The organism is Enterobacter sp. GD03975 (assembly GCF_029838645.1).
In the GTDB taxonomy this organism is placed as follows: Bacteria; Pseudomonadota; Gammaproteobacteria; order Enterobacterales; family Enterobacteriaceae; genus Enterobacter; species Enterobacter quasihormaechei.
Map to the genome: position 1 here is coordinate 56,610 of NZ_JAOBZC010000002.1, position 115,343 is coordinate 171,952.

101 protein-coding genes, 12 tRNA genes and 2 pseudogenes (2 of these 115 cut by a window edge) are annotated in these 115,343 nt (G+C 56.0%); 61 read left to right on the forward strand and 54 right to left on the reverse strand.

Features of this window, described 5'->3' with window-relative positions; all coding sequences use genetic code 11:
- A protein-coding gene (locus tag N5C09_RS03910) for a kinase inhibitor (protein ID WP_131636209.1) crosses the window boundary here: on the forward strand, positions 1–313 show its 3' portion. The gene continues 164 nt to the left of window position 1, outside the view; 313 of the gene's 477 nt are visible here — the last part of the coding sequence; its start codon lies beyond the left edge, outside the window; it ends in the stop codon at positions 311–313.
- An 84-nt stretch (positions 314–397) separates the two neighbouring features.
- Here N5C09_RS03910 and hutH read toward each other — a convergent pair whose 3' ends face one another.
- From hutH to hutI, 5 genes are all read right to left on the reverse strand, one after another.
- Positions 398–1,918 carry a histidine ammonia-lyase gene (hutH, locus tag N5C09_RS03915; RefSeq protein WP_279748497.1) on the reverse strand — a complete coding sequence of 507 codons (1,521 nt, stop codon included), beginning with the start codon at positions 1,916–1,918 and terminating at the stop codon, positions 398–400.
- On the reverse strand, positions 1,915–3,603 hold the full coding sequence (gene hutU / locus N5C09_RS03920) for a urocanate hydratase (protein ID WP_279748498.1): 1,689 nt from the start codon (positions 3,601–3,603) through the stop codon (positions 1,915–1,917). The genes hutH and hutU overlap by 4 nt, the downstream gene beginning before the upstream one ends.
- Positions 3,604–3,730: 127 nt before the next feature.
- Positions 3,731–4,465, reverse strand: a complete 735-nt coding sequence (locus N5C09_RS03925) for a histidine utilization repressor (RefSeq protein WP_279748499.1) — start codon at positions 4,463–4,465, stop codon at positions 3,731–3,733.
- A 19-nt stretch (positions 4,466–4,484) separates the two neighbouring features.
- On the reverse strand, positions 4,485–5,423 hold the full coding sequence (gene hutG, locus N5C09_RS03930; RefSeq protein ID WP_279748500.1) for a formimidoylglutamase: 939 nt from the start codon (positions 5,421–5,423) through the stop codon (positions 4,485–4,487).
- Positions 5,420–6,643 (reverse strand): imidazolonepropionase, encoded by a 1,224-nt coding sequence (gene hutI / locus N5C09_RS03935; RefSeq protein WP_279748501.1) that lies wholly within the window; start codon positions 6,641–6,643, stop codon positions 5,420–5,422. The genes hutG and hutI overlap by 4 nt, the downstream gene beginning before the upstream one ends.
- 223 nt (positions 6,644–6,866) lie before the next feature.
- Between hutI and N5C09_RS03940 the strand changes: the two genes are divergently transcribed.
- On the forward strand, positions 6,867–8,150 hold the full coding sequence (locus N5C09_RS03940; RefSeq protein ID WP_279748502.1) for a putative acyl-CoA thioester hydrolase: 1,284 nt from the start codon (positions 6,867–6,869) through the stop codon (positions 8,148–8,150).
- A 90-nt stretch (positions 8,151–8,240) separates the two neighbouring features.
- Here N5C09_RS03940 and pgl read toward each other — a convergent pair whose 3' ends face one another.
- Complete coding sequence (gene pgl, locus N5C09_RS03945) at positions 8,241–9,236, reverse strand: 6-phosphogluconolactonase (protein WP_063449318.1); 996 nt, start codon at positions 9,234–9,236, stop codon at positions 8,241–8,243.
- Between the two features lie 120 nt (positions 9,237–9,356).
- On the opposite strand from pgl, the gene N5C09_RS03950 reads away from it, so the two are divergent.
- Positions 9,357–10,175, forward strand: coding sequence for a pyridoxal phosphatase (locus N5C09_RS03950; protein WP_063449319.1), 819 nt, complete (start codon positions 9,357–9,359; stop codon positions 10,173–10,175).
- Here the strand turns inward: N5C09_RS03950 and modC are convergent, their stop codons facing one another.
- The 4 genes from modC to N5C09_RS03970 all read right to left on the reverse strand — a co-directional run bounded on the left by modC (position 10,176) and on the right by N5C09_RS03970 (position 13,030).
- Positions 10,176–11,234, reverse strand: a complete 1,059-nt coding sequence (modC, locus tag N5C09_RS03955; protein ID WP_112792583.1) for a molybdenum ABC transporter ATP-binding protein ModC — start codon at positions 11,232–11,234, stop codon at positions 10,176–10,178.
- Positions 11,234–11,926 (reverse strand): molybdate ABC transporter permease subunit, encoded by a 693-nt coding sequence (gene modB / locus N5C09_RS03960; protein WP_063866136.1) that lies wholly within the window; start codon positions 11,924–11,926, stop codon positions 11,234–11,236. The genes modC and modB overlap by 1 nt, the downstream gene beginning before the upstream one ends.
- A complete protein-coding gene (gene modA, locus N5C09_RS03965) occupies positions 11,923–12,699 on the reverse strand; it encodes a molybdate ABC transporter substrate-binding protein (protein ID WP_063866134.1) in 777 nt (258 codons plus the stop codon). The genes modB and modA overlap by 4 nt, the downstream gene beginning before the upstream one ends.
- A gap of 178 nt (positions 12,700–12,877) precedes the next feature.
- Positions 12,878–13,030, reverse strand: coding sequence for an AcrZ family multidrug efflux pump-associated protein (locus tag N5C09_RS03970; protein WP_003858549.1), 153 nt, complete (start codon positions 13,028–13,030; stop codon positions 12,878–12,880).
- A gap of 127 nt (positions 13,031–13,157) precedes the next feature.
- Here N5C09_RS03970 and modE point away from each other — a divergent pair, with 127 nt between their 5' ends.
- From modE to gpmA, 7 genes are all read left to right on the forward strand, one after another.
- Positions 13,158–13,946, forward strand: coding sequence for a molybdenum-dependent transcriptional regulator (gene modE / locus N5C09_RS03975; RefSeq protein WP_279748503.1), 789 nt, complete (start codon positions 13,158–13,160; stop codon positions 13,944–13,946).
- Positions 13,947–14,013: 67 nt separating this feature from the next.
- Positions 14,014–15,486, forward strand: coding sequence for a molybdate ABC transporter ATP-binding protein ModF (gene modF / locus N5C09_RS03980; protein WP_279748504.1), 1,473 nt, complete (start codon positions 14,014–14,016; stop codon positions 15,484–15,486).
- A 201-nt stretch (positions 15,487–15,687) separates the two neighbouring features.
- Positions 15,688–16,704: a UDP-glucose 4-epimerase GalE gene (gene galE / locus N5C09_RS03985; protein ID WP_063449325.1), complete on the forward strand. Its 1,017-nt coding sequence runs from the start codon at positions 15,688–15,690 to the stop codon at positions 16,702–16,704.
- Positions 16,705–16,713: 9 nt separating this feature from the next.
- Positions 16,714–17,760, forward strand: coding sequence for a galactose-1-phosphate uridylyltransferase (gene galT, locus N5C09_RS03990; RefSeq protein WP_107534947.1), 1,047 nt, complete (start codon positions 16,714–16,716; stop codon positions 17,758–17,760).
- A 2-nt stretch (positions 17,761–17,762) separates the two neighbouring features.
- On the forward strand, positions 17,763–18,911 hold the full coding sequence (gene galK / locus N5C09_RS03995) for a galactokinase (protein ID WP_279748505.1): 1,149 nt from the start codon (positions 17,763–17,765) through the stop codon (positions 18,909–18,911).
- A complete protein-coding gene (gene galM, locus N5C09_RS04000) occupies positions 18,905–19,948 on the forward strand; it encodes a galactose-1-epimerase (RefSeq protein WP_279748507.1) in 1,044 nt (347 codons plus the stop codon). Before galK ends, galM begins: the two co-directional genes overlap by 7 nt.
- Before the next feature lie 273 nt (positions 19,949–20,221).
- Positions 20,222–20,974: a 2,3-diphosphoglycerate-dependent phosphoglycerate mutase gene (gpmA, locus tag N5C09_RS04005; protein ID WP_006809557.1), complete on the forward strand. Its 753-nt coding sequence runs from the start codon at positions 20,222–20,224 to the stop codon at positions 20,972–20,974.
- A 61-nt stretch (positions 20,975–21,035) separates the two neighbouring features.
- On the opposite strand, the gene aroG is transcribed toward gpmA, so the two are convergent.
- Positions 21,036–22,088 (reverse strand): 3-deoxy-7-phosphoheptulonate synthase AroG, encoded by a 1,053-nt coding sequence (aroG, locus tag N5C09_RS04010; RefSeq protein WP_107534944.1) that lies wholly within the window; start codon positions 22,086–22,088, stop codon positions 21,036–21,038.
- A 304-nt stretch (positions 22,089–22,392) separates the two neighbouring features.
- Here aroG and N5C09_RS04015 point away from each other — a divergent pair, with 304 nt between their 5' ends.
- Both N5C09_RS04015 and zitB read left to right on the forward strand, forming a co-directional pair.
- Positions 22,393–22,752 carry a protein YbgS gene (locus N5C09_RS04015; protein ID WP_063866126.1) on the forward strand — a complete coding sequence of 120 codons (360 nt, stop codon included), beginning with the start codon at positions 22,393–22,395 and terminating at the stop codon, positions 22,750–22,752.
- A 99-nt stretch (positions 22,753–22,851) separates the two neighbouring features.
- A complete protein-coding gene (zitB, locus tag N5C09_RS04020) occupies positions 22,852–23,790 on the forward strand; it encodes a CDF family zinc transporter ZitB (protein ID WP_102751474.1) in 939 nt (312 codons plus the stop codon).
- Here the strand turns inward: zitB and pnuC are convergent.
- The 20 genes from pnuC to mngA form a co-directional block, all read right to left on the reverse strand.
- The gene (pnuC, locus tag N5C09_RS04025; protein WP_063449332.1) at positions 23,787–24,506 is read right to left on the reverse strand and encodes a nicotinamide riboside transporter PnuC; all 720 of its coding nucleotides are present in this window, start codon (positions 24,504–24,506) and stop codon (positions 23,787–23,789) included. The genes zitB and pnuC overlap by 4 nt on opposite strands.
- 22 nt (positions 24,507–24,528) lie before the next feature.
- Positions 24,529–25,572, reverse strand: coding sequence for a quinolinate synthase NadA (nadA, locus tag N5C09_RS04030; protein ID WP_279748508.1), 1,044 nt, complete (start codon positions 25,570–25,572; stop codon positions 24,529–24,531).
- A 331-nt stretch (positions 25,573–25,903) separates the two neighbouring features.
- Positions 25,904–25,979, reverse strand: a tRNA-Lys gene (locus N5C09_RS04035).
- A gap of 31 nt (positions 25,980–26,010) precedes the next feature.
- Positions 26,011–26,086 (reverse strand) — tRNA-Lys (locus N5C09_RS04040).
- 41 nt (positions 26,087–26,127) lie between these two features.
- A tRNA-Lys gene (locus N5C09_RS04045) sits at positions 26,128–26,203 on the reverse strand.
- A 3-nt stretch (positions 26,204–26,206) separates the two neighbouring features.
- Positions 26,207–26,282, reverse strand: a tRNA-Val gene (locus N5C09_RS04050).
- Positions 26,283–26,309: 27 nt separating this feature from the next.
- A tRNA-Lys gene (locus tag N5C09_RS04055) sits at positions 26,310–26,385 on the reverse strand.
- Positions 26,386–26,546: 161 nt separating this feature from the next.
- Entirely contained in the window at positions 26,547–27,335 is a 789-nt protein-coding gene (gene cpoB, locus N5C09_RS04060) for a cell division protein CpoB (protein WP_279748509.1), read from the reverse strand.
- A 9-nt stretch (positions 27,336–27,344) separates the two neighbouring features.
- A complete protein-coding gene (pal, locus tag N5C09_RS04065) occupies positions 27,345–27,866 on the reverse strand; it encodes a peptidoglycan-associated lipoprotein Pal (RefSeq protein ID WP_003858578.1) in 522 nt (173 codons plus the stop codon).
- A 34-nt stretch (positions 27,867–27,900) separates the two neighbouring features.
- Positions 27,901–29,193, reverse strand: coding sequence for a Tol-Pal system beta propeller repeat protein TolB (gene tolB / locus N5C09_RS04070; protein ID WP_063866121.1), 1,293 nt, complete (start codon positions 29,191–29,193; stop codon positions 27,901–27,903).
- A 129-nt stretch (positions 29,194–29,322) separates the two neighbouring features.
- Complete coding sequence (tolA, locus tag N5C09_RS04075; RefSeq protein ID WP_107534941.1) at positions 29,323–30,576, reverse strand: cell envelope integrity protein TolA; 1,254 nt, start codon at positions 30,574–30,576, stop codon at positions 29,323–29,325.
- A gap of 28 nt (positions 30,577–30,604) precedes the next feature.
- On the reverse strand, positions 30,605–31,033 hold the full coding sequence (gene tolR, locus N5C09_RS04080; protein WP_003858589.1) for a colicin uptake protein TolR: 429 nt from the start codon (positions 31,031–31,033) through the stop codon (positions 30,605–30,607).
- Positions 31,034–31,036: 3 nt separating this feature from the next.
- A complete protein-coding gene (gene tolQ / locus N5C09_RS04085; protein WP_072201887.1) occupies positions 31,037–31,729 on the reverse strand; it encodes a Tol-Pal system protein TolQ in 693 nt (230 codons plus the stop codon).
- Positions 31,726–32,130 carry a tol-pal system-associated acyl-CoA thioesterase gene (gene ybgC, locus N5C09_RS04090; protein WP_003858593.1) on the reverse strand — a complete coding sequence of 135 codons (405 nt, stop codon included), beginning with the start codon at positions 32,128–32,130 and terminating at the stop codon, positions 31,726–31,728. Before ybgC ends, tolQ begins: the two co-directional genes overlap by 4 nt.
- Before the next feature lie 148 nt (positions 32,131–32,278).
- Positions 32,279–32,569 (reverse strand): cyd operon protein YbgE, encoded by a 291-nt coding sequence (gene ybgE / locus N5C09_RS04095; protein ID WP_003858596.1) that lies wholly within the window; start codon positions 32,567–32,569, stop codon positions 32,279–32,281.
- Entirely contained in the window at positions 32,569–32,682 is a 114-nt protein-coding gene (cydX, locus tag N5C09_RS04100; protein WP_006177208.1) for a cytochrome bd-I oxidase subunit CydX, read from the reverse strand. The genes ybgE and cydX overlap by 1 nt, the downstream gene beginning before the upstream one ends.
- Before the next feature lie 14 nt (positions 32,683–32,696).
- A complete protein-coding gene (gene cydB, locus N5C09_RS04105; protein WP_279748510.1) occupies positions 32,697–33,836 on the reverse strand; it encodes a cytochrome d ubiquinol oxidase subunit II in 1,140 nt (379 codons plus the stop codon).
- A 15-nt stretch (positions 33,837–33,851) separates the two neighbouring features.
- The gene (gene cydA, locus N5C09_RS04110) at positions 33,852–35,420 is read right to left on the reverse strand and encodes a cytochrome ubiquinol oxidase subunit I (RefSeq protein WP_063449338.1); all 1,569 of its coding nucleotides are present in this window, start codon (positions 35,418–35,420) and stop codon (positions 33,852–33,854) included.
- Positions 35,421–36,101: 681 nt separating this feature from the next.
- Complete coding sequence (mngB, locus tag N5C09_RS04115) at positions 36,102–38,738, reverse strand: mannosylglycerate hydrolase (RefSeq protein ID WP_279748511.1); 2,637 nt, start codon at positions 38,736–38,738, stop codon at positions 36,102–36,104.
- A 23-nt stretch (positions 38,739–38,761) separates the two neighbouring features.
- Positions 38,762–40,678 (reverse strand): PTS 2-O-a-mannosyl-D-glycerate transporter subunit IIABC, encoded by a 1,917-nt coding sequence (gene mngA, locus N5C09_RS04120; protein ID WP_279748664.1) that lies wholly within the window; start codon positions 40,676–40,678, stop codon positions 38,762–38,764.
- 175 nt (positions 40,679–40,853) lie between these two features.
- On the opposite strand from mngA, the gene N5C09_RS04125 reads away from it, so the two are divergent.
- From N5C09_RS04125 to N5C09_RS04140, 4 genes are all read left to right on the forward strand, one after another.
- Positions 40,854–41,570, forward strand: a complete 717-nt coding sequence (locus N5C09_RS04125) for a GntR family transcriptional regulator (RefSeq protein ID WP_131636192.1) — start codon at positions 40,854–40,856, stop codon at positions 41,568–41,570.
- A gap of 336 nt (positions 41,571–41,906) precedes the next feature.
- A complete protein-coding gene (locus N5C09_RS04130; protein WP_279748512.1) occupies positions 41,907–43,859 on the forward strand; it encodes an alkyl sulfatase dimerization domain-containing protein in 1,953 nt (650 codons plus the stop codon).
- Between the two features lie 64 nt (positions 43,860–43,923).
- Positions 43,924–44,847 carry a transporter gene (locus N5C09_RS04135; RefSeq protein WP_204641787.1) on the forward strand — a complete coding sequence of 308 codons (924 nt, stop codon included), beginning with the start codon at positions 43,924–43,926 and terminating at the stop codon, positions 44,845–44,847.
- Positions 44,848–44,857: 10 nt separating this feature from the next.
- Positions 44,858–45,628, forward strand: coding sequence for a hypothetical protein (locus tag N5C09_RS04140; protein WP_279748513.1), 771 nt, complete (start codon positions 44,858–44,860; stop codon positions 45,626–45,628).
- Positions 45,629–45,713: 85 nt separating this feature from the next.
- Here the strand turns inward: N5C09_RS04140 and sucD are convergent, their stop codons facing one another.
- From sucD to sdhC, 8 genes are all read right to left on the reverse strand, one after another.
- Positions 45,714–46,583, reverse strand: coding sequence for a succinate--CoA ligase subunit alpha (gene sucD / locus N5C09_RS04145; RefSeq protein WP_006809578.1), 870 nt, complete (start codon positions 46,581–46,583; stop codon positions 45,714–45,716).
- Positions 46,583–47,749 carry an ADP-forming succinate--CoA ligase subunit beta gene (sucC, locus tag N5C09_RS04150; protein ID WP_017384968.1) on the reverse strand — a complete coding sequence of 389 codons (1,167 nt, stop codon included), beginning with the start codon at positions 47,747–47,749 and terminating at the stop codon, positions 46,583–46,585. The genes sucD and sucC overlap by 1 nt, the downstream gene beginning before the upstream one ends.
- A gap of 117 nt (positions 47,750–47,866) precedes the next feature.
- Positions 47,867–49,093, reverse strand: a complete 1,227-nt coding sequence (odhB, locus tag N5C09_RS04155) for a 2-oxoglutarate dehydrogenase complex dihydrolipoyllysine-residue succinyltransferase (protein ID WP_063866113.1) — start codon at positions 49,091–49,093, stop codon at positions 47,867–47,869.
- A 14-nt stretch (positions 49,094–49,107) separates the two neighbouring features.
- On the reverse strand, positions 49,108–51,915 hold the full coding sequence (sucA, locus tag N5C09_RS04160) for a 2-oxoglutarate dehydrogenase E1 component (protein ID WP_063449342.1): 2,808 nt from the start codon (positions 51,913–51,915) through the stop codon (positions 49,108–49,110).
- Positions 51,916–52,149: 234 nt separating this feature from the next.
- Positions 52,150–52,866: a succinate dehydrogenase iron-sulfur subunit SdhB gene (gene sdhB / locus N5C09_RS04165; protein ID WP_063866112.1), complete on the reverse strand. Its 717-nt coding sequence runs from the start codon at positions 52,864–52,866 to the stop codon at positions 52,150–52,152.
- 15 nt (positions 52,867–52,881) lie between these two features.
- On the reverse strand, positions 52,882–54,648 hold the full coding sequence (gene sdhA, locus N5C09_RS04170; protein ID WP_003858619.1) for a succinate dehydrogenase flavoprotein subunit: 1,767 nt from the start codon (positions 54,646–54,648) through the stop codon (positions 52,882–52,884).
- A complete protein-coding gene (gene sdhD / locus N5C09_RS04175; RefSeq protein WP_003858621.1) occupies positions 54,648–54,995 on the reverse strand; it encodes a succinate dehydrogenase membrane anchor subunit in 348 nt (115 codons plus the stop codon). The genes sdhA and sdhD overlap by 1 nt, the downstream gene beginning before the upstream one ends.
- Positions 54,989–55,393, reverse strand: coding sequence for a succinate dehydrogenase cytochrome b556 subunit (sdhC, locus tag N5C09_RS04180; protein WP_026080740.1), 405 nt, complete (start codon positions 55,391–55,393; stop codon positions 54,989–54,991). Before sdhC ends, sdhD begins: the two co-directional genes overlap by 7 nt.
- A 639-nt stretch (positions 55,394–56,032) precedes the next feature.
- Here sdhC and N5C09_RS04185 point away from each other — a divergent pair.
- Complete coding sequence (locus N5C09_RS04185) at positions 56,033–57,316, forward strand: citrate synthase (RefSeq protein ID WP_006809584.1); 1,284 nt, start codon at positions 56,033–56,035, stop codon at positions 57,314–57,316.
- An 85-nt stretch (positions 57,317–57,401) separates the two neighbouring features.
- Here N5C09_RS04185 and nei read toward each other — a convergent pair whose 3' ends face one another.
- The 7 genes from nei to N5C09_RS04220 all read right to left on the reverse strand — a co-directional run bounded on the left by nei (position 57,402) and on the right by N5C09_RS04220 (position 63,507).
- Complete coding sequence (nei, locus tag N5C09_RS04190; RefSeq protein WP_279748514.1) at positions 57,402–58,193, reverse strand: endonuclease VIII; 792 nt, start codon at positions 58,191–58,193, stop codon at positions 57,402–57,404.
- Positions 58,194–58,211: 18 nt separating this feature from the next.
- Entirely contained in the window at positions 58,212–58,952 is a 741-nt protein-coding gene (pxpA, locus tag N5C09_RS04195; RefSeq protein ID WP_279748515.1) for a 5-oxoprolinase subunit PxpA, read from the reverse strand.
- Positions 58,939–59,871 carry a 5-oxoprolinase subunit PxpC gene (gene pxpC / locus N5C09_RS04200; RefSeq protein WP_107534934.1) on the reverse strand — a complete coding sequence of 311 codons (933 nt, stop codon included), beginning with the start codon at positions 59,869–59,871 and terminating at the stop codon, positions 58,939–58,941. The genes pxpA and pxpC overlap by 14 nt, the downstream gene beginning before the upstream one ends.
- Complete coding sequence (gene pxpB / locus N5C09_RS04205) at positions 59,865–60,521, reverse strand: 5-oxoprolinase subunit PxpB (RefSeq protein ID WP_102750583.1); 657 nt, start codon at positions 60,519–60,521, stop codon at positions 59,865–59,867. The genes pxpC and pxpB overlap by 7 nt, the downstream gene beginning before the upstream one ends.
- A 14-nt stretch (positions 60,522–60,535) precedes the next feature.
- Positions 60,536–61,279 carry a type 2 GTP cyclohydrolase I gene (locus N5C09_RS04210; protein ID WP_064910841.1) on the reverse strand — a complete coding sequence of 248 codons (744 nt, stop codon included), beginning with the start codon at positions 61,277–61,279 and terminating at the stop codon, positions 60,536–60,538.
- A gap of 10 nt (positions 61,280–61,289) precedes the next feature.
- Positions 61,290–62,702, reverse strand: a complete 1,413-nt coding sequence (gene phrB, locus N5C09_RS04215; protein ID WP_279748516.1) for a deoxyribodipyrimidine photo-lyase — start codon at positions 62,700–62,702, stop codon at positions 61,290–61,292.
- A 598-nt stretch (positions 62,703–63,300) separates the two neighbouring features.
- A complete protein-coding gene (locus N5C09_RS04220; RefSeq protein ID WP_014069366.1) occupies positions 63,301–63,507 on the reverse strand; it encodes a YbfA family protein in 207 nt (68 codons plus the stop codon).
- 307 nt (positions 63,508–63,814) lie between these two features.
- On the opposite strand from N5C09_RS04220, the gene kdpF reads away from it, so the two are divergent.
- The 9 genes from kdpF (at position 63,815) to potE (ending at position 75,746) form a co-directional block, all read left to right on the forward strand.
- A complete protein-coding gene (gene kdpF / locus N5C09_RS04225) occupies positions 63,815–63,904 on the forward strand; it encodes a K(+)-transporting ATPase subunit F (RefSeq protein ID WP_080473261.1) in 90 nt (29 codons plus the stop codon).
- Entirely contained in the window at positions 63,904–65,583 is a 1,680-nt protein-coding gene (gene kdpA / locus N5C09_RS04230) for a potassium-transporting ATPase subunit KdpA (RefSeq protein ID WP_064910821.1), read from the forward strand. The genes kdpF and kdpA overlap by 1 nt, the downstream gene beginning before the upstream one ends.
- Positions 65,584–65,601: 18 nt before the next feature.
- Positions 65,602–67,650: a potassium-transporting ATPase subunit KdpB gene (gene kdpB / locus N5C09_RS04235; protein WP_279748517.1), complete on the forward strand. Its 2,049-nt coding sequence runs from the start codon at positions 65,602–65,604 to the stop codon at positions 67,648–67,650.
- 11 nt (positions 67,651–67,661) lie between these two features.
- Entirely contained in the window at positions 67,662–68,237 is a 576-nt protein-coding gene (gene kdpC / locus N5C09_RS04240) for a potassium-transporting ATPase subunit KdpC (RefSeq protein WP_279748518.1), read from the forward strand.
- On the forward strand, positions 68,238–70,925 hold the full coding sequence (kdpD, locus tag N5C09_RS04245; protein ID WP_279748519.1) for a two-component system sensor histidine kinase KdpD: 2,688 nt from the start codon (positions 68,238–68,240) through the stop codon (positions 70,923–70,925).
- Positions 70,922–71,599 carry a two-component system response regulator KdpE gene (kdpE, locus tag N5C09_RS04250; protein WP_063866098.1) on the forward strand — a complete coding sequence of 226 codons (678 nt, stop codon included), beginning with the start codon at positions 70,922–70,924 and terminating at the stop codon, positions 71,597–71,599. The genes kdpD and kdpE overlap by 4 nt, the downstream gene beginning before the upstream one ends.
- Positions 71,600–71,877: 278 nt before the next feature.
- Positions 71,878–71,982: a leader peptide SpeFL gene (speFL, locus tag N5C09_RS04255; RefSeq protein WP_003858645.1), complete on the forward strand. Its 105-nt coding sequence runs from the start codon at positions 71,878–71,880 to the stop codon at positions 71,980–71,982.
- A 255-nt stretch (positions 71,983–72,237) separates the two neighbouring features.
- Positions 72,238–74,436, forward strand: coding sequence for an ornithine decarboxylase SpeF (gene speF, locus N5C09_RS04260; RefSeq protein WP_193036239.1), 2,199 nt, complete (start codon positions 72,238–72,240; stop codon positions 74,434–74,436).
- Positions 74,433–75,746, forward strand: a complete 1,314-nt coding sequence (gene potE / locus N5C09_RS04265) for a putrescine-ornithine antiporter (RefSeq protein ID WP_006809601.1) — start codon at positions 74,433–74,435, stop codon at positions 75,744–75,746. Before speF ends, potE begins: the two co-directional genes overlap by 4 nt.
- Before the next feature lie 90 nt (positions 75,747–75,836).
- Here the strand turns inward: potE and pgm are convergent, their stop codons facing one another.
- Both pgm and seqA read right to left on the reverse strand, forming a co-directional pair.
- Positions 75,837–77,477: a phosphoglucomutase (alpha-D-glucose-1,6-bisphosphate-dependent) gene (gene pgm, locus N5C09_RS04270; RefSeq protein ID WP_112792606.1), complete on the reverse strand. Its 1,641-nt coding sequence runs from the start codon at positions 77,475–77,477 to the stop codon at positions 75,837–75,839.
- Between the two features lie 24 nt (positions 77,478–77,501).
- Entirely contained in the window at positions 77,502–78,047 is a 546-nt protein-coding gene (gene seqA / locus N5C09_RS04275) for a replication initiation negative regulator SeqA (protein ID WP_063449359.1), read from the reverse strand.
- Positions 78,048–78,230: 183 nt separating this feature from the next.
- Between seqA and ybfF the strand changes: the two genes are divergently transcribed.
- The 4 genes from ybfF to fur all read left to right on the forward strand — a co-directional run bounded on the left by ybfF (position 78,231) and on the right by fur (position 80,844).
- Positions 78,231–79,004: an esterase gene (ybfF, locus tag N5C09_RS04280; protein WP_279748520.1), complete on the forward strand. Its 774-nt coding sequence runs from the start codon at positions 78,231–78,233 to the stop codon at positions 79,002–79,004.
- A gap of 128 nt (positions 79,005–79,132) precedes the next feature.
- Positions 79,133–79,420: a LexA regulated protein gene (gene ybfE, locus N5C09_RS04285; RefSeq protein WP_063866095.1), complete on the forward strand. Its 288-nt coding sequence runs from the start codon at positions 79,133–79,135 to the stop codon at positions 79,418–79,420.
- Between the two features lie 155 nt (positions 79,421–79,575).
- A complete protein-coding gene (gene fldA / locus N5C09_RS04290) occupies positions 79,576–80,106 on the forward strand; it encodes a flavodoxin FldA (protein WP_003858653.1) in 531 nt (176 codons plus the stop codon).
- Positions 80,107–80,397: 291 nt separating this feature from the next.
- The gene (gene fur / locus N5C09_RS04295) at positions 80,398–80,844 is read left to right on the forward strand and encodes a ferric iron uptake transcriptional regulator (protein ID WP_003858655.1); all 447 of its coding nucleotides are present in this window, start codon (positions 80,398–80,400) and stop codon (positions 80,842–80,844) included.
- A 91-nt stretch (positions 80,845–80,935) separates the two neighbouring features.
- Here the strand turns inward: fur and chiQ are convergent, their stop codons facing one another.
- Positions 80,936–81,262 (reverse strand): ChiQ/YbfN family lipoprotein, encoded by a 327-nt coding sequence (gene chiQ, locus N5C09_RS04300; protein ID WP_279748665.1) that lies wholly within the window; start codon positions 81,260–81,262, stop codon positions 80,936–80,938.
- 47 nt (positions 81,263–81,309) lie between these two features.
- Complete coding sequence (chiP, locus tag N5C09_RS04305; protein WP_107534927.1) at positions 81,310–82,707, reverse strand: chitoporin; 1,398 nt, start codon at positions 82,705–82,707, stop codon at positions 81,310–81,312.
- 93 nt (positions 82,708–82,800) lie between these two features.
- Here chiP and N5C09_RS04310 point away from each other — a divergent pair.
- A pseudogene (locus N5C09_RS04310) lies at positions 82,801–82,893 on the forward strand (methionine synthase); the annotation flags it as partial.
- A gap of 260 nt (positions 82,894–83,153) precedes the next feature.
- Here the strand turns inward: N5C09_RS04310 and glnS are convergent.
- Together glnS and nagE are read right to left on the reverse strand one after the other, a co-directional pair.
- Positions 83,154–84,821: a glutamine--tRNA ligase gene (glnS, locus tag N5C09_RS04315; protein ID WP_063866092.1), complete on the reverse strand. Its 1,668-nt coding sequence runs from the start codon at positions 84,819–84,821 to the stop codon at positions 83,154–83,156.
- Between the two features lie 170 nt (positions 84,822–84,991).
- Positions 84,992–86,941 carry a PTS N-acetyl glucosamine transporter subunit IIABC gene (nagE, locus tag N5C09_RS04320; RefSeq protein ID WP_107534926.1) on the reverse strand — a complete coding sequence of 650 codons (1,950 nt, stop codon included), beginning with the start codon at positions 86,939–86,941 and terminating at the stop codon, positions 84,992–84,994.
- Positions 86,942–87,266: 325 nt separating this feature from the next.
- Here nagE and nagB point away from each other — a divergent pair, with 325 nt between their 5' ends.
- From nagB to N5C09_RS04380, 12 genes are all read left to right on the forward strand, one after another.
- Entirely contained in the window at positions 87,267–88,067 is an 801-nt protein-coding gene (nagB, locus tag N5C09_RS04325) for a glucosamine-6-phosphate deaminase (protein ID WP_003858663.1), read from the forward strand.
- Between the two features lie 55 nt (positions 88,068–88,122).
- Positions 88,123–89,271 (forward strand): N-acetylglucosamine-6-phosphate deacetylase, encoded by a 1,149-nt coding sequence (gene nagA / locus N5C09_RS04330; RefSeq protein ID WP_063449365.1) that lies wholly within the window; start codon positions 88,123–88,125, stop codon positions 89,269–89,271.
- A gap of 8 nt (positions 89,272–89,279) precedes the next feature.
- Positions 89,280–90,500 (forward strand): N-acetylglucosamine repressor, encoded by a 1,221-nt coding sequence (locus N5C09_RS04335; protein ID WP_102750595.1) that lies wholly within the window; start codon positions 89,280–89,282, stop codon positions 90,498–90,500.
- A gap of 45 nt (positions 90,501–90,545) precedes the next feature.
- Positions 90,546–91,298 (forward strand): ribonucleotide monophosphatase NagD, encoded by a 753-nt coding sequence (gene nagD, locus N5C09_RS04340; RefSeq protein WP_063449367.1) that lies wholly within the window; start codon positions 90,546–90,548, stop codon positions 91,296–91,298.
- Positions 91,299–91,548: 250 nt separating this feature from the next.
- Positions 91,549–93,213 carry an asparagine synthase B gene (gene asnB / locus N5C09_RS04345; RefSeq protein ID WP_279748521.1) on the forward strand — a complete coding sequence of 555 codons (1,665 nt, stop codon included), beginning with the start codon at positions 91,549–91,551 and terminating at the stop codon, positions 93,211–93,213.
- Between the two features lie 225 nt (positions 93,214–93,438).
- Positions 93,439–93,515: transfer RNA gene (locus tag N5C09_RS04350), tRNA-Met, on the forward strand.
- Between the two features lie 8 nt (positions 93,516–93,523).
- Positions 93,524–93,608, forward strand: a tRNA-Leu gene (locus tag N5C09_RS04355).
- 23 nt (positions 93,609–93,631) lie between these two features.
- Positions 93,632–93,706, forward strand: a tRNA-Gln gene (locus tag N5C09_RS04360).
- A gap of 32 nt (positions 93,707–93,738) precedes the next feature.
- A tRNA-Gln gene (locus N5C09_RS04365) sits at positions 93,739–93,813 on the forward strand.
- Between the two features lie 17 nt (positions 93,814–93,830).
- A tRNA-Met gene (locus N5C09_RS04370) sits at positions 93,831–93,907 on the forward strand.
- A 41-nt stretch (positions 93,908–93,948) separates the two neighbouring features.
- Positions 93,949–94,023, forward strand: a tRNA-Gln gene (locus tag N5C09_RS04375).
- 34 nt (positions 94,024–94,057) lie between these two features.
- Positions 94,058–94,132 (forward strand) — tRNA-Gln (locus tag N5C09_RS04380).
- A gap of 108 nt (positions 94,133–94,240) precedes the next feature.
- Here the strand turns inward: N5C09_RS04380 and ubiF are convergent.
- A complete protein-coding gene (ubiF, locus tag N5C09_RS04385; protein ID WP_279748522.1) occupies positions 94,241–95,416 on the reverse strand; it encodes a 3-demethoxyubiquinol 3-hydroxylase in 1,176 nt (391 codons plus the stop codon).
- 135 nt (positions 95,417–95,551) lie between these two features.
- On the opposite strand from ubiF, the gene miaB reads away from it, so the two are divergent.
- From miaB to rihA, 10 genes are all read left to right on the forward strand, one after another.
- On the forward strand, positions 95,552–96,976 hold the full coding sequence (miaB, locus tag N5C09_RS04390) for a tRNA (N6-isopentenyl adenosine(37)-C2)-methylthiotransferase MiaB (RefSeq protein ID WP_063449370.1): 1,425 nt from the start codon (positions 95,552–95,554) through the stop codon (positions 96,974–96,976).
- 163 nt (positions 96,977–97,139) lie between these two features.
- A complete protein-coding gene (locus N5C09_RS04395) occupies positions 97,140–98,186 on the forward strand; it encodes a PhoH family protein (protein ID WP_022647440.1) in 1,047 nt (348 codons plus the stop codon).
- The gene (gene ybeY, locus N5C09_RS04400; RefSeq protein WP_003858677.1) at positions 98,183–98,650 is read left to right on the forward strand and encodes an rRNA maturation RNase YbeY; all 468 of its coding nucleotides are present in this window, start codon (positions 98,183–98,185) and stop codon (positions 98,648–98,650) included. The genes N5C09_RS04395 and ybeY overlap by 4 nt, the downstream gene beginning before the upstream one ends.
- 84 nt (positions 98,651–98,734) lie before the next feature.
- Positions 98,735–99,613, forward strand: coding sequence for a CNNM family magnesium/cobalt transport protein CorC (gene corC / locus N5C09_RS04405; RefSeq protein ID WP_003858679.1), 879 nt, complete (start codon positions 98,735–98,737; stop codon positions 99,611–99,613).
- 5 nt (positions 99,614–99,618) lie between these two features.
- Positions 99,619–101,157, forward strand: a complete 1,539-nt coding sequence (gene lnt, locus N5C09_RS04410; RefSeq protein ID WP_279748523.1) for an apolipoprotein N-acyltransferase — start codon at positions 99,619–99,621, stop codon at positions 101,155–101,157.
- 403 nt (positions 101,158–101,560) lie between these two features.
- Positions 101,561–102,466 (forward strand): amino acid ABC transporter substrate-binding protein, encoded by a 906-nt coding sequence (locus N5C09_RS04415; protein WP_003858681.1) that lies wholly within the window; start codon positions 101,561–101,563, stop codon positions 102,464–102,466.
- A 155-nt stretch (positions 102,467–102,621) separates the two neighbouring features.
- Entirely contained in the window at positions 102,622–103,362 is a 741-nt protein-coding gene (gene gltJ, locus N5C09_RS04420; protein WP_015571133.1) for a glutamate/aspartate ABC transporter permease GltJ, read from the forward strand.
- Complete coding sequence (gene gltK, locus N5C09_RS04425; protein ID WP_022647437.1) at positions 103,362–104,036, forward strand: glutamate/aspartate ABC transporter permease GltK; 675 nt, start codon at positions 103,362–103,364, stop codon at positions 104,034–104,036. Before gltJ ends, gltK begins: the two co-directional genes overlap by 1 nt.
- Complete coding sequence (locus N5C09_RS04430; protein WP_006809622.1) at positions 104,036–104,761, forward strand: amino acid ABC transporter ATP-binding protein; 726 nt, start codon at positions 104,036–104,038, stop codon at positions 104,759–104,761. Before gltK ends, N5C09_RS04430 begins: the two co-directional genes overlap by 1 nt.
- Before the next feature lie 120 nt (positions 104,762–104,881).
- Positions 104,882–105,823, forward strand: a complete 942-nt coding sequence (gene rihA, locus N5C09_RS04435) for a pyrimidine-specific ribonucleoside hydrolase RihA (RefSeq protein ID WP_279748524.1) — start codon at positions 104,882–104,884, stop codon at positions 105,821–105,823.
- A 54-nt stretch (positions 105,824–105,877) separates the two neighbouring features.
- Here the strand turns inward: rihA and N5C09_RS04440 are convergent, their stop codons facing one another.
- Positions 105,878–106,360 carry a zinc ribbon-containing protein gene (locus tag N5C09_RS04440; protein WP_107535661.1) on the reverse strand — a complete coding sequence of 161 codons (483 nt, stop codon included), beginning with the start codon at positions 106,358–106,360 and terminating at the stop codon, positions 105,878–105,880.
- A 214-nt stretch (positions 106,361–106,574) separates the two neighbouring features.
- On the opposite strand from N5C09_RS04440, the gene leuS reads away from it, so the two are divergent.
- The 8 genes and pseudogenes from leuS to mrdB all read left to right on the forward strand — a co-directional run.
- Positions 106,575–109,157: a leucine--tRNA ligase gene (leuS, locus tag N5C09_RS04445; RefSeq protein ID WP_063449373.1), complete on the forward strand. Its 2,583-nt coding sequence runs from the start codon at positions 106,575–106,577 to the stop codon at positions 109,155–109,157.
- Between the two features lie 14 nt (positions 109,158–109,171).
- Positions 109,172–109,681 (forward strand): annotated as a pseudogene (lptE, locus tag N5C09_RS04450) (LPS assembly lipoprotein LptE); the annotation flags it as partial.
- Between the two features lie 59 nt (positions 109,682–109,740).
- A complete protein-coding gene (holA, locus tag N5C09_RS04455; protein WP_107534920.1) occupies positions 109,741–110,772 on the forward strand; it encodes a DNA polymerase III subunit delta in 1,032 nt (343 codons plus the stop codon).
- Positions 110,765–111,430: a nicotinate-nucleotide adenylyltransferase gene (gene nadD / locus N5C09_RS04460; RefSeq protein WP_063866080.1), complete on the forward strand. Its 666-nt coding sequence runs from the start codon at positions 110,765–110,767 to the stop codon at positions 111,428–111,430. Before holA ends, nadD begins: the two co-directional genes overlap by 8 nt.
- Before the next feature lie 268 nt (positions 111,431–111,698).
- Positions 111,699–112,016 carry a ribosome silencing factor gene (gene rsfS, locus N5C09_RS04465; protein ID WP_003858696.1) on the forward strand — a complete coding sequence of 106 codons (318 nt, stop codon included), beginning with the start codon at positions 111,699–111,701 and terminating at the stop codon, positions 112,014–112,016.
- Positions 112,017–112,019: 3 nt separating this feature from the next.
- Positions 112,020–112,487 carry a 23S rRNA (pseudouridine(1915)-N(3))-methyltransferase RlmH gene (gene rlmH, locus N5C09_RS04470; RefSeq protein WP_003858701.1) on the forward strand — a complete coding sequence of 156 codons (468 nt, stop codon included), beginning with the start codon at positions 112,020–112,022 and terminating at the stop codon, positions 112,485–112,487.
- A 28-nt stretch (positions 112,488–112,515) separates the two neighbouring features.
- On the forward strand, positions 112,516–114,417 hold the full coding sequence (gene mrdA / locus N5C09_RS04475; protein WP_063449377.1) for a peptidoglycan DD-transpeptidase MrdA: 1,902 nt from the start codon (positions 112,516–112,518) through the stop codon (positions 114,415–114,417).
- 2 nt (positions 114,418–114,419) lie between these two features.
- Positions 114,420–115,343 carry the 5' portion of a peptidoglycan glycosyltransferase MrdB gene (gene mrdB, locus N5C09_RS04480; RefSeq protein ID WP_048966702.1) on the forward strand. It continues 189 nt past the right edge of the window, so 924 of the gene's 1,113 nt are visible here — the first part of the coding sequence; the start codon lies at positions 114,420–114,422; its stop codon lies off the right edge, out of view.

Genomic DNA, 115,343 nt, shown 5'->3' on the forward strand with positions numbered 1-115,343 from the left:
CCCGACCGGCTCCGGCTGGTGGCACTGGGTGGTGGCAAACCTGCCTGCGGATACGCGCGTGCTGCCGCAGGGGTCGGGCTCCGACCTGGTCGCCCTGCCGAACGGCGCCATACAGACGCGCACGGACTTTGGTAAAGCGGGCTACGGCGGCGCGGCGCCGCCAAAAGGGGAAACCCACCGCTATATCTTCACGGTGCACGCGCTGGACGTGGACAAGATTGAGGTCGACGAAGAGGCAAGCGGCGCGATGGTCGGTTTCAACGTCCATTTCCATACGCTGGGCAGCGCGTCGATCACGGCGATGTATTCGTAAAAAAAGCCGGGTGGCGGCTACGCCTAACCCGGCTTACATTTCGCATTCGCAGGCCCGGTAAGCGCAGCGCCACCGGGCAAAAAATCACAGCACGGAAGGTAGCATTCCTGCAAGGGTTCCTTCTTCCAGAAGCTGCATCGCCTTATCAATATCCGGCGCAAAGAAGCGGTCATCATCGTAGTGCGTAACGTGCTCGCGCAGCGTATGACGCGCCTGCTCCAGCAGCGGACTGGATTTAAGCCCTTCGCGCAGATCGATACCCTGACACGCCGCCAGCCATTCTACTGCCAGCACGCCACGGGTGTTGGAGGCCATCTCCCACAGTCGACGCCCGGCAGCCGGGGCCATCGACACGTGATCTTCCTGGTTCGCGGAGGTTGGCAGGCTATCCACGCTGTGCGGATGCGACAGCGCTTTGTTCTCGCTTGCCAGCGCCGCAGCGGTCACCTGGGCGATCATAAAGCCCGAGTTCACCCCGCCGTTGCGCACCAGGAACGGCGGCAGCTGAGACATATGTTTATCCATCATCAGCGCGATGCGACGTTCGGACAACGCGCCCACTTCGGCAATCGCCAGCGCGATATTATCCGCCGCCATTGCCACCGGCTCGGCGTGGAAGTTGCCGCCGGAAACCACCTCGTTTTCCTGGGCAAACACCAGCGGGTTATCGGAGACCGCATTGGCCTCCACCAGCAGCACCTCTGCCGCCTGGCGCAGCTGCGTCAGGCATGCGCCCATCACCTGCGGCTGACAGCGCAGAGAATACGGATCCTGCACCTTCTCACAGTTGTGATGCGAATCGGCAATGTCGCTGGTGTCGGTGAGCAGGTGACGGTACATGGCCGCGGCGTCAACCTGCCCGCGCTGGCCGCGCACCGCGTGAATACGCGCGTCAAACGGACGACGCGAGCCGAGCACGGCTTCGGTGGTCAGCGCACCGCAGACCACCGCGGAGGCGAACAGATCTTCCGCTTCAAACAGGCCGCGCAGCGCGAAAGCGGTCGACGCCTGGGTGCCGTTAAGCAGCGCCAGCCCCTCTTTTGCCGCGAGGGTGATTGGGGTTAAGCCGGCTTTTGCCAGCGCCTCTTTCGCAGGCAGCCACTCGCCCTGCCAGCGCGCTTTGCCTTCACCCAGCAGCAGCAGCGACATATGCGCCAGCGGCGCCAGATCGCCGGAGGCCCCGACAGAACCTTTTGCCGGGATCCACGGGTAAACTTCCGCATTGACCAGCGCCATCAGCGCCTGGATAACACTCAGGCGAATGCCGGAAAAACCGCGCGCCAGGCTATTGATTTTCAATACCATCATCAGGCGGACAATCTCATCATCCAGCGGCTGGCCAACCCCCGCCGCGTGCGACAGCACCAGCGAGCGCTGTAGATTCTCCAGATCGTGCGTAGCGATGCGGGTCTGCGCCAGCAGGCCAAACCCGGTATTGATGCCGTAGGCGGTGCGTCCTTCGGCAACAATCGCTTCTACGCAGGCGACGCTGTCGTTTATTGCTGCGTGGGCGCTTTCGTCAAGGGAGAGCGTGACCGGCTTACGCCAGACGTTACGCAGCTGTTTGAGCGTCAGAGAGCCGGGAGTGAGTGTTAAGGCGTTCATGCAGGCTTTCCTTGTGTGGCGTGGATCATCGGCAGGTTCAGACCCTGCTCTTTGGCACAATCAATGGCAATCTCGTAACCCGCATCCGCATGGCGCATCACGCCGGTTGCCGGGTCGTTATGCAGTACGCGAGCAATACGCGCCGCCGCTTCGTCGGTACCGTCACAGACAATAACCATCCCCGAGTGCTGGGAGAAGCCCATCCCGACGCCGCCGCCGTGGTGCAGCGACACCCAGGTCGCACCGCTGGCGGTATTCAGTAAAGCATTCAGCAGCGGCCAGTCGGAGACCGCATCCGAGCCGTCGCGCATGGCTTCGGTTTCACGGTTCGGACTGGCGACGGAGCCGGAGTCCAGGTGATCGCGACCAATAACAATCGGCGCGGAGACCTCACCGCTGCGCACCATTTCGTTAAAGGCCAGGCCGAGTTTTTGCCGCCACTCCAGCCCGACCCAGCAGATACGCGCCGGTAAGCCCTGGAAATTAATGCGCTCGCGCGCCATATCCAGCCAGCGGTGCAGGTGTTCGTCGTCAGCAACAATTTCCTTCACTTTGGCATCGGTTTTGTAGATATCTTCCGGGTCGCCGGACAGGGCAACCCAGCGGAACGGCCCAATGCCGCGACAGAACAGCGGACGAATATAGGCGGGCACGAAGCCGGGGAAGTCAAAGGCGTTATTCACACCCATCTCTTTCGCCATCTGGCGGATGTTATTCCCGTAATCAAAGGTTGGAATACCCATCTGGCTGAAGGCCAGCATCGCGGAGACGTGTTCCGCCATCGAACGCTTCGCCGCCAGCACCGTACCTTCAGGGTCGATTTCTGCTTTTTGCTGGTAGTCTTCCCACGTCCAGCCTTTTGGCAGATAGCCGTGGAGCGGATCGTGGGCGCTGGTCTGGTCCGTAACCAGGTCCGGACGCACGCCGCGCGCGACCAGTTCAGGAAGAATATCCGCCGCATTGCCGCACAGGGCAACCGACACCGCTTTTCCTTCGGCGGTGTAGCGTTTGATGCGCGCCAGTGCGTCATCGAGGTTGTCGGCCTGTTCATCGACGTAACGGGTACGCAGACGGAAATCAATGCGGCTCTGCTGGCACTCAATATTTAGCGAGCACGCGCCCGCCAGCGTCGCGGCCAGCGGCTGGGCACCGCCCATGCCGCCCAGTCCGGCGGTAAGCACCCAGCGGCCTTTCAGCGAGCCGCTGTAGTGCTGGCGACCCGCTTCCACGAAGGTTTCATAGGTGCCCTGCACAATCCCCTGGCTGCCGATGTAGATCCAGCTGCCGGCGGTCATCTGGCCGTACATGGCCAGCCCTTTCGCGTCCAGCTCGTTAAAGTGCTCCCACGTCGCCCAGTGCGGCACCAGGTTGGAGTTGGCAATCAGCACCCGTGGCGCATTTTTATGGGTTTTGAATACGCCGACCGGCTTGCCGGATTGCACCAGCAGCGTTTCGTCGTTTTCGAGATTCGTCAAAGAGTCGACAATGGCGTCATAGCACGCCCAGTTGCGCGCGGCGCGGCCAATACCGCCGTAGACCACCAGCTCGTGGGGATTTTCAGCCACCTCAGGATCGAGGTTGTTCATCAACATGCGCAGCGGTGCTTCGGTGAGCCAGCTTTTTGCGGTGAGCGTGGTGCCGCGCGGGGCGCGGACATCCTGCTTGCGGTATTTATCTGACGACATTGTGTGTTCCTCATAAGGGACAGGTGATGCATTTAGATATACTTGTATAGACAAGCACACACAAGGCCGTATTTAACAAAAAAGATACAATTTTGCTATATTGCGTTAGCGATCACGCTTATAAAACTTATGACATAAAATGGCCCTGCAAACGGTAGCGATCCCCCGGGAACAGCAGCTTCGCATGCGACACAATGTGCGTGGACGACCAGGTCCGACGGCGGATCAGCAGGCAGGGATCGTGCTCTTTAATGCGCAACAGCTCGCACTCCTGCGGGGTCGCGCGCACGGCCTCCACGATATGCTCCCCTTCCGTCAGCGGGGCGACGAGCGAGAGATACGCGTGCGGCGTGGTTTGGGTGTAATCCTGATTCAGGTACTCCGGTATCCGCTCCGCGTTGACGCAGCGATCCTCAATCTGGACCGGAATGTCGTTCTCATAATGCACCATCACCGAATGAAAAATTCGCGTGCCCTCTTTAACGTTCAGCTCGATGGCCTGCTCGGCGCTGGCCTGCGTCTCTTCAAGCACCAGCACCTCGCAGTGGTGCTGATGGTTACGGGCGGCAATTTCATCGGCAATGCTGCGGATTTCAAACAGCGCCGACTGCCCTTTGGGCTCGGCCACGAAGGTCCCGACGCCCTGCAAACGCACCAGCAATCCCTCATCGGTAAGTTCCCGCAGCGCCCGGTTGACGGTCATCCGGCTAAAGCCAAACTGTGCGACCAGCTCGGCTTCGGAGGGAATACGATCGTGCGGACGCCAGACGCCGGCAGCAATTTTTTCGCTGATCGCCTTTTTCACCTTCTCATAAAAAGGTGCGGGTGGGCTGGAGGGTTGCTGCGGTGAGCGTGAAAACATGCTGACTCCTGTAATGTGGTTATGCCCACCAGTGAGCAATTTGCCAGGCCAGTCGGGCAGCAAGTTTCGCCCCCTGACCGTCCCGGTCGTAGTGCGGATTATATTCCACCAGATCCGCCGCCTGTAGTTTACCGCTTCGGCAGATACGCTCAATCACCGGTAACAGATCCAGCGCCGGGATCCCCAACGCCGCAGGGGCCGACACGGCGGGCATTTCTGCGGCGGGCAGCACATCGAGGTCAACGGTAAGATAAACCCGGTCTGCCTGCGCAAGCACGCTATCCAGCGCGGATAACGCGTCGCGGCGAAAATCAAGATCTTCGACCAGCGTAACGTTCAGCCGCCCGGCTTCCTCCCACAGCGCCTGGGTATTCGCCGCGCGGCTGACCCCCAGGCAGGCGTAGAGAAAGTCCCGCGACTGCGACGCGCAGTACTGCGCCAGCTGGCGGAACGGCGTGCCGGAGGTGGCCCGCTCGGCCTTGCGCAAATCGAGGTGCGCATCCAGGTTAATCACCGCAACGCGATCCTGTGGAAAAGCGTCCAGTACCCCGCGCCCGTGCGCCCAGGCGGTTTCATGCCCACCGCCGAAAACAAGGGTACGCATCCCGGATTGCTGGCACGTGGTTATGGCCTCGCTCAGCGCCTGCTGAGCCGCCTCCAGCGCGTTGCCCTCAACGTAAATGGAGCCCATATCCACGAGGCGCGCATGTCCCTGATGGCTTGCCATATTCGCCAGCGCGCCGCGCAACGCATCGGGCGCCCGTGCAGCGCCGGGCCTGCCCTGGTTACGCTTTACGCCTTCATCACATTCAAAGCCCATCAGGGCGATGCCCGACGGTACGGGTGAAAAGCGTTCGCGCTGCTGTATGGTCTGGAAGAGACGTTTTGCGGTGCTGGACTCGGCGCTGTCGTCACGTCCCTGCCACACCTGCGGGGAAACGGGATGCCACAATTTCATGCTACCTGCCCCCGAAACACGCGTTGATATAAAGGATTCCGCCCCGGCTCATAAACCATCTCAACCGGATGGTCCGCCTCCCAGACGACGAAATCAGCCACATAACCCGCCCTTAACTGCCCGTGCGTCTCACCACGTCCTAACGCCTGCGCCGCATGGCGCGTCACGCCAGCCCAGGCCTCTTCCGGCGTGAGGCCAAACTGGACGCAGGCCATGTTCATCGCCAGATGCAGGCTGGCAAACGGACTGGTGCCGGGGTTGTAGTCGGTGGCGACGGCCATCGGCACGCCCTGCTTTCTGAGCTGCGCCACCGGTGGACGCTGGCGCTCCTGAAGAAAATAGAACGCGCCGGGGAGCAATACCGCCACCGTACCGCTTTGCGCCATTGCCTGAATACCCGCCTCATCAAGATACTCAATATGATCGGCCGACAGCCCTTTATACTGGCTGACCAGCGCCGCACCGCCCAGATTCGACAGTTGCTCAACGTGCCCTTTTACCGGAATACCGAGCGCGGTGGCGGCCCGGAACAGGCGCTCGGTTTGCGCCGGCGTAAAGCCAACGTTTTCACAAAACACGTCCACCGCTTCAAACAACTCTTTTTGCCACAGCGCGGGCACGATCTGCTCACAGACCAGCGTCAGATACGCATCCGGATCCTGTCGGTACTCCGCGGGGACGGCGTGCGCGGCCAGCAGCGTCGGGCTGATATCGACCTGATTGTTCAGGCTGAGCTGGCGGGCAACCCGCAGCATTTTCTCTTCGGCTTCGGCATTCAGTCCGTATCCCGATTTGATTTCAACGGTCGTTACGCCTTCATTCATCAGCCGCTGGAGCCGCTGCTGTGCCACGGTCAGCAGCGTTTCCGGCGAACTGTTGCGGGTGGCCGTGACCGTGGCGTTAATGCCGCCGCCCTGCTCGCTGATACGCTGATACGACACGCCGTTAAGCCGTTGCTCCCATTCCGCTGCGCGATCGCCGCCGAACACCAGATGGGTGTGGCAGTCAATCAGGCCGGGTGTCACCAGACGTCCATGGAGATCGACACACTGGGAATGCCCGGAGGGAACCTCTGAATCAGGGATAACGGCCAGGATCGTCTGGCCGCGCACGACGAGGGCATGATGCGCCTTCAGGCCATAGGGTTCCGGCTCGCCTGCGGCCAGGGTTGCCAGTCGCGCATTTCGCCATATCACATCGTCGGGATGAAGCTGCTGCATGTGCCTTCCACTTGTCATGGGTTGTATAGACATTTATTTTCATCTGTCGCCTGCTGTCAACCGCCTTGTGGGAAAATGTTATTTATTTGTGATGACTTTCCCGTCGCCTCAGGGCAAAAATGCAACTTTTGCCCTTTTTATCTTCCCGTTTCGCTCAACTTAGTATAAAAAAGCAGGCTATTTCGTCTATCCAGATAAGACTTGCATACCCAGGAGCATTACCTTGACTATATCCAGGATTTCCCGTCTGGCGTTGGCACTTGCCTTTGGCGTGACTTTATCCGCTTGCAGTTCAACTCCACCGGATCAGCAACCTTCTGAGCAGGTTGCTCCGGGCACCGCTTCCCGTCCGATCCTGTCAGCGGATGAAGCGAAGAACTTCACCCGTGCGCACTACTTCTCGGCGATGGATCCTAATGCAGCCCCGTGGACGCCTTCTTCTATTAATCTGCCGAAACAGCCAGACTTCGTCGTGGGTCCGGCCGGGGCGCAGGGCGTGACGCACACCTCCATTCAGGCAGCCGTTGATGCTGCCATCACCAAACACAGCGCATCTCGTCAGTACATTGCCATCCTGCCGGGTGAATACGAAGGAACCGTTTACGTTCCTGCCGCGCCGGGAAGCATTACGCTTTACGGCCTGGGTGAAAAAGCGGTCGACGTGAAAATTGGCCTGGCGATTGATTCCGAAATCGACAGCACCACCTGGCGTCATCTGGTGAACCCGGCCGGTAAATACATGCCAGGTAAACCGGCGTGGTATATGTTTGATAACTGCCAGAGCAAGCGTGCCACCACCATTGGCGTGATGTGCTCTGCGGTATTCTGGTCACAGAACAACGGCCTGCAATTGCAGAACCTGACCATTCAGAACACCCTGGGGGACAGCGTTGACGCGGGTAATCACCAGGCCGTGGCGCTGCGCAGCGATGGCGACAAGGTACAGATTAACAACGTCAATATTCTGGGCCGCCAGAACACCTTCTTCGTGACCAACAGCGGCGTGCAGAACACCCTTCAGAACAACCGTCTGACGCGTACTCTGGTGACCAACAGCTACGTTGAAGGCGACGTGGATATGGTCTCTGGCCGCGGTGCGGTGGTGTTTGAGAACACCGATTTCCGCGTGGTGAATTCACGCACTCAGCAGGAAGGTTACGTGTTCGCGCCGGCCACGCAGTCCAACCTGTTCTATGGTTTCCTGGCCGTGAATAGCCGCTTTACTGCGGCTGGCGATGGCGTTGCCCAGCTTGGTCGCTCTCTGGACGTAGACTCTGCCACCAATGGCCAGGTCGTGATCCGCGACAGCGTGATTAATGAAGGCTTTAACATGGCGAAACCGTGGGCGGATGCGGCGATCTCGAAACGTCCATTCTCCGGCAACACGGGCACGGTGGATGATAAAGAGAACGTGCAGCGCAACCTGAACGACGCTAACTTCAACCGCATGTGGGAATACAACAACCGCGGTCTGGGCAGTAAAGTGGTTGCTGAGCCGAAGCAGTAAGCTGTTTTGCCGGGTGGCGGCTTCGCCTTACCCGGCCTACTCCAGACATAAAAAAACCTCGCATGGGCGAGGTTTTTTTTCGTCTGCGGATCAGTGCGCGTTAATCACTACCCACATTGGACCTTGTCCGACCGCATAGCGGCCTTTCTCTTCCAGCAGCCCCTGCACGCCTGTGATTTCATACAGCGCGATGTGGTGGGATTTCTGCCCCGCCGCAATCAGGTATTTGCCGCTGTGGTCGACGTTAAAGCCGCGTGGCTGGGTTTCTGTCGGCTGGAAGCCTTCAACTGCCAGGACGCTGCCGTCTTCTGAGACGCTGAACACAGTGATCAGGCTGGAGGTACGGTCGCAGGCATACAGGTGACGGCCATCCGGCGTAATATGAATGTCTGCCGCCCAACGCGTGTCGGAGAAGTCAGATGGCATCATATCCAGCGTCTGTACGCACTCAATCTGCCCGTTAGGATCTTTCAGTTCCCACACGTCTACCGAGCTGTTCAGCTCGTTAACGACATAGGCATACTGCTGATTCGGGTGGAAGACCATGTGGCGCGGGCCTGCCCCTTCCACGGTGGTGACTTCCGCCGGGCTTTGCGCGACCAGATGGCCGTCATCGCTCAGGGTAAACAGGCAGATGCGATCCTGCTTCAGCGCGGGCACCCACAGCGTACGGTTATCCGGCGAGATGTTGGCGGAGTGGCATCCTTCGAGCCCTTCGACCACGTCGACGGTTTCAACGGGAATACCGTCTTCCAGGCGGGTAACGCTCACGCAGCCTGCATTGTAGGAGCCGCTGAAGATAAAGTTGCCTTTGTGGTCGGTAGAAATATGGGTCGGGCTGCCCGGCAGCGGGGCTTCTGCGGTATAGGTCAGGGCGCCATCATCCGGGGAGATGCGGTAGGCCAGCACGCGGAATTCCGGGCGCACGCCGACATAAAGAAAACGTTTATCCGGGCTGACGACCATCGGCTGAACCTGGCCTGGCACATCAACAACCTGAACCAGCGTAAGCGAACCTTCTGTATTCAAACGCCAGACATGGATCTGCTGACTTTCAGGACTGGCGGTATAAACGGTTTGTTTCATGAATACTCCTGATTATTTTTTAACGGTGAATGCTGAATTGTAGTCCGGGATTTTGCAGGGTTCCGCTCTCGGTGTACCATCCCGACAGACCTTAAATTCAACGTTAACCCGGAAGAAAAAATGACCTCGCGAGTGATTGCACTGGATTTAGACGGAACACTGCTTACCCCGCAGAAAACCCTGCTCCCCTCTTCCCTTGAAGCCCTCAAACGAGCCCAGGAAGCGGGGTATCAACTCCTCATCGTAACGGGTCGACATCACGTTGCCATTCATCCTTTTTATCAGGCACTGGGCTTAGATACACCTGCAATTTGCTGTAATGGCACCTATTTGTATGATTATCAAGCAAAAAAGGTTTTAACCTCCGATCCGCTTCCTGTTTCTCAGGCGCTGCAATTAATTGATTTACTGGATGAGCACGCAATTCACGGCCTGATGTATGTGGATAACGCCATGCTGTATGAACGCCCTACCGGTCATGTGATCCGCACCAGCAACTGGGCTCTGTCCCTGCCGGAAGCGCAGCGTCCGGTGTTCACTCAGGTTGCCTCCCTGCGCCGGGCGGCGGAAGACGTTGAGGCCATCTGGAAATTTGCCCTGACCGATGAGGACACCAGCAAACTCAATACCTTCGCAAAGCATGTCGAGCATACGCTGGGTCTGGAATGTGAATGGTCCTGGCACGATCAGGTGGATATCGCCCGCAAAGGCAACAGCAAAGGCAAACGTCTGACCCAGTTCGTTGAATCTCAGGGCGGATCGATGCGCGATGTGATTGCCTTTGGCGATAACTATAACGACATCAGCATGCTGGAAGCCGCCGGCACGGGCGTGGCGATGGGCAACGCCGATGACGCGGTAAAAGCGCGTGCTGACGTAGTGATTGGCGATAACACCACCGACAGCATCGCGCAGTTTATCTATACCCACCTGCTGTAATCAGGCGGTAATAGAGACGCTCTTGATTTGCGCGTAAAGCCACAGGCCAGGCCTGATGCCTAACTCATCCCTGGCCCACGGGCTGATGCGCGCCCACAGCGTTCTGCTGCCCACTTCCAGCTGCACTTCCACCTGGCCGTTATCATCAAAACACTGCGCCACTTTTGCGCGCAACACATTGCGGATACTGGTTTGCAGCGGCGGTTGCAGGACCAGTGAGACATCTGACGCCTGAATGCGGATGCGTAACGTCGACTGAATCGGCGTGTCGATTTTGTTAACCCACAGATGCTGATCGCCCAGCGCCAGGGCGGTCATCGCATAGTGCGGATGGTGCTCCAGTACGCTCACCTTCAGAATGCTGCTCTGCTGCTCCTTTGGCAGCCACGGGTGCATAACGCTACTGCCCCACACCTCTTCCAGATTGCCGAAGGCCTTCACCCTCCCCGCTTCCAGCACCAGCACTTTATCGGCCAGATGTAAGATCTCATCCAGCGAATGGCTGACGTACAGCATGGGCACGTTGATTTCCCGCGCCAGACGTTGCAGGTACGGCAGCAGCTCGCGCTTGCGCGGAATATCCAGCGAGGCCAGCGGCTCATCCAGCAGCAGCAGTTCCGGCGCGGTTAACAGGGCGCGGCCAATCGCCACGCGCTGTTTTTCTCCCCCCGACAGCGAAGACGGCAGACGATCCAGCAGCGATTCGATACCCAGCAGCGCCACCAGCTTATCGAACTGTCCGGCCATGCTTTTTGCCATGCCGTAGCGCAGGTTACCGCGCACGCTGTAGTGCGGAAAGAGGCGCGCATCCTGAAACACATAGCCGATGCGGCGCTTGTCCGGTGACAGGCAAACCTTCTTTTCCGCGTCGTTTAAGACGCGATTATTTAACACAATGCGGCCAGACTGGGGGCGCGTCAGGCCGCTAATCGCATTTATCAGCGACGTTTTTCCCGCCCCGGAAACGCCAAAAATCGCGGTGATACCGCTGGCAGGCAGCGTTTCGTTCAGCGTCAGGGTGTGGTTGCCCAGGGTTTGCGTAAAGTTGAGTTCCAGCATCACGGTTTCCCCATCCGTTCACGGCTGAGGCGCGCCAGCCACTCCGACACCAGCAGCGACACCAGGGCGAGCACAATCGAAATAATACACAGCCGGGCCGCCGCACCTTCGCCGCCCGGCGTCTGAATCAGGGTATACATCGCCGACGGGATGGTCCGCGTCTCGCCCGGAATGTTTGATACAAAAGTAATAGTCGCACCAAACTCGCCCAGCGAGCGGGCGAAGGCCAGCACCGTACCGACGATAATGCCCGGTAACGTGAGCGGCAGGGTGATGGTCAGAAATACCCGCCAGCGGCCTGCGCCCAGCGTGCGGGCGGCCTGTTCCAGCCGGATATCCACCGCTTCCAGCGCCAGACGGATTGCACGCACCATCAGCGGGAAGGACATCACCGCCGCGGCAAGCACCGCGCCGCGCCAGCTGAAAGCAAAGGTCAGGCCAAACCAGTCGTACAACCATTCGCCGATAACGCCGCGTCGCCCCATGGAGATCAGCAGCAGATAGCCGACCACCACAGGCGGCAAGACGAGCGGAAGATGAAGAACACTGTCGAGCAGGGCTTTGCCTGGAAACTTCACGCGAACCAGTAACCAGGCAAAGAACACCCCAAAGGGCAAACTCAGCGCAACCGCCAGGGAAGAGACTTTCAGGCTCAGCAGCACGGCCTGCCATTCAGGTTCGGTCAATATCATTCGTGAGTCGTAAATCCGTAACGTTTAAAGATAGCGGACGCTTCCGGCCCCTTCAGGTAGTCAACGAAGGCCGTCACGGTCGCATTTTTATGTCCATCAACTATCGCAACAGGATATTCCACTTTCTTATGCGAGTCTTCCGGGAAGGTACCCACTACCTTCACGCCTTTACTGGCGACGGCATCGGAGCCATAAACAATCCCGAGTGGGGCTTCGTTACGCTCCACCAGCGCCAGCGCGCCACGCACATCTTCTGCGGGTGCCAGCTTAGGCGATAAGGTCTCCCATGCGCCCAGCTTTTGCAGCGCTTCCTTCGCATAAATTCCGGCAGGAACATGCTCCGGATCGCCCACCGCCAGACGGCCACCGTTCAGCAGACGGGTCCAGTCCGTCTGTTTATTAATGGCAATGTCGCCCTGCTTGCTGTTTGCGGGCGCGACCACCACCAGGCTATTGCCCAGCAGCGTTTCGCGCGTAGCCGTTTCAACAGACTTTTTCTCCACCGCGTAATCCATCCATTTCTGATCGGCAGAGATGAACAGATCCGCAGGCGCCCCCGCCTCGATCTGGCGGGCCAGCGTGGAAGAGGAGGCAAATGACGAGACAACCTCGACGTTTTTCTCTTTTTTGTATTCCGCAGCAATATCCTGCATCGCGTTAGTCAGCGACGCCGCCGCAAAGACCGTGATTTTTCCTTCATCCGCCAGCGCGTGGCCGGTGAGTGAGAGTGTCAGCGTTGCCCCTGCGAAAAGGCGTACCCATGAACGTGCCATTTGAAGCTCCTGTGCGTTTCGTTATATACAAATAAATATAACGATATATCACAGGCGTTCATAGCGTTAAATCGTACCCATTAGTGCGTAAACTCAAGGAACGTTGTAAAAGATATCGGCGGGAGAGAAATAAACTTGAGAGCAAAACGCCCGGACTGACCGGGCGTTTTGGAGGAAATCATTGCTGCTTTTTAGGCTGGTCACGACGATGACCAATGTTCGAAAAGACGTTGAACACTTCACCCAGGCCGTAGATGGCACCGAGGATGATAGCCATCACTACTGGCACCATGATTACCGCGAATACCAGACTTTTCAACAACTCTAACATGGTTTTCTCCAGATCTTGTGAACGGCTTATTCTACCCTGAAAAGTAAGAAAAACATCCCCTTTTGTGCGGTGCGCTTTTCGCATCAGGGCATTTGGGTCACAATAGCCTTTTTGCCGGGACCCCGTTATGCAGGCTGAAATTCTCCTCACCCTACGCCTTCAGCAGAAGCTTTTCGCCGATCCGCGACGCATCGCCCTGTTAAAACAAATAGAACAAACTGGCTCGATTAGCCAGGGCGCCAAAAACGCCGGCATCAGCTATAAAAGCGCCTGGGATGCGATTAACGACATGAACACCCTGAGCGAACAAACGCTGGTTGACCGCGCCACAGGCGGAAAAGGCGGCGGCGGCGCCGTGTTGACGCGTTACGGGCAACGTCTGATCCAGCTCTACGATTTACTGGCGCAGATCCAGCAAAAAGCATTTGATGTGTTGAGCGATGACGACAATCTGCCGCTGGACAGCCTGCTGGGTGCCATCTCCCGTTTCTCATTACAGACCAGCGCCCGCAATCAGTGGTTTGGTACGGTGACGGGACGCGACCATTCGCAGGTGCAGGAGCATATTGAGATCCTGCTGGCGGACGGTACGACGCGCCTTAAAGCCGCCATCACCGCGCAAAGCGGTCAGCGCCTCGGGCTGAACGAAGGGCAGGAGGTGCTGGTATTACTTAAAGCGCCCTGGATCGGCATCGCGCTTAACCCTGAGCAGGCCGCAGAGGCCGACAACCAACTACACGGTGAAATCAGCCACATTGAACGCGGCGCAGAACAGTGTGAAGTGCTGATGACCCTGCCGGATGGACAGTCGCTCTGCGCCACCGTTCCGGTGAACGACGCGGCTAAATTAGTCGAAGGTGCTGTAGTGACCGCATATTTCAATGCCGACCGGGTAATTATCGCCACATTATGCTAAGCGCATTGACAACCCTGACGACTCTGGGTATCCCTGACATCTGTTGCTGCAAAAAATGGGATAACACATGTCATCATTGCATATTTCGCAAGGCACGTTTCGTCTTGGCGATACCCGTACCTTATCGCTGCCAGAGTTAACCTTGCGCGCCGGAGAAAGCTGGGCGTTTGTGGGCACGAACGGCAGCGGAAAATCGGCGCTGGCCCGCGCCCTGGCGGGTGAATTAACCCAGCTGGAGGGTGGGCGTCGGTGCACGTTTACCCGGCTGACGCGCCTTTCCTTCGAACAGCTGCAAAAGCTGGTCAGCGATGAGTGGCAGCGTAACAATACCGATTTGCTCAGCCCCGGTGAAGAAGATACCGGCCGCACGACGGCGGAGATTATCCAGGATGAAATCAAAGATCCTGCCCGCTGCCAGCAGCTGGCGGAGCAATTTGGCATTACCGCCCTGCTTAACCGCCGTTTCAAATACCTTTCTACCGGCGAGACGCGCAAAACGCTGCTGTGCCAGGCGCTGATGAGCGAGCCGGAACTCCTGATTCTGGATGAACCGTTTGACGGGCTGGATGTGCAGTCCCGCGCGCAGCTGGCCGCGTTGCTGGCAACGCTTAACCAGCAGGGATACACGCTTGTGCTGGTCCTTAACCGCTTTGATGAGATCCCTGATTTCGTCCATTATGCGGGCGTGCTGGCTGACTGTAGCCTGACCGAAACCGGCGAGAAAGCCGGACTGCTCCGGCAGGCGCTGATTGCGCAGCTGGCGCACAGCGAAAAGCTGGACGGTATCGCCCTGCCGGAGCCGGATGCGCCATCGGCGCGCCACGGGCTTGATCCCGATCAGCCGCGCATCGTGCTGCGCGATGGCGTGGTTGCCTACGACGATCGCCCTGTTCTTAATCACCTCAGCTGGACGGTTAATCCCGGTGAGCACTGGCAGATCGTCGGCCCCAACGGAGCGGGTAAATCCACGCTGCTGAACCTGATCACCGGGGATCACCCCCAGGGATACAGCAACGATCTGACCCTCTTCGGTCGTCGCCGCGGCAGCGGGGAAACCATCTGGGACATCAAAAAGCACATCGGCTATGTCAGCAGCAGCCTGCATCTGGACTACCGCGTGAGCACCACGGTGCGCAACGTGATCCTGTCCGGTTTCTTTGATTCTATCGGTATTTATCAGGCGGTATCGGACAAGCAGCACAAGCTGGCGCAGGAGTGGCTGAATATTCTGGGCATGGATCATCGGGTAGCCGATGCGCCCTTCCACAGCCTGTCGTGGGGGCAGCAGCGGCTGGCATTGATCGTCCGCGCGCTGGTCAAACACCCTACGCTGCTGATTCTGGACGAACCGTTGCAGGGACTGGATCCGCTTAACCGACAGCTGATCCGACGCTTTGTGGATGTACTGATTAGCGAAGGTGAAACCCAGTTGCTGTTTGTCTCCCACCATGCTGAAGACGCCCCGTCCTGCATGACCCATCGGCTGGAATTTGTGCCTGACGGCGAGCATTACCGCTACCTGCTGAGCAAAATCGATTAACCCGTGGAGGGCGCCGCCCTCCGCTTTTCAGACAACCCGCAACAATACTTCTCTATCTCTTTGATCTAAAATGCACGAAGTCTGTGAAAAAGCGCGTGTGAAACCCTGTGTAAACGATACCACTATTTTATCCCATGTCACACTTTTCGCGTCTCTGATATGCTATGGTTAATTCATACCATAAGCCTAATGGAGCGAAATATGCGAGTTCTGGTAACAGGTGGTAGCGGTTACATAGGTAGTCATACCTGTGTGCAACTGCTGCAAAGCGGTCACGACGTCGTCATTCTTGATAACCTGTGCAACAGTAAGCGCAGCGTGCTGCCGGTCATTGAACGCCTTGCGGGAAAACAGCCGACTTTCGTGGAAGGCGATATTCGCAATGAAGCATTGATGACTGAAATCCTTCACGATCACGCGATTGAAACCGTTATCCACTTCGCAGGCCTGAAAGCGGTGGGCGAATCGGTAGCAAAACCGCTTGAGTACTACGACAACAACGTCAACGGTACCCTGCGTCTGATCTCCGCCATGCGTGCGGCAAACGTAAAAAACTTTATCTTCAGCTCCTCCGCGACCGTCTACGGCGACCAGCCAAAAATTCCGTACGTTGAAAGCTTCCCGACCGGTACGCCACAAAGCCCGTATGGCAAAAGCAAGCTGATGGTGGAGCAGATCCTGACCGACCTGCAAAAAGCCCAGCCTGAGTGGAGCATTGCGCTGCTGCGCTACTTCAACCCGGTTGGCGCGCATCCGTCAGGCGACATGGGCGAAGATCCGCAGGGCATTCCTAATAACCTGATGCCGTATATCGCGCAGGTTGCCGTAGGGCGTCGCGACTCCCTGGCGATTTTTGGTAACGATTATCCCACCGAAGACGGCACCGGCGTGCGCGATTACATTCACGTGATGGATCTGGCCGACGGCCACGTGGCGGCGATGCAGCAGCTGGCGGATAAACCGGGCGTGCATATTTACAACCTCGGCGCCGGCGTCGGCAGCAGCGTGCTGGATGTGGTGAATGCCTTCAGCAAAGCCTGCGGCAAGCCGGTGAACTACCACTTCGCGCCGCGCCGCGATGGCGATCTTCCGGCTTACTGGGCCGACGCCTCCAAAGCGGATAAAGAGCTTAACTGGCGTGTCACCCGCACGCTCGATGAAATGGCACAGGATACCTGGCACTGGCAGTCACGCCATCCGCAGGGCTATCCGGACTAAGGATTTGTCATGACGCAATTTAATCCCGTCGATCACCCGCATCGTCGTTTTAACCCGCTCAGCGGGCAATGGATTTTAGTTTCACCGCATCGCGCCAAGCGCCCCTGGCAGGGGGCGCAAGAGACGCCTGCAAAACAGACGCTGCCACAGCACGATCCGGACTGCTTCCTCTGTCCGGGCAACACGCGCGTGACGGGCGATAAAAACCCGGACTACAAGGGCACCTTCGTTTTCACAAACGATTTCGCGGCGCTGATGACCGACACGCCGGACGCGCCGGAAAACCACGACCCGCTGATGCGCTGCGAAAGCGCCCGCGGCACCAGCCGCGTGATCTGCTTCTCTCCCGACCACAGCAAAACGCTGCCGGAGCTGAGCGTTGAGGCGCTGAAAGAGGTTGTCAGCACCTGGCAGGCGCAAACGGCGGAGCTGGGCCAGACCTATCCGTGGGTGCAGGTGTTTGAAAACAAAGGCGCGGCGATGGGCTGCTCTAACCCGCACCCGCACGGCCAGATCTGGGCGAACAGCTTCCTGCCGAACGAAGCCGAACGTGAAGACCGGCTGCAAAAAGCCTATTTTGCAGAGAACGGTTCACCGATGCTGGTGGATTACACCCAGCGTGAGCTGGCGGACGGCAGCCGCACCGTGGTGGAAACCGAGCACTGGCTTGCCGTGGTGCCGTACTGGGCGGCGTGGCCGTTTGAAACGCTGCTGCTGCCAAAAGCCCACGTCCTGCGCATTACCGACCTCAGCGACGCGCAGAAAGACGACCTTGCCCTGGCGCTGAAAAAACTGACCAGCCGTTACGATAACCTCTTCCAGTGCTCCTTCCCTTACTCCATGGGCTGGCACGGCGCGCCGTTCAACGGCGAAGAGAATCAACACTGGCAGCTGCATGCGCATTTCTACCCGCCGCTGCTGCGCTCAGCAACGGTACGTAAATTCATGGTGGGCTATGAAATGCTGGCGGAAACCCAGCGCGACCTGACGGCGGAACAGGCGGCAGAACGTCTGCGTGCCGTTAGCGACGTCCATTACCGCGAATCAGGAGTCTAAAAATGAATCTGAAAGATAAAACACAATCCCTGTTTGCTGAAAAATTTGGCTACCCTGCCACCCACGTTATTCAGGCGCCAGGCCGCGTTAATTTAATTGGCGAGCACACCGACTATAACGACGGTTTTGTGCTGCCCTGTGCCATTGACTACCAGACGGTGATCGGCTGCGCGAAACGTTCAGATCGTATGGTGCGGGTGATCGCCGCGGATTACGGCAACGAAATGGACGAATTTTCCCTCGACGCGCCGATCGTGACCCACGAAAGCCAGCAGTGGTCGAACTATGTGCGCGGCGTGGTAAAGCATCTTCTGAAGCGGAACAAGGATTTCGGCGGGGCCGATCTGGTCATCAGCGGCAACGTGCCGCAGGGAGCAGGATTAAGCTCTTCTGCATCGCTTGAAGTGGCGGTCGGCACCGTTTTCCAGCAGCTTTATCATCTGCCGCTGGACGGCGCGCAGATCGCCCTCAACGGTCAGGAAGCAGAAAACCAGTTCGTGGGCTGCAACTGCGGCATTATGGATCAGCTTATTTCCGCGCTGGGCAAGAAAGAGCATGCGTTGCTGATTGACTGCCGCTCGCTCGGCACCAAAGCGGTTCCGCTGCCAAAAGGTGCGGCGGTGGTGATCATCAACAGTAACTTCAAACGCACCCTGGTGGGCAGCGAGTACAACACCCGCCGCGAGCAGTGTGAAACCGGCGCGCGCTTCTTCCAGCAGCCGGCCCTGCGTGATGTTTCTCTCGATGAATTTAACAAGGTTGCCCACGAGCTGGATCCGGTCGTAACGAAGCGCGTGCGTCACGTGCTGACGGAAAATGCCCGTACCGTAGAAGCCGCCTCCGCGCTGGCTAAAGGTGACCTGAAGCGCATGGGCGAACTGATGGCAGAATCGCATGCCTCCATGCGCGACGATTTCGAAATCACCGTGCCGCAAATCGACACCCTGGTTGAAATTGTAAAAGCCACGATTGGCGACAAAGGCGGCGTGCGTATGACCGGTGGTGGGTTTGGCGGCTGCGTCGTCGCCCTGGTGCCGGAAGAGCTGGTCCCTGCCGTTCAGGACGCCGTGGCGAAACAGTACGAAGCCAAAACGGGCATCAAAGAAACTTTCTATGTCTGCAAAGCATCACAAGGAGCCGGACAGTGCTAAACGAAATACCTACACTCGCACCGGATGGTCTGCCGTATCGCCTGTTAACCCTGCGCAACAGCGCCGGGATGGTGGTTACGCTGATGGACTGGGGCGCAACCCTACTTTCTGCCCGCGTCCCCATGCCTGACGGCAGCGTGCGCGAAACCCTGCTCGGCTGCGCATCCCCCGAGCAGTATATTGAGCAAAACGCTTTTCTTGGCGCGTCCATAGGCCGCTACGCCAACCGCATCGCCAGAAGCCGGTTTGAGCTGGACGGCGTAGAATATTCCCTGCTTTCAAGCCAGGGTGAAAATCAGCTGCACGGCGGTCCGGAAGGGTTTGATAAACGCCGCTGGAAGATTGTGCAGCAAAATGACGGTGAGGTCTGGTTCTCTCTGGACTCCCTCGACGGTGACCAGGGCTTCCCGGGCAATCTGACCGCAACCGCGCGCTTCACCCTGACCGGGGATAATCGCATCGCTATTGAGTACCGCGCGACGGTCGACAAGCCGTGCCCGGTCAACCTGACTAACCACGCTTACTTCAACCTTGACGGCAACCAGACCGATGTCCGTAATCACAAACTCCAGATCCTGGCGGACGCGTATCTGCCGGTCGATGAGATGGGTATTCCGTATCAGGGGCTGAAACCAGTAAGCGGCAATAGCTTTGATTTCCGTCAGCCGAAAACCATCGCCCAAGATTTTATGAGTGATGACGATCAGCGCAAGGTGAAAGGCTACGACCACGCTTTCCTGTTGCAGGCGAAAGGCGATCTTTCTCAACCTGCCGCACAGGTCTGGTCTGCGGATGAGAAGTTACAGATGACGGTCTACACCACCGCCCCTGCCCTTCAGTTCTACTCCGGCAACTACCTGGAGGGCACCACGGCGCGTGAACATAACGACTACGCCGCCTGGCAAGGTCTGGCGCTGGAGAGCGAATTCCTGCCGGACAGCCCTAACCATCCAGAATGGCCGCAGCCGGACTGCGTACTGCGTCCGGGTGAAGAGTACACGAGCGTCACCGAGTATCATTTCATTCCGCGCGCTTAACGCCCGGCGGCGCTGCGCCTGCACGGGCCTATGAATGTAGGCCGGATAAGCGAAGCGCCGTCCGGCAAAAAAGCCAGGCCCTCACCGCGAGGGCTTTTTTATCTCCGCTTGCTGAAAATAGCGGCGATCGCAGACAAAATCATAACCCTGGATTCACATGCATCTTACACTCTCGAACTATTTTCGCTATGGTTAGGGTTAAGCGTTGCTGCTGGCACAGTCACGGCAATATAATGAGAATTGTTATCATTCAAAATGCTTGAGGAGTAAGAAATGGCTAATACTAAGCTTGTCCTGGTGCGCCACGGCGAAAGCCAGTGGAACAATGAAAACCGCTTCACCGGCTGGTATGACGTTGATCTGTCCGAGAAAGGCGTGAGCGAAGCAAAAGCGGCAGGTAAACTGCTGAAAGAAGAAGGCTTCACCTTTGACTTTGCTTACACCTCTGTGCTGAAACGTGCCATCCATACCCTGTGGAACGTTCTGGACGAGCTAGATCAGGCCTGGCTGCCGGTTGAGAAATCCTGGAAGCTGAACGAGCGTCACTACGGTGCGCTGCAAGGTCTGAACAAAGCGGAAACCGCAGAGAAATACGGTGACGAGCAGGTTAAGCAGTGGCGTCGCGGTTTCGCGGTAACGCCACCAGAGCTGAGCAAAGATGACGAGCGCTACCCGGGCCACGATCCGCGCTACGCGAAGCTGACTGAGGCTGAACTGCCACAGACCGAAAGCCTGGCGCTGACCATCGACCGCGTAGTGCCTTACTGGAACGAAACCATTCTGCCGCGCCTGAAAAGCGGCGAGCGCGTTATTATCGCTGCTCACGGTAACTCCCTGCGCGCGCTGGTGAAATACCTGGACAACATGGGTGAAGATGAGATCCTCGAGCTGAACATCCCTACCGGCGTACCGCTGGTGTACGAGTTCGATGAGAACTTCAAACCTGTTAAACATTACTATCTGGGTAACGCCGACGAAATCGCTGCAAAAGCGGCGGCAGTGGCGAACCAGGGTAAAGCGAAGTAATTTTCGCCGGACATAAAAAAAGCGTGGAGCAATCCACGCTTTTTTATTGTCCGCGACAGACTTAGCCGCGACGCGCTTTTACCGCATCCGCCAGCTGGCGCAGGATCGCATCGGTATCTTCCCAGCCAATGCAGGCATCCGTCACGCTCTTACCGTAGACCAGCGGTTCGCTGCCCTCAAGATTCTGGTTGCCTTCCACCAGATGGCTCTCGATCATCACCCCAATCACCGCGCGTTCACCGTTGGCGATTTGCTGACAAACATCCGCCCCGACTTCCATCTGCTTTTTGAACTGTTTGCTGGAGTTCGCATGGCTGAAATCGATCATCACCTGCGGCGCCAGTCCCGCTTTCTCCAGACCCGCCTTCACTTCCGCCACGTGTTTTGCGCTGTAGTTAGGCTCTTTACCGCCGCGCAGAATGATATGGCAGTCGCCGTTACCGCTGGTATTAACGATAGCCGAGTGGCCCCACTTGGTCACCGACAGGAAGCAGTGCGGCGCGCCAGCCGCATTGATGGCATCAATCGCGACCTTGATGGTGCCATCCGTGCCGTTTTTGAAGCCGACCGGGCATGAGAGACCAGACGCCAGCTCGCGGTGAACCTGAGATTCCGTGGTGCGCGCGCCGATGGCGCCCCAACTCATCAGGTCAGCCAGATACTGCGGCGTGATCATATCCAGGAATTCTCCCGCCGCCGGCAGCCCGCTGTCGTTAATTTCCAGCAGTAGCTTACGCGCAATGCGCAGGCCATCGTTGATCTGGAAGCTGTTATCCATGTGCGGATCGTTAATCAGCCCTTTCCAGCCCACGGTGGTACGCGGTTTTTCGAAATAGACGCGCATCACGATTTCCAGTTCGTCCTTCAGCTCTTCACGCAGGGTGAGCAGTCGTGACGCGTACTCTTTGGCCGCAGCAGGATCGTGAATAGAGCACGGCCCGATCACCACCAGAAGACGATCGTCGCTACCTTTGAGGATCTTGTGGATCGCCTTGCGGGCATGAGACACCGTGTTGGCGGCATTTTCAGTGGCGGGGAATTTTTCAAGGAGCGCTACGGGAGGTAATAACTCATTGATCTCTTTAATACGTAAATCGTCGTTCTGATAATTCATCTTCTTTCCGGCTCTGCCATATCTTTAGTAATGAAAGCAATGCTTTCAATCTAACTTGTCGGCCTTGAAGTGTAAACGGGCTTTTACACTTCACGCAGATAATTCCTGGAATTCGCCTAAAATTCACCACAAAATAGCGAAAAATGAGATCTGGCCTAAACTTTTTACTTGTAACAGCTGAATTTAAATATTTATACGCGATTCCATTCTGCCCTCACGCAGAAATCCGGGATCTTTCGCCACTGAACAAGATGCACTGTTGGAGAATGTTATCCAGCGTAACGATAAGAACAGGAGCACCATGATGAAAATGACGAAACTGACTACGCTTTTCCTGACGGCAACCCTTACCCTGGCAAGCGGCAGCGTGCTGGCAGCCGATGCAGGTTCATCCGGCAGCAACGGTGACGCGAATGCTGCCGCCGAAGCAGGCCAGGTTGCGCCGGATGCAAAACAGAATATTGCGCCAAATAATGTTGATAACAGCAATATCAACACGGGCAATACTAACACCAGCGGTACGAATACCGGCACCATGAACCACGACGGCATGACCAACGATGAGGTTCATAAAAACTCGATGTGTAAAGACGGTAAATGTCCGGATCCCAATGACAAAGTGGGTAGCGATGCCAATACCAAAACGGACGGCACCACTCAGTAAGCCTGTCTAAGAAGAAATAAGGAGAGCGCATGCTCTCCTTTTTTATTTAAGCACTTAAAAACGCTACACTAAAAATAATAATAAATCAGGAAAGATATCATGGCGCATTCCCACTCCCATTCTCCCTCTTCCGGCGATGAAAACGCCAAACGGCTTCTGCTGGCATTTGCGGTCACCGCCACGTTTATGGTTATTGAGGTCATCGGTGGCCTTATATCCGGCTCGCTGGCGCTGCTGGCCGATGCAGGTCACATGCTTACCGATGCCGCAGCGCTGCTCTTCGCGCTGCTGGCCGTTCAGTTTGCCCGTCGCCCGCCCAATGCCCGCCACACGTTTGGCTGGCTCAGGCTGACCACGCTTGCCGCCTTTGTGAATGCGATTGCCTTAGTGGTGATTACCATACTCATCGTCTGGGAGGCTTTTCAGCGCTTTCGGCATCCTCAACCGGTAGCCGGCACAACGATGATGGTGATTGCCATTGCCGGCCTGGTTGCCAATATTCTGGCGTTCTGGATATTGCACCGCGGCAGCAGCGAAAAAAATCTGAACGTGCGGGCCGCGGCGCTCCACGTGCTCGGTGATTTGCTGGGTTCTGTTGGTGCGATTGTGGCCGCGCTGATCATTATGGGCACGGGCTGGACCCCTATCGACCCGATTCTTTCCGTGCTGGTATCGTGCCTGGTATTGCGCAGCGCCTGGCGGCTGTTGAAGGAGAGCGTAAATGAGCTGCTGGAAGGCGCGCCCACGTCACTGGATATTGGCGAACTGAAGCGCAACCTGAGTCGCTCCATTCCTGAGGTTCGTAACGTTCATCACGTTCACGTCTGGCTGGTTGGCGAAAAACCGCTTATGACGCTGCACGTTCAGGTTGTTCCGCCCCACGATCACGACGCGCTCCTTGAACGTATTCAGCATTTCCTTGAGCATCACTATGAGATTGCGCACTCCACTATCCAGATGGAGTACCAGCCTTGCAGCGGGCCAGACTGCCACCTTAACGAGGCGCAGTCCGGCCACTCACACGCACATCACCATTAACGGGAAAGCGCGCGAGAGCCACGCTCACGCGCGCTGTTAATCCACATGCGGCTGCCGTTGAGAGCAATGAAGGTCAGCAGCATGTACTCCAGCGACATGGCATAAACGCCCTGAAGGGCAAAAATCACCACGCTAATCACGTTAATCACCACCCACAACAGCCAGTTCTCAACGTATTTACGCGTCATCAAGATCATCGCCGCAATCGACAGTACCATCATGCAGGAATCCCAGAACGGGAAGGCGTCCGGCTGAAGCTCTGGCAGGGTGACGTTCAATCCCAGCCCCGACATCACCGAGACCGCCACGCGCGTCAGGAAGGCAAAAACCGGATCGATAAAGACGGTCATCAGGCCGATAGCCACCACGCAGGCCGCGAGCCAGGCGAGGGCTTTTGGCAACGGCAGCCAGCGGATTTGCAGCTCCGCCTCCTGCTGGCTGTTTTGCCGCGACCAGGCATACCAGCCGTAGATGTTGGCCGCGAAGAAGAACAGCTGTAGAAGCAGGCTGGCGTAGAGCTGGATCTGGAAGAAGATGATCGCAAACAGCGTAACGTTAATCAGCCCGAACGCATAGTTGCTGATCTTCTCAAGGCTAGCCAGCCAGATACAGAGTAAACCGGCCAACGTACCTACCGCTTCAATCCACGACAGGTCATAGCCGCCCGCACCGATGGGGATGTGAACCAGGATGTTCTGTGTACTAAAAAAATCCATTTTTTCTCCGGGGCGTAATAAGTTAAGTACGTAGTGTAGCCGCAAAATCCAGCATGCGGTTAAGCGGAATTAACGCGCCTTCACGCAGGGCAGCATCCACGTGGATCTCATGCGCAGCGCCACCGTTCTCCAGCCCCTCCGCAATGGCTTTGAGGCCATTCATCGCCATCCACGGGCAGTGCGCGCAGCTACGGCAGGTCGCCCCTTCTCCGGCGGTTGGCGCTTCAAGCAGCTCTTTTTCCGGCACGGCCTGCTGCATTTTGTAGAAAATACCGCGATCGGTCGCCACGATGAGCTGCTTGTGTGGCAGCGTTTTTGCCGCGTTAATTAACTGGCTGGTTGAGCCGACGGCGTCCGCCATCTCGACGATCGACTGCGGGGATTCCGGGTGCACCAGAATCGCGGCCTGCGGATGTAAGCCTTTCATCCGGGTCAGCGCCTGGGTCTTGAACTCATCGTGGACGATACAGGCACCCTGCCAGCACAGCACATCCGCACCGGTCTGTTTTTGCACGTAGTTTCCCAGATGGCGATCGGGCGCCCAGATGATTTTTTCACCCATGCTGTCCAGATGTTCAATCAGCTCAACGGCGATACTGGACGTCACTACCCAGTCTGCCCGGGCTTTGACGGCAGCGGAGGTGTTGGCGTAGACCACGACGGTACGGTCAGGGTGAGCATCACAGAAGGCGGTGAACTCATCAATCGGGCAGCCGAGATCGAGGGAGCATTCGGCATTCAGCGTCGGCATCAGAATCGTTTTTTCCGGGCTGAGGATTTTTGCCGTTTCACCCATAAAACGAACGCCCGCAACGAGAAGCGTAGAGGCAGGATGTTTAGCGCCGAAACGCGCCATCTCCAGCGAGTCTGAGATACAGCCGCCCGTCTCTTCTGCCAACTGCTGAATTTCCGGGTCAGTGTAGTAATGCGCCACCATCACCGCATCACGCGCTTTAAGAAGGCGCTTAATTTTCTCACGATAGAACTGCTTCTCATCCCGGCTTAGCGGCGCTGGCTTCGGCGGGAAGGGATAAATTGCGGCTTCGGGATCAAACATCACACTCATTATGGCTTCTCGTTTTACTGGCTTAACAATATTGTCTTTGTTTTGCGGTAGATAGCAAAAATGACGGCAATGGTGTTTTATATACTAAACAAGATAGCGAATATCAGGTGGAATGTCATCGGGAATTGGTGCCGGCAGCATTTGTCGGGTGGCGGCTTCGCCTTACCCGACCTACAAAGCACTGGAGAACGACAGATAGCAAAAAGGCGCCTTTAGGGCGCCTTTTTACATTGGTGGGTCGTGCAGGATGACTCGGCTTCGCCTCGCCCTTCGGGCCGTTGCTAAAGCAACGTTATCCTTCACGTTTAACATCTGAGTAAGACATTAAAATTGGTGGGTCGTGCAGGATTCGAACCTGCGACCAATTGATTAAAAGTCAACTGCTCTACCAACTGAGCTAACGACCCCTTACGGGATGTACTTCAAATCTATTCAGGCTGGTGGGTCGTGCAGGATTCGAACCTGCGACCAATTGATTAAAAGTCAACTGCTCTACCAACTGAGCTAACGACCCATTCGGGTGTTGCCTGAATTATCACTCGGAACCAATAAAATTGGTGGGTCGTGCAGGATTCGAACCTGCGACCAATTGATTAAAAGTCAACTGCTCTACCAACTGAGCTAACGACCCGAGTGGTGGGTGATGACGGGCTCGAACCGCCGACCCCCTCCGTGTAAAGGAGATGCTCTACCAACTGAGCTAATCACCCACTCTGTACTGCCGGAACTGCTTTAAGTGGTGGGTCGTGCAGGATTCGAACCTGCGACCAATTGATTAAAAGTCAACTGCTCTACCAACTGAGCTAACGACCCACTTTTGCGCTGCTTTCACGTTGTTTGATATCCCGTGGCAACGGCGGCATATATTACTGATTTAAGAATTCTGCGCAACAAAAATTTCGATGAAGATCACTTAACTGCTTAGGAATCATGCTGCACGACCAGAAATAACGCGATTTCTGGTCATGCGGTAATCAACCCATCGAACTTAAACGTTTTTGCGCTTGTTTGGCGCCGTCAGTGCCCGGGAATTTAGCAACCACCTGCTGATAAACCGCTTTGGCTTTAGCCGTGTCGCCTTTGTCCTGCATGATCACGCCAACTTTAAACATCGCATCCGGCGCTTTCGGTGATTTCGGGTAATTTTTCACCACAGAGGCAAAATAAAACGCCGCATCATCCTTTTTACCCTTGTTGTAATTCAACTGACCCAGCCAGTAGTTCGCATTGGGCTGGTAAGTGGAATCAGGGTACTTCTTCACGAAGTTCTGAAACGCAACGATAGCATCGTCCTGGCGCGATTTGTCCTGCACCAGGGCAATGGCCGCGTTATAGTCCGTATTCGCGTCACCGCTCTGTACAGGCGCTCCAGACGACGCTGAGGCATCTGCCGCTGGTGCAGGCGTCGCCGCACCGCTTTGATCGCCTGCTGCGGGCTGAGCAGTCGCACCGCCGCTGCTCAGGCTATCCATCTGCGACAAGATTTGCTTCTGGCGCTCCACAACCTGATTAAGCTGATACTGACTCTCCTGGATCTGACCACGAAGGGAATCGATATCGTTCTGGTTGTCGGAAAGTTGCTGCTGGAGTTGAGTTAAAAGCTGACTGTGAGCGTTAGAAATACGCTCGAGCTGAGTGACCCGGTCTTCTACCGAGCCTGAGCCGACACTACTGATTGGTGCCTGAGCAAAAGCGGCCCAGGGGGCCGCTATTCCAACCAGTAACGACAGACTCATCAGATGATGTCTGAAGTTACTGCTCATGCAATTCTCTTAGTAAACGAGTACGGCACGACGGTTTTTGGAGTAAGCCGCTTCGTCGTGACCCAGTACTGCTGGTTTTTCTTTACCGTAAGAAACGATGGAGATCTGGTCAGCAGAAACGCCTTTACCCTGGAGGTACATTTTAACAGCGTTTGCACGACGTTCACCCAGGGAGATGTTGTACTCTGGGGTACCACGTTCGTCCGCATGACCTTCTACGGTGACTTTGTAAGACGGGTTGCTACGCAGGAAGTTTGCGTGCGCATCCAGCATTGCAGCGAAGTCAGAACGGATGTCGTATTTATCCAGATCGAAGTAAACGATGTTGTTCTGCTGTAACTGCTGCATCTGAAGACGCGCTTGCTCTTCAGAAGACATATTGCCATTGCCGTTAGCGTCCATACCGGTGCCGGCACCCATCATGCCTTCGCCGCTCTGGTCATTGCTTGCGTTCTTGTTAGAAGAACACGCTGCGATTGCCATTACAGGCAGAGCGATCATCAGCCCCTTCAGCACTTTGTTCAGTTGCATTTCTAAGATTCCTTTAGTAATCAATTAATTATTATTACAGATACGGCGACCAGGCAGGTGATTTTACCTGTCCATCAGTTGCCGGAAGACGCGCTTTGAAACGCCCATCTGTAGAAACCAGATTCAGCACGGATCCCATCCCCTGAGAAGAGCTGTAGATTACCATGGTGCCGTTAGGTGCCAGACTTGGCGTTTCATCCAGGAACGTTGACGACAGTATTTGTACGCCTCCCGTTACCAGATCTTGTTTGGCAATGTGCTGCTGACCACCCGCAGTGCTGACCATTACCATTGTTTTACCATCGGCACTGACGTCAGCATCCTGGTTCTGAGAACCTTCCCAGGTAATGCGCTGCGCTGCTCCGCCGTTGATATTCATTTTATAAACTTGTGGACGACCCGCCTGGTCAGACGTGAAGGCCAGATTCTGGCTGTCCGGGAACCAGGTTGGTTCAGTATTGTTGCTACGACCATCGGTTACCTGGCGGATCTGGCCAGAGCCAATGTCCATTACATACAGGTTCAGGCTACCGGTTTTAGACAGGGCAAACGCCAGTTTAGTCCCGTCCGGAGAGAACGCAGGCGCACCGTTGTGACGTGGGAATGACGCAACCTGACGCACGGCACCGTTAGACAGCGTCTGGATAACCAGCGCGGAACGTCCGCTCTCGAAGGTCACGTACGCCAGCTTGGAGCCGTCAGGAGACCATGCCGGAGACATCAGCGGCTGCGGAGAACGGTGCACGGTGAACTGGTTGTAACCATCGTAGTCAGAGACGCGCAGCTCATAAGGGAACTGGCCGCCGTTGGTCTGCACAACGTACGCGATACGTGTACGGAACGCACCTTTAATCCCGGTCAGCTTCTCAAACACTTCGTCACTCGCCGTGTGGCCTGCATAACGCAGCCACTGCTTGTTCACTTTATAAGTGTTTTGAGCCAGAACGGTACCCGGCGCACCGCCGGTATCCACCAGCTGATACGCAACGTTATAGCCGCCGTCTGGTGCAGGCGTAACCTGGCCGACAACTACCGCATCAATACCCAGCGCAGACCACGCAGCAGGCTGAACGTCCTGCGCGGTACCCGGCTGCTGCGGCAGACGAGAACGATCTAACGGGTTAAATTTACCGCTGTTACGCAGGTCAGCTGCAACAATGCCGCCAATATCTTCAGGCGCAGCGCCCGGGCCTGCCCACTGGAACGGAACGACACCGATTGGACGCGCTGAGTCCACCCCCTGGGTGATCTCAATGCGTACTTCTGCGTGCAGTACAGCTGCCCACAGCATTAAAAAACTAACTGCTACACGTAATGCCTGCTTCATCATATCTCCCTTATCTGGGTAACCTTACCCACGATAATTTAGCAGAATGTTAACAAACCCAAATAGACAAAACTACTTATCCTGTTTACGACCATAGACTGTTTTTCAGACTTCCGTTAGAAGAGTTGATTACAGCTTAAAGTCCAGTTTGGCATCTTTTATCTTTTCATAAACAGCCTCGCTAGGCGGTTTAGGAATGTTCGCCGATCTGGCTGCGGCCAGTGCAGCCTGACAGAGCGCAGGATCGCCCCCTTCAGACGTCACGCTTTTCAACCTGCCGTCTGGCGCAAGATTGATGTGCAGTACGCACTGCTTGCCCTGATACAGGCCTGCATCAAAGAGTCGGCTCTGAATCGCAACCTGGATCTGCTTGGCATAAGCGCTGATATCTGCACCTGTTGCCCCACCGTTGGCTCCGGAGGTACCGCTGTCTTTTGACGGCTGTCCATTTCCTTTGGCCCCACCGCCCGTTTTCGGTGCATTCTTACCGGAGCTCAGGTCACCCAGCAGGTCGTCTACACCGGCGGCAGCGGCAGCTTTCTCAGCGGCTGCGGCCTTTTTAGCCGCGGCTTTTTCGGCAGCCGCTTTTTTATCGGCAGCGGCTTTCTCAGCGGCTGCTTTTTTATCAGCGGCAGCTTTTTCCGCAGCGGCGGCTTTTTCTGCCGCAGCTTTCTCGGCGGCGGCCGCTTTTTTCGCAGCATCAGCAGCCGCTTTCTTCTCGGCTTCCTGCGCAGCTTTCTTCGCGGCTTCCGCTTCGGCTTTCTTCTGTGCGTCGGCAGCCGCTTTTTTCGCCGCTTCCGCTTCCGCTTTCTTCTTCGCGTCAGCAGCCGCTTTCTTCACCGCTTCCGCTTCCGCTTTCTTCTGAGCATCAGCAGCCGCTTTCTTCGCCGCGTCTGCGGCTAACTTAGCCTGAGCATCTGCCTTCGCCTTCGCGTCTGCTGCGGCCTTGGCTGCCGCCTCTTCCGCCTGCTTCTGCTGTTCCTGGGCTTGCTTCGCTGCGGCTTCAGCCTGTTTCTGCTGCTCCGCCTGCTCTTTCGCCGCTTCCTGCGCCTGCAAACGTTCTTTCTCAAGCTGCTTCAGACGTTCCTGCTCGGCGGCCTGCTTTTCACGCAGCTCTTCCGCCTGCTGTTGCGCCTGTTTTTCACGCTGTTCTTCCGCGCGCTTTGCGCTCGCCTGCTGCTGTTGCTGACGATTATAGTTCTGCACTACCGCACCGGGATCTACCATGACGGCGTCGATGGATGAACCTCCACCACCGCCCGATGCATCAATGTGCTCATCGAACGAACTCCAGATCAGCGCTGCAAAAAGAATCACGTGCAGCACTGCGGAGACGATTATCGCTCGCTTAAGCTTGTCGTTCTGTTCGGTTGCCTTTGACACTATCGGTTCCCAAAAACTACGCAGATGATCAAATAGGCTGAGTCATTAAGCCAACTGACTTAACGCCCGCGCTATGTAGCAAGTTCAGCGCTTTGATAATTTCATCATATGGTACGTCTTTCGCACCACCGATTAAGAAGACCGTCTTCGGATTTGACTCCAGGCGTCGTTGCGCTTCAGCAATAACCTGCTCAGGGGGAAGCTGATCCATACGATCTTTCTCCACCACCACGCTGTACTGCCCTACGCCGGAAACCTCAATGATGACCGGAGGATCGTCATTGGTGCTTACCGCCTGTGATTCTGTCGCATCCGGCAGATCAACTTCCACGCTCTGGGTGATGATGGGCGCTGTCGCCATAAAGATCAGCAGCAGCACCAGCAGCACGTCCAGTAACGGAACGATATTGATTTCGGACTTGAGCTCGCGACGACCTCGTCCACGCGATCTGGCCATGGTTTACCCCTTGTTGCTCTCGGTGCTGGTAAACGCCTGACGATGCAGAATCGCGGTGAACTCTTCCATAAAGTTGTCGTAGTTCAGTTCCAGTTTGTTCACGCGCTGGTTCAGACGGTTGTACGCCATCACCGCCGGAATTGCGGCGAACAGACCGATTGCGGTCGCGATCAGTGCTTCTGCGATACCCGGTGCAACCATCTGCAACGTCGCCTGCTTCACCGCGCCCAGCGCGATAAAGGCGTGCATGATCCCCCACACTGTACCAAACAGGCCGATATACGGGCTGATGGAACCCACGGTGCCGAGGAACGGAATATGCGTTTCAAGATTTTCCAGTTCGCGGTTCATGGAGATGCGCATCGCACGCGACGCACCTTCTACTACGGCTTCCGGCGCATGGCTGTTAGCACGGTGTAAGCGAGCGAACTCTTTGAAACCACTATAGAAAATTTGTTCGGAGCCTGAAAGGCTATCACGGCGTCCCTGGCTTTCCTGGTACAGACGAGAAAGCTCGATACCCGACCAGAACTTATCTTCAAACGCTTCGGCTTCCCGGCCAGCGGCATTGAGGATACGCGTTCTCTGGATGATGATGGCCCAGGATGCGATTGAAAAACCAATCAAAATCAACATGATAAGTTTAACCAGAAGGCTTGCCTTCAGGAACAAATCAAGGATATTCATGTCAGTCACTGCTTAAACTCCGCGACAATAGACTTAGGAAGCGCACGAGGCTTCATTATGGTTGGATCAACACAGACAATCAGGACTTCAGCTGAGTTCAGTACCGTGTTCTCTGCATTGACTATCCGCTGCGTGAAAACCAGTGAAGTTCCGCGCATTGATGTAATTTCTGTTTGGACTTCGAGCATATCGTCGAGTCTGGCAGGCGCAAAATACTCAAGCGTCATCTTGCGTACCACGAAGGCAACTCGCTCAGCCAACAGCACCTGTTGACTAAAGTGATGATGGCGCAGCATCTCTGTGCGTGCCCGTTCATAAAAAGCAACGTAGCTGGCGTGGTAGACCACACCACCGGCATCGGTATCTTCGTAGTAGACACGTACCGGCCATCGAAACAGCGTTGTATTCACTTTACATCCCGGTAATACAAGAAAAGTTGGAGCTTTCAAACTTCGCTACTATACGCGCGGGAATGATGGTTTGGAATGGGGGAAAGTAAACGGAGAGTAAATTTTTATGGGCTCGGGTAAGCCCATATCGTTAACGGACATTTCTTATTCAGAAGAAGAAGAAAATCAAACCGGCGAGGAGAACCAGATCGGCAATCAGCGGGCAGAAGATGCCCTGCCAGTGAAGCGCTTTCGGACGAAAGCCAACGCCGTGAATGACCCCTGCACACACCGCCCACATAATCAGGAAGCCGTGCCAGATCTCAAGCTCGCTGGTTTTTGCCGCGAAGCGCGACGGGTCCCAGAAAATACAGCCCGCCAGCAGTAATGCCATAATGAGGGAAAGCGCCCTCAGGGGGCGCTTATCCATTACCGCATATAACGTTGCGATAATGTTCATTAGTGCTTTTCTTCACCTGCTTTGGACGCTTCAACATGCTCAAGCGCCAGGGCAGTAATGACACCAAATGCACAGGCAAGAAGCGTCCCTAAAATCCATGCGAAATACCACATATTCAGCTCCTTACTTAGTACATAGAGTGGGTGTTGCTTTCGATATGTTCTTTGGTAATACGACCGAACATTTTCCAGTAACACCAGCTGGTGTAGAGCAGGATAATCGGTACGAATACGCAAGCAACATACGTCATCAGGTTCAGCGTCAGCTGGCTGGAGGTTGCATCCCACATGGTCAGGCTAGCATTCATCATGGTGCTGGACGGCATAACGAATGGGAACATCGCAATACCCGCGGTCAGGATGATGCACGCCAGCGTCAGGGAGGAGAACACGAACGCCAGAGCGCCTTTCTCCAGACGAGACGTCAGCACGGTCAGCAGCGGCAGCAGCACACCCAGAGCCGGGATAGCCCACAGCGCAGGGGTCGTGTTGAAGTTCACCAGCCATGCACCGGCCTGACGCGTCACTTCTTTGGTCAGCGGGTTAGACGGTGCAGTATGGTTGATCGCGGAGGTCACCACGTAACCATCAATACCGTACACCACCCACACGCCTGCCAGAGCGAAGCAGACCAGCGTCACCAGCGCTGCAACCTGCGCGGTTGCGCGGGAACGCAGGTGCAGTTCACCCACGGTACGCATCTGAAGGTAGGTTGCGCCCTGGGTGATAATCATCGCCACGCTCACCACGCCCGCCAGCAGACCAAACGGATTCAGCAGCTGGAAGAAGTTACCGGTGTAGAACAGACGCATATATTCGTCGACGTGGAACGGTACGCCCTGCAACAGGTTACCGAACGCCACACCAATGACCAGCGGTGGAACGAAGCTACCAATGAAGATGCCCCAGTCCCACATGTTACGCCAGCGGGTGTCTTCAATCTTGGAACGGTAGTCAAAACCCACCGGACGGAAGAATAAAGAGGCCAGCACCAGAATCATCGCCACATAGAAGCCGGAGAACGCAGCCGCGTAGACCATCGGCCAGGCAGCGAACAGCGCGCCGCCTGCGGTGATCAGCCACACCTGGTTACCGTCCCAGTGCGGGGCGATGGAGTTAATCATGATTCGACGCTCGGTGTCATTACGACCGAGGAAACGGGTGAGCATGCCCACGCCCATGTCGAAACCATCGGTGACCGCAAATCCAATCAGCAGAACGCCGATCAGCAGCCACCAGACAAAACGCAATACTTCATAATCGATCATTTGATGACTCCTGTCTTAGCGTGCCGGCTGAGTAGTCACAGCAGACTGCTCGTAGTGGTAGCGACCGGTTTTCAGGCTGCTTGGGCCAAGGCGCGCGAACTTGAACATCAGGAACAGTTCAGCCACCAGGAACAGGGTGTACAGACCGCAAATGAGCAGCATGGAGAAGATCAGGTCGCCTGCGGTCAGGGAGGAGTTCGCTACCGCGGTTGGCAGCACCTCACCGATCGCCCACGGCTGACGGCCATACTCCGCGACAAACCAGCCGGACTCGATTGCGATCCACGGCAGTGGAATACCGTACAGCGCGGTGCGCAGCAGCCATTTTTTCTCGCCGATGCGGTTACGAATGACGGACCAGAACGAGGCCGCGATGATCAGCAGCATAATAATGCCGCAACCGACCATGATGCGGAACGCAAAGTAGAGCGGCGCAACGCGTGGAATGGAGTCTTTGGTTGCCATCTGAATCTGCTCTTCCGTCGCGTCGGAGACGTTCGGGGTATAGCGTTTCAGCAGCAGGCCGTAGCCCAGGTCTTTTTTCACGTCGTTAAAGCGATCGCGAACGGCCTGGTCGGTAGAACCGGCGCGCAGCTGTTCCAGCAGCGAGTAGGCTTTCATCCCGTTACGGATACGCTCTTCATGCTGCACCATCAGATCTTTCAGGCCAGTAACCTGTTTGTCGACGGAGCGCGTGGCGATAATACCCAGAGCGTAAGGAATTTGAATGGCGAAGCGGTTTTCCTGCGCATCCTGGTCAGGCACGCCGAACAGGGTAAACGCGGCAGGCGCCGGCTGGGTTTCCCATTCCGCTTCAATCGCGGCCAGCTTGGTTTTCTGCACGTCGCCCATTTCGTAACCGGATTCATCACCCAGAACAATAACGGACAAAATCGCCGCCATGCCGAAGCTTGCTGCGATAGCAAAGGAGCGTTTCGCAAACGCGAAGTCACGACCGCGCAGCATATAGTAGGAGCTGATGCCCAGCACGAACATCGCGCCGCAGACGTAGCCAGACGCCACGGTGTGGACGAATTTCACCTGAGCAACCGGGTTCAGGACGAGTTCAGCGAAACTGACCATCTCCATACGCATGGTTTCGAAGTTGAAATCAGACGCGATGGGGTTTTGCATCCAGCCGTTCGCCACCAGGATCCACAGCGCGGACAGGTTGGAGCCTAATGCCACCAGCCAGGTTACCGCCATATGCTGGACTTTACCCAGACGGTCCCAACCGAAGAAGAACAGACCTACAAAGGTGGATTCGAGGAAGAAGGCCATCAGACCTTCAATGGCCAGCGGCGCACCAAAAATATCCCCAACGTAGTGGGAATAGTAAGACCAGTTAGTCCCGAACTGGAACTCCATGGTCAGACCGGTTGCCACGCCCAGCGCAAAGTTGATGCCAAACAACTTGCCCCAGAACTTGGTCATATCTTTATAAATCTGTTTGCCGGAGAGGACGTAAACCGTTTCCATGATCGCCAGCAGGAACGCCATACCCAGCGTCAGCGGCACAAACAGGAAGTGGTACATCGCGGTCAAGGCAAACTGTAAGCGCGACAGTTCGACTACGTCTAACATTATGACTCCTTGCTCATCGCATGAAGACTCCGAGAGTGAACCCCGTTAGATAAGGATCCACACGCATGCCCCAATACAAAGTTATCTGCGTCCCTTCTTCGTTGCTTATTCTCCGGAGGGGGAAAAAGCAACGATGAAAGGTTACAAATACGTTAAGAAAAAACCAAATTGATCCCGTAAATATAATACGCTGCAAAACCCTTACAATAAACAGGTTTTTATTCGAACAGATTTACGTTTTTCGACGGCGATCAATTTATAGCAAAATTACCACTTTTCGGCCATTTTGATCGGGAACAATTTAACGCCTTTTGGAGCCTTTTTCCAAGCATTAAACATTGATTTAAATCAAAAACGCCGGCATCTGTTAACGATGTTTCTTTGTGGTATGCATAGTAAAGACCTTGTTAATTACATGTATATTTTTAGGCGCGCGGCGTTATAAAAGGCAGAAGAGAATATAAACAGTTGTGATTTTTATTAACGCGACAGGAAAATCGTATTTTGTGGACGACGAAACATATTCTGTTATCCGCTTCACAGTATTTTTTTATTACTTTGCCATCAGAATAAATGATTACATTTTATTCACCTTTAGCGGCATTAAAATTAACACCCCTGTGTGACCTTTTAATGAAAAAAAAAGGCCGCACCCCCTGCGGCCTTTTGTTAAGCCAGGTATTACCTCTCTATCCTGACGCTAAAGGTTCGGGACTGGCACGGACGGAACGGACCAGAAATGCCCGCACTCTCCTCCCCTGCCGCGTCGGGCATCTCATTCATGTTCGTTTCGCAACAGGCCAGCACCACGCGGTTCACTGACAGGGCGACGTCGCAGGATTGCGTCTCGGACGGGTTGTAGAGACGCACTATCATCTCGTCACGATCCTCTGCTTTCTTCAGCGCGCTGAGCACGCATCCGTTTGGCGAAAGCGTTAGCAGACTGTAGCTGCCGGGCGTGATGAAGGCGGTGCGGTTAAGCTTCATCGCATCCCAGGGGATTTTGTTGTAGCAGTGCACCGGCGTTAACCACGACTTCGCCTGCTGCGCAACGCCGGCACTCACGGGCGTGCTGGTAAACGTGAACAGGCTGAAGCGACAGCGTAGCTGGCCCCGCACCTGCGAATCCGGCACCGGCATTTTGATCCCGGACGGCCTGCCCGGGCGCAAAAGTAAATCCTCTTTTCCAAGCAGCCCCACGCCGCGAAGCAACGTCAGGGCAAATGTTTTTTGACGCTCGCCGGTCACCTCAAATTCGCGCAACCCTTCGGTGAACAGCGCCATCCCGTTACGCCGTTCCTGGAGTACCGCGTAGTTGAGCAGGTTCCACACCGGCAGAGGCGCTTCCTTCCATCCTTCCTCCTGCCAGTTCGCCATCGCTTCATCCCGTACGGGGCGCGTCAGCGAACCGAACTGGGTATCGGCTAATACCGCCTCCGTGGTGAACGGCGTCGGGATCAGCACCCGCACGCGATGGTCATCCGCGTGATTGCCGAGACGCGCCTCAACGTCGATACGCCGGCTGTTATGGCCGAGCGTGACCGTCAGTTCTGCCTCAAGCATCCCCGTCTGCTGACGCGCAGAACGTTCGGCAAGATTCGCCGGCACCGCCATGCGATGGCGGATCACCGCCCTGCTCTGCCAGGCCTCGTGGATCACCTCAACGTCGTGCTCGCCCTGCGCGGAAGTGAGCCGCCACTCTTCCCGAGAGGGCGAGTAGTCGTACTCATCGCCATCATCCGAGCTCTCTTCTATTTCCAGCGCGCGGTCATAAATCAGCCCGGACTCTTTGTCGCGCAGGCGCAGCGACCCGTCTTCATTTAACGTTATTTCCCAGAACGCATTTTCCAGCAGCGCCGCCGACGCATTTTCTGGCGCCAGCAGCTTGCCGGCCACGTGCGGCTCGACAAACAGCGTGCGGTAGCCCATTGATGGCAGGATCTGGTTGAGCTGGATGTCGAACTCCATAAAGGGCTCATAGTTGCCGTAATGCACAATCTGCCGGTCAATCAGCCCGGGGTCGATCTCGCGCGCGCTGCGGAGGTAATAAGGAATGTCATTCCCCTTATCGTCCAGCAGGCGGAACTGACTGGCGCGCAGACGTATCGTGGTGTTAATCACTTCCTCGCGCGGCCAGGGCGTCAGGTTGAACATCACCAGTTTGTCTTCATCGCTTTGCGGCATGTTGTCGACAATCTTGCGCATATAGAAGCATGCCAGGTTATCGGCCATGTCTTCCGCCAGCTCGAAGCGGGACATCACCTCGCGATGCACTTTGTCACTACAGCAGCAGCCGATACTGTCGTGGGCGTGATTCTTGAGGATCTCTTTCCACATTTTTTCCAGCAGGCCGTGGTGATACTCAAAGCCCAGCGTCCAGGCAAGCGTGGCCAGCGGCTCAAGAACGTTGACGATTTTGTTTTCTATCCGGGCGTGGGCGATTTTGATGTCCATCCGCGTGGAGCCGATGGTCCGGTGCACCCGCATGTATTTACCGTCAATAAACTCCCCTTTCAGGGTTGCCAGTTCATCGCGGTGCGCGTCGATGTGGTCAAATACCTCCTCGAAGCGGCTCATCACAAACTGACGCTGCGGATAGATTTCGCGAAGCTTATCCATCACCGCAAAAATGTTCTGCTGGAGCGGCATCTGGTCGTGGCCGTTAGGCAGCAAAATTTCTTTCGTCACGGAGGCTTTTTCGAGCACCTCTAACCAGGCGTCGAGCCGTTTCCGCAGCCCGTCTTCATCCTCCGGTAAGTACTTACCAATCGCGTAGCCCAAGGGCAGCACCTGTGCCGTCACTTCGCTGCCGTCCTGGCTTTGCCAGAGAAATTCGGTTTTATCGGTACCGTGCCGCTCGGAGCACCCGCGCCAGAACATGGTGCGCGTGATGCCAAAACCGTTATAAATGTGCGGCAATTGGGAAGACATGCCGAAGGAGTCCGGCAGATAGCCAATTTTCATCGGCTCGCCAAAGGCCATGCAGTCGCGCATGCCGTACATCAGATTGCGGACAATCGACTCGCCGGAGACAAGGGTGGTATCCGTCTGGGTATACCACGGACCCACGATCAGCTTCCCGGCCTCCACCAGCGCTTTCACGCGTGGCCTGCTTTCCGGCTTCACGGCAAAATAATCTTCCAGCACCGCCGTCTGGCCGTCGAGGACGTAGTATTTGTACTCTGCATCCTGTTCAAGACGGGTGAGGATCTCTTCCATATTATTGACCAGAAGAATACGTGACGCTTCGGTGGTGAAGTACCACTCACGGTCCCAGTGCATATGTGGCGTGATATGAACGCGAGATACAGCTTTCATCTTCGTTTCCTGTCGGTGCGTGTTTAGGATGTAATGTCTTCAGTCACGTAGGTGCCGCGCTTCACGGCGTGACGTCGCCAGAGCAGTAACATGAGCGTAGAGATGGCGGCGCCAACCAGCGCGGCGCCAAACCAGCCCGCAGCGGCCATCACGCCACCCAGCCTGGCATCATGCAGTAAGAAGAGCGAGAAAATGCCCGCTCCCGGGGTGGAAAGCCCAATGCCCATCGCCCCGACAATCGCGCCGGTCGCCATTGATCCCAGAACGAATGAGCCGATGACCCGCAGCGGATCCTCGATAGCCATCGGAATTGCCCCCTCGGTGATGCCCGCCAGCCCCAGCAGCCAGGTGGATTTGCCGGTCTCAATTTCGAACTGTTTAAACAGGCTCGGAGCCAGCATCGTTGACGCCGTCACGGTAAAGGCCGATACCATTTTGACGGAGGCAAAGATCGCATAAGGACCGTAGACGCCGTTGGCCATCGCCCCCAGGCAGAACGCGTAAGAGGCTTTGTTGACCGGGCCGCCCAGATCGAACGAGCACATAAAGCCCAGAATCGCGCCCAGAAGCAGCGCGTTCGCACCGGACAGCCCGTTAAGCCAGGCAGTCAGGGCGTTATTGATCCAGGCCACCGGTTCGCCAATCACAAACAGCATCAGGCTGCCTGCGCCCAGCACGCCCATCACCGGATAGAGATAAAAGGTCAGAAAGCCGTTGTAGCGGCTGCTCAGCCGGATGTGGTTTTTCACCCAGCGCATCAGGTAACCCGCAATCAGCCCGCCGACGATGGCCCCCAGAAAACCGGAACCAATCATATTGGCGGCCAGACCCGCAGCAAAACCCGGCGTAAGCGCAGGTTTATCCGCCAGCGAGTAAGCGGTATAGGCCGCGAGAACAGGGACCATCAGAATACCGAGCATCCCGCCGCCCAGTTTGCGGTACATCCACAGCCACGAGTTTTCCTGATCGAACAGATGCTGCAAGCCCAGGATTTGCGCCAGCAGTACCGACACGGCCAGCACCGTGCCGCCAGCAACAATCAGCGGCACCGCAAAGGAGATGCCGCTAAGAAGCGCCTGCTTAAGTTCGGTTTTAACGCGCTTTTTGGTGTCTGTGTCGACATGCGCAGGGCGCGCATCGGATACTGGCTCTAGCGCCAGAGCGCGCTTAATGAGCGCTTCCGCATGGCGTAAGGGTTCAGCCACGGGTACGGAAATGGCGGGGATCCCCTGAAAGCGTTCGCTCTCTTTGATCGCCACTTCCGCCGCGAAGATACACGCTTTGGCTTCCCGCAGCTGCTGAGCGGTAATGCGCCCCTCAACGCCGTTCGCCCCCTGCTTCTCGACCACCACATTGACGCCGAGCTTACGTCCCGCTTTTTCGAGATATTCTGCGGCCATATAGGTATGGGCGATCCCTGCCGGACAGGCGGTTACGCAGACAACCGTCGGGGCGTCGGCCAAACGCGCGCTTTCCTCTGGCTGCGGCGCATCCTCCAGGGCTGCAAGCAGCGCGTCCGCGGTGGTGGCGCTCATGACGCGCGCGCGAAGCGCATCGTCCGCCAGACGGGTGGTGAGCGCGGTTAATAGCTGCATGTGCGTCGATCCCGCTTCGGCTGGCGGAATGGCGAGGAGAAAAATCAGCTCCACGCGTTCGGGGCCATCCACCCCCTCCCACTCCAGCGGATCGGCGAGCGTCGCCACGGCAAACGCAGCCCTGCTCACGGCCACCGATTTCCCGTGCGGAACGGCAAGCCCCTCCCCCAGCGCCGTCGGCCCCTGGGCCTCACGCTGGTGGACATCACGCAAAAAAAGCGCCAGATCGGAGACTGCGCCACACCGGGCCAGCCTGCCGGCCAGTGCGTCTATGGCCTCATCACGACTGCGGAATCGCGCGTTCAGGCAGAGCGCATCTGGATGCGTTAACGCCGTCAGGTTCATCATTATGGTTACTCCCGTAAACAGACTGGCGAGAGTATCGCAGAGCGAATAAGACGATTATGTGATCATTTTCATGTTTAGCGATCATTTGTATTTAATTTGTATTATTTACAATTTCATCCGCCGAGGCATAATCGTCATCAATGGTATTAACGGAACAAGACAACGGGCGTGCATGAGCGGAAAACCGAAATATCGTCAGATCGCGGATACCCTGCGGGATCAGATCCAGCAGGGCGTGCTGGCCGCCGGGGACGCCCTGCCGACCGAATCCGCGCTCCAGGCCACCTTCGGCGTGAGCCGCGTAACCGTCCGGCAGGCCCTGAAGCTGTTGACCGAGCAGGGCATCGTGGAGAGCGTTCAGGGCAGCGGCACCTACGTTAAAGAGGAACGGGTTAATTACGACATCTACCAGCTCACCAGCTTTTACGAAAAGCTGGCGGACAGACGCGTGGAAACCCACAGCGACGTGCGGGTGTTCGAAGTGATAAAAGCCGATGCGGCGCTGGCGGCAACGATGGCGCTCGCCGAAGGCGATAAGGTCTGGCACGTTAAGCGCGTCCGCTTTATCAAGCAAAAGCCGGTTACGCTGGAAGAGACGTGGATGCCGCTGGCGCTTTTCCCCGATCTCACCTGGGAAGTGATGGAAAACTCCAAGTACCACTACATTGAGCAGATAAAGAAGATGGTCATTGACCGGAGCGAGCAGGAGATCGTCGCGGTAAATCCTACGCCAGAAACCATCGAGGCACTGGGAATCGATCCTTCCCGCCCGATTCTTGAAAAAATCTCACGCGGCTTTCTTAATGACGGGACGCTGTTTGAGTACAGCCGCAACAGCTTTAAAAGCGACGACTATCGCTTCACCTTAATTGCCCGGCGCCATCATTAAGAGGCGATGTCCTAATAGCTTCGCGTTAGGATATCGCTGACATTTAATTATTTGCCATTGCATTTCGTGGTTTATTGTAAAAATGCATTTTCCGGCTATTTATTTCATGAATAGAATTCTGTGCAGAGCATCACATTTGTTTTTCGACGCGCGACACAATCAGCGCGCGCATCCCTTGTGGCGGCTGTTTCGCCAGTCTCATACAAATAATCAATAATTACCGTCACTTTTGTTTTTATTTCCGCCGATTTATAGTAGCTGCGGATATAATTTGTCTTTTCCGAATCTGCTTTGCCGCACTCTTAGCGTGAGATTTATCACCTAAGGATGCAGGATATGAAACCGACTCTGATTGCAGTTAGTCTTTTCACGCTGTTCGCTTTTCAGGCCAGCGCAAACGACAGCGCCCCCAGCCCTTCTGCCTATACGAAAGAGCGCAATGCCGCCGTCTATAAAACGCTGGACTTCACCGACCAGCAGGGTATCGCTGACGCGAAACGCGGATTTATCGCCACGCTCACCACGCCAGTAATTAAAACCGACGGCGGCAAAACGGTAATGAATATTGACGGCTGGTCCTTCCTTAAGGGGGAAGCCCCGGCAACGGTTAACCCTTCTTTATGGCGCCACGCCCAGCTCAACAATATTTCGGGGTTATTTAAAGTCACCGATAAAATGTATCAGGTGCGCGGGCTGGATATTTCCAACATGACCATTGTTGAAGGCGACAGCGGCATTATTATTATCGATCCGCTGGTGGCGACCGATACCGCCCGTGCGGCGCTTGAGCTTTATTATCAGCACCGTCCGAAAAAGCCTGTTGTTGCCGTCATTTATACGCATAGCCATGTCGATCATTTCGGCGGCGTGAAGGGCGTCGTTTCTGAGAGCGACGTGAAGAGCGGCAAGGTGAAAATCTACGCGCCGGATGGATTCATGGAGGAAGCCACCAGCGAAAACCTGCTGGCGGGAAACGCGATGAGCCGCCGGGCGCTCTATATGTACGGCATGATGCTGAAACCCGGGCCAGAAGGCCACGTGGATAACGGCATGGGCAAATCGCTGGCAACCGGCAAAAACAGCTTAATCGCTCCGACATATATCGTGAATAAATCCGGCGACCGGGTGAACATAGACGGTATTGATATAGAGTTCCTGCTGGTTCCCGGTACGGAGGCGCCGTCCGAGATGATGATGTGGTTCCCGCAGTTCAACGTACTGGACACCACGGAGCTGCTGAACCCCAGCATGCACAACCTCTATACCCTGCGGGGCGCCAAGGCGCGTAGCGCGGTGAACTGGTGGAAAGCGCTGGACAAAGCGCTCATCACCTACGGCGATAAAGCGCAAATCACCATCAGCCAGCACCTCTGGCCTATGTGGGATAACGCCCGCATCAGGAAGTACATGGGCGACCAGCGCGACATGTATAAATACCTGAACGATCAGGTACTTAATCTGATCAACAAGGGCTATACCATGGATGAAATCGCCGAGACCATCCGCCTGCCGGACAGCCTCGCGAAAAACTGGGCCAACCAGGGCTACTACGGCACGGTCAGCCACAATGCCAAAGGCATGTACATGTATTACATGGGCTGGTACGACAGTAACCCCGCTAACCTGAATCCTCTCCCCGAAAAAGAGGCCGCGCCTAAATATATTCACCTGATGGGCGGCGAGAAGCAGGTCTACCAGCAGGCGCAGCAGGCGGTGAACAGCGGAGACTATCGCTGGGCCGCACAGCTTCTTAACCATCTGATTTTCGCCAACCCGGAGAACAAGCAGGCTAAGGCGCTACAGGCGGACGTCTTCTCCCAGCTTGGCTGGCAGAGCGAGAACGCGCTCTGGCGCAATGAGTACCTGAGCGGCGCGAAAGAGCTGCGCGACGGCGTTCCGGTTATCCCGGCCGGGTCGACAATGGACAGCGATTTAACCGCCAGCATTGCCCCTGAAGCCCTGCTTGATTATATGGGCGTGGCGCTTAACGGGCCGAAGGCCAACGGCAAACAGCTGCGCTTCAACTGGACGTTGCCTGACGGCGACAAGTGGGGGATCGCGCTTAACAACAGCGTCATCATGTACCACAAGGATCTCCCCTTCAGCGACCCTGACTTCAGCGTGAAGACCAGCGTGGCCGGGATGTCCCATTTGATAAACCACCAGCAGCCGCTGGACAAGAGTATCGCTGATGGCGAGCTCAGCGTCGACGGCAGCACCCAGAAGCTGAAGGAGCTGCTGGACCTGCTGGATACCTTCCCGCAGATGTTCAACATCGTCACCCCCTGACCCTTGCCCGCCCCTGCCCGCGCGGGCGGGGGCGTTTATTGCAAAAACATAACGGGACAATGTTATGCAAAAATCTGAACGTCATCTCGTGGTGGCCATTATCGTTCTGATCGCAGGCCTGCTGCTGGTTTTGTTGCCGCTGTACGTGCGGGCCGATAACGCCCGCGACTGGCAAAACCTGCCGAAGGACACCAATCTCATCTTCGGCTATTACAACAATGTTCATACCAATACCTCGCTCGACGGAAACCTTCCCGCCGATGGCGCCAGCGTGGACGCGGACGTGTACGTTTTACGCTACGCGCATTCGTTCGATATCGACGGACGCGTTTCAGCGATACAGGTCATCCAGCCCTACGCCAGCGTGACAGCCTCGCTGGATAATGCCAAATACCTCACCGGTTCGCTCAATCATGAAAACCTCGGCGATACCCAGGTGGTCTTTGCCCATAACCTGTTCGGCGGCCCGGCGCTCAGCGTGGAGGAATTTAAGCGCTGGCAGCCGGAGATGTTCCTGACGGGCGCGCTCTGGCTCACCCTTCCCACGGGAGACTATGACAGCGATAACGCGATCAACATCGGCGCGAACCGCTGGGCCTTTAAGCCCGAGCTGGCGTTCGGCGTGCCGCTCGGCCCGACCTGGCTGGAGCTCAACAGCTGGGTCAGTTTCTTCACCGACAATAACGACTACCAGCAAAACAGCCGCCTGGAACAGCGCCCGCTCTACACCCTCGAAGGCCACTGGAGCTATACCCTCTCGCCCGCGCTCTGGCTCTCGCTGGACTCCAGCTGGACGAAAGGCGGCGAAACCCGCGTTGACGGAACGTTGCAGGACGACGAGCAGGAGAACGTGCTGCTTGGCGGCTCTCTGGGCTTCATGCTGAGCCCGCGTTTTGGGGGGATGATCGCCTACACCGACACCACGCATCAGCGGGATGGCTCGCCGGACGTCACCACCTGGTCATTCCGTCTGCAATATCTATGGTAAGGAAGACAACATGCGAAACCGTTTACTGTTACCCGGCCTGATGATGCTGATACCGGCTCTCGGTCACGCCGCGGTAGAGGATGCTATTGAAAAAGCCACCAACCCGTTACACCTTTCGACCTCCGTTGCGCTTCAGGATTACTACACGCCTGAGCTTTACAACAGCGATCGGCATCTCAACGATACGCTCTTTCGCGCAACCGTTCCGTTAGCCGCCAACGACTGGGTGCCCGTGCCGCAGATCCTTCGTTTAACCGTTCCGATAGCAACCCGCCCACAGCCGCAGGGCTATAAGACCGGGCCTGGCGATATCAACTTATTTGATATTTTCCTGCTCAAACAGGAGGGGGTAAAAATTGGCGTGGGGCCGCTCATCACGGCAGACTCCGCCAGCGATGACGCGCTGGGCAGCGGCAAATGGCAGGGCGGGCTCTCTGCCGTTGCGATCAAATCCACCCCCGGCTGGATGGCGGGCACGCTGGTGCAATGGCAGAAAAGCTTTGCCGGAGACGACGCGCGCGACGACGTAGAGACCGCGACGTTCCAGCCGATCTTTATCTATAAGTTTCAGGGCGGCTGGTACTTGCGCAGCTCGGGCATCTGGACCTGGGATCGGGAGTCGGATGATTATTACATTCCGGTTGGCATTGGCGGCGGGCGCGCCTGGGGAGTGGGAGGAAAAGTGGTCAGCGCCTTTGTCGAGCCGCAATGGACGGTTGCGCACGACGGGGACAATCTGCCGAAATTCACCCTCTTTGCCGGTTTCAGCGTCGTCATGTAAAAAAAAGGCCGCTATTCAGCGGCCAACCATGTCGAAACGGACATTTTTATACTTTAACGCTCCCCATCCGGGGAGCAGAGAGGATTTACTTAATGATGGATTTCAGCGCTTCGCCGATATCCGCCAGGCTGCGAACGGTCTTCACGCCTGCGGCTTCCAGCGCGGCAAACTTCTCATCCGCCGTACCTTTACCGCCAGCGATGATCGCGCCCGCGTGACCCATACGCTTGCCTTTCGGCGCGGTCACACCCGCGATGTAACCCACTACCGGCTTGGTGACGTGATCTTTGATGTAAGCCGCCGCTTCTTCTTCGGCGCTACCGCCGATCTCACCGATCATCACGATCGCTTCGGTCTGCGGATCTTCCTGGAACAGCTTCAGGATGTCGATGAAGTTTGAGCCCGGGATCGGGTCACCGCCGATGCCTACACAAGTTGACTGGCCGAAACCGTAGTCGGTGGTCTGCTTAACCGCTTCATAGGTCAGGGTACCGGAACGGGACACGATGCCCACTTTACCCGGCTTGTGAATGTGGCCCGGCATGATGCCGATTTTACATTCGCCCGGGGTGATCACGCCTGGGCAGTTCGGGCCGATCATGCGCACGCCCGCTTCATCCAGCTTCACCTTCACGGTCAACATATCCAGCGTCGGGATACCTTCGGTGATGGTGATGATCAGTTTGATGCCTGCGTCGATCGCTTCCAGAATGGAGTCTTTGCAGAACGGCGCCGGAACGTAGATCACGGTCGCGGTTGCGCCGGTCGCTTCTACGGCTTCACGCACGGTGTTGAACACCGGCAGGCCCAGGTGCGTGGTGCCGCCTTTACCTGGCGTTACGCCGCCAACCATCTGCGTGCCGTAGGCAATCGCCTGTTCGGAGTGGAAAGTCCCCTGGCTACCGGTGAAGCCCTGGCAGATAACCTTGGTATCTTTATTAATTAAAACGGACATTATTTCCCCTCCACTGCGGCAACAACCTGCTGAGCTGCATCCGTCAGACTTTTCGCTGCAATAATATTCAGGCCGCTGTCAGCCAGTTTTTTCGCGCCGAGTTCAGCGTTGTTTCCTTCCAGACGGACAACAACCGGAACGTTAACGCCCACTTCTTCTACCGCACCGATGATACCGTCGGCGATCAGGTCGCAACGGACGATACCGCCGAAGATGTTAACCAGAACGGCTTTAACGTTGCTGTCAGAGAGAATGATTTTGAACGCTTCAGTTACGCGCTCTTTGGTTGCGCCACCGCCCACGTCGAGGAAGTTCGCCGGCTCGCCGCCGTGCAGCTTAACGATGTCCATGGTGCCCATCGCCAGGCCCGCACCGTTAACCATGCAGCCGATGTTACCATCCAGCGCCACGTAGTTCAGTTCCCACTGTGCAGCCTGCGCTTCACGCGGATCTTCCTGAGACTGGTCGCGCATTTCACGCAGATCGGACTGGCGGAACAGCGCGTTGCCGTCAGCGCCCAGCTTGCCGTCGAGGCAGATCAGGTCGCCCTGGGTGGTGATCACCAGCGGGTTGATCTCGATTAGCGCCAGATCGCGCTCCAGGAAGATGGTTGCCAGACCCATGAAGATCTTGGTGAACTGCTGAACCAGCTTACCTTCCAGACCCAGCTTGAACGCCAGCTCGCGACCCTGGTAAGGCATTGGGCCCGCCAGCGGATCGATAGCCACTTTATGGATCAGGTGCGGGGTTTCTTCCGCCACTTTTTCAATTTCCACGCCGCCTTCGGTAGACGCCATGAACACCACGCGACGGGAGCTACGGTCTACAACTGCGCCCAGGTACAGCTCTTTCGCGATATCGGTCGCCGCTTCCACCAGGATCTGGTTAACCGGCTGGCCGTTCGCGTCTGTCTGGTAGGTTACCAGACGCTTGCCGAGCCAATGTTCAGCAAACGCACGGATCTCTTCTTTGCTCTTAACGACCTTCACACCGCCCGCTTTACCACGGCCACCAGCGTGAACCTGACATTTAACTACCCACGGGCCGGAACCGATTTTAGACGCGGCTTCTTCTGCTTCACGCGGGGTAGTACAGGCATAACCCACCGGAGCCGGTAAGCCATACCGGGCAAACAGCTGTTTGGCCTGATATTCATGTAAGTTCATGTGTTCTATCCATCCTTCAGGGTAATCGTTATCTTCAAACCTGTAGACCGGCGCGGTCTGTGCGCCAGCTGGCGCTACGCTTATCCGGCCTACAGGGCAGGTGATGCTAAATAGTCACTAGACGTCCAGCAGCAGACGCGTTGGATCTTCCAGCAGCTCTTTAATCGCGACCAGGAAGCCCACGGACTCGCGGCCATCGATCAGGCGGTGATCGTAAGAGAGTGCCAGGTACATCATCGGCAGGATCTCCACTTTACCGTCTACCGCCATCGGACGATCTTTAATGGCGTGCATACCCAGGATCGCGCTCTGCGGCGGGTTGATGATCGGGGTAGACATCAGCGAGCCGAATACGCCGCCGTTGGTAATGGTGAAGTTACCGCCGGTCAGGTCTTCTACGGTCAGCTTGCCGTCGCGGCCTTTCACGGCCAGCTCTTTGATTTTCTTCTCGATGTCAGCCATGCCCAGGGTATCCACATCACGCAGAACTGGCGTTACCAGACCGCGCGGGGTAGAAACCGCCATGCTGACGTCGAAGTAGTTGTGGTAAACCACGTCATCGCCGTCGATAGACGCGTTCACTTCCGGGTAGCGTTTCAGCGCTTCAACCACCGCCTTCACGTAGAAGGACATGAAGCCCAGACGGATACCGTGACGTTTTTCAAACGCGTCACCGTACTGCTTGCGCAGGTCCATGATAGGTTTCATGTTGACTTCGTTGAAGGTGGTCAGCATCGCGGTGGAGTTTTTCGCTTCCAGCAGACGCTCGGCCACGCGCTTGCGCAGACGGGTCATCGGCACGCGTTTTTCGCTACGTGCGCCAAGCTGAGGCTGTGCCGCTGGCGCTGCCGCAGGCGCTTTGGCTTCGGCTTTCGCCTCAGAAGGCGCTTTAGCCAGATGCTTGTCGATGTCTTCACGCGTCAGACGACCGCCCACACCGGTGCCTTTGATGGCTGCCGGGTCAAGGCTGTGTTCAGCCAGCAGACGACGGATCGCCGGGCTGAGGGCGTCGTTAGACTGTTCTTCCAGAGAAGCCTGCTGGCGCTGGGCCGGCGTAGACGCTTTCTCTTCAGATTTTGCGCTGGACTCTTTACCTGCGCTATTGCCTTCACGCAGGCGACCCAGGATCTGACGAGAGGTGACGGTCGTACCTTCATCTTCCAGGACTGCATCCAGAATGCCATCCGCTGAAGCCGGTACTTCCAGTACCACTTTGTCAGTTTCGATTTCTACCAGCACTTCGTCGCGGGTTACCGCGTCGCCTGGTTTTTTGTGCCAGGTGGCGACGGTTGCATCTGCTACGGACTCAGGCAGGTCGGGAACAAGAATATCTACGCTACTCATTATGTATCCTTTAATTAATCGACGTTCAGCGCGTCATTGACCAGATCTTGTTGCTGCTTCTGGTGAACGGACATATACCCTACCGCCGGAGAGGCGGAGGCCGGGCGACCTGCATAACGCAGAGCAGACCCAAATGGAATCACTTCACGGAAATGATGCTGGCTGCAATACCATGCGCCCTGGTTAAGCGGCTCTTCCTGGCACCAGACAAAATCATGAACGTGAGCGTACTGTTTCAGCACTTCCTGCATCGCCTGATGCGGGAACGGATAAAGCTGTTCGATACGCACAATGGCGACATCTTTCTGATCGTTCTTACGGCGCTGTTCCAGCAGGTCGTAATAAACCTTACCAGAACACATTACGACACGCTTAACGGCCTGCGGATCCAGCTCGTCAATTTCACCGATGGCCGGCAGGAAGGTGCCGTTTGCCAGCTCTTCCAGGCTGGAGACCGCCAGCGGATGGCGCAGCAGTGATTTTGGTGACATGACCACCAGCGGACGGCGCATACCGCGCAGCGCCTGACGACGCAGCATGTGGTAGACCTGAGCCGGGGTGGACGGCACGCAAACCTGCATGTTCTGCTCAGCGCAGAGTTGCAGATAACGCTCCAGACGCGCGGAGGAGTGCTCCGGTCCTTGTCCTTCGTAACCGTGCGGCAGCAGCATTACCAGGCCGCACATACGGCCCCACTTCTGCTCGCCGGAGGAGATGAACTGGTCGATAACGACCTGCGCGCCGTTGGCGAAGTCACCGAACTGCGCTTCCCAGATGGTCAGGGTGCGAGGTTCTGCGGTGGCATAGCCGTATTCAAAGGCCAGAACCGCTTCTTCTGACAGCACGGAGTCCCAGACCTTGAACTGGCCCTGACCGTTATGCACGTGCTGAAGCGGGGTATAGGTTGAACCGTTAGACTGATTGTGTACCACCGCGTGACGGTGGAAGAAGGTGCCGCGGCCCGCATCTTCACCGGACAGACGAACCGGAATGCCTTCGTCTACCAGCGTCGCATAAGCCAGCGTTTCCGCGCCGCCCCAGTCGAACAGCTTCTCGCCCGCCGCCATTGCCTGGCGGTCACCGTAGATTTTGGCCACACGAGACTGCATCTCGATCGCTTCCGGTACGGTGCTGATGCGTTTAGCCAGCTCCTGCAAACGCTTCATTTCGACCTTGTTCGGGTAGCTCTCATCCCACTCGTGGTTGAGGTACGGCGACCAGGTGAAGGAGTGCATGTTCATTGGGCGCAGCTCTTTCACTACGCATTCACCCGCATCCAGCGCGTCGCGGTAGAGGTTGACCATCTCGGTCGCATCTTCCAGCGTCGCCACTTTTTCGCTTTCCAGCTTGTCAGCGTAGATTTTACGCGGCGTCGGGTGTTTTTTGATTTTCTGGTACATCAGCGGCTGGGTTGCACTTGGCTCATCCGCTTCGTTGTGGCCGTGACGGCGGTAGCAGAAGAGGTCAATGAACACATCGCGCTTGAAGGTGTTACGGAAGTCCAGCGCCAGACGGGTAACGAAAGCAACGGCTTCCGGGTCATCCGCGTTAACGTGGAAGATGGGCGCCTGAACCATTTTACCGATGTCGGTGCAGTACGGGGTAGAACGCGCATCCAGCGGGTTAGAGGTGGTGAAGCCCACCTGGTTGTTGATCACGATGCGAACGGTACCGCCCACTTCATAACCACGCGCTTTCGACATGTTCAGGGTTTCCTGAACCACGCCCTGCCCTGTGACCGCCGCATCACCGTGAATGGTGATTGGCAGCACTTTATTGCTGCTCGGCTCGTCCAGACGATCCAGACGCGCGCGCACGGAACCGATAACCACCGGGCTGACGATTTCCAGGTGCGACGGGTTAAACGCCAGCGCCAGGTGAACCTGACCGCCCTCGGTTTCGATATCCGAGGAGAAGCCCATGTGGTACTTCACGTCACCGGTGCCGAGGTGCTCTTTGTGTTTACCCGCGAACTCGTCGAACAGATCCTGCGGTTTTTTACCCAGCACGTTCACCAGCACGTTCAGACGACCACGGTGCGCCATGCCCAGCACCACTTCGCGCGTGCCGCTCTTGCCGGCATGACGAATCAGCTCTTTCAGCATCGGGACTAACGCATCGCCGCCTTCCAGTGAGAAGCGTTTCGCGCCCGGGAATTTCGCGCCCAGATAGCGCTCAAGGCCTTCCGCTGCGGTCAGTTCGTTCAGGAAACGTTTTTTCTCATCTGCTGAGAAATTCGCGTGGCCTGCCACGGATTCGATACGCTGCTGGATCCAGCGTTTCTCTTCGGTGGAGGTAATGTGCATATATTCCGCGCCGATGGAGCCGCAGTAGGTTTGCTTGAGCGCGTCAATCAGATCGCCCAGCTTCATCGTGTCTTTGCCGATAGCAAAAGAACCTACGTTAAAGCTTTCCTGGAAATCGGCCTCGGTCAGATCGTGATAGGCCGGATCGAGATCCGCCACACGTTCCTGCTGCCACAGTCCCAGCGGATCGAGATTCGCATGCTGGTGACCACGGAAGCGATAAGCGTTGATAAGTTGCAGGACTTTTACCTGCTTCGCATTGGTGTCAGGGTCGGAAATCGCAGAAGAGTAACGTGAGGCATCCTTCGCCAGACGACGGAAATAATCACGTGTTTTTGAATGGAATTGATCCGGTTTGACCCCTGTACCAGGCAACTGCTGGAACATGGAACGCCAGTTTGCGTCCACTGAGTCAGGATCGGTTAAGAAGTCTTCATAGAGCTGTTCTATCCAGCTCTGGTTTGAACCAGAGAGGTAAGAAGAGTCCAGCCAGGCTTTCATTGCGCCGTTCTGCATCGTGATCCCTTAAGCATTTTTATGCTTACTTTCGCCGTAGAAACTACCACGTACACACCGTGTACGTGCCGGGGTTCACCTGCGAGCTCTTTGTGGCCCGCGAAGGAACCTTTAGAAACTGTCTAAACTTCAGGGCAGTTTTTAAAGGTTTCTGCAATCTGTCCGCTGGCGCTGCACTTACCGGGCCTACCGTCTCGTAGGCCGGATAAGCGCAGCGCCATCCGGCGTTGTTACTTACGCACTGCGTTGCAACAGCATCGACTTAATATGGCCGATAGCGCGCGTCGGGTTCAGCCCCTTAGGACACACACTGACGCAGTTCATGATGCTATGGCAGCGGAATACGCTGAAAGCGTCACTTAACCCTTCCAGACGGTTCTCGGTTTCGGTATCGCGGCTGTCGATCAGGAAGCGATAGGCAGCCAGCAGACCCGCAGGGCCGATAAATTTGTCCGGGTTCCACCAGAATGACGGACACGACGTTGAACAACATGCACAAAGAATACACTCGTACAATCCATCGAGTTTTTCACGCTGCTCAGGAGACTGTAAATGCTCACGAGCGGGTGGATTTTGCCCATTATTCAATAAGTAAGGCTTAATCTTCTCATATTGTGCATAGAATTGTCCCATGTCCACCACCAAATCACGCACGACCGGCAGGCCAGGCAGAGGACGGATAACAATTTTCTGGCCAGGACGGTTTAGCGCTGAAATTGGCGTGATGCAGGCGAGGCCGTTTTTGCCGTTCATGTTCACACCGTCAGAGCCACATACCCCTTCACGGCAGGAGCGGCGGAACGACAGCGTAGGATCTTGCTCTTTCAGCTGGATTAACGCATCCAGCAGCATCATGTCACGACCTTCTTCCGCTTCGAGGGTGTAATCCTGCATACGCGGAGCATCGTCTACATCCGGGTTATAACGATAAACTGAGAATTCGAGTTTCATTATCCTGTCTCCGCATTAGTAAGTACGAATCTTCGGCGGGAACGCCGGACGCAGTTTCGGTTCCATGTTAACGCTACGGCGCGTCATGGTTTCCGACTCTGGCAGATACAGGGAATGGCACAGCCAGTTTTCGTCATCACGATCCGGGAAGTCGAAGCGGCTATGGGCGCCACGGCTTTCGGTACGGAAGTTTGCCGACATCGCGGTTGCGAAGGCGGTTTCCATCAGGTTATCCAGCTCCAGGCATTCGACGCGCTGGGTGTTGAACTCGCTGGAAGTGTCGTCCAGACGGGCATTCTTCAGACGCTCGCGAATCGCTTTCAGCTGCTCAAGCCCTTTGGCCATTGCGTCACCTTCACGGAATACCGAGAAGTTGTGCTGCATACATTCCTGCAACGCCTTACGGATTTCCACCGGATCTTCGCCGTTACGGTTGCCGTTCCAGCGGTTGAGGCGTTCAAGAGAGGCGTCGATTTCGTCGTCGGTTGCATCACGCAGCGCGCCCTGCTCGGCGATGGACTCCTGAAGATGCAGACCCACCGCACGACCAAATACCACCAGGTCCAGCAGGGAGTTGCCGCCCAGACGGTTTGCGCCGTGAACGGATACGCAGGCGATTTCGCCTACCGCGAACAGGCCAGGAATGACCACGTCTTCGCCCTGCTCGTTCACGGTCAGCGCCTGACCGGTCACTTTGGTCGGGATACCGCCCATCATGTAGTGGCAGGTTGGGATAACCGGAATCGGCTCTTTCACCGGATCGACGTGGGCGAAGGTGCGGGACAGCTCCAGGATGCCCGGCAGACGGGATTCCAGCACCTCTTTACCCAGATGGTCGAGCTTCAGCTTCGCGTGTGGACCCCATGGGCCATCGCAGCCGCGGCCTTCACGGATTTCGATCATGATGGAACGCGCCACCACGTCGCGACCCGCCAGGTCTTTCGCGTTTGGCGCATAACGCTCCATGAAGCGCTCGCCGTGTTTGTTCAGCAGGTAGCCACCTTCACCGCGGCAACCTTCGGTGACCAGCACGCCCGCGCCGGCAATACCGGTTGGGTGGAACTGCCACATCTCCATGTCCTGCACCGGCACGCCGGCGCGAATAGCCATACCGACGCCGTCACCGGTGTTGATGTGGGCGTTAGTGGTGGACTGATAAATACGGCCTGCGCCGCCGGTCGCCAGCACGGTCGCGCGGGCTTTGAAGTAAACCACTTCACCGGTTTCGATGCACAGTGCGGTACACCCCACCACGGCGCCATCGGCGTTTTTCACCAGATCCAGCGCATACCACTCGGAGAAGATGGTGGTATGGTTTTTCAGGTTCTGCTGGTACAGCGTGTGCAGCAGCGCGTGACCGGTACGGTCAGCCGCCGCCGCGGTGCGTGCCGCCTGCTCGCCGCCGAAGTTTTTCGACTGGCCGCCAAACGGACGCTGATAGATGGTACCGTTTTCCAGACGGGAGAACGGCAGACCCATATGGTCCAGCTCCAGAATCGCTTCCGGGCCGGTTTTACACATATATTCGATGGCATCCTGGTCGCCGATGTAATCGGAACCTTTTACCGTGTCGTACATGTGCCATTCCCAGTTATCTTCATGGGAGTTACCCAGCGCTACGGTGATACCGCCCTGCGCAGACACAGTGTGGGAACGGGTCGGGAATACTTTAGAGAGCAGCGCACAGGTCTGGCCGCTCTGGGAAATTTGCAGTGCGGCGCGCATACCTGCGCCACCCGCACCAATCACAACAGCATCAAATTCTCTGACTGGCAGTTTCATTACACACCCCACACCACAACAAATCCATAAATGACGTAAACCAGCAGAGCAACAACAATAATCAGTTGCAGCGGAAGGCGAATCGCCAGCGGTTTAACGTAATCGGTCAACACCTGCCACATGCCGATCCAGGCATGAATAAGGATGGAGAACAGGGCCAGCAGGGTGAACACTTTGGTGAAGGCCGATCCGAAGAAACCACTCCAGATTTCCCACGTCAGCGTCCCGCTGGTCGCGAAGAAACCGATCATATAGATGATGTAAAGCGTGAGGACGATGGCGGTAGCGCGGACCAGAATGAAGTCATGTACGCCGTTGCGTCCTAATGCGGAGGCGTTGCTTACCATACGAGAACTCCTGCGAGAAGTGAAAGCACGACAGTGATCACAAATGAAATGTTCGCGGTACGTTTCCCGGCCTCGAACGTCTCTTCCAGATAGCCAAAGTCCATCAGCATGTGGCGTACGCCGCCAACAACGTGATAGGCCAGCGCGGTCAGAATGCCCCACATGATAAATTTCACGAAGAAGCTGTTCATGATGGCCGAGGCCTGGAGGAATCCTTCAGGAGAGGAGAGGCTGGTTCCCAGTAACCACAACAAAATACCGACCGCCACAAACGTAATCACACCAGAAACGCGGTGCAGAATGGACGCTATTGCTGTTACAGGGAATCGGATCGTTTTCAGATCCAGATTGACAGGTCTTTGTTTTTTCACATTTCTTATCATGAATAACGCCCACATGCTGTTCTTATTGTTTCCTTCCTCCGGACTGCGATGCGGGTCAGACAGCGTTCCTTTTCTATAACTGCGCGTCATGCAAAACATTGCTTCCAAATGCTAAAACGACACGTTACAACGCTGGGTGGCTCGGGATTGCAGGGTGTTCCGGAGACCTGGCGGCAGTATAGGCCGTTCACAAAATCATTACAATTAACCTACATACAGTTTGTTGGGTTTTCTCTGGAACAGTGATCGGGGTCACGATAACAACATCTTTTTAAATTTTAATCATCTGATTTGACAAATGTTAAACAATATTGTTACAAACGTCATCAGAAAAGGCATATAATGCGCAAAAGTTATGAGGTCTCTCTTTCACCTGACAAATAGTTATGTAACAGTGTGATGGTATTGACCGAAGTTATCAGGACAGTTATTAGTGATATACAGGTTTGAATAATTCGGACTGCAAAAACGCTGATTTGCTGTTGTTTCACTGATATTTCATTCGTTTACCTGCAAGGCGCCATAGCTCTGTACCCTGGTTTCTCCTCGTGAGCTGAGCGGTAAGCCAAATAACAATCTGGTAACGGTGATTAACAGCTGAAGGCAAATCCGGTGAAAAGCAGTCTTAAGCATAAGGCGCTAAGGAGACCGTAAATGGCTGATACAAAGGCAAAACTCACCCTAAATGGTGATGATGCTATTGAACTGGATGTGCTAAAAGGCACGCTCGGTCAGGATGTTATTGATATCCGTACGCTGGGTTCCAAAGGGGTATTCACCTTTGACCCTGGATTCACCTCCACCGCATCTTGCGAATCCAAAATCACCTACATTGACGGTGACGAAGGTATCCTGCTCCATCGCGGCTTCCCCATCGATCAGTTAGCCACCGAATCCAACTATCTGGAAGTGTGCTACATCCTGCTGAACGGCGAAAAACCGACGCAGGCGCAGTACGATGAATTCAAAACCACCGTGACCCGTCACACCATGATCCATGAGCAGATTACCCGTCTGTTCCATGCGTTCCGTCGTGACTCTCACCCGATGGCGGTCATGTGCGGTATCACCGGTGCGCTGGCGGCGTTCTACCACGATTCTCTGGACGTGAATAACCCACGTCATCGTGATATCGCGGCGTTCCGCCTGCTGTCCAAAATGCCTACGATGGCGGCGATGTGTTACAAATACTCCATCGGCCAGCCGTTTGTGTATCCGCGCAACGACCTCTCCTACGCCGGCAACTTCCTGCGCATGATGTTCTCAACGCCGTGCGAAGAGTATGAAGTGAACCCGGTGCTGGAACGCGCCATGGATCGTATTCTGATCCTGCACGCTGATCACGAGCAGAACGCGTCAACGTCTACCGTTCGTACCGCAGGCTCTTCAGGCGCGAACCCGTTCGCCTGTATCGCTGCGGGCATCGCCTCCCTCTGGGGGCCGGCGCACGGCGGCGCGAACGAAGCGGCGCTGAAGATGCTGGAAGAGATCAGCTCTGTGGAGCACATTCCAGAGTTCGTACGTCGTGCGAAAGACAAGAATGACTCCTTCCGCCTGATGGGCTTCGGTCACCGTGTTTACAAAAACTACGACCCGCGCGCGACCGTTATGCGTGAGACCTGCCACGAAGTGCTGAAAGAGCTGGGCACCAAAGACGATCTGCTGGAAGTGGCGATGGAGCTGGAACACATCGCACTGAACGACCCGTACTTCATCGAGAAGAAACTCTACCCGAACGTCGATTTCTACTCTGGCATTATTCTGAAAGCGATGGGCATTCCGTCTTCCATGTTCACCGTGATCTTCGCCATGGCGCGTACCGTGGGCTGGATTGCGCACTGGAACGAAATGCACAGCGAAGGCATGAAAATCGCCCGTCCTCGTCAGCTGTACACCGGCTACGAGCAGCGTGATTTTAAGTCTGATATTAAGCGCTAAAAAACACGCCCGGCGGCGCTTCGCTTGCCGGGCCTTCAAGTGCGAAATGTAGGCCGGGTAAGGCGTAGCCGCCACCCGGCTTTTTTTACATCTGGCACCGGGGACACCAGTAAAACGGTCTGGAAGAGATCGTAGCCTTCTCAATCACTCCGCCGCACCGCTCGCACTTTTTCCCCGCCCGATGGAACACCTTAAAGCGGAACAGCGCCCCGTGATGCTTGTTTTCATCTACGATGCCGCGCGTATTGTACGACAGCCGCGGAATGTCCAGCAGCGCGTGCGACAGCGCCTCCAGCTTTTCATCGCTCAGCTGCGACGCCTTGCGCTGCGGCGCCAGCCCCACTTCCCAGAGGATCTCCACCCGCAGGTAGTTTCCCAGACCGGCAAGAAACGCCTGATCGAGCAACAGCCCGGAAAACTGGCGGTTGCGGAACTGGGGAGACAATAGCCGGGCTTTAACATCGCTCGCCGTCAGGCGCATGTCCAGCACGTCCGGCCCGACGCGCTGTAAGAACGGATGCGTCAGCAGCTGCTCCGGCGTTAACATTTCGATATCAGAGGCGCTGTAGAGCAGGATCGCCTTATCCGCCGTTTGTAACCGGACGCGCAGCACGCGCGTCGTTTGCGGCTGCTCGTCCGCCTCCACCACGCGCCAGACGCCGTAAAGCTGATTATGGCTATATAACGTCAGGTTATGGGAAAAGTGCGTGAGCAACGCTTTGCCGCGCGTTTCAATGTGGGTCACCGTCTGTCCCACCAGCGCTGTTTCAAACGGTTTTAGTTGAGGAAAGGCAAACCAGACATCGGTCAGAAGTTTACCCTTTATCGCCGCCTCCAGGCTATCCGCCGCGCGGCGGATCTCCGGACCTTCAGGCATGTTATTGTCCTTTTATCATCAATCTGCGCTGACGAGAATGCCCTCTTCAGAGAACGCCGCCCGCAGGCGTCGCGCAAACTGGAGCGCATGCTCCCCGTCGCCGTGTAAACACACCGTATCGGCCTGAACATTTGCGGATGTTCCATCCACGGCGGTCACCCGCCCGGTGCGTACCATCTCCAGCGTCTGCGCCAGCGCTTTATTTTCGTCGGTAATCAGCGCACCGGCCTGCGTGCGCGGCACCAGGCTGCCGTCCGGCATGTATCCCCGATCGGCAAAGACTTCCTGCCGCGTCGACAGCCCCAGCCGCTCTCCGGCACGAATAAGCTCGCTACCCGCCAGGCCAACCAGAATCAGCTGAGGATTGCAGTCCCGCACCGCGCGGGCTATCGCCTCCGCCAGTGCCGGATCTTTCGCTGCCTGGTTATAGAGCATGCCGTGCGGCTTGACATGACGCAGCACGCCATGCTCAGCGCGCACTATCGCCTCCAGCGCGCCGGTCTGGTAGAGCACCTGAGCGTAGACCGTCTCCGGCGGAAGATCCATCGCCGTACGGCCAAAGTTCTCCCGGTCCGGGAAGCTCGGGTGAGCGCCAATCGCCACGCCATTTTTAATGGCATTACGTACGCTATCCAGCATGGTTTTCGCATCGCCGGCATGAAAACCGCAGGCGATGTTGACCGAGGAGACCAGCGTCATTAGCGCCGCATCAGCGCTGCTGCCCTCCCCCAGATCGGCGTTTAAATCAATCTTTACCATCAAGCCTCCACGCCAGCTGTTCGAGATAGCGCTGCCGATCCTGCCGGGCCTTCAGCGCCTCCTCCAGCGTACACTGCACAAAATGAATCGGCTGACCGAGAGGGATTTGCGCCAGATGGTAGCGATCCGCTTCGATAATGCAGGCAATACGCGGATAGCCGCCGGTGGTTTGCGCGTCGTTCATCAGTACGATGGGCTGCCCGTTGCCCGGCACCTGAATCACCCCCGGCAGCAGCCCGTGAGACAGCAGCTCCCGGTCAGTCGTGCGGGTCAGCGGTTGCCCCTGAAGCCGATAACCCATACGGTTACTCTGCGGGCTGATCTTCCACGGCGAGCGCCAGAAAGACTCTTTTGAGGCTTCATCAAACTCCTGATATTCCGGTCCCGGCAAGGCGCGGATCACATTCCCCCACAGCAGCTGCTTGACGCCCTGCGTGGTGGTGAAATGGCGCGCTGAGGGCTTAATCGCCAGACGATCGCCGTCGCGCAGCAGCCGTCCTTCATGGCCGCCCATTCCCGCTTTCTGGTCGGTGCTGGATGAGCCCAACACCTCCGGCACGTCGATGCCCCCCGCCACGGCAAGATAGCTGCGCACGCCGTGCAGAGGACGCTTAAGCGTCAGACGCTGCCCGGCTTTCGCCCGCAATCGCCAGCCTGTCCACACCGCTTTGCCGTCCAGCGTCGCGTCACAGCCCGCGCCGGTTAAGGCAAACCAGGTTTCCTCACCAAACTCAATAACGCACTGACCCAGCGTAATTTCTAACGCCGCCGTGCTGCCTGCGTTGCCTACCAGCAGGTTGGCAATCTCCAGCGAAGGACGATCGAGCGCGCCGCAGTAGCTCACGCCGGACTGACGCAGGCCAAAACGGCCGGCATCCTGTACCGAGGTGTAAAGCCCTGCACGAATAAGCGTTAACATACCCCCTCCTTCTGCGGGATAAAGCGCAGGGTGTCACCGGGACGCAGGAGTATGGGCGCGTCATGGCCGGGTTCGAATAACGGCGTGGACGTGTGCCCGATAAGCTGCCAGCCGCCCGGCGAAGCGAGCGGGTAAATTCCCGTTTGTTCGCCACCAATCGCCACGCTGCCCGCCGGTACGCTCAGGCGCGGCTCAGCCCGGCGCGGGGTGTGCAGCTGGGGCGATAACCCGCCAAGATAGGGGAATCCCGGCTGGAAACCTAAAAACCAGACAACATAGTCTACTGAGCTGTGCAGCTCGACGACCTGCTTTTCCGTTAATCCACAGTGCTCCGCCACCACGCCAAGGTCAGGGCCACCTTTGCCGCCATAGACAACCGGGATCTCAATCGCCCGCGATTCCGGCTCCAGCGCCTCGCTCTCCTCCCACCAGCGTTGCAGACGCTCAATGGCATCCAGCGCCCCGGTGTGCGGATCGCGTAGCACCACGGTGATATTATTCATACCCGGAATAGCTTCAACCACGCCGGGTAGCTCGGGCAGTCGCTGAGCCAGGCGCCAGATACGCTTTTGCGTGGCAAGCGTCACCGGAGGCTCAAGCTCCAGAACTACCGCGGTTTCACCCAGAAGATAACAACGCGCTCGCTGCACTTAACTACCTCTCATCAGGCCGGATTAGGGATATCAATAAACGTCACATCCAGATCGGTATTTTCCGTCAGCCACTCGCTGAGGGCGCGGATGCCGCCGCGCTCGGTGGCATGATGGCCTGCCGCGTAAAAATGCAGGCCTTGTTCACGCGCGGAATGAATGGTCTGCTCGGAGACTTCGCCGGTAATGAACGCATCGACACCGAAGCGTGCCGCACTGTCAATAAAGCCCTGACCGCCGCCGGTGCACCATGCCACGCGCTTCACGGTGTCCGGCCCGGTGTCGCCGCACCACAGCGGACGACGCCCCAGGCGCGCTTCGATCCACGAGGCCAGCTCCAGCCCCGGTACCGGCATCGACAGCTCGCCCCACGGCACCAGGGGTTCAATTTCCCCCATCACGGTAATCCCCAACAGCTGCGCAAGCTGGACGTTATTACCCAGTTCAGGATGCGCGTCGAGCGGCAGGTGGTACCCGTACAGGTTGATGTCATTCGCCAGCAGCGTTTTGAGGCGGTTGCGCTTCATGCCGCGAATAATCGGCGATTCGTTTTTCCAGAAGTAACCGTGATGGACAATCACCGCATCGGCTTCCTGACGCACCGCCTCATCCAGCAGCGCCTGGCTTGCCGTCACGCCGGTGATGATTTTTTGCACCGTGTCGCGTCCCTCTACCTGCAAGCCATTCGGGCCGTAGTCGCTGAAGGAGGCGGTGTTAAGTTTTTCGTTAATCAGGCGTTCCAGTTCACTGTTTTTCATCATCACTCTCTCAAGCTTTTCGGGCGGCTTCGTACGCCGCCAGCGTGGCGACGCGCGCCTGTTTATGGTCGACAATCGGACGGGGATAGTTCAGGGTAACGCGCTGTTTATCCGCCCATGTCCAGGGTTCATGAATGGCTTTGGCGGGAACATCCTTAAGCTCAGGTAGCCAGCGACGGATAAACTCGCCGTCAGCATCAAATCGTTGTCCCTGCGTGGTCGGATTGAAGATCCGAAAATAGGGAGCCGCATCCGTTCCGGTGGAGGCCGCCCACTGCCAGCCGCCGTTATTCGCCGCCAGATCGCCATCGATCAGCTGAGACATAAAATAACGCTCTCCGGTTCGCCAGTCGATAAGCAGATCCTTCACCAGGAAGCTGGCGGTAATCATTCGCAGACGGTTATGCATCCACCCGGTTTCGTTGAGCTGCCGCATAGCCGCATCAACAATCGGGAAGCCGGTGAGTCCACGCTGCCATGCCTGAAGCAGCTTATCATCCGATTGCCACTGTACCTGTTCGGTCCAACGAATGAAGGGGCGATGTTTACATAAATCAGGATGATACGTCATCAGGTGACGGTAAAACTCACGCCAGATCAGTTCGTTCAGCCACACAGCGCCCGCGCCCCCGTCAAGCGCCTGAGGCTGTTCCGCCAGCAGCCGATGCAAACACTGGCGCGGAGAGAGCACGCCCAGCGCTAAACAGGCCGACAGGCGGCTGGTGCCTTCAATCGCTGGAAAATCCCGACGCGCCTCGTATTGTGCCGCCCCCTGCTTGCAGAACTGACGCAACTGGGCAATAGCCGCTTTCTCGCTGGCGGGGAATAACGCTTCATCGAACGACTGCTGAGGATAATTCACTGTGATTTCAGGCAGATCAGTTATCGTATCCCCTCTCACAGCTGGCGCGGAAACGCACTCGGGTAGCCCCTCTTTCAGGCGCTTGATAAACGCATTTTTATACGGCGTGAAAACTTTATACATCTCGTGATTGCCGGTCATCACGCTGCCCGGCGCGAGCATCACGCTGTCATCAAAGCCTTCGCAAACCACGCCCGTAAGGGTTTTCTCCAGCTGACGGTCGCGCTGCTGCTCGTTAAATTCGTACTGGTAGTTGTAAAAAAGACGCGTTACCGCGTGCTGCTTACAGATTGCCTGCACCGTCTGAAGCTGTGCGGCAAAATCGTTCACCTCTTCATAGATAAGCGGGATGCCTTTTTCGGCCAGTGAATGTTGCAGGTCATTCAGATACGCGCTGAGCAAAGCCGCTTGCCGGGGCGCCATGTCATGCTGCTGCCACTGCTCTGGCGTGGCGATAAACAGGGCCAGCACATTCGCGTCTTTGGCGCGGCAGGCCGCCGCAAGAGCGATGTTGTCGTGAATGCGTAAATCCGCGCGAAACCAAACCAGATGGGTGGGCATAAAACTCCTGGCAATTGTCCATTATGTCCGTAAGGGCATGCCGTAAAAGGAAAAAGGCACGCATTGAACTACTTTGCCATGAAGTGTAGACGGGATGAAATAAAAAAGGCCGCCCGAGGCGGCCTTAACGCTACTTGTCCTGCGCTATCGGGGTAAAGGCAACAAACACATCCGGTTTATCACTCTTTACAACGAGTACGCTGGCGACAATGAACGCAATGCATAAATAGCGTTTCACTATGCGGTCCCTGCTGCTAACCGCTCCACCTATCACCACCGGTGATAAATCGGTGGACACAAGCCCGGGTAGGCGGGCTGCTTTACGGCTATGGATACACCTTTCCCAGGACCGATGCCCATTTGCGAGATGGCGGAAAGGGACGTGGCATCATAATTAACACCAACGCCAAAAGTAAGTTATTTCAATAAAATTAGGAATTTATAAAGGTGAAGTGGATTGCGAACTTTTCAAAGAAGGGTATGATAAAAATCCCGGGTAGGGGCTGCAAGATTACCCAACGGACCGCGAATCCCGAGGGATAAAAAAACCGCCACATTGTCGTTGGCGGTTTTTTTATGGCTACGATGTCGCGTCGTATCAGTAGAAATCGCAGGTTGCTTTCTCGGCCTGATCCATCCACACCGGCTTTTCGCTGGTTTTCGCCCAGACGCGGTGCAGGTAACTGTAAAAACGCGCGCGATCTTTCCAGAACAGCATCACCGGCAGGGCCAGCACGCCAGCCACTACGGCGAAAGTGCGACGCATGAACACGATATGAGCCGGATACTCTTTATAAAGATCCATATTTTCTCCCCTATAGTTGGCCGGAAACGTCATCCGGAAAATTCAAAATTTGTGAGCTGGATAAAATAATATCGCTTTGCGTGTAATTTTACTACTCATCCGACCACTTATTTTCATCCATTTAGTGAATATTTACACTCACGCCGTAATTAAGTTACAAAAAAGTTAACAATTTACTTATCAATAGTTAAATTGTGGGCTTTCCATTTTTATACTTTTTTTACACCCCTCCCCCCGATTTTTGCGAAATCTTTGCGCCGTAAATCCTACCGTTAGCACCATTACAAATGTCACCCGGAGGTGGAGTGTGAGTGCAGGTCTGATTGCCGGCATCGTGCTGGTGTTCCTGTTAATGGCTTATCTGATTTATGCCCTGATTAATGCGGAGGCATTCTGATGGCTGCTCAGGCGTTTTTGCTTATTGCCAGCTTTTTACTGGTGCTGTTTGTGCTCTCCAGGCCGCTGGGAACCGCGCTGGCGCGGCTGATCGGCAACGCGCCATTGCCGGGCACGAGAACGATTGAAAATGTGCTCTGGCGCGTTTCAGGTATAAACGATCAGGAAATGAACTGGCGTCAGTATCTGATGGCGATACTGCTGCTGAATATCGTGGGGCTTATTGCCCTTTTTGCGATGCTCATGCTTCAGGGGAGCCTGCCGTTGAACCCGCAACGGCTACCCGGTTTATCCTGGCACCTGGCGCTGAACACGGCGGTCAGCTTTGTGACCAACACTAACTGGCAGTCTTACGCCGGTGAAACGACGCTCAGCTACTTCAGCCAGATGGTAGGGTTAACCGTGCAAAACTTTCTGTCTGCGGCCAGCGGTATCGCGGTGATCTTCGCCCTGACGCGCGCCTTTGCCCGCCAGAATGTCAGCACGCTCGGCAACGCGTGGGTTGATGTCACGCGTATTACCCTTTGGATCCTGGTTCCTGTTGCGCTGCTTATTGCCCTGTTCTTTATTCAGCAAGGCACCCTGCAAAACCTGCTGCCTTATACCCCTTACACTTCGCTCGAAGGAACCGGGGGACTTCTGCCGATGGGGCCGGTGGCATCGCAGGAAGCGATCAAGATGCTGGGCACCAACGGCGGCGGCTTCTTCAACGCCAATTCATCACATCCGTTTGAAAACCCAACGGCACTGACCAATTTTGTGCAGATGCTGGCGATCTTCCTGATCCCCACCGCGCTCTGTTTCGCCTTTGGTGATGTGGTTAACGATCGCCGCCAGGGCCGCACGCTGCTGTGGGCAATGACGCTCATCTTCGTGGTCTGCGTAGCCCTGGTGATGTGGGCCGAATGGAACGGCAACAGCCACTTCATGCAGCTGGGGGCCAACAGCAATATTAACCTGGAAGGCAAAGAGAGCCGCTTCGGCGTTCTTGCCAGCAGCCTTTATGCGGTGGTCACCACGGCGGCCTCCTGCGGGGCGGTGAACGCCATGCACGACTCTTTCACCGCGCTCGGCGGCATGATCCCTATGTGGCTGATGCAGATTGGCGAAGTGGTCTTCGGTGGGGTCGGCTCGGGGCTGTACGGCATGCTGCTGTTTGTTCTGCTGGCGGTGTTTATCGCCGGGCTGATGATTGGCCGCACGCCGGAGTATCTCGGTAAAAAAATCGACGTTCGCGAGATGAAGTTAACCGCGCTGGCGATCCTGGTCACCCCCGCCCTTGTGCTGCTCGGCACCGCCCTGGCGCTGATGACCGAGGCAGGCCGCAGCGGCATCTTTAACCCGGGCATCCACGGCTTTAGCGAAGTGCTGTATGCCGTGTCGTCCGCCGCCAACAACAACGGCAGCGCCTTTGCCGGGCTAAGCGCCAACTCGCCGTTCTGGAACTGTCTGCTGGCGTTCTGCATGTTCGTTGGGCGTTTCGGCGTGATTATTCCCGTCATGGCAATCGCTGGAGCACTGGTGAATAAGAAAATCCAGCCGACCACCGCCGGTACGTTACCGACTCACGGCGCGCTGTTCGTCGGCCTGCTGATTGGCACCGTCCTGCTGGTGGGCGCCCTGACCTTTATCCCCGCCCTCGCGTTAGGCCCGGTTGCGGAAACTCTCTCTTTACGCTGATTTTGCGGAGAATTTGTCATGAGTCGTAAACAACTGGCCCTGCTCGAACCGACCTTAGTTCGTCAGGCCCTCATGGATGCGGTAAAAAAACTGAGCCCTCGCGTGCAGTGGCACAACCCGGTGATGTTTATCGTCTGGATGGGGAGCGTACTCACCACCGCGCTGGCGATTGCCATGGGAACGGGCCACCTGGCGGGCAATGCAGCCTTTACCGGCGCCATCAGCCTGTGGCTGTGGTTTACCGTGCTGTTCGCCAACTTCGCCGAAGCGCTGGCGGAAGGCCGCAGTAAAGCGCAGGCCAACAGCCTGAAAGGGGTAAAAAAGACCGCTTTCGCGCGCAAATTACGTGAACCGAAATATGGCGCGGAGATGGATCACGTGCCGGCGGATGAACTGCGTAAAGGTGACGTGGTGCTGGTGGAAGCCGGCGACATCATCCCCTGCGACGGGGAGGTCATTGAAGGCGGCGCATCGGTGGACGAAAGCGCCATCACCGGGGAATCCGCCCCGGTGATCCGCGAGTCCGGCGGCGACTTCGCCTCCGTAACGGGCGGGACCCGCATTCTTTCCGACTGGCTGGTGATCCAGTGCAGCGTTAACCCGGGCGAAACTTTCCTCGACCGGATGATCGCTATGGTCGAAGGCGCACAGCGTCGTAAAACGCCGAACGAAATTGCCCTGACCATTCTGCTGGTGGCGCTTACCCTCGTCTTCCTGCTGGCAACGGCGACCCTGTGGCCGTTCTCCGCCTACGGCGGTACGGCGGTCAGCGTTACCGTGCTGGTGGCCCTGCTGGTGTGCCTTATCCCCACGACGATCGGCGGCCTGCTTTCCGCGATTGGCGTGGCGGGGATGAGCCACATGCTGGGCGCGAACGTTATCGCCACCAGCGGACGCGCCGTGGAAGCGGCGGGCGACGTAGACGTGCTGCTGCTGGATAAAACCGGGACCATCACCCTGGGGAATCGTCAGGCATCTGAATTTTTACCCGCCCCCGGCGTGGATGAAAAAACGCTGGCCGACGCGGCGCAACTCTCCTCTCTGGCCGATGAAACGCCGGAAGGCCGCAGCATTGTGATCCTGGCCAAGCAGCGCTTCAACCTGCGCCAGCGCGACGTGCAGAGCCTGCACGCCACCTTCGTGCCGTTCACCGCGCAAACCCGGATGAGTGGGATCAACATTCAGGACCGGATGATCCGTAAAGGGTCGGTTGACGCCATTCGTCGTCATATTGAGGCAAACAATGGCCACTTCCCGCCTGAGGTGGACAAGCTGGTTGAAAACGTGGCGCGTCAGGGGGCGACACCTCTGGTGGTGGCGGAAGGAGCAAGCGTGCTGGGCGTGATAGCCCTGAAGGATATCGTTAAAGGCGGTATCAAGGAGCGTTTCGCCCAGATGCGCAAGATGGGCATCAAAACGGTGATGATCACCGGGGATAACCGCCTCACCGCGGCCGCCATTGCCGCCGAAGCGGGCGTGGATGATTTCCTTTCCGAAGCCACACCGGAAGCGAAACTGGCGTTGATTCGTCAGTATCAGGCGGAAGGCCGTCTGGTGGCGATGACGGGCGACGGCACTAACGATGCCCCGGCGCTGGCGCAGGCCGACGTGGCGGTGGCGATGAACTCCGGTACGCAGGCAGCAAAAGAGGCGGGCAACATGGTCGACCTCGATTCGAACCCGACCAAGCTGATCGAAGTGGTGCATATCGGCAAACAGATGCTGATGACGCGCGGCTCGCTGACCACGTTTAGCATCGCCAACGACGTGGCGAAGTATTTCGCCATTATCCCGGCGGCGTTTGCGGCGACCTATCCGCAGCTGAACGCCCTGAACGTGATGCACCTGCACTCCCCGGCGTCGGCCATCATGAGCGCGGTGATTTTCAACGCCCTGATCATTGTCTTCCTCATCCCGCTGGCGCTGAAAGGGGTGAGCTATAAGCCGCTGACGGCCGCCGCCATGCTGCGCCGCAACCTGTGGATTTACGGCCTGGGTGGGCTGGTGGTGCCCTTTATCGGGATCAAGGTTATCGACGTGCTGTTAACGCTGTTTGGGCTGGTTTAAAGGTGAATCAAATGACGATGTTACGTCCCGCTATACTGTTGTTTATTCTGCTGTCTCTGATTACCGGCGGGCTCTACCCGCTGGTGACCACGGCGCTCGGCCAGTGGTGGTTTAAGGACCAGGCCAACGGCTCGCTGATTATCCAGAACGGTGAAAACCGGGGCTCGCGCCTGATTGGGCAGAACTTCACGGGCGCAGGCTACTTCCAGGGACGCCCTTCCGCCACTGCGGAAAGCCCGTATAATCCAATGGCGTCCGGCGGCAGCAATCTGGCAGGCAGCAATCCCGCGCTGAATAAAGCCATCGCTGAACGCGTTGCCGCCCTGCGCGCCGCCAATCCTCAGGCCAGCCGTGAGGTGCCGGTTGAGCTGGTCACCGCGTCGGCCAGCGGGCTGGACTACAGCCTGACGCCGGACGCGGCGGCATGGCAAATTCCGCGCGTGGCCGCCGCCCGCCAGCTGCCCATCGAACAGGTGAGCAAGCTGGTCGCAGAGCACACGCAAAAGCCGCTGGTCAGCTTCATCGGCATGCCGGTAGTGAACATTGTTGAGCTGAATCTGGCGCTGGACGCGCTAAGGAAAAACTAAATGACCGACGAGCCCATGCGCCCGGATCCGGACAGGCTGCTTGAACAGACGGCGGAAGCCCATCGCGGCAAGCTGAAAATTTTTTTCGGTGCCTGTGCGGGCGTCGGGAAAACCTTCGCCATGCTGACGGAAGCCCAGCGGCTGCGGGCGCAGGGGCTTGATATTCTCATCGGCGTAGTGGAAACCCACGGTCGCAAAGAGACGGCGGCGCTGCTGACGGGACTGGCGACGCAGCCGCCCCAGCGCATTAACCATCGCGGGCGGCTGGTCACGGAGTTCGATCTGGATGCCGCCCTCGCCCGACGACCTGCGCTCATTCTGATGGACGAACTGGCGCACAGCAACGCGCCGGGCTCGCGTCATCCGAAGCGCTGGCAGGATGTTGAGGAGCTGCTTGAAGCCGGCATCGACGTCTTCACCACGGTGAATGTTCAGCATCTGGAAAGCCTGAACGACGTGGTGAGCGGCGTCACCGGCATTCAGGTGCGGGAGACCGTCCCCGATCCGTTTTTTGATTCTGCCGATGAGGTTGTTCTGGTTGACCTGCCGCCGGACGATCTGCGCCAGCGCCTGCACGAAGGCAAGGTGTATATTGCCGGCCAGGCCGAACGCGCCATCGAACATTTCTTCCGCAAGGGAAACCTGATTGCCCTGCGCGAGCTCGCCCTGCGCCGCACTGCCGATCGCGTTGATGATCAGATGCGCGCCTGGCGAGACCTTCAGGGGCGAGAGCGCGTCTGGCACACGCGGGACGCCATTCTGTTATGCATTGGCCACGGCAGCGGCAATGAAAAGCTGGTCCGCACTGCCGCCCGGCTTGCGGCAAAGTTTGGCAGCGTGTGGCACGCGGTATACGTCGAAACGCCGCAGCTTCACGCCCTGCCGGAGAATCAGCGCCGCGCCATTCTGAGCGCGCTGCGGCTGGCTCAGGAGCTGGGCGCGGAAACCGCAACCCTTTCCGATCCGCAGGAAGATAAAGCCATTCTGCGCTACGCGCGTAAGCACAACCTGGGCAAGATTGTCATTGGGCGTCGCCAGCATCGCCGCTGGTTTAGCCGGGAATCTTTCGCCGACAGGCTGGCCCGCCGCGCGCCGGATCTCGATTTAGTCATCGTCGCGCTGGATGACAGGCCCGCTCCCCTGCCCAACCGCGCGCCGGACGCCCGCGCTTTTGGCGATAAGTGGCGCATGCAGATCCGCGGCTGTCTGGTGGCCGTGGTGCTCTGCGCCCTGATTACGGTGATTGCCAGCCAGTGGCTCATCGCCTTCGACGCCGCCAATCTGGTCATGATTTATCTGCTGGGCGTCGTCGTGGTCGCCCTCTTTTACGGCCGCTGGCCGTCGGTGCTGGCAACGGTGATCAACGTCGTCAGCTTCGATCTGTTCTTTATTGCGCCACGCGGGACGCTTGCCGTCTCGGACGTGCAGTACATTTTGACTTTTGCCGTGATGCTTACCGTCGGGCTGGTGATCGGGAACCTGACGGCGGGCGTGCGCTACCAGGCGCGCATTGCCCGCTACCGCGAGCAGCGCACGCGACATCTTTACGAAATGTCAAAATCGCTTGCGGTCGGCCGCACGCAGCAGGATATCGTCCAGACCAGCGAGCAGTTTATTCGCTCAACGTTTCATGCCAGCAACCTGATTTTACTCCCCGACGAGCACGGACATCTTCGCCCGCTTACCTCGCCTTCGGGCATGACGCCGTGGGATGAAGCGATTGCCCGCTGGAGCTTCGACAAAGGGTTACCCGCCGGTGCCGGAACCGACACCCTGCCCGGCGTGCCTTACCAGATCCTGCCGCTGCGCAGCGCGGATAAAAACCACGGGCTGGTCATCGTGGAGCCGTCTAACCAACGCCAGCTGATGATCCCCGAGCAGCAGCGCCTGCTGGAAACCTTCACCCTGCTGGTCGCTAGCGCCCTTGAGCGGCTGGCGCTTACCGCCAGCGAAGAGCAGGCGCGGCTGGCAAGCGAGCGTGAAAGCATCCGCAACTCGCTGCTGGCGGCGCTTTCCCACGATCTGCGCACCCCGCTCACCGTGCTGTTTGGTCAGTCCGAAATTCTCACGCTGGATCTGGCGGCGGAAGGGTCGAAGCATGCGGTACAGGCCAGCGAAATTCGCCAGCACGTGCTGAATACCACGCGCCTGGTGAATAACCTGCTGGACATGGCGCGCATTCAGTCCGGCGGTTTTAACCTCAAAAAAGAGTGGCTTACGCTTGAAGAGGTTGTCGGCAGCGCGCTGAAGATGCTGGAGCCGGGTCTGGGTGGACGCCATATTGCGCTGAACATGCCGGAACCCCTGACGCTCATACATGTTGATGGCCCGCTGTTTGAGCGCGTCCTGATTAATCTTCTGGAAAACGCGGCTAAATACGCCGGAGCAAAAGCGCAGATTGGGATCGCCGCCGGGGTAGATACGCAAACGCTGCGGCTTGAGATCTGGGATACCGGGCCGGGTATTCCGGCGGGTCAGGAGCGCGCCATTTTCGATAAATTTGCGCGCGGCAATAAGGAGTCCGCCATTCCGGGCGTTGGCCTGGGGCTGGCGATCTGCCAGGCGATTGTCGACGTGCATGGCGGCACCATTTCAGCCGAGAACCGCCCGGAAGGTGGCGCACGCTTTTGTGTTACACTTCCTCTTGAAACTCCACCAGAACTTGATGATTTACCAGAGGATATGTGATTAACGTTCTGATTGTTGAAGATGAGCTCGCTATCAGCCGATTTCTGCGCACCGCGCTGGAAGGCGACGGTTTGCGCGTTCATGAAGCCGGTACGCTTCAACGGGGGTTAATCGAAGCCGCGACCCGCAAGCCGGACCTGGTGATTCTGGATCTGGGGCTCCCGGATGGCGACGGCATTGATTTTATTCGCGAAGTGCGTCAGTGGAGCCAGATGCCGATTCTGGTCCTTTCAGCCCGCACCGAAGAGGCGGATAAAATCGCCGCGCTGGATGCCGGAGCGGATGATTATCTGATTAAACCGTTTGGCATTGGCGAGCTACAGGCCCGGCTTCGTGTGGCGCTGCGTCGTCACAGTGCCACAACCCCTTCTGATCCGGTGTACGCCTTTGGCGATATCCGCGTCGATCTTGCTGCCCGCCGCATTGTGCGGGGAGAAGAAGAGGTTCACCTCACGCCCATCGAATTTCGTCTGCTGGCCGTGCTACTCAACAACCATGGAAAAGTGCTAACGCAGCGACAGCTCTTAAGCCAGGTCTGGGGGCCGAATGCTGTTGAGCATAGTCACTATTTACGCATTTATATGGGACACCTTCGCCAGAAACTTGAAGCCGATCCCGCGCGTCCGCGTCATTTATTAACAGAAACCGGTATTGGCTATCGGTTTATGATCTGAATAAGTATTCAAATCAATCTTAAATAAAGAAAGTCATCACCCTGAATATGTCATGAAAATAATGCAGAGGTTATTTTCATGGCTATATTCGTCCTTCCCAAACACAATTCAAACACCAATTTAACATCAAGCCAACAAAACAGCATTTTGATCTGCATTATTCATCAAAAACGACTAATTATTTCTGAAATGATCGGTTAATGGTGATCTGATTCACAGTTAATCCCTTTTTCCTGGATAAAATGACCATGCTTTCAATTACTGAAAGGAAACTGAACATGGAAAACAATAATCGTTTAATGCCCCATATAAGGCGGACAACACATATCATGATGTTTGCCCACCGTAACTGTTTTGACTTTCATCTCTTCAACGCCCGGTAGTCCTTCGACTTCTGGCGCATCTGCTTACAGGTCTTCCTGAAACTTGCTATTTTACAGGCGCTTGCCTGTGAACACCTGCGCTTACTTTCTGCAATTCAGATTCTCCGCAACCGGGCGGACTGAATTCTACTCAGCAAAAAGCAATTAACTGATTTCGTATCAGCGGCCACGCTTTGCTTTTTTTTCCTGGAAATAATCGATTTCTTTATTGCAAGAAGTCGAGGGCCCCATATTGCCTGAAATAAAGATAAAAAGATGAAAACGTTAAAAATTGCCGTCAGCCGTGCCTGTCCTGAATGCTTTACCACGTCGCGTGAAATTGTGGACATCAGCGCATCGGACTATATTGATGTGGCAGCCGTGGTGCTGGCCGTAAGCGATATTTTCACTGGTGCCATAGAAGAAATAGACGCCACAGGATTTGGTATTCCGGTGTTTATTGCCACCCATAAAGAAGAAAGGGTTCCGGCTGAATATTTGTCCCGTATTCACGGCGTTTTTGAGTACTCTGACACCAGCAATGAATTCTACGGACGCCAGCTTGAGGCGGCGGCGCAGAAGTACGAAACCCAGCTTCGCCCGCCGTTCTTCCGCGCGCTGGTCGATTACGTCCAGCAGGGGAACAGCGCGTTTGACTGCCCGGGGCATCAGGGAGGCCAGTTCTTCCGTCGCCATCCGGCGGGGAATCAGTTTGTCGATTTCTTTGGCGAAACGCTATTCCGCGCCGATCTGTGCAACGCCGATGTGGCAATGGGCGATCTGCTGATCCACGAGGGCGCGCCCTGCATCGCCCAGCAGCATGCGGCAAAGGTCTTTAATGCCGATAAAACCTACTTCGTGCTGAACGGCACCTCCTCATCCAACAAGGTGGTACTCAATGCGCTGCTCACGCCGGGCGATCTGGTGCTGTTCGATCGCAATAACCATAAATCTAATCATCACGGCGCGCTGTTACAGGCAGGAGCGACGCCGGTTTATCTCGAAACGGCGCGCAACCCGTACGGGTTTATCGGCGGTATTGACGCGCACTGTTTTGAAGAGAGCTACCTGCGGGAGCTGGTGTCAGAGGTCGCGCCTGGCCGCGCGCGGGATGAACGTCCGTTCCGCCTGGCGGTGATCCAGCTGGGCACCTACGACGGCACCATCTATAACGCCCGTCAGGTGGTGGATAAGATTGGTCACCTCTGTGACTATATTCTGTTTGACTCCGCCTGGGTCGGTTACGAGCAGTTTATCCCGATGATGGCCGACTGCTCGCCGCTGCTGCTGGAGCTGAACGAAAACGATCCGGGCATTCTGGTTACCCAGTCGGTGCATAAGCAGCAGGCGGGTTTCTCGCAAACCTCGCAAATCCATAAGAAGGACAGCCATATCAAAGGCCAGCCGCGCTATGTCCCGCATAAGCGACTCAACAACGCCTTCATGATGCACGCCTCCACCAGCCCGTTTTATCCGCTGTTTGCCGCCCTGGATATCAACGCCCGCATGCACGAGGGGCAAAGTGGGCGCAACATGTGGATGGACTGCGTCGTGACGGGTATCGACGCGCGAAAACTGATCCTTCAGAACTGTCAGTTTATTCGCCCGTTCGTGCCGGAGACGGTGGACGGCCGTCCGTGGGAAAGCTGGGATACGGCGGAAATCGCCACCGATCTGCGCTTCTTCCATTTCGTTCCGGGCGAACGCTGGCACGCATTCGAGGGATATGCCGAGCATCAGTATTTTATCGATCCGTGCAAGCTGCTGCTGACCACGCCGGGCATCAACGCCCGTACCGGTGAGTACGAAGATTTCGGCGTGCCCGCCACCATCCTTGCCAACTTCCTGCGTGAAAACGGCATCGTGCCGGAAAAATGCGACCTCAACTCCATACTCTTCCTGCTCACCCCGGCGGAGGACATGGGCAAATTGCAGCAGCTCGTCGCCCAGCTGGTGCGTTTCGAAAAACTGCTCCAGAGCGATGTGCCGCTAAAAGAGGTTCTGCCCTCTCTCTGTAAGCAACATCCGGATCGTTACGCGGATTACACCCTTCGCCAGATTTGTCAGGAGATGCATGACCTTTATGCCCGCCACAATGTGAAACAACTGCAAAAAGAGATGTTCCGTAAGTCTCACTTCCCGCGCGTCATGATGAACCCGCAGGAGGCGAACTACGCGTACCTGCGCGGTGAGGTCGAACTGGTCTCCCTGCGCGATGCACAAGGCCGTATCGCCGCCGAAGGTGCGCTGCCTTACCCACCGGGGGTGCTGTGCGTGGTGCCGGGTGAAGTCTGGGGCGGTTCCGTGCTGCGCTACTTTGCCGCACTGGAAGACGGAATCAACCTGCTGCCGGGCTTTGCGCCGGAGTTACAGGGGGTTTACATCGAGGAGCGTGACGGTCGCAAAGAGGTGCGCTGCTACGTCATCAAACAACCTGCCGCTCAGCCAGCGCTGCTGAAAGGAGAAAAATTATGAGTAAAGCTAACAAGATGGGCGTAGTGCAACTCACTATTCTCACCATGGTGAACATGATGGGTTCCGGGATCATCATGCTGCCTACCAAGCTTGCTGAGGTGGGGACCATTTCGATTATCTCCTGGCTCGTGACCGCCGTGGGCTCGATGGCGCTGGCGTGGGCGTTTGCCAAGTGCGGAATGTTCAGCCGCAAGTCAGGCGGGATGGGGGGCTATGCCGAATATGCGTTCGGTAAGTCCGGTAACTTTATGGCGAACTACACCTACGGCGTGTCGCTGCTGATCGCTAACGTGGCGATTGCCATTTCCGCTGTCGGTTACGGCACGGAGCTGTTTGGCGCGACGCTGACCCCGGTGCAGATTGGGCTGGCAACCATCGGCGTGCTGTGGATCTGTACCGTCGCCAACTTTGGCGGCGCGCGCATCACCGGACAACTCAGCAGCATTACCGTCTGGGGCGTGATCATCCCGGTGGTCGGTCTGTGCATCATCGGCTGGTTCTGGTTCAGCCCGACGCTGTACGCCAACTCCTGGAACCCGCACCACGTGCCGTTCTTCACCGCAGTGGGCTCGTCCATCGCCATGACGCTGTGGGCTTTCCTCGGTCTGGAATCGGCCTGTGCGAATGCTGAAGTGGTGGAAAACCCGGAGAAGAACGTACCCATCGCGGTTCTCGGCGGAACGCTGGGCGCGGCGGTGATCTACATCATTTCGACCAACGTGATTGCGGGGATTGTGCCCAACATGGATCTGGCTAACTCCACGGCACCGTTCGGGCTGGCGTTTGCGCAGATGTTTACGCCGGAAGTCGGGAAAGTCATTATGGGGCTGATGGTGATGTCCTGCTGCGGCTCGCTGCTGGGCTGGCAGTTCACCATCGCTCAGGTGTTTAAATCTTCAGCTGACGAAGGGTATTTCCCGAAAATCTTCTCCCGCGTCACCAAAGCGGATGCGCCGGTACAGGGCATGCTGGCGATTGTGATTTTCCAGAGCGGTTTGTCGCTCATGACCATCAGCCCGTCGCTGAACAGCCAGTTTAACGTGCTGGTCAACCTGGCGGTGGTGACGAACATCATTCCGTACATTCTGTCGATGGCGGCGCTGGTGATTATTCAGAAGGTGGCGAAGGTGGATCCGCGCAAAGCCCGGGCGGCCAATATCGTGGCGCTGATTGGCGCGATCTATAGCTTCTACGCGCTCTACTCGTCCGGCCAGGAAGCAATGCTGTATGGCGCGATGGTGACCTTTATGGGCTGGACGCTGTACGGTCTGGTCTCACCACGGTTTGAACTGAAGAACAAGCATAGTTAAAAAAAAGCCCGGTGGCGCTAGCGCTTACCGGGCCTATGATCGCTGTTGTAGGCCGGGCAAACGCAGTGCCGCCCGGCACACAAACCGCACTTACGCGTTTTTCAGCACTTCGCTGACAATCTCTACCGCTTCTTTCTCAATCTGCTGACGGTGCTCAGCGCCGAGGAAGCTTTCGCAATAGATTTTGTACGCATCTTCCGTACCGGATGGACGCGCCGCGAACCAGCCGTTTTCGGTCATCACCTTCAGTCCGCCGATGGCCGCGCCGTTGCCCGGAGCCGCCGTCAGACGCGCGGTGATCGGGTCACCTGCCAGCGTGCTGGCGCTGACCATTTCCGGAGACAGTTTTGACAGGGCTGCTTTTTGCGCAGACGTGGCGCCCGCCTGAATACGGTTATAGCTTGGCGCGCCAAAACGTTCCGCCAGCTCGTTGTAATGTTCCTGCGGGTTCTTACCGGTAACTGCGGTGATTTCCGCCGCCAGCAGGCACATGATGATGCCGTCTTTATCGGTTGACCATGGGGTACCGTCAAAACGCAGGAAGGACGCACCCGCGCTCTCTTCACCGCCAAAGCCAAAGCTGCCGTCGTGCAGGCCGTCAACAAACCACTTGAAGCCCACCGGCACTTCCACCAGCTTACGGCCCAGTGCGTCGACCACGCGGTCAATCATGGCGGAAGAGACCAGCGTTTTACCAACCGCCACCTCTTTGCCCCACTGCGGACGGTGCTGGAACAGGTAGTTGATGGCAACGGCCAGGTAGTGGTTCGGGTTCATCAGCCCTGCCGGGGTAACGATACCGTGACGGTCGTAGTCCGGGTCGTTGGCAAAGGCCAGGTCGAACTTGTCACGCAGCGCCAGCAGGCCAGCCATTGCGCATTCGGAGGAGCAGTCCATACGGATCGCGCCGTCTTTATCCAGGTGCATAAAGCGGAACGTCTGATCGACGTGATCGTTCACGATAGTCAGATCCAGCTGGTAATGCTCAGCAATGCGTTTCCAGTATTCGATACCGGAACCGCCCAGCGGATCCACGCCCAGCTTCAGGCCAGCTTTCTGGATCGCGGCCATATCGACGATATCCGCCAGCCCTTCCACAAACGGCTGCACCAAATCCTGCTCTTTCACATGACCGGAGGCCATGGCTTCATCCAGCGAGATACGCTTCACGCCGTTCAGGCCATTTGCCAGCAATGCGTTGGCGCGATCTTCCACCACTTTCGTGACGTTGGTATCTGCCGGGCCACCGTTAGGTGGGTTGTACTTGATGCCGCCATCTTCCGGTGGGTTGTGGGACGGGGTGATCACAATGCCGTCAGCCTGCGCGCCCCCTTTTTTGTTGTGTACCAGAATAGCGTTAGACACCGCAGGCGTTGGCGTGAAACCGTTGTTCTCCTGAACAATCACGTCTACGCCGTTTGCCGCCAGCACTTCCAGCACGGAGATAAAAGCAGGTTCAGACAGGGCGTGGGTATCTTTCCCAACATAGCACGGACCGGTGACGCCATTTTTCGCGCGCTCTTCCGCGATGGCCTGAGCAATGGCCAGAATGTGCGGTTCGTTAAAGCTGTGGCGCGCCGCGCTGCCGCGGTGGCCAGATGTACCAAACTTCACTGCGTGTTCTGCGTTGCCCACGACCGGCTTCAGCACGTAGTACTGCGCGGTCAGTTGAGCGACGTTAATCAAATCGCGTTGTTGTGCAGGTTGTCCTGCACGGCTGTGATTTGCCATTGCCTGGTCCTTCTGATGCAAGGGTTAAATTGTACCGCAAACCTTTTCGATCAATTCCGCCGGGAACTGCATGGATTGCATGATATGTTCGATCATGCTGCACTTGCGGCCCGTATTGGTATTCGTGATCACCCAGTATGGCGTACCGGGAACATGTTTGGGCTTGGTTTGATTGCCATTTTGCAGCAGCGTCTGCTCGTCACCTGCGAAGTAAACGCGGGTGCGGCCGTGCAGCGACTCTGTCGCTTCAGCAAAGGCATTGTGATCCAGTGAGTAAAGTGTAGACAGCACCAGCATAAAGCGGTTAACCGCCTTTTTCTGCTCGGCATATTCGTCGGACAGCAGCAGTTCACGCATCGCGCGCACTTTGTCTTTTGCCGGCATGACGGCAGGTTTTACCTGTGCAACAACGCTCGGCTGAGACACGACATCTTTAGTGACGGGAGTGGGCTGTGAGGCGGCGGAAATTTTAAGCATGCGCCGTAAAATGTCGGACGCGCTCTCCCCAATATGCCGCGTCTGGCTGGCAATATACTGATAGAGTTCGTCATCAACTTCGATTGTTTTCATCTTAATCCAGTGCGATATCTTATCTGAATACAAGTCGTTGAGATTATAGGTTCAAATCCCAACAGCGGATAGCGTCAAACCAGGTTGGCGGCAAAAGTCAGATTAAACTGGATCCTTGCCCCCGGGCGGCAGAATGGTCAACATGATACCCTAACCTGACAAACCTAAAAAAAGAACTTTGCCATGAAATTGAATACCCGAGCGCAAACTGCACAATCGCCGAACAATAATTCTCCCATCGTACTGGTTCACGGCCTGTTTGGTAGCCTGGATAACCTGGGCGTGCTGGCGCGCGATTTAGTGACCGATCATGAGATCCTTCAGGTTGACATGCGAAATCACGGTCTTTCCGGGCGCTCGGAAGCGATGACCTACGCGGCCATGGCGCAGGATCTGCTAGATACCCTCAACGCGAATAATATTCAGAAAGCGACGCTCATCGGGCATTCAATGGGCGGTAAAGCGGTGATGGCACTCACCGCGCTGGCCCCCGAGCGGATTTCCGGGCTGGTGGTCATTGACGTTGCGCCCGTCAATTACGACGTTCGCCGTCACGATGAGATTTTCGCTGCCATCAACGCCGTGACGGCGTCAGGCGTCTCCACACGCCAGCAGGCGGCTGCCGTTATGCGCGAGCATCTCGATGAAGAAGGCGTGGTGCAGTTTCTGCTGAAATCATTTGTCGACGGACAATGGCGCTTTAACGTTCCGGTCCTGTGGGATCAGTACTCGCATATTGTGGGCTGGGAAACCGTCCCCGCCTGGCCGCACCCTACCCTCTTCATTCGTGGCGGCAACTCTCCTTACGTTACTGATGCGTACCGTGACGCGCTGCTGGCGCAATTCCCGCAGGCACGCGCTCACGTCATTGCCGGTGCCGGGCACTGGGTACATGCAGAAAAACCTGACGCCGTCCTGCGCGCCATTCGCCGCTATCTCACTGACACCGCGAATTGATTAAAAAGCCAGCGACCGGAAGACGACGGGCTTCCAGTCGTTGGCGTGTGGATTTGGGTGATGTATGATGGCGCGCTTATCGCCCGGGCATTAGCAGGGCGGCGTGTATCCCCCGAAGTCTCAGAATCATGGCCAAAGAACAAACGGACCGTACGACACTAGATCTGTTCGCGAATGAGCGTCGACCGGGACGACCGAAAACGAATCCGCTTTCGCGCGATGAACAGCTGCGTATCAATAAACGCAACCAGCTTAAACGCGATAAAAATCGTGGGCTTAAGCGTGTCGAACTGAAGCTGAATGCCGATGCCGTCGATGCGCTTAACGCGTTAGCTGACGCGCGCAACATCAGCCGCAGCGAACTGATCGAAGAGATGCTGATCGCCCAGCTTGAGACGTTACGCGGCAAGGCGTGAGTCAGAAAATCCTCAATATTACCTTTTTCATGTAGCACAGAGTGCAGTCCTGCGTGATAGCTGTTTCCGCAGGGTTGTCTGTTCTGCTATTATTGCCCTTATCCGTGGACAATTTGCGCCACCATACCATTAAGTTTCAAGAGGTTATTTTACTCATGGCAATCATCGGCATTTTCTTTGGCAGTGATACCGGCAATACTGAAAATATCGCAAAAAACATTCAAAAACAGCTCGGTAAAGACGTTGCTGATGTGCATGACATCGCCAAGAGCAGCAAAGAAGATCTCGAGGGCTATGACATCCTGCTGCTGGGCATCCCGACCTGGTACTACGGTGAAGCCCAGTGTGACTGGGACGATTTCTTCCCGACGCTGGAAGAGGTTGACTTCAACGGCAAGCTGGTTGCCCTGTTCGGCTGCGGCGATCAGGAAGATTATGCGGAGTATTTCTGTGATGCGCTGGGCACCATTCGCGACATCATTGAGCCACGCGGCGCGGCGATCGTCGGTCACTGGCCAACGGCGGGTTACCACTTCGAGGCTTCTAAAGGTCTGGCAGATGACGATCACTTCGTTGGCCTGGCCATTGACGAAGACCGCCAGCCAGAGCTGACCGCTGAGCGCGTAGAGAAATGGGTTAAGCAGGTTCGCGAAGAGCTGAACCTGGACGATATCCTTAACGCCTGATATCCCTGCGGCGCAGCTCCGGTTGCGCCCGTTTTCCAGGTAAAACCGATTAAATTAATTGCTACAAACTTTTAACTTTTTCGCTCAGACCTGTACAATATCCCCCTGGTAAAAAGTGGGTGCCATCGAACAAGTTTGTTGGTGATACCACGTTTTTATAAGCATACTTTGCTTGAGACTTGCAGTTTTCATTTAGCCATGGCAGTTCTATAATGAGACGCATTATCCCAAGTGCATTTTCTGTCACTTCTTCTTTTGAAGTGAATCGTTTAGCAACAGGACAGATTCCGCATGACTGACAACAATACCGCATTAAAGAAAGCTGGCCTGAAAGTAACGCTTCCTCGGTTAAAAATCCTTGAAGTGCTTCAGGGGCCAGACAATCACCATGTCAGTGCGGAAGACCTTTACAAGCGTCTTATCGATATGGGTGAAGAGATTGGGCTGGCAACCGTCTATCGTGTGCTGAACCAGTTTGACGACGCGGGCATTGTTACTCGTCATAATTTCGAAGGCGGCAAGTCCGTGTTCGAACTGACTCAGCAGCACCACCACGATCACCTGATCTGCCTCGACTGTGGCAAGGTCATTGAATTTAGCGATGATTCCATTGAATCACGCCAGCGTGAAATCGCCGCCCGTCATGGCATCCGCCTGACTAACCACAGCCTGTACCTGTATGGTCACTGCGCTGAAGGGGATTGCCGCGAAAATGAACATGCGCACGACGCAAAATAAGTGAGTGTTCATACTCTGAGCCAGCCGTGAGGTTGGCTTTTTTTGCCTGAAAAAAGCCCGGTAAGCGCAGCACTACCGGGCGTAAAGCAACTTATTTATTGTTATTGCGTATCTCGTTCCAGATCTTATCGCAACGCTTCGCCACTTCCTGATCGTTACCTGTTTTACGCGCCTGAATACAGGCCTGGTAATCCATCACGCGAACGTTTTCCTGCGTGGCGAATTGCTCATGGGCTTTGTCTTTTTTCAGCACGTTCAGCACGCTTTGACAGGCCTCAATCTTCTCAGGTGAACCCTGTGCGGTATTGATGCACGCGCTGTAGGCCTCTTTCAGACGGGAGTCCTCTTTCGGCGCCTGCTCCTGCGCACATGCCACCAGCCCGAATGCCAGCAACGCAACGATTACCCTTTTATTCATCATGTTCAGTCTCCATAACGGCGGGACACCGCCCGCCGCAGCATTCATCAGAAGATGGTAAATGGCGCAATGACCATGAATTTCACGTCACGTTCATCCTGGAAGATGTTGCCGTAGCCGCCCGCATAGCTCGGGATATCGGAGTGGTTGTCATACTGGGTGAAGTGCAGTTTGAACATCGTGCCTTTCGCACGGCCCTCCTGAAGGGTGTAAATCGCATCCAGGCTGTATGAAGACTCTTTCAGACGGTAGTTTGGATCGTAGTACGCGTCTGGCGTTGCCATATCCCCGGGCTTCGCATCCCAGGCGTACGCGTAGGATGCTCCCACTGCCCAGCCGGGCAGGTTCCAGTTTTTCAGGTCATACATTGCGCCGAAGAAGACCGCCTTTTCGCCGTCGGCGTTAAAGTCAGAGCGGTTATCCCACCAGATATCCAGACGACCGTTAGAGGAGGCGTAGGTAGGCGTCATACGTTGCAGGAAGTAACCCTGCTGCCCTTCAGCCTTAACCCACGTCCCTTCCAGGCGCAAATCAACCTGGCCGACCTTGTAGCCGAAGGTCAGCGCCTGCAACCATGCGGTCCCGTCATAGATATCATTTACGCTGCCATCGCTGACCTTATCGCGCGTGCCGTAGAACTGATAGCTGGTGCTCAGCGGGCTACCTGCGATATCAAATTTATAGCTGGCCTTAGCAAAGTACTGATCGATATAGCCTTCAGCCTGACCAAACGCCGCTTCCAGCACCAGATCGTTTTTAAAGTCATACTTCGCGCCAAGAGAGTGGAGATACTCGACTTTGGTTTTTTTATCGTTCTGGTAGAACTTGTCCATCTCAATGTGCCACGGCGCTTTGTACTCGTTGGTCCACATATAGGAGAAGCTCAACGCCCCCGCATCGCCGTAGTCAAAATTAGCGCCGGCTTCCGCCCCCTGATAGGTACCTGGCATAAAGCTCCAGTGCGGCGCTAACAGCGTTTGTCCTGTTGGCTGGATATAACCCCCACGCGCCCAGACCGGGCCATATTTGAATTTTGCCGCCGCTTTATAGAGGCTGATACCGCTTTTATCGCCGGACCAGTCTTCGTCGTAGGCTTTGTTGCTGGAGGAGAATGCAATTTCGTTCGGGTGGCCGCTGTCGCCATTTTCGGCCATTTCAATTGCGGTGAAAGCAGCAATATCAATCCCGAACATATCGGCGGCATATCCCGACTGGAAATCCAGGTTGGCGTTCCAGGTCGAGTGAGAAAGGTTGGTTTTGTATTTATTTTCAGTGACGTCTTTACGGTCACGCTCACGCTGCCAGTAATAAATACCGCCCGTGAGGGTGGAATCTTCAATGAAGCCTGCTGCTTTAGCCTCTGGCGCAATCACCAGGCCTGACATTGCTGTCACACCGGCGATAGCCAGCGCCAGCGCACTACGTTTGCCACTGAACGTACGCATAGATTATTCCTCTTTGACGAATTAAAACGCCTTAAACGGCGAAAAACAGAAAAGACCAAAAGGTCAGGGGTAGTCAGAAATACCCTCGAATTAACTACCGTCTTTAGGTTATTTTTCGCGGCGCGAATTATCAATGCTTTTAATCAGGCAAAAGTCAGGATTATGACGAAGAGCACATATTTCGTAGTGCTTTGTAACAATTAGCAGGAGCCGAGTGCTGGCGGGGAACCGGTGGATTTTCAGTAAGTAACGCCATCACTATTTATCTATTTTTATCCCTTTCCGTTTTTCGTAAATAAACAAACTTTTTTTAGAAAAATAAGTAGCACCTCATTGACCCGTTCTGCTGGCTTATAATAATTTCGCCTGCGCTTAACGATATGATCGCTAAATAAAAAAACGCCGCATTACGCGGCGTTTGTTTCTCATTGACCAGAGCAGCGTTATTATTCGCCGATCTTAGTCCAGGTATCGCGCAGACCCACGGTACGGTTAAATACCGGTTTTTCTGCCGTGCTGTAGCGGCTGTCCAGGCAGAAGTAACCTTCACGCTCAAACTGGAACGCCTTGCCGGCCTCAGCGGCCTTCAGGGACGGCTCAGCATAGCCTTGCTTAATGACCAGCGATTCCGGGTTGATGGTTGCGAGGAAGTCTTCCGCCGCACCTGGATTCGGCACGCTGAACAGGCGATCGTACAGGCGGATCTCAACAGGCAGCGCGTGCTGGGCGCTCACCCAGTGGATTACGCCTTTCACTTTACGGCCATCCGCCGGATCTTTGCTCAGCGTCTCTGCGTCGTACGTACAGAAGATGGTCGTGATGTTACCTTCCGCATCTTTTTCTACGCGCTCGGCTTTGATGACATAGGCGTTACGCAGACGCACTTCTTTACCCATCACCAGACGCTTGTACTGCTTGTTCGCTTCTTCACGGAAGTCAGCACGATCGATCCAGATTTCACCGCTGAACGGCACGTCGCGGGTGCCCATTTCCGGTTTGTTCGGATGGTTAGGCATAGAGACCAGCTCGCTTTCGCCCTGCGGATAGTTTTCGATAACCAGCTTAACCGGGTCGATCACCGCCATCGCGCGCGGCGCGTTTTCGTTCAGATCTTCACGGATGCAGGATTCCAGTGAGGCCATCTCAATGGTGTTGTCCTGCTTGGTGACGCCGATACGTTTGCAGAACTCACGAATGGACGCGGAGGTGTAGCCACGACGACGCAGGCCAGAAATGGTCGGCATGCGTGGGTCGTCCCAGCCTTCAACGTGCTTGTCGGTGACCAGCAGGTTGAGCTTACGCTTGGACATCACGGTGTATTCCAGGTTCAGACGAGAGAATTCGTACTGACGCGGATGCACGGGAATGGTGATGTTATCCAGCACCCAGTCGTACAGACGACGGTTGTCCTGGAACTCCAGCGTACACAGCGAGTGCGTAATACCTTCCAGCGCATCGCTGATGCAGTGGGTGAAGTCGTACATCGGGTAGATGCACCACTTGTTACCGGTCTGGTGGTGTTCAGCGAACTTAATGCGGTACAGCACCGGGTCGCGCATCACGATGAACGGAGATGCCATGTCGATTTTGGCACGCAGGCACGCTTTGCCTTCTTCGAAGCCGCCGGCACGCATTTTTTCAAACAGCGCCAGGTTCTCTTCCACGCTGCGATCGCGGAACGGGCTGTTTTTGCCGGGCTGAGTCAGCGTACCGCGGTATTCACGGATTTCGTCAGCAGACAGCTCGTCAACGTAAGCCAGACCTTTGTTGATCAGTTCAACCGCATAGGCATACAGCTGATCGAAATAGTCTGAGGAGTAGCAGATATCGCCAGACCAGTTGAAGCCCAGCCATTGCACGTCGTTTTTAATCGACTCAACGTATTCGATGTCTTCTTTAACCGGGTTGGTGTCATCGAAACGCAGGTTGCACTGCCCCTGGTAGTCTTGCGCGATACCAAAGTTCAGGCAGATCGATTTAGCGTGACCAATGTGCAGGTAGCCGTTTGGCTCCGGCGGGAAACGCGTGTGCACCGTGGTGTGCTTACCACTGGCCAGATCTTCATCGATGATCTGACGAATAAAGTTACTCGGGCGGGCTTCTGCCTCACTCATCGTGGATTCCTCAAAGCGTAAACAACGTATAACGGCATATGATCTTATAAGCCGGACGTAGTGACAACCCTTAAAACGTTCCAGAAGAAAATAATGGGGGCATTTGCTGCAAAAAAAAGCGGCGGAGGATTTCCCCCCGCCGCTAAAGGCATAACTCTACTCAGGAGCGATTACTTGCCTTTAATCTCATACAGTGGCGTCTGGCCCGCAACTACCTGACCCTGCGCCTGGAGTACCAGACCGCTGAAGTCGTCGATGTTGCTGCACACCACAGGGCTTATCATGGAGCGCGCGTTGGCGTTCAGGAAGTCCAGATCCATTTCCAGGATCGGCTGACCTGCCACCACTTCGGCACCCTCTTCTACCAGGCGAGTAAAGCCCTGACCGTTCAGCGCAACGGTATCGATACCCATATGGACAACGATCTCCGCGCCTTTCTCAGTTTCCAGGCAGAACGCATGGTTGGTATTGAAGATTTTCACGATAGTACCGGCTGCCGGAGAGACCACGGTTTTGTCCGTTGGCTTCACGGCCACGCCGTCGCCTACGGCTTTGCTGGCGAACGCTTCGTCAGGCACCTGCTCAAGCGCAACCACGTCACCCGTCACCGGAGAAACCAGCGCAGCGATGGTCACCGCATTTGGCACAGCCTGCGGCTTCGCAGCCGGAGCGTCGGCCACTGGCGCGCTGTCCGCTGAGGCGGCAGCAACCGGGCCACGGGCAACCACTTTTTTCATTTCATCGCCGATAGATTCGGCTTTCGCACCCACGATAACCTGGATGGTTTGTTTGTTCAGCTTCACCACGCCAGATGCGCCCAGGCGTTTACACATTGCATCGCTTACGCGCGCAGAGTCGCCCACGGTCAGACGTAGACGGGTAATACAGGCATCAATCGCTTTCAGGTTATCGGTACCGCCTACAGCGGCAATGTAGCTGGTTGCCAGCTGGGTTAAACCTTCTTCGGTATTGCTGTTGGCTTCACTGGTCACCACATCTTCTTTCGTGTCTTCGCGGCCCGGCGTTTTCAGGTTAAACATGCGAATAACCGCGCTGAACAGAACGAAGTAGATAACGAAGAAGATCAGGCCCATCACCACCAGCATCCAGACGTTGCTGCTTGCCGCCGGCAGGTTGTACATCAGCACGTAGTCGATGGCGCCTGCGGAGAAGGAGAAGCCAGCATGGATGCCCAGAAGAGTAGCAACGAACAGGCTGATACCGGTCAGGATGGCGTGCATGAGGTACAGCAGCGGCGCCAGGAACATGAACAGGAATTCCAGCGGCTCGGTCACGCCGGTCAGGAAAGCCGTTACCGCAACGGACAGCAGCATACCGCCCACCATCGGGCGACGCGCTTTTGGCGCGGCCAGGTACATTGCCAGCGCAGCGCCAGGCAGACCAAACATCATGATTGGGAAGAAACCGGACATGAACATGCCCGCGGTGCCGTCGCCTGCGTAGAAGCGGTTGATATCACCGTGGAATACCGCGCCGGCCGCGTTGGTGAACTCACCAATCTGGAACCAGGCGATGGTGTTCAGTACCTGATGCAGACCGGTTGGGATCAGCAGACGGTTAATGAAACCGAAGATGCCCGCACCCATTGCGCCCGCAGAGACGATCCACTCGCCGCCCGCATGGATAGCGTGCTGCACCGGTGGCCAGACGTAGCCAAAGATGGCTGCCAGGATCAAACAGAAAAAGCCCGTCGCAATCGGCACAAAACGTTTACCGCCGAAGAAGCTCAGGAAGTCAGGCAGTTTGATACCTGCCCAGCGGTTGTACACGGCGCCACCGACCAGACCGGTAATGATACCCGCCAGTACACCCATGTTGATTTCCGGGTTGATGGTTACCATCGCTTTCGTGAGGATGAAGTAACCTACCGCCCCTGCCAGTGCCGCAGCACCGGCGCTGTCTTTTGACCAGCTTGACGCCACGCCGATGGCGAAGATCAGCGCAAGGTTGTCAAAAATGGCGCCGCCTGCCTGGGCAATAAACGGCACGTTAAGAAGATCGGGTTGCCCGAATCGCAGCAGCAACGCTGCAACCGGTAGCACGGCGATAGGGAGCTGCAAAGCCCTACCGAGGCGCTGGAAAAAACCTAAAATATTCATCCTATTCCCCCTACGAGACCCATTGTTAAGACTCGCGCATAAACTATGTTTTTATTGTGTCACGAACGATAGATACAGTTGATGATTCACTGGCAGTGTGAGTGTGTGAAAAATTAATTCGTATCGCAAATTAAACACCTATTTTTTGTGATTATTGTCACCAAATATCGTATTAAACCCTCCCTTTCACTGGCTAACGACGAAAACTTATTTTATCATTCAAAAAATCAAGACGGATTGATCCGGCCTGAAAGGTTCCAGGTTACGCTTAGTTCAGGTTGCACTAATCATCCGCCCACTTTTACTTAAACTTTAGAGGTGAATAATGAGACTGATTCCCCTGGCAACAGCTGAACAAGTCGGAAAATGGGCTGCTCGTCATATCGTTAACCGCATCAACGCGTTCAAACCAACAGCCGATCGTCCTTTCGTTCTCGGTCTTCCAACCGGCGGCACGCCACTGACCGCGTATAAAGCGCTGGTTGAAATGCATAAAGCGGGCCAGGTTAGCTTCAAGCACGTTGTGACCTTCAACATGGACGAATATGTCGGCCTGCCAAAGGAACATCCGGAAAGTTACCACAGCTTTATGCACCGTAATTTCTTTGATCACGTTGATATTCCGGCTGAAAATATTAACCTGCTGAATGGAAACGCGCCTGATATTGACGCAGAATGCCGTCAGTATGAAGAAAAAATCCGTTCCTACGGTAAAATCCACCTGTTTATGGGCGGCGTGGGCAACGATGGCCACATCGCGTTCAACGAACCGGCATCTTCACTGGCTTCCCGCACCCGTATTAAAACGCTAACTCATGACACGCGTGTGGCTAACTCCCGCTTCTTTGACGGCGACGTCAATCAGGTGCCTAAATATGCGCTGACCGTGGGCGTGGGTACGCTGCTGGACGCTGAAGAAGTGATGATTCTGGTGCTGGGTGCCGTGAAAGCGCAAGCGCTTCAGGCTGCCGTTGAAGGTAACGTGAACCATATGTGGACTATCAGCTGCTTGCAGCTGCATCCAAAAGCGGTTGTCGTGTGTGACGAACCGTCCACTATGGAACTGAAAGTGAAAACGCTGAAATACTTCAACGAGTTAGAAGCTGAGAACATCAAAGGTCTGTAATTGAATAACCGCCTCTTCTGTCCGAGGCGGTCGCTTTTTTTAACCGGGGGTCGATATGTACGCTTTAACCCACGGTCGGATTTATACCGGCCATGAAATTCTGGATGACCATGCGATTGTTATCGCCAATGGCCTGATTGAACGTGTTTGCCCGCTGGCGGAACTGCCGCCGGAGATCGAACAGCGCTCACTCAATGGAGCTGTAATCTCCCCCGGTTTCATCGACGTACAGCTTAACGGCTGCGGCGGTGTCCAGTTTAACGATACCGCAGAAGCGGTGACGGTTGAAACGCTGGAAATCATGCAGAAAGCCAACGAGAAATCGGGCTGCACCAGCTATCTGCCGACGCTTATCACCAGCAGCGATGACCTGATGAAACAGGGTATCCGCGTTATGCGCGAGTACCTGGCAAAACACCCGAACCAGGCGCTGGGTCTGCACCTGGAAGGACCGTGGCTGAACATGGTCAAAAAAGGCACCCATAACCCGAACTACGTGCGCAAGCCGGATGCCGAGCTGGTTGACTACATGTGCGCCAATGCCGACGTGATCGCTAAAGTGACGCTGGCGCCGGAAATGACCGGCACGGACGTTATCAGCAAACTGGCCGCTGCCGGGATTGTGGTGTCTGCGGGCCATTCAAACGCGACGCTCAAAGAGGCGAAAGCCGGCTTCCGCGCAGGCATTACCTTTGCCACACACCTTTATAACGCGATGCCGTATATTACTGGCCGCGAACCCGGGCTGGTTGGTGCCATTCTGGATGAACCAGACGTCTACTGCGGCATTATCGCCGACGGCTTGCATGTGGATTACACCAACATCCGCAACGCCAAGCGTCTCAAGGGCGACAAGCTCTGCCTGGTAACGGATGCTACCGCTCCGGCAGGGGCAAATATTGACCAGTTCATTTTTGCTGGTAAAACAATATACTACCGGAATGGACTGTGTGTGGATGAGAACGGCACGCTGAGCGGTTCTTCTCTGACGATGATCGAAGGGGTGCGTAACCTCGTTGAGCATTGCGGTATTGCGCTTGAGGAAGTGCTGCGCATGGCCACGCTGTATCCGGCGCGAGCCATTGGCGTCGATAAACAGCTCGGGGGTATTGCGCCAGGTATGGTTGCAAACCTGACGGCGTTCACACACGATTATAAAATTATTAAGACCATCGTTAATGGTAACGAGGTCGTCACTGAGTAAGTAAAAGTATGACACCAGGCGGACAAGCTCAAATCGGTAATGTCGATCTCGTTAAACAACTTAACAGCGCGGCAGTTTATCGCCTGATTGACCAGCACGGGCCAATCTCACGCATTCAGATAGCCGAACAAAGCCAGCTTGCTCCCGCCAGCGTGACAAAAATCACGCGTCAGCTCATTGAGCGCGGTCTGATCAAAGAAGTGGATCAGCAGGCCTCCACCGGAGGCCGCCGCGCGATTTCCATCGTCACTGAAACCCGCAATTTTCAGGCGATTGGCGTCCGCTTAGGCCGTCATGACACCACGCTTACGCTCTACGATCTGAGCAGCAAAGCCATTGCCGAAGAGCACTACCCGCTGCCCGAGCGCACGCAGGAAACGCTCGAACACGCCTTACTGAATACCATCGCGCACTTTATCGAAAGCTGTCAGCGCAAGATCCGCGAGCTGATTGCCATTTCGGTCATTCTGCCCGGCCTGGTCGACCCGGAGAGCGGCGTTATTCGCTACATGCCGCATATTAACGTGGAGAACTGGGGGCTGGTTGAAGCGCTGGAAAAGCGCTTTAAGCTAACCTGTTTTGTCGGGCACGATATTCGCTCCCTGGCGCTGGCGGAGCACTACTTTGGTGCGAGCCAGGACTGCGAAGACTCTATTCTGGTGCGCGTACACCGCGGTACGGGCGCAGGCATTATCTCCAATGGCCGTATTTTTATTGGTCGTAACGGCAACGTGGGCGAGATTGGTCATATCCAGGTTGAACCGCTTGGCGAACGCTGCCACTGCGGTAACTTTGGCTGTCTTGAAACCGTTGCCGCGAATGCCGCCATTGAACATCGCGTTCGCCATCTGCTGGAGCAGGGTTACCAGAGCCGCGTCACGCTGGACGATTGTAAGATCGGCGCCATCTGCAAGGCGGCAAATAAAGGCGATGCGCTGGCCTGCGAAGTGATCGAACAGGTAGGACGGCACCTGGGTAAAACCATCGCCATTGCCATCAACCTGTTTAATCCGCAAAAAGTGGTGATTGCCGGCGAGATCGTGGAAGCCGAAAAAGTGTTACTGCCTGCCATTGAAGGCTGCATCAATACCCAGGCGCTGAAGGCATTTCGCCAGAACCTGCCGGTAGTGCGCTCTACGCTGGATCACCGCTCGGCAATTGGCGCATTCGCCCTGGTAAAACGTGCCATGCTCAACGGGATCCTGCTGCAACATTTGCTGGAATCCTGATCGGACCTTATAGTAACGCCTTCTTTTTTTGATGTCGGATTGTCCATGACCATTAAGAATGTAATTTGTGATATCGACGGCGTGCTGATGCACGACAACGTTGCCGTGCCGGGTGCTGCGGAGTTTCTTCACCGCATCATCGACAAAGGAATGCCACTGGTTCTTCTCACGAACTACCCTTCACAGACTGGTCAGGATCTGGCAAACCGCTTTGCGACTGCGGGCGTTAATGTCCCGGACAGCGTGTTTTATACCTCCGCTATGGCAACGGCGGATTTCCTGAAGCGTCAGGAAGGCAAGAAAGCCTACGTGGTCGGCGAAGGCGCGCTGATCCACGAGCTGTATAAAGCGGGCTTTACCATCACCGACGTGAACCCGGACTTTGTCATCGTGGGTGAAACGCGCTCCTTTAACTGGGAGATGATGCATAAAGCAGCCTACTTTGTCGCCAACGGTGCGCGTTTTATCGCCACCAACCCGGATACGCACGGTCGTGGTTTTTATCCCGCCTGCGGTGCGCTGTGCGCCGGTATCGAAAAAATCTCTGGCCGTAAGCCGTTTGTTGTCGGCAAACCAAGCCCGTGGATCATTCGCGCCGCGCTGAATACGATGCAGGCACACTCGGAAGATACCGTCATTGTTGGCGACAACCTGCGCACCGATATTCTGGCCGGTTTCCAGGCGGGGCTTGAAACCATTCTGGTGCTTTCTGGCGTCTCGCAGCTTGATGACATTGATACGATGCCCTTCCGGCCAAGCTGGATTTACCCTTCTGTCGACGAAATCGACGTTATTTGATTCAGAACCACGCCCCAGGGCGTGGTTTTTCATTTCTGGCGTCGTAAAACATACCGTCATCTAACAAAAACCGCCTTTTACTGAATAATCATCAATAAAATCGCCTTCGGCATGCTCTATTTTTAAGATTCGGCAATCGTCATTGCACTATTTACGTTTTCACCCGTAAAACGCTTGCGCGCCCTCCCCCTTTTGCGGCATTTTCATAAGCAAGCAACATCACAATGCAACAGGGTTAACGGAGAAGGTTATGTGTTCTATTTTTGGCGTACTGGATATTAAAACTGACGCGGGCGAACTGCGTAAAAAAGCACTCGAATTGTCCCGCCTGATGCGCCATCGCGGTCCGGACTGGTCAGGCGTTTATGCCAGCGATAAAGCGATCCTGGCTCACGAACGTCTCTCCATTGTTGACGTCAACGCCGGTGCACAGCCGCTGTATAATGAGAAAAAAACGCACGCGCTGGCTGTTAACGGTGAAATTTACAACCATCAGGCGCTGCGCGCCGAGTACGGTGACCGCTACGCCTTTCAGACCGGTTCTGACTGTGAAGTGATCCTGGCGCTGTATCAGGAGAAAGGCCCGGAGTTCCTCGACGAGCTGCAAGGCATGTTTGCCTTCGCGCTGTACGACAGCGAAAAAGACGCTTATCTGATTGGCCGTGACCATATCGGTATTATCCCGCTGTACATGGGGCACGATGAACACGGCAACTTCTACGTTGCTTCAGAGATGAAAGCGCTGGTACCGGTTTGTCGCACCATTAAAGAGTTCCCGGCGGGCAGCTACCTCTGGAGTAAAGACGGCGAGATCCGCCCTTATTACCAGCGCGACTGGTTTGACTATGACGCGGTCAAAGACAACGTGACGGATAAAGCCGAACTGCGTCAGGCGCTGGAAGAGTCCGTGAAGAGCCACCTGATGTCTGACGTGCCGTACGGCGTTCTGCTCTCCGGCGGCCTGGACTCCTCCGTGATCTCCGCGATCACCAAAAAATTCGCCGCCCGTCGCGTGGAAGATCAGGAGCGTTCCGAAGCCTGGTGGCCGCAGCTGCACTCCTTTGCCGTGGGTCTTGAAGGGGCACCTGACCTGAAGGCTGCCCAGGAAGTGGCGAACCATCTGGGCACCGTGCACCACGAAATTCACTTCACCGTGCAGGAAGGCCTGGACGCGATCCGTGACGTGATCTATCACATTGAAACCTACGATGTGACCACCATTCGCGCCTCCACGCCGATGTACCTGATGTCGCGTAAGATCAAGGCGATGGGCATCAAGATGGTGCTCTCCGGCGAAGGTTCTGACGAAGTGTTTGGCGGTTATCTTTATTTCCATAAAGCGCCAAACGCCAAAGAGCTGCATGAAGAGACGGTGCGTAAGCTACAGGCGCTGCACATGTTTGACTGCGCGCGCGCCAACAAGGCCATGTCCGCCTGGGGCGTGGAAGCCCGCGTGCCGTTCCTCGATAAGAAATTCCTCGACGTGGCAATGCGCATCAACCCGCAGGATAAAATGTGCGGCAACGGCAAAATGGAAAAACATATCCTGCGCGAATGTTTTGAATCCTATCTGCCGGCGAGCGTGGCGTGGCGTCAGAAAGAGCAGTTCTCCGATGGCGTAGGCTACAGCTGGATCGACACCCTGAAAGAGGTGGCGGCGAAGCAGGTTTCTGACCAACAGCTGGAAACCGCGAGCTTCCGCTTCCCGTACAACACGCCGGGCTCAAAAGAGGCGTATCTGTACCGTGAGATCTTCGAAGAACTGTTCCCGGTTCCAAGCGCAGCCGAGTGCGTACCGGGGGGGCCATCGGTCGCCTGCTCGTCTGCCAAAGCCATTGAATGGGATGAATCTTTCAAAGCCATGAACGATCCATCAGGACGTGCGGTAGGCGTTCACCAGGCTGCTTATAAATAATGTCCAGACCATAATCAGGCCCTCCGGGGCCTGAATTTTTTGCCTCTCTTTTCCCCGCATAAAAACGATTAATAACCAATAATTGTCGAATATTCGGCCTCGCTGTTCGCAACCTAACCAAACAGTCACATTCCGGCTATTTTCATTGAAAAAGGTGTTGACGCTGCAAGGGTCTATACGCATAATGCGCCCCGCAACGCCGATAAGGTAACGCGAAAAAAAGATGGCTACGTAGCTCAGTTGGTTAGAGCACATCACTCATAATGATGGGGTCACAGGTTCGAATCCCGTCGTAGCCACCATCTTTTTTGCGGGAGTGGCGAAATTGGTAGACGCACCAGATTTAGGTTCTGGCGCCGCAAGGTGTGCGAGTTCAAGTCTCGCCTCCCGCACCATTCCCAGGTAAGCGTTGCACGGATGGGGTATCGCCAAGCGGTAAGGCACCGGTTTTTGATACCGGCATTCCCTGGTTCGAATCCAGGTACCCCAGCCATATTTCTTCGATCATGCGGTTCTCCGCGGTATTGGGGTATCGCCAAGCGGTAAGGCACCGGTTTTTGATACCGGCATTCCCTGGTTCGAATCCAGGTACCCCAGCCATCGAAGATTGCAGTACTGGCTACGTAGCTCAGTTGGTTAGAGCACATCACTCATAATGATGGGGTCACAGGTTCGAATCCCGTCGTAGCCACCATATTTACGTTATCGAATACCATTCGGTAAACTGAACATTGTTGGGGTATCGCCAAGCGGTAAGGCACCGGATTCTGATTCCGGCATTCCGAGGTTCGAATCCTCGTACCCCAGCCACTTTAAAGTCGTTAAGCCTTTTGTTTAACGCAATTGGGGTGTCGCCAAGCGGTAAGGCTCTGGTTTCTGATACCAGCATTCCGGGGTTCGAATCCCTGCACCCCAGCCACTTAAAACAAAAAAGCCCGCTCTGCGGGCTTTTTTGTTTTTGTTGCTCAGAATAGTGCGGCCTGATGCCCTCACCCTACCCCTCTCCCACGGGGAGAGGGAATTAAGATTAGAGTCCGAGGGCGTATTTCAGGGCCTGACGCTTCAGGCCACCGGCACGCTCTGCCGCCATCAGTCCGATATTTCGCAATATCCGCACCGGACCCACGTCATTGCTGAACCCGGCATAGAACAGATCCATTCCCGACTGCATAACGAAGTTATCCGCCATCCGGCGCGTCTGGTAGCGCTTGAGTACCTGATGGCTGGCCCAGACTTCCGCGTGAGCGCGTGCGTTGCCCAGCACGTCCAGTAGCGCATCGACGTCACGGTATCCCAGGTTAACCCCCTGCCCCGCCAGCGGATGTATGGTGTGCGCCGCGTCCCCCACCAGCGCCAGCCCTTCACGGGCATATTGCAACGCGTGGCGTCGCATCAGCGGGAATGCACCGGCAGCAACCGGCGTTACGTTCCCCAGACGGCTCGGGAAGTGCTGCTGGATTTCACGCTGCAACTGCGCCATTGACAGCCCCTGCAACTGCCGAATACGCGCCGGTTTGTCGTACCACACCAGCGAAGCCCAGTTATCAAACAGCGGCAAGAATGCATGCGGGCCGTTCGGCGTAAAATGCTGCCAGGTGCTTTCGCCCGGTGCGTTTTCTGACTGAACGGTGATCAGCATACAGGACTGCTGATACTGCCAGGCATGGATCCCAATGCCTGCCATCTGCCTGACCTGCGAGTTCGCGCCATCTGCCCCCACCACCAGCTTCACGGCCAGCTCGTCGTCGTTGTCCAGCGTCAGGTGATATCCGCTTTCCTGACGATGCAGGGCTTTCAGCGAGGCCGGAACGCGCAGCGTCACCTTCGGATGCGCCTCCAGCGCCTGCCAGAGCGCCTGCTGGAGCACGTTGTTTTCCACCATATAACCCAGGCGCGGCAGTTTCAGCTCGGCGGCGTCAAACGACACGTGGGCATTTTCCCACTCCCAGGTTTCAAGACGGCTGTAGGGATGCGCGCGCATCGCCAGCACCGTCTCCCAGACGCCCAGCCCGCGAAGCAGATCAACAGACGCCGCGCTGATGGCGGAAATACGCACGTCCGGCTTGCTGGCAGGATCGAATGCCGGCGGAGCCGCCTGTTCAATAACGGTTACATCAAATCCCTGCTGCGCCAGCCCCAGCGCCAGTGCGCCGCCGACCATACCGCCGCCGACAACGGCAACTTCGGTGTTCAGGAGTGTCATGGTCACTATTCCTTATTGGAGAATGCCTTAAGTTTACCGGATTTTTGCGGTCCTGAGGTTGACAACCTTCATACTGGTCACAACCGCACCAAAGCATTACAATACGCGGCTTGCAATCCTGAGCTGAGCAAGTCGATGACTAAAAAACTCCATATAAAAACCTGGGGCTGTCAGATGAACGAATACGATTCATCCAAGATGGCCGATCTGCTGGATACCACCCACGGATACCAGCTGACTGAAAATGCGAAAGAAGCCGATGTGCTGCTGCTGAACACCTGTTCAATTCGTGAAAAAGCACAGGAAAAAGTCTTTCATGTGTTAGGCCGCTGGAAGCTTCTCAAACGGAAAAATCCGGACCTGATCATTGGCGTGGGTGGCTGCGTGGCATCGCAGGAAGGTAAGCTGATCCGCCAGAGAGCCCCCTATGTGGATATCGTCTTTGGCCCTCAGACCCTGCACCGTCTGCCAGAGATGATCAATCAGGTTCGCGGCAATCGCAGCCCGGTGGTTGACGTGAGCTTCCCGGAGATCGAGAAATTTGACCGTCTGCCAGAGCCGCGCGCGGATGGCCCGACCGCTTTCGTCTCCATCATGGAAGGCTGTAACAAATACTGTACTTACTGCGTGGTGCCTTATACCCGCGGTGAAGAGGTGAGCCGCCCGGCGGACGATATTCTGTTTGAAATCGCTCAGCTTGCCGCCCAGGGCGTACGAGAAGTGAACCTGCTGGGCCAGAACGTTAACGCCTGGCGCGGTGAGAACTACGACGGCACCACGGGCAGCTTTGCTGAACTGCTGCGACTGGTGGCGGCGATTGACGGCATCGACCGCATTCGCTTTACCACCAGCCATCCGATGGAATTTACCGACGACATCATCGACGTCTACCGCGATACGCCGGAGCTGGTGAGCTTCCTGCACCTGCCGATTCAGTGCGGCTCTGATCGCGTGCTGAACCTGATGGGCCGTCCACACACGGTGCTGGAGTATAAATCCACCATCCGCAAGCTGCGTGAAGCGCGCCCGGATATCCAGATTAGCTCCGACTTCATCGTCGGCTTCCCTGGCGAAACCGCTGACGACTTCGAGCGCACCATGAAGCTCATCGGCGACGTGAATTTCGACGTCAGCTACAGCTTCATCTTCTCCGCGCGCCCGGGCACGCCTGCTGCCGATATGGTTGACGACGTGCCGGAAGAAGAGAAAAAACAGCGTCTGTATATTTTGCAGGAGCGTATCAACCAGCAGGCCAACGCGTGGAGCCGTCGCATGCTCGGCACCGTCCAGCGTATTCTGGTGGAAGGCACTTCCCGTAAGAGCATCATGGAACTGTCCGGTCGAACCGAAAATAACCGCGTGGTGAACTTTGAAGGCACCCCGGACATGATCGGTAAATTTGTGGACGTTGAGATTGTCGAAGTGCTGACTAATTCCCTGCGCGGGAAGCTGGTGCGCACCGAGGACGAAATGGGTCTGCGCATCGCACAGACGCCTGAATCCGTCATCTCTCGTACCCGCAAAGTCAACGATTCTGGCGTAGGTATTTACCAGCCATAATCCTTCTGGCCTGCCCTCCTGGCAGGCCTTGTATTTCCTCTCATCACCCCCAATATCTACCGCAACGCTTGCGCCTTTATTCTATGGCGTGAATAATTTCGGTAATGACCGTTTTATTACGCCGTGTGGCCACAGGTCAGTTAACCAATTAAAGAGGAACAGTTTGAACATAGATACGCGTGAAATTAGCCTTGAGCCCGCAGACAACGCTCGCCTGCTGAGCCTGTGCGGGCCGTTTGATGACAACATCAAACAACTGGAGCGACGTCTGGGTATCGAAATCAATCGTCGCGATAACCATTTCAAACTCACCGGACGCCCAATCTGCGTCAACGCCGCGGCAGATATTCTCCGCAGCCTGTATGTTGATACCGCCCCGATGCGCGGCGAAATTCAGGATATTGAGCCTGAACAGATCCACCTTGCCATCAAAGAGGCGCGCGTGCTCGAGCAGAGCGCCGAGAGCGTGCCGGACTACGGTAAGGCCATCAATATTAAGACCAAGCGCGGCGTCATCAAGCCGCGTACGCCTAACCAGGCGCAGTACATCGCCAACATTCTTGACCATGACATCACCTTCGGCGTGGGTCCGGCGGGGACGGGTAAAACCTATCTGGCCGTTGCTGCGGCGGTAGATGCGCTCGAGCGTCAGGAGATCCGCCGTATCCTGCTGACCCGTCCTGCCGTAGAAGCCGGTGAGAAACTCGGCTTCCTGCCGGGCGATTTGAGTCAGAAAGTGGACCCTTACCTGCGCCCGCTGTACGACGCGCTGTTCGAAATGCTCGGCTTCGAGAAAGTTGAAAAGCTCATTGAGCGTAACGTGATTGAAGTCGCCCCGCTGGCCTACATGCGTGGCCGTACGCTTAACGACGCGTTCATCATTCTGGATGAGAGCCAGAACACCACCATCGAACAGATGAAGATGTTCCTGACGCGTATCGGCTTTAACTCGAAAGCGGTTATCACCGGTGACGTGACCCAGATTGACCTGCCGCGCAACACCAAATCGGGTCTGCGTCACGCCATCGAAGTGCTGGCCGAAGTAGACGAAATCAGCTTTAACTTCTTCCACAGTGAAGATGTGGTACGCCATCCGGTCGTCGCGCGTATCGTTAACGCTTATGAGGCCTGGGAAGAGGCCGATCAGAAGCGCAGGGCCGAACTGGCCGCAGAACGTAAGCGCGAAGCGCAGGAGCATGAACAGAAATGAGTCAGGTGATCCTCGATTTACAGCTGGCCTGTGAAGATAATTCCGGCATGCCAGAAGAGGCACAGTTTCAGAAATGGCTGGATGCGGTTATCCCTCAGTTTCAGGAAGAATCAGAAGTCACGATTCGCCTGGTGGATGAAGCGGAAAGCCATGAGCTCAACCTGACCTATCGCGGGAAAGATAAGCCGACCAACGTGCTCTCTTTCCCGTTCGAAGCGCCTCCGGGTATTGAGATGCCGCTGCTGGGCGATCTGATCATCTGCCGTCAGGTGGTTGAGCAGGAAGCCAAAGAGCAGCAAAAGCCGCTGGAAGCACACTGGGCACACATGGTGGTGCACGGTAGCCTGCATCTTCTGGGTTACGACCATATCGAAGATGACGAAGCGGAAGAGATGGAATCCCTCGAGACAGAGATAATGCTTGCTCTGGGCTATGAGGATCCGTACATTGCCGAGAAAGAATAGTCAGTCACTGACTACCATGCCGCCGCGCAGGGATAGAGCGCGGCGGTTAACGTTGAACTAACAAGAGAACCCTTAACAAACGCCATGAGCGACGACAATTCACACAGTAGCGACACGACAACCACAAAAAAGGGATTTTTCTCCCTCATTCTGAACCAGCTTTTCCACGGCGAACCCAAAAACCGTGATGAACTGCTGGAGCTGATTCGTGATTCCGGGCAGAACGATCTTATCGATGAAGATACGCGCGAAATGCTCGAAGGGGTGATGGACATCGCCGACCAGCGCGTTCGCGACATCATGATCCCCCGCTCGCAGATGATCACCCTGAAACGCAACCAGACGCTGGACGAGTGCCTCGATGTGATTATCGAATCGGCTCACTCGCGCTTCCCGGTCATCAGCGAAGATAAAGATCACATCGAAGGGATTTTGATGGCGAAAGATCTGCTGCCGTTTATGCGCAGCGATGCCGAAGCCTTCAGTATGGAAAAAGTGTTACGTCCGGCCGTCGTTGTGCCGGAAAGTAAACGTGTGGATCGGATGCTGAAGGAGTTTCGCTCCCAGCGCTACCACATGGCGATTGTTATTGATGAATTTGGCGGCGTTTCCGGTCTGGTTACAATCGAGGACATCCTTGAGCTGATCGTGGGCGAAATTGAAGATGAGTATGACGAAGAAGAGGATATCGACTTCCGTCAGTTGAGCCGCCACACCTGGACCGTGCGCGCGCTGGCCTCCATTGAAGACTTCAACGACACCTTCGGCACCAGCTTCAGCGATGAAGAAGTGGACACCATTGGCGGTCTGGTGATGCAGGCCTTCGGCCATCTTCCGGCCCGCGGTGAAACCGTTGACATCGATGGTTACCAGTTCAAGGTCGCAATGGCTGACAGCCGACGTATTATTCAGGTTCACGTCAGAATGCCGGACGACTCACCGGTGCCAAAACTGGAAGATTAATGTAAATGGCATTTGCCCCATTATTAGAACGCCAGCGCGTCCGTTTGCTGCTGGCGCTGTTACTCGGAGCCAGCGGTACGCTGGCTTTTTCTCCTTACGATATCTGGCCTGCCGCTCTTCTCTCCCTGATGGGGCTACAGGGTCTTACCCTGAACCGTCGCCCGGTACAGGCCGCGGCCATCGGCTACTTCTGGGGGCTGGGGCTGTTCGGCTCTGGCATCAACTGGGTCTACGTCAGTATCGCGCAATTTGGCGGAATGCCGGGGCCGGTTAACGTCTTCCTGGTTGTGCTGCTCGCCGCGTATCTGTCGCTCTACACCGGCCTGTTCGCGGGTGTCCTTTCTCGTCTGTGGCCTAAAACCAGCTGGCTGCGCGTGGCGATAGCCGCTCCCGTTGTCTGGCAAATCACCGAATTTCTGCGCGGCTGGGTACTGACCGGCTTTCCGTGGTTGCAGTTCGGCTATAGCCAGATAGACGGCCCGCTGAAAGGTCTGGCTCCCGTCATGGGCGTGGAGGCGATCAACTTCCTGTTAATGGCGGTCAGCGGCCTGCTGGTGCTGGCCCTGGTGACACGTAACGGGAAGCCGCTGGTTGTCGCACTGATCCTGTTTGCCCTGCCCTTCCCGCTGCGCTATATCCAGTGGTACACGCTGGAGCCCGCGCGCGCCACGCAGGTTTCTCTGGTGCAGGGCGATATCCCGCAGTCACTGAAATGGGATGAGAATCAGCTGCTGAACACGCTGAAAATCTACGCCAACGCCACCGAAGAGGTGATGGGCAAATCACAGCTCATCATCTGGCCTGAGTCTGCGATCCCGGACCTGGAGATCAATCAGCAGCCCTTCCTGAAGATGATGGACGATTTGCTGCGCGCCCGCGGCAGTACGCTGATTACCGGCATTGTGGATGCGCGTCTGAACCAGCAGAACCGCTATGACACCTACAACGCGATCATTACGCTCGGTAAGGACAGCGAATACAGCTATACCTCTACCAATCGCTACAACAAAAACCACCTTGTACCGTTTGGCGAGTTTGTTCCGCTGGAGTCGATTCTGCGACCGCTGGCACCGTTCTTCGATTTGCCGATGTCCTCGTTCAGCCGCGGCCCGTACGTTCAGCCGCAGCTTCACGCGCACGGTTTTGCCCTGACGGCCGCCATTTGCTACGAGATTATCCTCGGCGAGCAGGTGCGCGATAACTTCCGCCCGGACACCGACTATCTGCTGACCATCTCAAACGACGCCTGGTTCGGTAAATCGATTGGCCCGTGGCAGCACTTCCAGATGGCGCGAATGCGTTCTCTGGAGCTGGCGCGTCCGCTGCTGCGTAGCACCAATAACGGCATCACCGCCGTGATTGGCCCGCAGGGCGAAATCCAGGCCATGATCCCGCAGTTCACCCGTGAAGTGCTGACAACCAAAGTTACGCCTGCCTCGGGCCTGACGCCGTACGCCCGCACCGGCAACTGGCCGCTGTGGATCCTGACCGCGCTGTTCGGCTTTGGCGCCGTGCTGATGAGCCTGCGTCAGCGTCGTCGCTAGTCTAACCTTCTGTTGCCGGGTGGCGCTGACGCTTACCCGGCCTACATTTTTACTCCCGCAGGTCGGTTAAGGCGTCGCCGCCACCCGACAATTTCCTCCCAACCCTTCAATTCTGGCACGCCTGTTGCTTTATTTCTTCACGCAAACGCTGTCTGGCTTAACGTGCAACCCTGTCGCACCAGCATCGATCGCCGGTGGCACCGAAACGGTGCAACGGGAGATTATTGCCTCGGAATGGTGCGGCGCGCTTCGCAAAAATAAACAATAACGCAGCAAAATCTTTACATTAAGCCAGACTAAATGTTAACAAGCTTGCATAACACTGCACTCGCATTGCGCGAGATATAACAACATCACAATGGGTATCTATGCGTCACTGGCGCTGATAAGAAAGGAGTTGGGTATGCAATTACGTAAACTGGCCACAGCAATGCTGGTTATGGGAATGTCTGCGGGCGTCGTCCACGCTGAAGACGCTCCGGCAGCGGGAAGCACTCTCGACAAGATTGCCAAAAACGGCGTGATCGTGGTCGGCCACCGTGAATCTTCTGTCCCGTTCTCTTACTACGACAACACGCAAAAAGTCGTGGGCTATTCACAGGATTACTCCAACGCCATCGTTGAAGCCGTGAAGAAAAAGCTGAACAAACCTGACCTGCAAGTGAAGCTGATCCCCATCACTTCACAGAACCGTATCCCTCTGCTGCAAAACGGCACGTTTGATTTTGAGTGTGGCTCGACCACCAACAATCTTGAACGTCAGAAACAGGCCGCTTTCTCCGATACCATCTTCGTTGTGGGCACTCGCCTGCTGACGAAAAAAGGCGGCGATATCAAAGACTTTGCTGACCTGAAAGGCAAAGCGGTTGTCGTGACCTCCGGTACCACATCCGAAGTACTGCTGCACAAGCTGAACGACGAGAAGAAAATGGACATGCGCATCATCAGCGCGAAAGACCACGGCGACTCCTTCCGTACCCTGGAAAGCGGTCGTGCTGTCGCGTTTATGATGGATGACGCCCTGCTGGCGGGCGAACGCGCGAAGGCGAAGAAACCAGACAACTGGGAAATCGTCGGAACCGCGCAGTCGAAAGAAGCTTACGGCTGTATGCTGCGTAAAGGCGATGAAGATTTCAAAAAGCTGATCGATGACACCATCGCTCAGGCGCAAACCTCTGGCGAAGCGGCAAAATGGTTCGACAAGTGGTTCAAGAACCCTATTCCACCAAAAAACCTGAACATGAACTTTGAACTGTCTGACGACATGAAAGCGCTGTTCAAATCACCAAACGATAAAGCTCTTAACTAATTAGAACGACAGGGGCGGGATCTCCTGCCCTCTCGATTGTCGGGAAGCATGGACAGACTATACGTTGAGTGGTCGTTCCCCACTCAGCGCAAAAATTGAGCTTCTCACCAATCTTCGAGGGTAGCGCTGCTACCCTCTTTTTTCTGGAGTTTACTATGTCAATTGACTGGAACTGGGGCATCTTTCTGCAACAAGCCCCGTTCGGCAACACCACCTATCTCGGCTGGCTGTGGAGCGGCTTTCAGGTTACCGTTGCGCTATCGATAACGGCGTGGATTATCGCGTTTCTTGTCGGTTCGCTGTTCGGTATTCTGCGTACCGTCCCTAACCGTTTTCTCTCTTCAATTGGCACGCTCTATGTGGAACTGTTCCGTAACGTTCCGCTGATCGTGCAGTTCTTTACCTGGTATCTGGTGATCCCGGAACTGCTGCCGGAAGATCTCGGCATGTGGTTCAAGGCAGAACTGGATCCTAACGTACAGTTCTTTGTCTCTTCCATGCTGTGTCTGGGGCTGTTCACCGCTGCGCGCGTCTGCGAGCAGGTACGTGCCGCCATACAGTCACTGCCGCGCGGGCAAAAGAATGCGGCACTGGCGATGGGCCTGACCCTGCCACAGGCCTACCGTTACGTCCTGTTGCCTAACGCTTACCGCGTCATCGTTCCGCCAATGACCTCCGAAATGATGAACCTGGTGAAAAACTCGGCCATCGCCTCAACCATTGGCCTGGTCGATATGGCGGCGCAGGCGGGTAAGCTGCTGGATTACTCCGCTCACGCGTGGGAATCCTTCACGGCGATCACGCTCGCGTATGTTCTGATTAACGCTTTCATCATGCTGGTGATGAACCTGGTTGAACGCAAAGTACGCCTGCCGGGCAATCTGGGGGGCAAATAATGTACGAATTTGACTGGAGTTCCATTGTTCCCTCCATGCCCTATCTGCTGGATGGACTGGCAATTACCTTAAAGATCACCGTTATCGCTATTATTGTCGGTATTGTCTGGGGCACCCTGCTGGCGGTGATGCGCCTGTCGAGCTTTAAGCCGCTCGCCTGGTTCGCCACGGCTTACGTTAACGTGTTCCGCTCCATCCCGCTGGTCATGGTGCTGCTGTGGTTTTACCTGATTGTTCCCGGCTTCTTACAGAACGTGCTGGGTCTGTCGCCGAAAACCGATATCCGCCTGATCTCTGCCATGGTGGCGTTTTCCATGTTTGAAGCCGCCTACTACTCCGAGATCATCCGCGCCGGTATTCAGAGTATCTCGCGCGGGCAGTCCAGCGCTGCGCTGGCGCTCGGTATGACGCATTGGCAGTCCATGAAGCTGATTATTCTGCCGCAGGCGTTTCGCGCCATGGTTCCGCTGCTGCTGACGCAAGGCATCGTCCTGTTCCAGGATACCTCCCTGGTCTACGTGCTGAGCCTGGCAGACTTCTTCCGTACCGCCTCCACCATTGGCGAACGTGACGGAACGCAGGTTGAGATGATCCTCTTCGCGGGCGGGGTCTATTTTGTGATTAGTTTAAGCGCATCGCTGTTGGTCAGCTGGCTGAAGAAAAGGACCGTATAATGATTTCCCTGAAAAATGTTTCTAAATGGTATGGGCACTTTCAGGTGCTGACCGACTGCTCAACAGAAGTGAAAAAAGGCGATGTGGTGGTGGTCTGCGGCCCGTCCGGTTCCGGTAAGTCTACGCTTATCAAAACCGTTAATGGTCTGGAACCTGTCCAGCAGGGCGAGATTGTCGTTAACGGCACCAAAGTGAACGACCGTAAAACCAACCTTGCCCAGCTTCGCTCCCACGTGGGCATGGTGTTCCAGCATTTTGAGCTGTTCCCGCACCTGTCGATCATTGAAAACCTGACGCTTGCGCAGGTGAAAGTGCTGAAGCGCGATAAAAAAGCGGCGCGCGAAAAAGGGCTGAAGTTACTGGAACGCGTCGGGCTCTCTGCGCATGCGGATAAGTTTCCGGCACAGCTTTCGGGCGGCCAGCAGCAGCGCGTGGCAATCGCGCGGGCGCTGTGTATGGATCCGGTGGCGATGCTGTTCGATGAACCGACTTCTGCACTCGATCCTGAAATGATCAACGAAGTGCTGGACGTGATGGTGGAGCTGGCGCACGAAGGGATGACCATGATGGTGGTGACGCACGAAATGGGCTTCGCCCGTAAAGTGGCCAACCGCGTGATCTTCATGGATGAAGGGAAAATCGTTGAAGACTCGCCGAAAGAAGAGTTCTTCGCGAATCCGAAATCCGAACGCGCTAAAGACTTCCTCGCTAAAATCCTGCATTAATCTTTTCAGTGCGCAATCTGCGGATTGCGCACTGCTTCACGCTTTAGATCTCTTTTTCTATTCGGCGTCACATCGCAGCGTTAACCTTGTCACAAAATAATGCTAAGAATGGAGAACGCTATGGCACACCCTATAATTATCGACTGCGATCCGGGTCATGATGACGCGATCGCGCTCGTCCTCGCGCTTGCCTCCCCTGAACTGGACGTCAAAGCTGTCACCTCCTCCGCCGGGAACCAGACGCCGGATAAAACCTTGCGAAACGTGTTGCGCATGCTGACGCTGCTGAAACGCACCGATATTCCGGTCGCAGGCGGCGCCATTAAGCCGCTGATGCGCGAGCTGATCATTGCGGACAACGTTCACGGTGAAAGCGGGCTGGATGGCCCGGCACTGCCGGAGCCAGGTTTCGCACCGCAAGACTGCACTGCCGTCGAGCTAATGGCGAAGATACTGCGTGAAAGCGCAGAGCCGGTGACGCTGGTGGCTACCGGCCCGCAGACCAACGTTGCGCTTCTGCTGAACAGCCATCCTGAACTGCACAGCAACATCGCCCGTATCGTCATCATGGGCGGGTCAATGGGGCTGGGGAACTGGACGCCTGCGGCCGAATTCAACATCTTTGTTGACCCGGAAGCGGCGGAGATCGTCTTCCAGTCGGGCCTGCCGATTGTGATGGCGGGGCTGGACGTGACGCATCGGGCACAGATTATGGCAGACGATATTGAATGCTTCCGCGCCGTGGGCAACCCGGTTGCAACGACCGTGGCCGAGCTGCTCGACTTCTTTATGGAGTATCACAAAGCTGAGAAGTGGGGCTTCCACGGCGCGCCGCTGCACGACCCATGCACCATAGCCTGGCTGCTGAAGCCGGAGATGTTTACCACGGTGGATCGCTGGGTTGGCGTGGAGACGCAGGGGAAATATACCCAAGGAATGACGGTGGTAGACTATTACTCATTGACGGGAAACAAGCCGAATACGACGGTAATGGTGGATATTGATCGGGAAGCGTTTGTGGATCTGCTGGCGGAGAGGCTGGCTTATTATTCTGCGGCCTGATGCCCTCACCCTGGCCCTCTCCCACGGGGAGAGGGAATAAACCTGCGCTTTTACTTATGGCTCAAACGGGCGACGCTGGAACTGGTCGTGACCGCATTTCGGACACAGCGACAGCACCTCCGGCGTATAAACGGCCATATGGTGGTGGCACTTCTCACACACCAGATTCCCCAGCCCCACCACTTCGCCGCTGTGATAGACACCGTGGTGGTTTAAATCCTGGAACACCTCGCGCCACTCCAGCTGGGTTTTATCGGTAATATCCGCCAGCTCCTGCCACAGACTCTCTTTAATGACCCGCATAAAAACGCTGTCGGCGATCTCGTCCTGACTCTCTTCGTAGCTTCGCGCAAACTCTTCCAGGTCACGGCGCACGGCGCGCGTCACCTCTTCCACTTCGGTTCGCGTTAACTCACCCGTTTGCGTCACGCGTGCGCGTGCCTGTTCGACCAGCGCGTCGATATCGCGCTCGCCGTTACGCAGCCGTTCCGTCAGTGTGGCCATCAGTTCACGGTAAAATTGAGCAACCTTGTTCATCATTTTGCCTCCCGGGTAAGTAACTGTCTCTAATAATAGACCTTATTTCGTCACCGCTTTGTCAGGTGAAGCACAGACCCGGTAAATTCCTGCAAAGTGCATTTGCGTGAAAGGCTGTTTTGACGCGGGCGTTTGGGCTATGCTATGCGGATCTGAATTACCACATCCATTGGCTACATTTGTAGCTGTATTGAACACAGGACCACTGGCTGCCATGCAAGAGCAATACCGCCCGGAAGAGATAGAATCAAAAGTCCAGCAACACTGGGACGAGAAGCGCACCTTTGAAGTAACCGAAGACGAGAGCAAAGAGAAGTATTACTGCCTGTCGATGCTTCCCTATCCTTCTGGTCGACTACACATGGGCCATGTGCGTAACTACACCATCGGTGATGTGATTGCACGCTACCAGCGTATGCTGGGCAAAAACGTTCTTCAGCCTATCGGCTGGGATGCGTTCGGCCTGCCTGCTGAAGGCGCGGCGGTGAAAAACAACACGGCACCGGCTCCGTGGACGTACGACAACATCGCGTACATGAAAAATCAGCTGAAAATGCTGGGCTTTGGCTACGACTGGAGCCGCGAGCTGGCTACCTGTACTCCAGAATATTATCGCTGGGAGCAGAAGTTCTTCACCGAGCTGTATAAAAAAGGCCTGGTCTACAAGAAAACGTCCGCCGTTAACTGGTGCCCGAATGACCAGACCGTACTGGCGAACGAGCAGGTTATCGACGGCTGCTGCTGGCGCTGCGACACCAAAGTTGAGCGTAAAGAGATCCCGCAGTGGTTTATCAAAATCACCGCCTACGCTGACGAGCTGCTGAACGATCTGGACACTCTGGATCACTGGCCTGACACCGTTAAAACCATGCAGCGCAACTGGATTGGCCGTTCCGAAGGCGTTGAAATCACCTTCAACGTAGAAAACTACGACCAGACCCTGACTGTCTACACCACCCGTCCGGACACCTTCATGGGTGCGACTTACCTTGCCGTGGCTGCGGGTCACCCGCTGGCACAAAAAGCAGCGGAAAACAATCCGGAGCTGGCAACCTTCATCGACGAATGCCGCAACACGAAAGTGGCCGAAGCCGACATGGCGACGATGGAGAAAAAAGGCGTTGATACCGGCTTCAAAGCAATTCACCCGCTGACGGGCGAAGCCATCCCGGTCTGGGCAGCGAACTTCGTGCTGATGGAATACGGTACGGGCGCAGTGATGGCCGTGCCGGGCCACGATCAGCGTGACTACGAATTTGCTACCAAATACGGCCTGAACATCAAGCCTGTGATCCTGGCGGCTGACGGTTCTGAACCTGACCTCTCCGAGCAGGCGCTGACCGAAAAAGGCACCCTATTTAACTCCGGTGAGTTTAGCGGCCTGAGCTTCGAAGAGGGCTTCAACGCCATCGCCGACAGACTGGCCTCGCTGGGCGTGGGCGAGCGTAAAGTGAACTACCGTCTGCGCGACTGGGGCGTTTCCCGCCAGCGTTACTGGGGTGCGCCAATCCCTATGGTGACCCTGGAAGACGGCACCGTCATGCCAACCCCGGAAGATCAGCTGCCGGTGATCCTGCCGGAAGACGTGGTCATGGACGGTATCACCAGCCCGATCAAAGCCGATCCTGAGTGGGCCAAAACCACCGTCAACGGTCAGCCAGCGCTGCGTGAAACCGACACCTTCGACACCTTCATGGAGTCCTCCTGGTACTACGCGCGCTACACCTGCCCGCAGTACAAAGAAGGCATGCTGGATTCCGACGCGGCAAACTACTGGCTGCCGGTAGACATCTACATCGGCGGTATTGAACACGCCATCATGCACCTGCTCTACTTCCGCTTCTTCCACAAACTGATGCGTGACGCAGGCCTGGTCAATTCCAACGAGCCAGCAAAACAGCTGCTGTGTCAGGGGATGGTGCTGGCAGATGCGTTCTACTATGTTGGCGCGAACGGCGAGCGTAACTGGGTTTCTCCCGTTGATGCGATTGTCGAACGTGACGAGAAAGGCCGTATTGTGAAGGCGAAAGACGCTGAAGGTCATGAACTGGTTTATACCGGCATGAGCAAGATGTCCAAGTCTAAAAATAACGGCATCGACCCGCAGGTGATGGTTGAGCGTTACGGTGCAGACACCGTGCGTCTGTTCATGATGTTCGCATCTCCGGCAGACATGACCCTGGAGTGGCAGGAATCCGGTGTTGAAGGGGCCAACCGCTTCCTGAAACGCGTCTGGAAACTGGTTTACGAGCACACCTCTCAGGGCGATGCGCCAGCGCTGAACGTAGCTGCACTGACTGAAGATCAGCAGGCGCTGCGTCGTGATGTTCATAAAACCATTGCGAAAGTCACCGACGATATTGGTCGTCGTCAGACCTTCAATACCGCAATTGCGGCTATTATGGAACTGATGAACAAGCTGGCGAAAGCTCCGCAGGACGGCGAGCAGGATCGCGCGTTAATGCGTGAAGCGCTGCTGGCGGTCGTTCGCATGCTGAACCCGTTCACACCGCACGTTAGCTTTACGCTGTGGCAAGAGCTGAAAGGCGAAGGCGATATCGACAACGCGCCGTGGCCAGTGGCTGATGAATCCGCTATGGTGGAAAACACCACGCTGGTGGTGGTGCAGGTTAACGGTAAAGTGCGCGGTAAAATCACCGTCGCGGTCGACGCAACCGAAGAACAGGTTCGCGAGCGCGCAGGCCAGGAACATCTGGTCGCGAAATACCTTGAGGGCGTTACCGTACGTAAAGTGATCTACGTACCGGGTAAACTGCTGAATCTGGTCGTTGGCTAAGCGCGGGAGGAAACGTGCGACAACTGGCAACAATACTCTTATCTCTGGCGGTGCTCGTCACCGCTGGCTGCGGCTGGCACCTGCGCAACACCACGGCAGTGCCTGCGCAGATGAAAACGATGATCTTCGACTCATCCGATCCGAACGGACCGCTGAGCCGGGCCATTCGTAACCAGCTGCGTTTGAACGATGTTAAGCTGATCGAGAAGGGAACCCTGCGTCAGGATGTTCCTTCGCTTCGCGTCCTGAAATCAACGCTGTCACAAGACACGGCGTCGATCTTCCAGGATGGTCGAACCGCGGAATATCAAATGGTGCTTACCGTTGATGCGGCCGTCTTAATGCCGGGTAAAGATATTTACCCTATCAACACCAAAGTCTACCGTTCGTTCTTCGATAACCCGCAGACGGCCCTGGCAAAAGACGCTGAACAGCAGATTATCATCAAGGAAATGTATGATAAGGCCGCAGAGCAGCTGATCCGTAGACTGCCTGCCATTGCCGCGTCGTCGAAAAAAGGCGCTGACGTCATCGAAACACCGGATGCCAGCACGCCGGACATGCCAACGTCGCTGGGTAACTGATGATCAGGTTGTATCCTGAACAACTCCGCGCGCAGCTCAACGAAGGGCTGCGCGCGGCCTACCTGCTACTTGGTAACGACCCCCTGTTACTTCAGGAAAGCCTTGATGCTGTTCGCCATGCGGCAGCCGTGCAGGGCTTTGATGAGCATCATACGTTCCAGATCGATAACAGTACCGACTGGAACGCTATCTTCTCGCTATGTCAGGCCATGAGCCTGTTTGCCTCACGTCAGACAATCCAGATCCTGCTGCCAGAGAATGGCCCTAACGCCGCCATCAACGAACAGCTCGCCATGCTGGTCAGCTTGTTACACAGCGATCTGCTGCTGATAGTACGCGGCAACAAACTCACAAAAGCGCAGGAAAACGCGGCCTGGTTTACCCGGCTGGCCACCAGTGCAGTACTGGTTACCTGCCAGACGCCAGAGCAGGCACATCTGCCAAAATGGGTCGCCGCGCGAGCAAAGCAGCACAACCTGCAACTGGACGATGCCGCCAGCCAGCTGCTTTGCTACTGCTATGAAGGCAATCTTCTGGCACTGGCGCAGGCGCTGGACAGGCTCTCCCTGCTGTGGCCGGATGGCAAGCTGACGCTGCCCCGTGTCGAACAGGCGGTGAACGATGCCGCGCACTTTACCCCCTTCCACTGGGTTGATGCGCTGCTGTCGGCGAAAAGTAAGCGTGCCCTGCACATACTGCAACAGCTGCGCCTGGAAGGCAGTGAGCCGGTCATTCTGCTCCGCACGCTCCAGCGCGAACTACTGCTGCTGAACAACCTTAAGCGCCAGTCTGCGCATACGCCCCTGCGCGCCTTATTCGACAAGCATCGCGTGTGGCAGAACCGTCGGGCGATGACCACAGAGGCGATAAACCGCCTGAGCCAGGAGCAGTTGCGTCAGGCCGTGCAGCTGCTGATGCGCGCCGAACTGACGCTGAAACAGGATTACGGCCAGTCCGTCTGGGCGGAGCTGGAGAGCCTCTCTTTACTGCTCTGCCATAAGGCGCTGGCAGACGTATTTATCGATGGGTGATATGCATTCTTTACAGGCAATGTATGGCGGGACCTTCGACCCGGTGCACTATGGGCATCTTAAGCCGGTAGAAATCCTCGCGAATTTGATTGGCTTGCAGCGGGTGATCATCATGCCCAACAATGTTCCGCCGCACCGTCCTCAGCCAGAAGCAACCAGCGAGCAGCGCAAAGCGATGCTCGCGCTGGCTATCGCCGATAAGCCTCTCTTCACGCTTGACGAGCGCGAACTGCGCCGGGATACGCCGTCCTGGACATCGCAAACCCTGCGGGAGTGGCGTGCTGAGCAGGGGCCAGTGAAACCGCTGGCGTTTATCATCGGCCAGGATTCCTTGCTCAACTTCCCCAGCTGGTACCAGTACGAAACCATTCTGGAAAACAGTCACTTGCTGGTCTGCCGCCGTCCGGGCTACCCGCTGACCATGCGTGAACCGCAGCATCAGCAGTGGCTTGACGCGCATCTGACGGACAATATAGAAGACCTTCACAGCCTGCCCGCCGGTAAAATTTACCTCGCCGAGACGCCGTGGTTTGATATTTCCGCAACCCTTATCCGCGAGCGTCTCCAGCAGGGTTTAAACTGTGACGATCTCCTGCCCTTACCTGTGCTGGCCTATATCCACGCACACGGTCTGTATCAGAAAAGTACAGATGCCTGAACATCACCGGCGAAATTGTCTGTTAATGATTATCCTGCCTTGACAGGCTAAGCCATACTGATATCCTCCGCTGCCAGACTTTCCCGCCGATCGTTGCTTTACAGAAATTGTTTTACAAAAATGGCGATGCAATCTCAGGCGGAGGGTGGGATGATACCCGCCTTCAAAAGCCGGGCGGTGACATTTGTCCCGCGACTGGCGTCAGTTCAGGTATACTGGCTGACCACGAATTCACAGTTGTACAATCTCATTCACCCAGGGGGAAAACTTGCAGGGTAAAGCACTCCAGGATTTTGTTATCGACAAAATTGATGACCTGAAAGGTCAGGACATCATCGCTATCGACGTTAAGGGTAAATCCAGCATCACCGACTGCATGATTATCTGCACCGGTACCTCAACTCGTCACGTTGTTTCGATTGCTGACCATGTTGTTCAGGAATCGCGCGCGGCAGGGCTGCTTCCGCTGGGCGTTGAAGGTGAAGCGACCGCTGACTGGGTGGTTGTCGATCTCGGCGATGTGATTGTCCACGTCATGCAGGAAGAGAGCCGTCGCCTGTATGAGCTGGAAAAACTCTGGGGTTAATGCGTGAAGTTGCAACTGGTCGCCGTCGGCACCAAAATGCCGGACTGGGTACAAACCGGTTTTACTGAGTATCTGCGTCGTTTCCCAAAAGATATGCCGTTTGAACTGGTGGAGATCCCAGCAGGAAAGCGCGGCAAGAACGCAGATATCAAACGTATTCTCGATAAAGAGGGAGAGCTGATGCTGGCTGCCGCAGGCAAAAACCGCATCGTGACCCTCGATATCCCGGGCAAGCCCTGGGATACGCCGCAGCTGGCGCACGAACTGGAGCGCTGGAAGCAGGACGGTCGTGACGTCAGTCTGTTGATTGGCGGACCAGAGGGGTTATCTCCCGCCTGCAAAGCGGCAGCAGAACAAAGTTGGTCACTCTCTGCGCTGACGCTGCCCCACCCGCTCGTGCGGGTTCTCGTGGCAGAAAGTTTGTATCGCGCGTGGAGCATCACTACCAACCACCCTTATCACCGCGAGTAATGACTGACCAGGGTAACTTAAGCAGCGGATGAAACTACAGAATTCTTTTCGCGACTATACGGCTGAGTCCGCGCTGTTTGTGCGCCGGGCGCTGGTCGCCTTTACGGGGATTTTGCTGCTTACCGGCGTGCTGATCGCCAACCTCTATAATCTGCAAATTGTCCGCTATACCGATTACCAGACCCGCTCAAACGAAAACCGTATCAAGCTGGTGCCCATCGCGCCCAGCCGCGGCATTATCTACGATCGTAACGGCACCCCGCTGGCGCTAAACCGCACCATCTACCAGATAGAGATGATGCCGGAGAAAGTGGATAACGTGCAGGATACGCTGAACGCGCTGAGAAGCGTTGTCGACCTGAACGATGATGACATCGCGGCGTTCAAAAAAGAGCGCGCACGTTCTCACCGCTTCACCTCCATTCCGGTAAAAACCAACCTGACAGAAGTGCAGGTCGCCCGTTTTGCCGTTAACCAGTACCGTTTCCCCGGCGTGGAAGTCAAAGGCTATAAGCGCCGCTACTATCCTTACGGCTCCGCGCTGACGCACGTGATTGGCTACGTCTCCAAAATCAACGATAAAGACGTCGAACGTCTTGATAAAGACGGCAAGCTGGCTAACTACGCTGCAACCCATGATATCGGCAAGCTGGGCATCGAACGTTACTACGAAGATGTCCTGCACGGCCAGACCGGTTATGAAGAGGTTGAAGTCAACAACCGTGGTCGCGTGATCCGTCAGCTAAAAGAGGTCCCCCCGCAGGCGGGACATGACGTGTATTTGACGCTCGACCTGAAGCTCCAGCAGTATATCGAAACGCTGCTGGCGGGTAGCCGCGCCGCCGTGATCGTGACCGACCCGCGTACCGGCGGCATTCTGGCGATGGTTTCCATGCCAAGCTACGATCCGAACCTCTTCGTGGACGGTATCTCCAGCAAAGATTACTCCGGCCTGCTCAACGATCCAAACACCCCGCTGGTGAACCGCGCTACGCAGGGGGTTTATCCTCCAGCCTCAACGGTTAAACCGTATGTCGCCGTGTCTGCGCTGAGCGCGGGCGTCATTACCCGCAATACCAGCCTGTTTGACCCCGGCTGGTGGCAGTTGCCTGGCTCTGAAAAACGCTACCGCGACTGGAAAAAATGGGGCCATGGCCATCTGAACGTGACCAAATCACTGGAGGAGTCGGCGGATACCTTCTTCTATCAGGTCGCCTACGACATGGGTATTGACCGTCTGTCTGAATGGATGAGCAAATTCGGCTACGGGCATTACACCGGTATAGATTTGGCGGAAGAGCGTTCCGGCAACATGCCAACCCGCGAATGGAAGCAGAAGCGCTTTAAAAAGCCCTGGTATCAGGGTGACACCATTCCGGTGGGGATCGGCCAGGGTTACTGGACGGCAACGCCGCTGCAAATGAACAAGGCGATGATGATCCTTATCAACGATGGCGTAGTGAAAGTGCCGCACCTGCTGCAAAGCACCGTTGAAGACGGCAAAAAAGTGCCGTGGATACAGCCTCATGAGCCACCGGTGGGTGACATTCATTCCGGATTCTGGGAAATCGCGAAAGACGGTATGTACGGCGTAGCCAACCGCCCTAACGGCACGGCGCACAAATATTTCGCTGGCGCACCGTATAAGGTTGCCGCCAAATCGGGTACTGCACAGGTCTTCGGTCTGAAAGCGAATGAAACCTACAACGCCCACAAAATTGCCGAACGTCTGCGTGACCACAAGCTCATGACGGCGTTTGCCCCTTACGATAACCCGCAGGTTGCGGTGGCGATGATTCTGGAAAACGGCGGCGCAGGCCCGGCGGTGGGTACCATCATGCGTCAAATCCTCGACCACATTATGCTGGGTGATAACAACACCGAACTGCCTGCTGAAAACCCGGCAGCCGCTGCGGCGGAGGACCAATAATCATGACGGATAATCCGAATAAAAAATCGCTGTGGGATAAGATCCACATCGACCCAGCCATGCTGCTGATCCTGCTGGCTCTGCTGGTGTACAGCGCCCTCGTTATCTGGAGCGCCAGCGGCCAGGATATCGGCATGATGGAGCGTAAAATCGGCCAGATCGCCATGGGCCTGGTCATTATGGTGGTGATGGCGCAAATCCCACCGCGCGTGTACGAGGGCTGGGCGCCCTATCTCTATATTTTCTGTATCATTTTGCTGGTGGCGGTAGACGCGTTCGGTGCCATCTCGAAGGGGGCGCAACGCTGGCTGGATCTGGGGATTGTCCGCTTCCAGCCGTCGGAAATTGCCAAAATCGCCGTTCCGCTGATGGTGGCGCGCTTCATTAACCGCGACGTCTGTCCGCCGTCGTTGAAAAATACCGCCATTGCGCTGGTGCTGATTTTCCTCCCCACGCTGCTCGTGGCCGCACAGCCTGACCTCGGTACCTCGATTCTTATCGCCCTCTCCGGCCTGTTCGTTCTGTTCCTGTCCGGCCTGAGCTGGCGCCTGATCGGCATTGCGGTGGTCCTGCTGGCTGCCTTTATCCCTATTCTCTGGTTCTTCCTGATGCATGATTACCAGCGCCAGCGCGTGATGATGCTGCTCGATCCCGAGACCGATCCGCTGGGCGCAGGCTATCATATTATTCAGTCGAAGATTGCGATTGGCTCCGGCGGCCTGCGCGGAAAAGGCTGGCTGCACGGTACGCAGTCGCAGCTTGAATTTTTACCGGAACGCCATACCGACTTTATCTTTGCCGTTCTGGCTGAGGAGTTAGGGCTGGTTGGCATCCTGGTGCTGCTTGCACTCTACGTGCTGCTGATCATGCGTGGGCTCTACATTGCCGCGCGTGCGCAGACCACCTTTGGCCGGGTCATGGCGGGT

What these genes read in the sequence shown, in the direction of transcription:
- hutH (WP_279748497.1), bottom strand. Translation starts at nt 1,918, where the DNA reads ATGAACGCCTTAACACTCACTCCCGGCTCTCTGACGCTCAAACAGCTG.
- hutU (WP_279748498.1), bottom strand. Translation starts at nt 3,603, where the DNA reads ATGTCGTCAGATAAATACCGCAAGCAGGATGTCCGCGCCCCGCGCGGC.
- N5C09_RS03925 (WP_279748499.1), bottom strand. Translation starts at nt 4,465, where the DNA reads ATGTTTTCACGCTCACCGCAGCAACCCTCCAGCCCACCCGCACCTTTT.
- hutG (WP_279748500.1), bottom strand. Translation starts at nt 5,423, where the DNA reads ATGAAATTGTGGCATCCCGTTTCCCCGCAGGTGTGGCAGGGACGTGAC.
- hutI (WP_279748501.1), bottom strand. Translation starts at nt 6,643, where the DNA reads ATGCAGCAGCTTCATCCCGACGATGTGATATGGCGAAATGCGCGACTG.
- pgl (WP_063449318.1), bottom strand. Translation starts at nt 9,236, where the DNA reads ATGAAACAAACCGTTTATACCGCCAGTCCTGAAAGTCAGCAGATCCAT.
- N5C09_RS03950 (WP_063449319.1), top strand. Translation starts at nt 9,357, where the DNA reads ATGACCTCGCGAGTGATTGCACTGGATTTAGACGGAACACTGCTTACC.
- modC (WP_112792583.1), bottom strand. Translation starts at nt 11,234, where the DNA reads ATGCTGGAACTCAACTTTACGCAAACCCTGGGCAACCACACCCTGACG.
- modB (WP_063866136.1), bottom strand. Translation starts at nt 11,926, where the DNA reads ATGATATTGACCGAACCTGAATGGCAGGCCGTGCTGCTGAGCCTGAAA.
- modA (WP_063866134.1), bottom strand. Translation starts at nt 12,699, where the DNA reads ATGGCACGTTCATGGGTACGCCTTTTCGCAGGGGCAACGCTGACACTC.
- N5C09_RS03970 (WP_003858549.1), bottom strand. Translation starts at nt 13,030, where the DNA reads ATGTTAGAGTTGTTGAAAAGTCTGGTATTCGCGGTAATCATGGTGCCA.
- modE (WP_279748503.1), top strand. Translation starts at nt 13,158, where the DNA reads ATGCAGGCTGAAATTCTCCTCACCCTACGCCTTCAGCAGAAGCTTTTC.
- modF (WP_279748504.1), top strand. Translation starts at nt 14,014, where the DNA reads ATGTCATCATTGCATATTTCGCAAGGCACGTTTCGTCTTGGCGATACC.
- galE (WP_063449325.1), top strand. Translation starts at nt 15,688, where the DNA reads ATGCGAGTTCTGGTAACAGGTGGTAGCGGTTACATAGGTAGTCATACC.
- galT (WP_107534947.1), top strand. Translation starts at nt 16,714, where the DNA reads ATGACGCAATTTAATCCCGTCGATCACCCGCATCGTCGTTTTAACCCG.
- galK (WP_279748505.1), top strand. Translation starts at nt 17,763, where the DNA reads ATGAATCTGAAAGATAAAACACAATCCCTGTTTGCTGAAAAATTTGGC.
- gpmA (WP_006809557.1), top strand. Translation starts at nt 20,222, where the DNA reads ATGGCTAATACTAAGCTTGTCCTGGTGCGCCACGGCGAAAGCCAGTGG.
- aroG (WP_107534944.1), bottom strand. Translation starts at nt 22,088, where the DNA reads ATGAATTATCAGAACGACGATTTACGTATTAAAGAGATCAATGAGTTA.
- N5C09_RS04015 (WP_063866126.1), top strand. Translation starts at nt 22,393, where the DNA reads ATGAAAATGACGAAACTGACTACGCTTTTCCTGACGGCAACCCTTACC.
- zitB (WP_102751474.1), top strand. Translation starts at nt 22,852, where the DNA reads ATGGCGCATTCCCACTCCCATTCTCCCTCTTCCGGCGATGAAAACGCC.
- pnuC (WP_063449332.1), bottom strand. Translation starts at nt 24,506, where the DNA reads ATGGATTTTTTTAGTACACAGAACATCCTGGTTCACATCCCCATCGGT.
- nadA (WP_279748508.1), bottom strand. Translation starts at nt 25,572, where the DNA reads ATGAGTGTGATGTTTGATCCCGAAGCCGCAATTTATCCCTTCCCGCCG.
- cpoB (WP_279748509.1), bottom strand. Translation starts at nt 27,335, where the DNA reads ATGAGCAGTAACTTCAGACATCATCTGATGAGTCTGTCGTTACTGGTT.
- pal (WP_003858578.1), bottom strand. Translation starts at nt 27,866, where the DNA reads ATGCAACTGAACAAAGTGCTGAAGGGGCTGATGATCGCTCTGCCTGTA.
- tolB (WP_063866121.1), bottom strand. Translation starts at nt 29,193, where the DNA reads ATGAAGCAGGCATTACGTGTAGCAGTTAGTTTTTTAATGCTGTGGGCA.
- tolR (WP_003858589.1), bottom strand. Translation starts at nt 31,033, where the DNA reads ATGGCCAGATCGCGTGGACGAGGTCGTCGCGAGCTCAAGTCCGAAATC.
- ybgE (WP_003858596.1), bottom strand. Translation starts at nt 32,569, where the DNA reads ATGAACATTATCGCAACGTTATATGCGGTAATGGATAAGCGCCCCCTG.
- cydX (WP_006177208.1), bottom strand. Translation starts at nt 32,682, where the DNA reads ATGTGGTATTTCGCATGGATTTTAGGGACGCTTCTTGCCTGTGCATTT.
- cydB (WP_279748510.1), bottom strand. Translation starts at nt 33,836, where the DNA reads ATGATCGATTATGAAGTATTGCGTTTTGTCTGGTGGCTGCTGATCGGC.
- cydA (WP_063449338.1), bottom strand. Translation starts at nt 35,420, where the DNA reads ATGTTAGACGTAGTCGAACTGTCGCGCTTACAGTTTGCCTTGACCGCG.
- mngB (WP_279748511.1), bottom strand. Translation starts at nt 38,738, where the DNA reads ATGAAAGCTGTATCTCGCGTTCATATCACGCCACATATGCACTGGGAC.
- mngA (WP_279748664.1), bottom strand. Translation starts at nt 40,678, where the DNA reads ATGAACCTGACGGCGTTAACGCATCCAGATGCGCTCTGCCTGAACGCG.
- N5C09_RS04125 (WP_131636192.1), top strand. Translation starts at nt 40,854, where the DNA reads ATGAGCGGAAAACCGAAATATCGTCAGATCGCGGATACCCTGCGGGAT.
- N5C09_RS04130 (WP_279748512.1), top strand. Translation starts at nt 41,907, where the DNA reads ATGAAACCGACTCTGATTGCAGTTAGTCTTTTCACGCTGTTCGCTTTT.
- N5C09_RS04135 (WP_204641787.1), top strand. Translation starts at nt 43,924, where the DNA reads ATGCAAAAATCTGAACGTCATCTCGTGGTGGCCATTATCGTTCTGATC.
- N5C09_RS04140 (WP_279748513.1), top strand. Translation starts at nt 44,858, where the DNA reads ATGCGAAACCGTTTACTGTTACCCGGCCTGATGATGCTGATACCGGCT.
- sucD (WP_006809578.1), bottom strand. Translation starts at nt 46,583, where the DNA reads ATGTCCGTTTTAATTAATAAAGATACCAAGGTTATCTGCCAGGGCTTC.
- sucC (WP_017384968.1), bottom strand. Translation starts at nt 47,749, where the DNA reads ATGAACTTACATGAATATCAGGCCAAACAGCTGTTTGCCCGGTATGGC.
- odhB (WP_063866113.1), bottom strand. Translation starts at nt 49,093, where the DNA reads ATGAGTAGCGTAGATATTCTTGTTCCCGACCTGCCTGAGTCCGTAGCA.
- sucA (WP_063449342.1), bottom strand. Translation starts at nt 51,915, where the DNA reads ATGCAGAACGGCGCAATGAAAGCCTGGCTGGACTCTTCTTACCTCTCT.
- sdhB (WP_063866112.1), bottom strand. Translation starts at nt 52,866, where the DNA reads ATGAAACTCGAATTCTCAGTTTATCGTTATAACCCGGATGTAGACGAT.
- sdhA (WP_003858619.1), bottom strand. Translation starts at nt 54,648, where the DNA reads ATGAAACTGCCAGTCAGAGAATTTGATGCTGTTGTGATTGGTGCGGGT.
- sdhD (WP_003858621.1), bottom strand. Translation starts at nt 54,995, where the DNA reads ATGGTAAGCAACGCCTCCGCATTAGGACGCAACGGCGTACATGACTTC.
- sdhC (WP_026080740.1), bottom strand. Translation starts at nt 55,393, where the DNA reads ATGTGGGCGTTATTCATGATAAGAAATGTGAAAAAACAAAGACCTGTC.
- N5C09_RS04185 (WP_006809584.1), top strand. Translation starts at nt 56,033, where the DNA reads ATGGCTGATACAAAGGCAAAACTCACCCTAAATGGTGATGATGCTATT.
- nei (WP_279748514.1), bottom strand. Translation starts at nt 58,193, where the DNA reads ATGCCTGAAGGTCCGGAGATCCGCCGCGCGGCGGATAGCCTGGAGGCG.
- pxpA (WP_279748515.1), bottom strand. Translation starts at nt 58,952, where the DNA reads ATGGTAAAGATTGATTTAAACGCCGATCTGGGGGAGGGCAGCAGCGCT.
- pxpC (WP_107534934.1), bottom strand. Translation starts at nt 59,871, where the DNA reads ATGTTAACGCTTATTCGTGCAGGGCTTTACACCTCGGTACAGGATGCC.
- N5C09_RS04210 (WP_064910841.1), bottom strand. Translation starts at nt 61,279, where the DNA reads ATGAAAAACAGTGAACTGGAACGCCTGATTAACGAAAAACTTAACACC.
- phrB (WP_279748516.1), bottom strand. Translation starts at nt 62,702, where the DNA reads ATGCCCACCCATCTGGTTTGGTTTCGCGCGGATTTACGCATTCACGAC.
- N5C09_RS04220 (WP_014069366.1), bottom strand. Translation starts at nt 63,507, where the DNA reads ATGGATCTTTATAAAGAGTATCCGGCTCATATCGTGTTCATGCGTCGC.
- kdpA (WP_064910821.1), top strand. Translation starts at nt 63,904, where the DNA reads ATGGCTGCTCAGGCGTTTTTGCTTATTGCCAGCTTTTTACTGGTGCTG.
- kdpB (WP_279748517.1), top strand. Translation starts at nt 65,602, where the DNA reads ATGAGTCGTAAACAACTGGCCCTGCTCGAACCGACCTTAGTTCGTCAG.
- kdpC (WP_279748518.1), top strand. Translation starts at nt 67,662, where the DNA reads ATGACGATGTTACGTCCCGCTATACTGTTGTTTATTCTGCTGTCTCTG.
- kdpD (WP_279748519.1), top strand. Translation starts at nt 68,238, where the DNA reads ATGACCGACGAGCCCATGCGCCCGGATCCGGACAGGCTGCTTGAACAG.
- speFL (WP_003858645.1), top strand. Translation starts at nt 71,878, where the DNA reads ATGGAAAACAATAATCGTTTAATGCCCCATATAAGGCGGACAACACAT.
- speF (WP_193036239.1), top strand. Translation starts at nt 72,238, where the DNA reads ATGAAAACGTTAAAAATTGCCGTCAGCCGTGCCTGTCCTGAATGCTTT.
- potE (WP_006809601.1), top strand. Translation starts at nt 74,433, where the DNA reads ATGAGTAAAGCTAACAAGATGGGCGTAGTGCAACTCACTATTCTCACC.
- pgm (WP_112792606.1), bottom strand. Translation starts at nt 77,477, where the DNA reads ATGGCAAATCACAGCCGTGCAGGACAACCTGCACAACAACGCGATTTG.
- seqA (WP_063449359.1), bottom strand. Translation starts at nt 78,047, where the DNA reads ATGAAAACAATCGAAGTTGATGACGAACTCTATCAGTATATTGCCAGC.
- ybfF (WP_279748520.1), top strand. Translation starts at nt 78,231, where the DNA reads ATGAAATTGAATACCCGAGCGCAAACTGCACAATCGCCGAACAATAAT.
- ybfE (WP_063866095.1), top strand. Translation starts at nt 79,133, where the DNA reads ATGGCCAAAGAACAAACGGACCGTACGACACTAGATCTGTTCGCGAAT.
- fldA (WP_003858653.1), top strand. Translation starts at nt 79,576, where the DNA reads ATGGCAATCATCGGCATTTTCTTTGGCAGTGATACCGGCAATACTGAA.
- fur (WP_003858655.1), top strand. Translation starts at nt 80,398, where the DNA reads ATGACTGACAACAATACCGCATTAAAGAAAGCTGGCCTGAAAGTAACG.
- chiQ (WP_279748665.1), bottom strand. Translation starts at nt 81,262, where the DNA reads ATGAATAAAAGGGTAATCGTTGCGTTGCTGGCATTCGGGCTGGTGGCA.
- chiP (WP_107534927.1), bottom strand. Translation starts at nt 82,707, where the DNA reads ATGCGTACGTTCAGTGGCAAACGTAGTGCGCTGGCGCTGGCTATCGCC.
- glnS (WP_063866092.1), bottom strand. Translation starts at nt 84,821, where the DNA reads ATGAGTGAGGCAGAAGCCCGCCCGAGTAACTTTATTCGTCAGATCATC.
- nagE (WP_107534926.1), bottom strand. Translation starts at nt 86,941, where the DNA reads ATGAATATTTTAGGTTTTTTCCAGCGCCTCGGTAGGGCTTTGCAGCTC.
- nagB (WP_003858663.1), top strand. Translation starts at nt 87,267, where the DNA reads ATGAGACTGATTCCCCTGGCAACAGCTGAACAAGTCGGAAAATGGGCT.
- nagA (WP_063449365.1), top strand. Translation starts at nt 88,123, where the DNA reads ATGTACGCTTTAACCCACGGTCGGATTTATACCGGCCATGAAATTCTG.
- N5C09_RS04335 (WP_102750595.1), top strand. Translation starts at nt 89,280, where the DNA reads ATGACACCAGGCGGACAAGCTCAAATCGGTAATGTCGATCTCGTTAAA.
- nagD (WP_063449367.1), top strand. Translation starts at nt 90,546, where the DNA reads ATGACCATTAAGAATGTAATTTGTGATATCGACGGCGTGCTGATGCAC.
- asnB (WP_279748521.1), top strand. Translation starts at nt 91,549, where the DNA reads ATGTGTTCTATTTTTGGCGTACTGGATATTAAAACTGACGCGGGCGAA.
- ubiF (WP_279748522.1), bottom strand. Translation starts at nt 95,416, where the DNA reads ATGACACTCCTGAACACCGAAGTTGCCGTTGTCGGCGGCGGTATGGTC.
- miaB (WP_063449370.1), top strand. Translation starts at nt 95,552, where the DNA reads ATGACTAAAAAACTCCATATAAAAACCTGGGGCTGTCAGATGAACGAA.
- ybeY (WP_003858677.1), top strand. Translation starts at nt 98,183, where the DNA reads ATGAGTCAGGTGATCCTCGATTTACAGCTGGCCTGTGAAGATAATTCC.
- corC (WP_003858679.1), top strand. Translation starts at nt 98,735, where the DNA reads ATGAGCGACGACAATTCACACAGTAGCGACACGACAACCACAAAAAAG.
- lnt (WP_279748523.1), top strand. Translation starts at nt 99,619, where the DNA reads ATGGCATTTGCCCCATTATTAGAACGCCAGCGCGTCCGTTTGCTGCTG.
- N5C09_RS04415 (WP_003858681.1), top strand. Translation starts at nt 101,561, where the DNA reads ATGCAATTACGTAAACTGGCCACAGCAATGCTGGTTATGGGAATGTCT.
- gltJ (WP_015571133.1), top strand. Translation starts at nt 102,622, where the DNA reads ATGTCAATTGACTGGAACTGGGGCATCTTTCTGCAACAAGCCCCGTTC.
- gltK (WP_022647437.1), top strand. Translation starts at nt 103,362, where the DNA reads ATGTACGAATTTGACTGGAGTTCCATTGTTCCCTCCATGCCCTATCTG.
- N5C09_RS04430 (WP_006809622.1), top strand. Translation starts at nt 104,036, where the DNA reads ATGATTTCCCTGAAAAATGTTTCTAAATGGTATGGGCACTTTCAGGTG.
- rihA (WP_279748524.1), top strand. Translation starts at nt 104,882, where the DNA reads ATGGCACACCCTATAATTATCGACTGCGATCCGGGTCATGATGACGCG.
- N5C09_RS04440 (WP_107535661.1), bottom strand. Translation starts at nt 106,360, where the DNA reads ATGAACAAGGTTGCTCAATTTTACCGTGAACTGATGGCCACACTGACG.
- leuS (WP_063449373.1), top strand. Translation starts at nt 106,575, where the DNA reads ATGCAAGAGCAATACCGCCCGGAAGAGATAGAATCAAAAGTCCAGCAA.
- holA (WP_107534920.1), top strand. Translation starts at nt 109,741, where the DNA reads ATGATCAGGTTGTATCCTGAACAACTCCGCGCGCAGCTCAACGAAGGG.
- nadD (WP_063866080.1), top strand. Translation starts at nt 110,765, where the DNA reads ATGGGTGATATGCATTCTTTACAGGCAATGTATGGCGGGACCTTCGAC.
- mrdA (WP_063449377.1), top strand. Translation starts at nt 112,516, where the DNA reads ATGAAACTACAGAATTCTTTTCGCGACTATACGGCTGAGTCCGCGCTG.